General features: G+C 64.1%; 101 protein-coding genes and 1 pseudogene (1 of these 102 running past the window's edge). 66 read left to right on the top strand and 36 right to left on the bottom strand.

All coding sequences use genetic code 11. The features are described from left to right. The 3 genes from QCE88_RS31770 to QCE88_RS31760 all read right to left on the bottom strand — a co-directional run. Nucleotides 1-84: the beginning of a hypothetical protein gene (locus QCE88_RS31770; RefSeq protein WP_309909221.1), read on the bottom strand. 237 nt of this gene lie to the left of the window's left edge; 84 of the gene's 321 nt are visible here — the first part of the coding sequence; it begins with the start codon at nt 82-84; the stop codon falls past the left edge of the window. A gap of 144 nt (nt 85-228) precedes the next feature. After that, the gene (locus QCE88_RS31765; RefSeq protein WP_309909220.1) at nt 229-996 is read right to left on the bottom strand and encodes a class II aldolase/adducin family protein; all 768 of its coding nucleotides are present in this window, start codon (nt 994-996) and stop codon (nt 229-231) included. A 60-nt stretch (nt 997-1,056) separates the two neighbouring features. Beyond that, nucleotides 1,057-2,145, bottom strand: a complete 1,089-nt coding sequence (locus QCE88_RS31760) for a GlxA family transcriptional regulator (protein ID WP_309909218.1) — start codon at nt 2,143-2,145, stop codon at nt 1,057-1,059. Nucleotides 2,146-2,420: 275 nt separating this feature from the next. On the opposite strand from QCE88_RS31760, the gene QCE88_RS31755 reads away from it, so the two are divergent. From QCE88_RS31755 to QCE88_RS31725, 7 genes are read left to right on the top strand one after another with little or no spacing between them, the layout of a single operon-like run. Further along, nucleotides 2,421-3,815, top strand: coding sequence for an L-serine ammonia-lyase (locus QCE88_RS31755; RefSeq protein WP_309909216.1), 1,395 nt, complete (start codon nt 2,421-2,423; stop codon nt 3,813-3,815). A gap of 43 nt (nt 3,816-3,858) precedes the next feature. Next, nucleotides 3,859-5,103: a sarcosine oxidase subunit beta family protein gene (locus tag QCE88_RS31750; protein WP_309909214.1), complete on the top strand. Its 1,245-nt coding sequence runs from the start codon at nt 3,859-3,861 to the stop codon at nt 5,101-5,103. A gap of 22 nt (nt 5,104-5,125) precedes the next feature. Next, nucleotides 5,126-5,425: a sarcosine oxidase subunit delta gene (locus tag QCE88_RS31745; RefSeq protein WP_309818931.1), complete on the top strand. Its 300-nt coding sequence runs from the start codon at nt 5,126-5,128 to the stop codon at nt 5,423-5,425. After that, nucleotides 5,422-8,424 carry a sarcosine oxidase subunit alpha family protein gene (locus tag QCE88_RS31740; RefSeq protein WP_309909212.1) on the top strand — a complete coding sequence of 1,001 codons (3,003 nt, stop codon included), beginning with the start codon at nt 5,422-5,424 and terminating at the stop codon, nt 8,422-8,424. Before QCE88_RS31745 ends, QCE88_RS31740 begins: the two co-directional genes overlap by 4 nt. Beyond that, a complete protein-coding gene (locus tag QCE88_RS31735; protein WP_309909210.1) occupies nt 8,414-9,076 on the top strand; it encodes a sarcosine oxidase subunit gamma in 663 nt (220 codons plus the stop codon). Before QCE88_RS31740 ends, QCE88_RS31735 begins: the two co-directional genes overlap by 11 nt. Beyond that, complete coding sequence (locus QCE88_RS31730) at nt 9,073-9,510, top strand: dihydroneopterin aldolase (RefSeq protein ID WP_309909208.1); 438 nt, start codon at nt 9,073-9,075, stop codon at nt 9,508-9,510. Before QCE88_RS31735 ends, QCE88_RS31730 begins: the two co-directional genes overlap by 4 nt. Then, nucleotides 9,507-9,770: a hypothetical protein gene (locus tag QCE88_RS31725; protein ID WP_309909207.1), complete on the top strand. Its 264-nt coding sequence runs from the start codon at nt 9,507-9,509 to the stop codon at nt 9,768-9,770. Before QCE88_RS31730 ends, QCE88_RS31725 begins: the two co-directional genes overlap by 4 nt. 14 nt (nt 9,771-9,784) lie before the next feature. On the opposite strand, the gene QCE88_RS31720 is transcribed toward QCE88_RS31725, so the two are convergent. The 4 genes from QCE88_RS31720 to betI all read right to left on the bottom strand — a co-directional run bounded on the left by QCE88_RS31720 (nt 9,785) and on the right by betI (nt 17,100). Beyond that, nucleotides 9,785-13,183 (bottom strand): hypothetical protein, encoded by a 3,399-nt coding sequence (locus QCE88_RS31720; protein ID WP_309909206.1) that lies wholly within the window; start codon nt 13,181-13,183, stop codon nt 9,785-9,787. Nucleotides 13,184-13,310: 127 nt separating this feature from the next. Next, on the bottom strand, nt 13,311-15,005 hold the full coding sequence (gene betA, locus QCE88_RS31715) for a choline dehydrogenase (RefSeq protein WP_309909204.1): 1,695 nt from the start codon (nt 15,003-15,005) through the stop codon (nt 13,311-13,313). Between the two features lie 11 nt (nt 15,006-15,016). Beyond that, entirely contained in the window at nt 15,017-16,486 is a 1,470-nt protein-coding gene (gene betB, locus QCE88_RS31710) for a betaine-aldehyde dehydrogenase (protein ID WP_309909203.1), read from the bottom strand. 26 nt (nt 16,487-16,512) lie between these two features. Further along, entirely contained in the window at nt 16,513-17,100 is a 588-nt protein-coding gene (gene betI, locus QCE88_RS31705; RefSeq protein ID WP_309909202.1) for a transcriptional regulator BetI, read from the bottom strand. Between the two features lie 238 nt (nt 17,101-17,338). Here betI and fdhA point away from each other — a divergent pair, with 238 nt between their 5' ends. Beyond that, nucleotides 17,339-18,535 carry a formaldehyde dehydrogenase, glutathione-independent gene (gene fdhA / locus QCE88_RS31700; protein WP_309909201.1) on the top strand — a complete coding sequence of 399 codons (1,197 nt, stop codon included), beginning with the start codon at nt 17,339-17,341 and terminating at the stop codon, nt 18,533-18,535. A gap of 52 nt (nt 18,536-18,587) precedes the next feature. Further along, on the top strand, nt 18,588-19,118 hold the full coding sequence (locus QCE88_RS31695; RefSeq protein WP_309909200.1) for a GNAT family N-acetyltransferase: 531 nt from the start codon (nt 18,588-18,590) through the stop codon (nt 19,116-19,118). A gap of 4 nt (nt 19,119-19,122) precedes the next feature. Here QCE88_RS31695 and QCE88_RS31690 read toward each other — a convergent pair whose 3' ends face one another. Beyond that, nucleotides 19,123-20,118, bottom strand: coding sequence for a GlxA family transcriptional regulator (locus QCE88_RS31690; protein WP_309909199.1), 996 nt, complete (start codon nt 20,116-20,118; stop codon nt 19,123-19,125). Nucleotides 20,119-20,647: 529 nt separating this feature from the next. Between QCE88_RS31690 and QCE88_RS31685 the strand changes: the two genes are divergently transcribed. The 9 genes from QCE88_RS31685 (at nt 20,648) to QCE88_RS31645 (ending at nt 31,867) form a co-directional block, all read left to right on the top strand. Continuing rightward, complete coding sequence (locus tag QCE88_RS31685; RefSeq protein WP_309909198.1) at nt 20,648-21,619, top strand: dipeptidase; 972 nt, start codon at nt 20,648-20,650, stop codon at nt 21,617-21,619. Nucleotides 21,620-21,648: 29 nt separating this feature from the next. Next, nucleotides 21,649-22,182 carry a DUF5943 domain-containing protein gene (locus QCE88_RS31680; protein ID WP_309818907.1) on the top strand — a complete coding sequence of 178 codons (534 nt, stop codon included), beginning with the start codon at nt 21,649-21,651 and terminating at the stop codon, nt 22,180-22,182. A gap of 68 nt (nt 22,183-22,250) precedes the next feature. After that, entirely contained in the window at nt 22,251-24,314 is a 2,064-nt protein-coding gene (locus tag QCE88_RS31675; protein WP_309909197.1) for an NADH:flavin oxidoreductase, read from the top strand. 15 nt (nt 24,315-24,329) lie between these two features. Beyond that, a complete protein-coding gene (locus QCE88_RS31670; RefSeq protein WP_309909196.1) occupies nt 24,330-26,240 on the top strand; it encodes a (Fe-S)-binding protein in 1,911 nt (636 codons plus the stop codon). A 4-nt stretch (nt 26,241-26,244) separates the two neighbouring features. After that, on the top strand, nt 26,245-27,408 hold the full coding sequence (locus QCE88_RS31665) for an electron transfer flavoprotein subunit alpha/FixB family protein (RefSeq protein WP_309909195.1): 1,164 nt from the start codon (nt 26,245-26,247) through the stop codon (nt 27,406-27,408). Then, nucleotides 27,405-28,163 (top strand): electron transfer flavoprotein subunit beta/FixA family protein, encoded by a 759-nt coding sequence (locus QCE88_RS31660; protein ID WP_309909194.1) that lies wholly within the window; start codon nt 27,405-27,407, stop codon nt 28,161-28,163. The genes QCE88_RS31665 and QCE88_RS31660 overlap by 4 nt, the downstream gene beginning before the upstream one ends. A 91-nt stretch (nt 28,164-28,254) precedes the next feature. After that, nucleotides 28,255-29,553, top strand: a complete 1,299-nt coding sequence (locus tag QCE88_RS31655) for an aromatic ring-hydroxylating dioxygenase subunit alpha (RefSeq protein ID WP_309909193.1) — start codon at nt 28,255-28,257, stop codon at nt 29,551-29,553. Between the two features lie 33 nt (nt 29,554-29,586). Next, nucleotides 29,587-30,849, top strand: coding sequence for an FAD-binding oxidoreductase (locus QCE88_RS31650; protein WP_409018255.1), 1,263 nt, complete (start codon nt 29,587-29,589; stop codon nt 30,847-30,849). Nucleotides 30,850-31,012: 163 nt separating this feature from the next. Beyond that, a complete protein-coding gene (locus QCE88_RS31645; RefSeq protein ID WP_309909191.1) occupies nt 31,013-31,867 on the top strand; it encodes a glycine betaine ABC transporter substrate-binding protein in 855 nt (284 codons plus the stop codon). 49 nt (nt 31,868-31,916) lie between these two features. Here the strand turns inward: QCE88_RS31645 and QCE88_RS31640 are convergent, their stop codons facing one another. Continuing rightward, the gene (locus tag QCE88_RS31640) at nt 31,917-32,849 is read right to left on the bottom strand and encodes a LysR substrate-binding domain-containing protein (protein ID WP_309909189.1); all 933 of its coding nucleotides are present in this window, start codon (nt 32,847-32,849) and stop codon (nt 31,917-31,919) included. Nucleotides 32,850-32,925: 76 nt separating this feature from the next. Between QCE88_RS31640 and QCE88_RS31635 the strand changes: the two genes are divergently transcribed. The 4 genes from QCE88_RS31635 to QCE88_RS31620 are packed head-to-tail and all read left to right on the top strand — an operon-like array spanning nt 32,926 to nt 35,686. Next, a complete protein-coding gene (locus QCE88_RS31635; protein WP_309909188.1) occupies nt 32,926-33,630 on the top strand; it encodes a TIGR00730 family Rossman fold protein in 705 nt (234 codons plus the stop codon). Next, on the top strand, nt 33,627-34,361 hold the full coding sequence (locus QCE88_RS31630) for a hypothetical protein (protein ID WP_309909187.1): 735 nt from the start codon (nt 33,627-33,629) through the stop codon (nt 34,359-34,361). The genes QCE88_RS31635 and QCE88_RS31630 overlap by 4 nt, the downstream gene beginning before the upstream one ends. 10 nt (nt 34,362-34,371) lie before the next feature. Continuing rightward, nucleotides 34,372-34,758, top strand: coding sequence for an NUDIX domain-containing protein (locus tag QCE88_RS31625; RefSeq protein WP_309909185.1), 387 nt, complete (start codon nt 34,372-34,374; stop codon nt 34,756-34,758). A 40-nt stretch (nt 34,759-34,798) separates the two neighbouring features. Next, entirely contained in the window at nt 34,799-35,686 is an 888-nt protein-coding gene (locus tag QCE88_RS31620) for a DMT family transporter (protein ID WP_309909183.1), read from the top strand. Here the strand turns inward: QCE88_RS31620 and purU are convergent. Both purU and QCE88_RS31610 read right to left on the bottom strand, forming a co-directional pair. Further along, on the bottom strand, nt 35,655-36,530 hold the full coding sequence (gene purU, locus QCE88_RS31615) for a formyltetrahydrofolate deformylase (protein ID WP_309909182.1): 876 nt from the start codon (nt 36,528-36,530) through the stop codon (nt 35,655-35,657). The two genes, QCE88_RS31620 and purU, sit on opposite strands and share 32 nt — an antisense overlap. Before the next feature lie 119 nt (nt 36,531-36,649). After that, nucleotides 36,650-37,561 carry a choline sulfate utilization transcriptional regulator gene (locus QCE88_RS31610; RefSeq protein ID WP_309909181.1) on the bottom strand — a complete coding sequence of 304 codons (912 nt, stop codon included), beginning with the start codon at nt 37,559-37,561 and terminating at the stop codon, nt 36,650-36,652. A gap of 125 nt (nt 37,562-37,686) precedes the next feature. On the opposite strand from QCE88_RS31610, the gene betC reads away from it, so the two are divergent. After that, a complete protein-coding gene (betC, locus tag QCE88_RS31605; protein ID WP_309909180.1) occupies nt 37,687-39,231 on the top strand; it encodes a choline-sulfatase in 1,545 nt (514 codons plus the stop codon). A gap of 37 nt (nt 39,232-39,268) precedes the next feature. Beyond that, nucleotides 39,269-40,216, top strand: coding sequence for a choline ABC transporter substrate-binding protein (locus QCE88_RS31600; protein ID WP_309909178.1), 948 nt, complete (start codon nt 39,269-39,271; stop codon nt 40,214-40,216). Between the two features lie 282 nt (nt 40,217-40,498). Here QCE88_RS31600 and QCE88_RS31595 read toward each other — a convergent pair whose 3' ends face one another. The 4 genes from QCE88_RS31595 to QCE88_RS31580 all read right to left on the bottom strand — a co-directional run bounded on the left by QCE88_RS31595 (nt 40,499) and on the right by QCE88_RS31580 (nt 43,410). Further along, nucleotides 40,499-40,942, bottom strand: a complete 444-nt coding sequence (locus QCE88_RS31595) for a hypothetical protein (protein ID WP_309909176.1) — start codon at nt 40,940-40,942, stop codon at nt 40,499-40,501. Then, nucleotides 40,939-42,027, bottom strand: coding sequence for a hypothetical protein (locus QCE88_RS31590; RefSeq protein WP_309909175.1), 1,089 nt, complete (start codon nt 42,025-42,027; stop codon nt 40,939-40,941). Before QCE88_RS31590 ends, QCE88_RS31595 begins: the two co-directional genes overlap by 4 nt. 482 nt (nt 42,028-42,509) lie before the next feature. Then, nucleotides 42,510-43,058: a hypothetical protein gene (locus QCE88_RS31585; RefSeq protein WP_309909174.1), complete on the bottom strand. Its 549-nt coding sequence runs from the start codon at nt 43,056-43,058 to the stop codon at nt 42,510-42,512. Further along, the gene (locus QCE88_RS31580; RefSeq protein ID WP_309909172.1) at nt 43,051-43,410 is read right to left on the bottom strand and encodes a DUF3592 domain-containing protein; all 360 of its coding nucleotides are present in this window, start codon (nt 43,408-43,410) and stop codon (nt 43,051-43,053) included. The genes QCE88_RS31585 and QCE88_RS31580 overlap by 8 nt, the downstream gene beginning before the upstream one ends. A gap of 270 nt (nt 43,411-43,680) precedes the next feature. Here QCE88_RS31580 and QCE88_RS31575 point away from each other — a divergent pair, with 270 nt between their 5' ends. Beyond that, complete coding sequence (locus QCE88_RS31575) at nt 43,681-43,926, top strand: hypothetical protein (protein ID WP_309909171.1); 246 nt, start codon at nt 43,681-43,683, stop codon at nt 43,924-43,926. Nucleotides 43,927-44,191: 265 nt separating this feature from the next. Continuing rightward, on the top strand, nt 44,192-45,370 hold the full coding sequence (locus QCE88_RS31570; RefSeq protein ID WP_309909169.1) for a porin: 1,179 nt from the start codon (nt 44,192-44,194) through the stop codon (nt 45,368-45,370). Here QCE88_RS31570 and QCE88_RS31565 read toward each other — a convergent pair. Both QCE88_RS31565 and QCE88_RS31560 read right to left on the bottom strand, forming a co-directional pair. Further along, entirely contained in the window at nt 45,367-46,344 is a 978-nt protein-coding gene (locus QCE88_RS31565) for a GlxA family transcriptional regulator (RefSeq protein WP_309909168.1), read from the bottom strand. The two genes, QCE88_RS31570 and QCE88_RS31565, sit on opposite strands and share 4 nt — an antisense overlap. A 104-nt stretch (nt 46,345-46,448) precedes the next feature. Then, entirely contained in the window at nt 46,449-49,517 is a 3,069-nt protein-coding gene (locus QCE88_RS31560; protein WP_309909166.1) for an acetoacetate--CoA ligase, read from the bottom strand. Between the two features lie 515 nt (nt 49,518-50,032). On the opposite strand from QCE88_RS31560, the gene QCE88_RS31555 reads away from it, so the two are divergent. The 4 genes from QCE88_RS31555 (at nt 50,033) to QCE88_RS31540 (ending at nt 53,505) form a co-directional block, all read left to right on the top strand. Then, entirely contained in the window at nt 50,033-50,992 is a 960-nt protein-coding gene (locus tag QCE88_RS31555) for a choline ABC transporter substrate-binding protein (protein ID WP_309909165.1), read from the top strand. A gap of 89 nt (nt 50,993-51,081) precedes the next feature. Beyond that, complete coding sequence (locus QCE88_RS31550; RefSeq protein WP_309909164.1) at nt 51,082-52,011, top strand: 3-keto-5-aminohexanoate cleavage protein; 930 nt, start codon at nt 51,082-51,084, stop codon at nt 52,009-52,011. A gap of 56 nt (nt 52,012-52,067) precedes the next feature. Next, nucleotides 52,068-53,015, top strand: coding sequence for an L-carnitine dehydrogenase (locus tag QCE88_RS31545; RefSeq protein WP_309909163.1), 948 nt, complete (start codon nt 52,068-52,070; stop codon nt 53,013-53,015). After that, nucleotides 52,999-53,505 carry a thioesterase family protein gene (locus tag QCE88_RS31540; RefSeq protein WP_309909161.1) on the top strand — a complete coding sequence of 169 codons (507 nt, stop codon included), beginning with the start codon at nt 52,999-53,001 and terminating at the stop codon, nt 53,503-53,505. Before QCE88_RS31545 ends, QCE88_RS31540 begins: the two co-directional genes overlap by 17 nt. On the opposite strand, the gene QCE88_RS31535 is transcribed toward QCE88_RS31540, so the two are convergent. After that, nucleotides 53,448-55,703 (bottom strand): heavy metal translocating P-type ATPase, encoded by a 2,256-nt coding sequence (locus QCE88_RS31535; RefSeq protein WP_309909160.1) that lies wholly within the window; start codon nt 55,701-55,703, stop codon nt 53,448-53,450. The genes QCE88_RS31540 and QCE88_RS31535 overlap by 58 nt on opposite strands. Between QCE88_RS31535 and QCE88_RS31530 the strand changes: the two genes are divergently transcribed. The 4 genes from QCE88_RS31530 (at nt 55,696) to QCE88_RS31515 (ending at nt 62,055) form a co-directional block, all read left to right on the top strand. Continuing rightward, nucleotides 55,696-55,938 (top strand): hypothetical protein, encoded by a 243-nt coding sequence (locus QCE88_RS31530; protein ID WP_309909159.1) that lies wholly within the window; start codon nt 55,696-55,698, stop codon nt 55,936-55,938. The two genes, QCE88_RS31535 and QCE88_RS31530, sit on opposite strands and share 8 nt — an antisense overlap. Nucleotides 55,939-56,184: 246 nt before the next feature. Continuing rightward, complete coding sequence (locus QCE88_RS31525) at nt 56,185-57,642, top strand: DUF1214 domain-containing protein (protein WP_309909158.1); 1,458 nt, start codon at nt 56,185-56,187, stop codon at nt 57,640-57,642. Nucleotides 57,643-57,822: 180 nt separating this feature from the next. Further along, entirely contained in the window at nt 57,823-61,524 is a 3,702-nt protein-coding gene (locus QCE88_RS31520; RefSeq protein ID WP_309909157.1) for a DUF748 domain-containing protein, read from the top strand. A gap of 93 nt (nt 61,525-61,617) precedes the next feature. Then, complete coding sequence (locus QCE88_RS31515) at nt 61,618-62,055, top strand: DUF29 domain-containing protein (protein ID WP_309910963.1); 438 nt, start codon at nt 61,618-61,620, stop codon at nt 62,053-62,055. 49 nt (nt 62,056-62,104) lie between these two features. Here the strand turns inward: QCE88_RS31515 and QCE88_RS31510 are convergent, their stop codons facing one another. Next, nucleotides 62,105-63,676 carry a DHA2 family efflux MFS transporter permease subunit gene (locus QCE88_RS31510; protein WP_309909156.1) on the bottom strand — a complete coding sequence of 524 codons (1,572 nt, stop codon included), beginning with the start codon at nt 63,674-63,676 and terminating at the stop codon, nt 62,105-62,107. A 185-nt stretch (nt 63,677-63,861) separates the two neighbouring features. On the opposite strand from QCE88_RS31510, the gene QCE88_RS31505 reads away from it, so the two are divergent. Next, nucleotides 63,862-64,149, top strand: coding sequence for an AbrB/MazE/SpoVT family DNA-binding domain-containing protein (locus QCE88_RS31505; RefSeq protein ID WP_309909155.1), 288 nt, complete (start codon nt 63,862-63,864; stop codon nt 64,147-64,149). Beyond that, nucleotides 64,146-64,484 carry a type II toxin-antitoxin system PemK/MazF family toxin gene (locus tag QCE88_RS31500; RefSeq protein ID WP_309909153.1) on the top strand — a complete coding sequence of 113 codons (339 nt, stop codon included), beginning with the start codon at nt 64,146-64,148 and terminating at the stop codon, nt 64,482-64,484. Before QCE88_RS31505 ends, QCE88_RS31500 begins: the two co-directional genes overlap by 4 nt. A 21-nt stretch (nt 64,485-64,505) precedes the next feature. On the opposite strand, the gene QCE88_RS31495 is transcribed toward QCE88_RS31500, so the two are convergent. After that, the gene (locus QCE88_RS31495) at nt 64,506-65,288 is read right to left on the bottom strand and encodes an ABC transporter substrate-binding protein (RefSeq protein ID WP_309909152.1); all 783 of its coding nucleotides are present in this window, start codon (nt 65,286-65,288) and stop codon (nt 64,506-64,508) included. Nucleotides 65,289-65,311: 23 nt separating this feature from the next. Continuing rightward, nucleotides 65,312-66,466, bottom strand: a complete 1,155-nt coding sequence (locus QCE88_RS31490) for a methionine aminotransferase (protein ID WP_309909150.1) — start codon at nt 66,464-66,466, stop codon at nt 65,312-65,314. 128 nt (nt 66,467-66,594) lie between these two features. Here QCE88_RS31490 and QCE88_RS31485 point away from each other — a divergent pair, with 128 nt between their 5' ends. After that, on the top strand, nt 66,595-67,521 hold the full coding sequence (locus tag QCE88_RS31485; protein WP_309909148.1) for a LysR substrate-binding domain-containing protein: 927 nt from the start codon (nt 66,595-66,597) through the stop codon (nt 67,519-67,521). 15 nt (nt 67,522-67,536) lie between these two features. Here QCE88_RS31485 and QCE88_RS31480 read toward each other — a convergent pair whose 3' ends face one another. Next, nucleotides 67,537-68,691: a branched-chain amino acid ABC transporter substrate-binding protein gene (locus QCE88_RS31480; RefSeq protein ID WP_309909147.1), complete on the bottom strand. Its 1,155-nt coding sequence runs from the start codon at nt 68,689-68,691 to the stop codon at nt 67,537-67,539. Nucleotides 68,692-69,059: 368 nt separating this feature from the next. On the opposite strand from QCE88_RS31480, the gene QCE88_RS31475 reads away from it, so the two are divergent. After that, nucleotides 69,060-69,488, top strand: coding sequence for a MarR family winged helix-turn-helix transcriptional regulator (locus QCE88_RS31475; RefSeq protein ID WP_309909145.1), 429 nt, complete (start codon nt 69,060-69,062; stop codon nt 69,486-69,488). Between the two features lie 82 nt (nt 69,489-69,570). Continuing rightward, nucleotides 69,571-70,278, top strand: a complete 708-nt coding sequence (locus tag QCE88_RS31470) for an SDR family oxidoreductase (protein WP_309909144.1) — start codon at nt 69,571-69,573, stop codon at nt 70,276-70,278. A gap of 27 nt (nt 70,279-70,305) precedes the next feature. On the opposite strand, the gene QCE88_RS31465 is transcribed toward QCE88_RS31470, so the two are convergent. Then, complete coding sequence (locus tag QCE88_RS31465) at nt 70,306-70,722, bottom strand: YciI family protein (RefSeq protein WP_309909143.1); 417 nt, start codon at nt 70,720-70,722, stop codon at nt 70,306-70,308. Between the two features lie 202 nt (nt 70,723-70,924). Between QCE88_RS31465 and QCE88_RS31460 the strand changes: the two genes are divergently transcribed. Genes QCE88_RS31460 through QCE88_RS31435 form a run of 6 tightly spaced genes read left to right on the top strand, consistent with a single transcriptional unit; the run spans nt 70,925 to nt 77,662 of the window. Next, the gene (locus tag QCE88_RS31460; RefSeq protein WP_309909142.1) at nt 70,925-71,944 is read left to right on the top strand and encodes a LacI family DNA-binding transcriptional regulator; all 1,020 of its coding nucleotides are present in this window, start codon (nt 70,925-70,927) and stop codon (nt 71,942-71,944) included. A 2-nt stretch (nt 71,945-71,946) separates the two neighbouring features. Next, complete coding sequence (locus QCE88_RS31455) at nt 71,947-73,434, top strand: sugar ABC transporter ATP-binding protein (protein ID WP_309909140.1); 1,488 nt, start codon at nt 71,947-71,949, stop codon at nt 73,432-73,434. Beyond that, nucleotides 73,415-74,431 carry an ABC transporter permease gene (locus QCE88_RS31450; protein WP_309909138.1) on the top strand — a complete coding sequence of 339 codons (1,017 nt, stop codon included), beginning with the start codon at nt 73,415-73,417 and terminating at the stop codon, nt 74,429-74,431. The genes QCE88_RS31455 and QCE88_RS31450 overlap by 20 nt, the downstream gene beginning before the upstream one ends. Before the next feature lie 36 nt (nt 74,432-74,467). Beyond that, nucleotides 74,468-75,430 carry a substrate-binding domain-containing protein gene (locus tag QCE88_RS31445; protein ID WP_309909135.1) on the top strand — a complete coding sequence of 321 codons (963 nt, stop codon included), beginning with the start codon at nt 74,468-74,470 and terminating at the stop codon, nt 75,428-75,430. Nucleotides 75,431-75,482: 52 nt separating this feature from the next. Continuing rightward, nucleotides 75,483-76,544 (top strand): sugar phosphate isomerase/epimerase family protein, encoded by a 1,062-nt coding sequence (locus QCE88_RS31440; protein WP_309909133.1) that lies wholly within the window; start codon nt 75,483-75,485, stop codon nt 76,542-76,544. After that, entirely contained in the window at nt 76,541-77,662 is a 1,122-nt protein-coding gene (locus QCE88_RS31435; protein WP_309909132.1) for a Gfo/Idh/MocA family oxidoreductase, read from the top strand. The genes QCE88_RS31440 and QCE88_RS31435 overlap by 4 nt, the downstream gene beginning before the upstream one ends. Here the strand turns inward: QCE88_RS31435 and QCE88_RS31430 are convergent. The 3 genes from QCE88_RS31430 to gndA all read right to left on the bottom strand — a co-directional run bounded on the left by QCE88_RS31430 (nt 77,657) and on the right by gndA (nt 82,371). Then, nucleotides 77,657-78,019 carry a DUF1493 family protein gene (locus tag QCE88_RS31430; protein ID WP_309909130.1) on the bottom strand — a complete coding sequence of 121 codons (363 nt, stop codon included), beginning with the start codon at nt 78,017-78,019 and terminating at the stop codon, nt 77,657-77,659. The genes QCE88_RS31435 and QCE88_RS31430 overlap by 6 nt on opposite strands. Before the next feature lie 437 nt (nt 78,020-78,456). Beyond that, nucleotides 78,457-80,733 carry a hypothetical protein gene (locus QCE88_RS31425; protein WP_309909129.1) on the bottom strand — a complete coding sequence of 759 codons (2,277 nt, stop codon included), beginning with the start codon at nt 80,731-80,733 and terminating at the stop codon, nt 78,457-78,459. 231 nt (nt 80,734-80,964) lie between these two features. After that, nucleotides 80,965-82,371, bottom strand: coding sequence for an NADP-dependent phosphogluconate dehydrogenase (gene gndA / locus QCE88_RS31420; protein WP_309909127.1), 1,407 nt, complete (start codon nt 82,369-82,371; stop codon nt 80,965-80,967). Nucleotides 82,372-82,644: 273 nt separating this feature from the next. Between gndA and QCE88_RS31415 the strand changes: the two genes are divergently transcribed. From QCE88_RS31415 to QCE88_RS31360, 12 genes are all read left to right on the top strand, one after another. After that, nucleotides 82,645-82,986, top strand: a complete 342-nt coding sequence (locus QCE88_RS31415; protein WP_309909125.1) for a hypothetical protein — start codon at nt 82,645-82,647, stop codon at nt 82,984-82,986. 26 nt (nt 82,987-83,012) lie between these two features. Continuing rightward, nucleotides 83,013-83,948: a 2-dehydropantoate 2-reductase gene (panE, locus tag QCE88_RS31410; protein ID WP_309909124.1), complete on the top strand. Its 936-nt coding sequence runs from the start codon at nt 83,013-83,015 to the stop codon at nt 83,946-83,948. After that, nucleotides 83,945-84,493 (top strand): chromate transporter, encoded by a 549-nt coding sequence (locus QCE88_RS31405; protein WP_309909123.1) that lies wholly within the window; start codon nt 83,945-83,947, stop codon nt 84,491-84,493. The genes panE and QCE88_RS31405 overlap by 4 nt, the downstream gene beginning before the upstream one ends. Then, nucleotides 84,490-85,017 (top strand): chromate transporter, encoded by a 528-nt coding sequence (locus QCE88_RS31400; protein ID WP_309909122.1) that lies wholly within the window; start codon nt 84,490-84,492, stop codon nt 85,015-85,017. The genes QCE88_RS31405 and QCE88_RS31400 overlap by 4 nt, the downstream gene beginning before the upstream one ends. A gap of 65 nt (nt 85,018-85,082) precedes the next feature. Further along, entirely contained in the window at nt 85,083-85,421 is a 339-nt protein-coding gene (locus QCE88_RS31395; RefSeq protein WP_309909121.1) for a thioredoxin family protein, read from the top strand. Nucleotides 85,422-85,507: 86 nt separating this feature from the next. Next, nucleotides 85,508-86,212 (top strand): FadR/GntR family transcriptional regulator, encoded by a 705-nt coding sequence (locus tag QCE88_RS31390; protein WP_309909119.1) that lies wholly within the window; start codon nt 85,508-85,510, stop codon nt 86,210-86,212. Between the two features lie 26 nt (nt 86,213-86,238). Next, entirely contained in the window at nt 86,239-87,135 is an 897-nt protein-coding gene (ltnD, locus tag QCE88_RS31385; protein WP_309909117.1) for an L-threonate dehydrogenase, read from the top strand. After that, nucleotides 87,132-88,409 carry a 3-oxo-tetronate kinase gene (gene otnK / locus QCE88_RS31380; RefSeq protein ID WP_309909115.1) on the top strand — a complete coding sequence of 426 codons (1,278 nt, stop codon included), beginning with the start codon at nt 87,132-87,134 and terminating at the stop codon, nt 88,407-88,409. The genes ltnD and otnK overlap by 4 nt, the downstream gene beginning before the upstream one ends. 223 nt (nt 88,410-88,632) lie before the next feature. Continuing rightward, nucleotides 88,633-89,421, top strand: coding sequence for a 2-oxo-tetronate isomerase (gene otnI, locus QCE88_RS31375; RefSeq protein WP_309909114.1), 789 nt, complete (start codon nt 88,633-88,635; stop codon nt 89,419-89,421). A gap of 13 nt (nt 89,422-89,434) precedes the next feature. Beyond that, a complete protein-coding gene (gene denD, locus QCE88_RS31370) occupies nt 89,435-90,394 on the top strand; it encodes a D-erythronate dehydrogenase (protein ID WP_309909113.1) in 960 nt (319 codons plus the stop codon). A 282-nt stretch (nt 90,395-90,676) separates the two neighbouring features. Beyond that, entirely contained in the window at nt 90,677-91,783 is a 1,107-nt protein-coding gene (locus tag QCE88_RS31365; protein WP_309909111.1) for a DedA family protein/thiosulfate sulfurtransferase GlpE, read from the top strand. Next, a complete protein-coding gene (locus QCE88_RS31360) occupies nt 91,780-93,576 on the top strand; it encodes an FAD-dependent oxidoreductase (RefSeq protein ID WP_309909110.1) in 1,797 nt (598 codons plus the stop codon). Before QCE88_RS31365 ends, QCE88_RS31360 begins: the two co-directional genes overlap by 4 nt. Before the next feature lie 6 nt (nt 93,577-93,582). Here QCE88_RS31360 and QCE88_RS31355 read toward each other — a convergent pair whose 3' ends face one another. After that, the gene (locus QCE88_RS31355) at nt 93,583-94,986 is read right to left on the bottom strand and encodes a heavy metal sensor histidine kinase (RefSeq protein ID WP_309909109.1); all 1,404 of its coding nucleotides are present in this window, start codon (nt 94,984-94,986) and stop codon (nt 93,583-93,585) included. Then, the gene (locus QCE88_RS31350) at nt 94,983-95,654 is read right to left on the bottom strand and encodes a heavy metal response regulator transcription factor (protein ID WP_309909108.1); all 672 of its coding nucleotides are present in this window, start codon (nt 95,652-95,654) and stop codon (nt 94,983-94,985) included. The genes QCE88_RS31355 and QCE88_RS31350 overlap by 4 nt, the downstream gene beginning before the upstream one ends. 165 nt (nt 95,655-95,819) lie before the next feature. On the opposite strand from QCE88_RS31350, the gene QCE88_RS31345 reads away from it, so the two are divergent. Genes QCE88_RS31345 through QCE88_RS31335 form a run of 3 tightly spaced genes read left to right on the top strand, consistent with a single transcriptional unit; the run spans nt 95,820 to nt 97,843 of the window. Then, entirely contained in the window at nt 95,820-96,404 is a 585-nt protein-coding gene (locus tag QCE88_RS31345) for a cytochrome b/b6 domain-containing protein (protein WP_309818806.1), read from the top strand. 3 nt (nt 96,405-96,407) lie between these two features. Then, entirely contained in the window at nt 96,408-97,181 is a 774-nt protein-coding gene (locus QCE88_RS31340) for a molybdopterin-dependent oxidoreductase (protein WP_309909107.1), read from the top strand. Nucleotides 97,182-97,231: 50 nt separating this feature from the next. Further along, complete coding sequence (locus QCE88_RS31335; RefSeq protein ID WP_309909106.1) at nt 97,232-97,843, top strand: hypothetical protein; 612 nt, start codon at nt 97,232-97,234, stop codon at nt 97,841-97,843. Nucleotides 97,844-97,911: 68 nt separating this feature from the next. Here the strand turns inward: QCE88_RS31335 and QCE88_RS31330 are convergent, their stop codons facing one another. Further along, nucleotides 97,912-98,328 (bottom strand): MarR family transcriptional regulator, encoded by a 417-nt coding sequence (locus tag QCE88_RS31330; RefSeq protein WP_309909104.1) that lies wholly within the window; start codon nt 98,326-98,328, stop codon nt 97,912-97,914. A gap of 153 nt (nt 98,329-98,481) precedes the next feature. Here QCE88_RS31330 and QCE88_RS31325 point away from each other — a divergent pair, with 153 nt between their 5' ends. The 3 genes from QCE88_RS31325 to QCE88_RS31315 all read left to right on the top strand — a co-directional run bounded on the left by QCE88_RS31325 (nt 98,482) and on the right by QCE88_RS31315 (nt 101,282). Next, entirely contained in the window at nt 98,482-99,933 is a 1,452-nt protein-coding gene (locus QCE88_RS31325; protein ID WP_309909102.1) for an NAD-dependent succinate-semialdehyde dehydrogenase, read from the top strand. A gap of 221 nt (nt 99,934-100,154) precedes the next feature. Continuing rightward, entirely contained in the window at nt 100,155-100,385 is a 231-nt protein-coding gene (locus QCE88_RS31320) for a hypothetical protein (RefSeq protein ID WP_309838928.1), read from the top strand. 27 nt (nt 100,386-100,412) lie between these two features. Then, nucleotides 100,413-101,282, top strand: coding sequence for a DUF1932 domain-containing protein (locus QCE88_RS31315; protein WP_309909100.1), 870 nt, complete (start codon nt 100,413-100,415; stop codon nt 101,280-101,282). A gap of 4 nt (nt 101,283-101,286) precedes the next feature. Here QCE88_RS31315 and QCE88_RS31310 read toward each other — a convergent pair whose 3' ends face one another. Then, nucleotides 101,287-102,711 (bottom strand): PLP-dependent aminotransferase family protein, encoded by a 1,425-nt coding sequence (locus tag QCE88_RS31310; protein WP_309909099.1) that lies wholly within the window; start codon nt 102,709-102,711, stop codon nt 101,287-101,289. Between the two features lie 310 nt (nt 102,712-103,021). Here QCE88_RS31310 and QCE88_RS31305 point away from each other — a divergent pair, with 310 nt between their 5' ends. Further along, nucleotides 103,022-103,345 (top strand): DUF2917 domain-containing protein, encoded by a 324-nt coding sequence (locus tag QCE88_RS31305; RefSeq protein WP_309909098.1) that lies wholly within the window; start codon nt 103,022-103,024, stop codon nt 103,343-103,345. A gap of 189 nt (nt 103,346-103,534) precedes the next feature. Here QCE88_RS31305 and acnA read toward each other — a convergent pair whose 3' ends face one another. From acnA to QCE88_RS31275, 6 genes are all read right to left on the bottom strand, one after another. Beyond that, on the bottom strand, nt 103,535-106,252 hold the full coding sequence (acnA, locus tag QCE88_RS31300; protein ID WP_309909096.1) for an aconitate hydratase AcnA: 2,718 nt from the start codon (nt 106,250-106,252) through the stop codon (nt 103,535-103,537). A 37-nt stretch (nt 106,253-106,289) separates the two neighbouring features. Then, entirely contained in the window at nt 106,290-107,741 is a 1,452-nt protein-coding gene (locus tag QCE88_RS31295) for a bifunctional 2-methylcitrate dehydratase/aconitate hydratase (RefSeq protein ID WP_309909094.1), read from the bottom strand. A 33-nt stretch (nt 107,742-107,774) separates the two neighbouring features. Beyond that, nucleotides 107,775-108,299, bottom strand: a complete 525-nt coding sequence (locus tag QCE88_RS31290; protein WP_309909093.1) for a hypothetical protein — start codon at nt 108,297-108,299, stop codon at nt 107,775-107,777. Nucleotides 108,300-108,389: 90 nt separating this feature from the next. Further along, a complete protein-coding gene (gene prpC, locus QCE88_RS31285) occupies nt 108,390-109,571 on the bottom strand; it encodes a 2-methylcitrate synthase (RefSeq protein WP_309909092.1) in 1,182 nt (393 codons plus the stop codon). 107 nt (nt 109,572-109,678) lie between these two features. After that, on the bottom strand, nt 109,679-110,683 hold the full coding sequence (locus QCE88_RS31280) for an aldolase/citrate lyase family protein (RefSeq protein ID WP_309909091.1): 1,005 nt from the start codon (nt 110,681-110,683) through the stop codon (nt 109,679-109,681). 201 nt (nt 110,684-110,884) lie between these two features. Then, a complete protein-coding gene (locus tag QCE88_RS31275; RefSeq protein WP_309909089.1) occupies nt 110,885-111,871 on the bottom strand; it encodes a malate dehydrogenase in 987 nt (328 codons plus the stop codon). A 570-nt stretch (nt 111,872-112,441) separates the two neighbouring features. On the opposite strand from QCE88_RS31275, the gene QCE88_RS31270 reads away from it, so the two are divergent. Both QCE88_RS31270 and QCE88_RS31265 read left to right on the top strand, forming a co-directional pair. Continuing rightward, the gene (locus QCE88_RS31270; RefSeq protein ID WP_309909088.1) at nt 112,442-113,230 is read left to right on the top strand and encodes a GntR family transcriptional regulator; all 789 of its coding nucleotides are present in this window, start codon (nt 112,442-112,444) and stop codon (nt 113,228-113,230) included. 156 nt (nt 113,231-113,386) lie between these two features. After that, nucleotides 113,387-113,524: pseudogene (locus tag QCE88_RS31265) on the top strand (succinate dehydrogenase, cytochrome b556 subunit); the annotation flags it as partial.

The raw sequence follows: 113,524 nt of genomic DNA, 5'->3' as shown, positions 1-113,524 counted from the left end.
GAAAACCGCCAGCGCGATGCCTGCGCGATAAGTGAGGCCGAGAAAGGTCAAAGTCAGCAATATGCTAAGCGGGACTCGCTTCATATACCCGGCTCTGTCCAGCAGTTCTAGAAACCAAACAGTACCGCTATCCCGTCTTGCAATGCATCGCATTTTGTAAAACAACAATGCCCTCGATCAACAGAATCGAGGGCATGGAAAACTACAGTCAGCAATCACCAAACCACCCTAACTCCGATAATCCGTCCTCGCCCCACCTTCAATCATCCTCAACGCCGCTTCCCACTGCATGCGCGTAATCCCCTCCGACTCATCCCGTCGATATTGCGAAGCCGTCACCTCGCACACCTTCTCCGAAGGCCAGTTCAATTCCCCGCCTCCCACCAGCGCCCGCAACTGAATCTCACAAGCCCGTTCAAGAAAATACATTTCCTGAAACGCCTCCGGAATCGACTTCCCGCAGGTCAACAACCCATGATTACGCAGAATCATCGCGTTATGCGAACCGAGATCGTTCACCAACCGATCCCGCTCGGCCAGATCGAGCGCAATCCCTTCATAATCGTGATAAGCCAGATGCCCGTAATACTTCAGCGCATGCTGACTAATGGGCAACAGCCCGCGCTTCTGAGCCGAGACCCCCGCGCCCGCCGCCGTATGCGTATGCACGACGCACGCCACATCGTGACGCGCCATGTGAATCGCCGAATGAATCGTAAAACCCGCCGGATTCACGCGATAACGCTCCGGGTCGTCGCGGGCGCCGGGTTCAACCGGCCGTCCTTCGCTGTCGATGCGCACCAGATCCGACGCCCGCATCTCGTCGAACAGCACGCCATAGCGGTTGATCAGAAAGTGATGGTCCGATCCCGGCACGCGCGCACTAATGTGCGTGAAGATCATGTCGGTCCAGCGAAAATGCCCGATTACGCGATAGAGCGCCGCAAGATCGCAACGTACCTGCCATTCTTCCTGCGAGTATCCGTGAGTCGCCATGCCGTTCCTCCTTGGTGTGATGAGCCGCGGAAAACGTGAACAAAGTGCTCTGAAGACGCTCTATAGCGCCTGGGCGCGGCCCGGAAAAGTCTCGTCGTAGTCCATCGATTGCTCGGCGGCCTGCGCGTCCTGCGCACCGCCTTGTTCGCGATACATCATCGGCGGCACGCCGAACTGCTTGCGGAACTCGCGGCCGAGATGCGAGGCATCCGAGAAGCCGCAGCTCGACGCAATATCCGCCACCGTCTTGTCCGAACTCGTCAACAGCCATGCCGCCGTACGCAGCCGCACCTGCTTCGCATACGCTTGCGGCGCCTTGCCCGTCTCCGCCTTGAAGAGGCGCTCGAGCTGACGCGTCGACATGTCGAGCTTGTGGGCCAGCTCATCGAGCGTCAGCGACCGCCCGACATGCTGCTCCATCAGCAGGATCGCACGTTTGACTTTCGGATGCGTCGCCGGCGCGAGACCGGGCGGATGCGGCTGCGGCGCGTTGCCTTTCTGCATGTCGTCGACGAGCAGGATGCGCAACGCCTTCTGCACCGTCGCGGTCTCGAAGTGGCGCAGCAGAATGGCCGCGGCCACGTCGATGGACGCGCGCCCGCCCGAGCACGTGATGCGCCGCCGGTCGATCACGAACAGACGGTCCGCAACCAGCGCCTGCTCATCCGCATGCGGAAAGCGCTCGACGAAGTCCCAGTAGTGAAACCAGCTCACGCAGATGCGGTGTCCCTCGAGCACGCCGGCGCGCATCATCGAGAAGACGCCCGTACACATGCCGACGATGGTCGCGTCCGCCGCGGCCGCGCGTCGAATGAACTGCAAGGTGGCATCGCTCGTCGCGGGACCGGAATGCAGCAGGCCGCCGACTACGACTACGTAGTCGAACGGCTCGGCTTGCTCATAGGTTTCCCACGGCGTGATCTGGATGCCGCAGCTTGCGCGGACCGGCGCAAGCGTCTCGCCGATCACGCTCCAGGAGCAGCGCACGGGGCGGCTGAAGTCGCCTTCGTCGGCGGACAGGCGCAACAGGTCGACGAAACCGGAAAACGCGGTCAGCGTGAAGTTCGGCAGCAGGATGATGCCGAAGCGGATGCGCGATTTCGATTGACCGTCGATGGACAGCGGTGGAAGGGACTCTGCGGGGTTCATGCGCGTGACGTGCGGCGGCTCGAAGTTATCCGGCGAGCATATCACTCGCGCGCGGCGTTCGGCACCCGCGTCAGAAAACGCGTCGGCCGCTTCAGAAACCTAGGGATAACACCGAGGCGCGCACGCCGGACCGCGCGCTGACGCCGCCATCCCATTTCGACGGCGTTTTTGTTCTATCGAGTCTTTTTGCGGTTTGGTGCAATGAGCGCCATACCGAAACCACGCACGCGCCCACCGCGCCGCGCCCAGTCAAACCCAAGCAAAGGGACTCGCTCATGAACGTCAGCGTCTTCGATCTGTTCAAGATCGGCATCGGACCGTCGAGCTCGCATACCGTCGGACCGATGATCGCGGCGTGCCGGTTCGCGTCCCACATCGAGGACGCCAATCTGCTCGCCTTCGTCACGCGAGTGCGCGTCGAGCTGTTCGGTTCGCTCGGCGCGACCGGCAAGGGCCACGGCACCGACAAGGCCGTGCTGCTCGGCCTCGAAGGCAATCTGCCCGATCTGATCGATCCCGACCTGATCGCACCGCGTCTGGACGCCATCCGCAAGAGCAAGCGCCTGATGCTGCTCGGCAAGCACGAAGTCATGTTCGAAGAGCGCGAGCACATCGGCTTCTATCGCAAGCTGATGCCGGGCGCGCCGGGTTCGAGCATCGTGCATCCGAACGGCATGCGCTTCCAGGCGTTCGACGACAACGGCCAGTTGCTGGTCGAGAAGGAGTATTACTCGGTCGGCGGCGGCTTCGTCGTGAATCGCGAGGGCGATCGCGTCAACGGCGTGCGCGCGGGCGGCACGGTGCCGCATCCGTTCCGTACCGGTGAGGACCTCATGCGCGTGTGCCGCGAAACCGGTCTCTCCATCGCCGAAGTGACGATGCGGAACGAATGCGCGAGCCGCAGCGAAGCCGAAGTGCGCGAAGGCATGCTGGCCGTGTGGCGCGTGATGGCCGCCTGCGTCGAGCGCGGCTGCAAGGAGCGCGGCGAGCTGCCCGGTCCGATGCACGTGAAGCGTCGCGCGGCGGATCTGTCCGCGTCGCTGCGCTCGCGCTCCGAAGAGTCGCTGCGCGATCCGCTCTCGATGCTCGACTGGGTCAATCTCTACGCAATGGCCGTGAACGAGGAAAACGCCGCGGGCGGCCGCGTCGTCACCGCGCCGACCAACGGCGCCGCCGGCGTGATTCCCGCCGTGCTGCACTACTACGTGAAGTTCATGCACGGCGCGAACGACGAAGGCATCGTGCGCTTCCTGCTGACGGCCGCGGCCATCGGCATCATCTACAAGGAAACGGCATCGATTTCCGGCGCCGAAGTCGGCTGCCAGGGCGAAGTCGGCGTCGCCTGCTCGATGGCCGCCGCCGCACTCGCCGCAGTCATGGGCGGCACGCCCGCGCAGGTCGAGAACGCTGCCGAGATCGGCATGGAACACAACCTCGGCATGACCTGCGATCCGGTCGGCGGGCTCGTGCAGATTCCGTGCATCGAACGCAACGCGATGGGCGCGATCAAGGCACTCAATGCCGCACGCATGGCGATGAAAGGTGACGGCACGCACTACGTGTCGCTCGACTCGGTCATCAAGACGATGCGCGAAACCGGCGCCGACATGAAGACGAAATACAAGGAGACGTCGCGCGGTGGTCTCGCCGTGAACGTCATCGAATGCTGATTCTGATTCAACGCATAACACCCTGCACGAAGAAGGAAACACCATGAGCCGCTACTCGATATTCAGCCTGCTGCGCAACGGCATGTCGTATCACGAGAACTGGGAACGCCAGTGGAGAAGTCCGGAGCCGAAGCGCGAATACGACGTGGTGATCGTCGGCGGCGGCGGCCATGGTCTCGCGACCGCGTATTACCTCGCGAAGGAACACGGCATCACGAATGTCGCGATTCTCGAGAAGGGCTGGATCGGCGGCGGCAATACGGCGCGCAACACGACCATCGTGCGTTCCAACTATCTGTGGGACGAATCCGCCGCGCTCTACGAAAAGGCGATGAAGCTGTGGGAAGGCCTCTCGCAGGACCTCAACTACAACGTGATGTTCTCGCAGCGCGGCGTGATGAATCTCGCGCATACGCTGCAGGACGTGCGCGACACCGAACGCCGCGTGAACGCGAACCGCCTCAACGGCGTCGATGCCGAGTTCCTCACGCCGCAGCAGATCAAGGAAATCGAGCCGACCATCAACCTCAACAGCCGTTACCCGGTGCTGGGCGCGTCCATTCAACGGCGCGGCGGCGTCGCGCGTCACGATGCCGTGGCGTGGGGCTTCGCGCGCGGCGCGGATCGCGCGGGCGTGGACATCATCCAGAACTGCCAGGTCGTCGGCATTCGCCGTGAAGGCAACCAGGTCACGGGCGTCGATACGACCAAGGGCTTCATCAAGGCGAAGAAGGTCGCGGTGGTCGCGGCGGGCAACACGACGAACCTCGCCGACATGGCCGGCGTGCGCCTGCCGCTCGAAAGCCATCCGTTGCAGGCGCTCGTGTCCGAGCCGATCAAGCCGGTCGTGAATACGGTGGTGATGTCGAACGCGGTGCACGCGTACATCAGCCAGTCCGACAAGGGCGATCTCGTGATCGGCGCGGGCGTGGACCAGTACACGGGCTTCGGGCAGCGCGGCAGTTTCCACATCATCGAGGGCACGCTGGAGGCGATCGTCGAGATGTTCCCGGTGTTCTCGCGCGTGCGCATGAACCGCCAGTGGGGCGGCATCGTCGATGTCTCGCCGGACGCCTGCCCGATCATCTCCAAGACCGACGTCAAGGGCCTGTACTTCAACTGCGGCTGGGGCACGGGCGGCTTCAAGGCGACGCCGGGCTCGGGCTGGGCGTATGCGCACACCATCGCGCGCGACGAACCGCACGCGTTGAACGCGGCCTTCTCGCTGGACCGTTTCTATACCGGCCATCTGATCGACGAACACGGCGCGGCTGCCGTGGCTCACTAACCCGCACACTAAGGAAGAAATCATGTTGCTGATCGAATGCCCCTGGTGCGGGCCACGCGCCGAAACCGAATTCTCCTGCGGCGGCGAGGCAGACATCGCGCGTCCGCTCGACACGGAAAAGCTCACCGACCGCGAATGGGGCGATTACCTATTCATGCGCAAGAACCCGCGCGGCACGGCGCGCGAGCAATGGATGCACGCGCAAGGTTGCCGCCGCTGGTTCAAGGTGCAGCGCGATACGGTTTCCTACGAGATTCAGGGCTACGAGACGTTCGACCGTCCGCTGGCTGTGATGAATGACAACGGAGCACAGTCGAAATGAGCCAGAAAGACCGACTCGGCCTGGGCGGGCGCATCAACCGCGCCATTACGCTGACCTTCACGTTCAACGGCAAGACCTACCAGGGCTACGAAGGCGACACGCTCGCCTCCGCGCTGCTCGCCAGCGGCGAACGCTTCGTCGCACGCAGCTGGAAGTACCACCGTCCGCGCGGCATCATCACGGCGGGCGTGGAAGAGCCGAATGCCGTCGTGCAGCTCGAAACCGGCGCGTACACCGTGCCCAATGCGCGCGCCACTGAAGTCGAGCTGTATCAGGGGCTCGTCGCCAAGAGCGTGAATGCGAAGCCGAACATCGAGAACGACCGCATGGCGGTCAATCAGAAGATCGCGCGCTTCATTCCGGCGGGCTTCTACTACAAGACCTTCATGTGGCCGCGCAAGTTCTGGCCGAAGTACGAAGAAGTGATTCGCGACGCAGCGGGTCTCGGCGAAGCGCCGAAGCATCTCGATGCCGACCGCTACGACAAGTGCTTCGCGCATTGCGACGTGCTCGTGGTCGGCGGCGGACCGTCGGGTCTGGCAGCGGCGCATGCGGCGGGTCTTTCCGGCGCGCGCGTGATCCTGGTCGACGACCAGCGCGAACTCGGCGGCTCGCTGCTGTCGTGCCGCGCGGAAATCGACGGCAAGCCCGCGTTGCAATGGGTGCAGAAGGTCGAAGCCGAACTGCGCCGCATGCCCGACGTGAAGATCCTGTCGCGCAGCACGGCGTTCGGTTATCAGGATCACAACCTCGTCACGATCACGCAGCGTCTGACCGAGCATCTGCCGGTCTCGACCCGCAAGGGCACGCGCGAACTGATGTGGAAGGTCCGCGCGAAGCGCGTGGTTCTCGCGACCGGCGCGCACGAGCGTCCGATCGTGTTCGGCAACAACGATTTGCCGGGCATCATGCTGGCGTCGGCGGTGTCGACGTATCTGCATCGCTATGCGGTGCTGCCGGGACGCAATGCAGTGGTGTTCGCCAATAACGACGACGCGTATCAGTGCGCACTCGACCTGAAAACAGCTGGCGCTTCCGTGACCGTGGTGGATCCGCGCGCGGCCGAATCGAAGGGCACGCTGCCGGCGGCTGCACGCCGTCAAGGCATCCGCGTGATGAACAATGCGGTGATCACCGCCGCGCGCGGCAAGCTGCGCGTCGCGTCGGTGGAAGTCGCGGCCTATGCGAACGGCCAAGTGGGGCAAAAGCAGGAAGACCTGTCATGCGATCTGGTCGCCATGTCGGGCGGCTGGAGTCCGGTGCTGCACCTGTTCGCGCAGTCGGGCGGCAAGGCGCACTGGCATGACGAGAAAGCGTGCTTCGTGCCGGGCAAGGCGATGCAGGCGGAGAGCAGTGTCGGTGCATGTGCGGGCGAGTTCTCGCTGGCGCGCGGCCTTCGCTTCGGCGTCGAAGCGGGTGCGGATGCCGCGCGTGCAGCAGGGCATATCGTCGCGAAGCCGCAGCCGGTGCAAGTGGCCGAGATCGTCGAGGCGCCGATGTTGCCGCTGTGGATCGTCGGCAACCGGGAGCTGGCAACGCGCGGCCCGAAGCAGTTCGTCGATTACCAGAACGACGTGTCGGCGGCGGACATCTATCTCGCCGCGCGCGAAGGCTTCGAGTCCGTCGAGCACGTAAAGCGCTATACGGCGATGGGTTTCGGCACCGACCAGGGCAAGCTCGGCAACATCAACGGCATGGCGATTCTCGCGCAGGCGCTGAACAAGACCATTCCCGAAACCGGCACGACGACCTTCCGCCCGAACTACACGCCCGTGACCTTCGGCACGTTCGCGGGCCGCGAGCTGGGCGAGTTTCTCGATCCGGTGCGCAAGACCGCCATTCACGAGTGGCACGTCGAAAATGGCGCGATGTTCGAGGATGTCGGCAACTGGAAGCGTCCGTGGTACTACCCGAAGGCGGGCGAAGACATGCATGCGGCCGTGGCGCGCGAGTCGCTTGCGACGCGTGAAAGCGTGGGCATCCTCGATGCATCGACGCTCGGCAAGATCGACATTCAAGGACCGGATGCCGCGAAGCTGCTCAACTGGATGTACACGAATCCGTGGAGCAAGCTCGAAGTGGGCAAGTGCCGCTATGGCCTGATGCTCGACGAAAACGGCATGATCTTCGACGACGGCGTCACCGTGCGCCTCGGCGAACAGCACTACATGATGACGACCACCACCGGCGGCGCCGCGCGCGTGCTGACGTGGCTCGAGCGCTGGCTGCAGACCGAATGGCCCGACATGCGCGTGCGGCTCGCGTCGGTGACGGACCATTGGGCGACCTTCGCGGTCGTCGGGCCGAACAGCCGCAAGGTGCTGCAGAAGGTCTGTCACGACGTGGACTTCGCGAACGCGGCGTTCCCGTTCATGAGCTATCGCGACGGCACGGTGGCGGGCGCGGCGGCGCGCATCATGCGCATCAGCTTCTCGGGCGAACTCGCCTATGAAATCAACGTGCCGGCGAACGTCGGACGCGCGGTGTGGGAAGCGCTGATGGAAGCGGGCGCCGAGTTCGACATCACGCCGTACGGCACGGAAACCATGCACGTGCTGCGCGCGGAGAAGGGCTACATCATCGTCGGCCAGGACACGGACGGCTCGATGACGCCTTACGACCTCGGCATGGGCGGACTGGTCGCGAAGTCGAAGGACTTCATCGGCAAGCGTTCGCTGACGCGTTCGGACACGTCGAAGCAGGGGCGCAAGCAGTTCGTCGGCCTCCTGACCGACGATCCGCAATACGTGCTGCCGGAAGGCGCGCAGATCGTGGCAGGCCCGTTCCAGGGCGACACCGCGCCGATGCTCGGCCATGTGACCTCGAGCTACTACAGCCCGATCCTGAAGCGTTCGATCGCGCTGGCCGTCGTGAAGGGCGGTCTCGACAAGATGGGCGAATCGGTCCTGATCCCGCTCGCAAGCGGCAAGCAAGTGAAGGCAAAAATCACCAGTTCGGTGTTCTACGACAGCGAAGGAGCACGTCAGCATGTTGAATGAGATCAAAACGGGCGCCGCGGTCGTCGATCGTGCCATCGGCGCACAGGGACTGAGCGGGACCTGGCAGGAATCCCCGCTCGTCGGCGCCGACGCGCTTCTCAAGGCGCATCAGGGCGGCTCGCCGAAAGCCTTCCGCCTCACCGAGCGGCCGTTCCTCGAACTCGTGAACGTGCGTGGCGATACGCGTGACGCGAGTTTCGTCAGCGCCGTTCAGAACGTGCTCGGCTGTACGCCGCCCGAGAAGCCGAATACCGTCGCGCGCGGCAATGGGTACACGATGCTGTGGCTCGGTCCCGACGAATGGCTCGTGCATTCCGACGCCGCTCACGACGCCTCGCGTCCCGCGCCGCTCGAAGCGAAGCTGCGTGAAGCGTTCGTCGGCCAGTTCTCGGCGGCGGTGGATATCGGCAGCGGTTACACGGTGCTCGATATCGATGGCCCGAAGACGCGCGAGTTGCTGTCGCGCGGCTGTCCGCTCGATCTGCATCCGAAGCTGTTCGGCGAAGGCCAGTGCGCGCAGAGTCACTTCTTCAAGGCGTCGCTGACGCTGGTGCCGCTGGGCGGCGACCGCTTCGAACTGATCGTGCGCCGCAGCTTCGCGGACTACTTCGTGAAGATCATGCTCGACGCCGCCGAGCCGCTGCTTTCATGAAGCCGTTCGAGCCGCTGGAGATGGGCGGGCGAGGCTGGCGCGTCGTGGTCGACGAGTTGATCGTGCAGACGCGCGTCGGTCTCTACGAGCATGAGCATGAAGGGCCGCAGCCCGTCTGCATCGATGCGAGCCTGCATTACCGCGCGATGCCGGATGAATCGGACGCTGGCCTCATCGACTACGAAGCGTGGTGCAATCGCGTGAGCGCGTTTCTCGAAACGAAGCCGCACACGCGCCTGCTCGAAACGCTGGCCGTGGAGATTGCCGCGCTCTCGTTCGATGAATGGCCCGCGCTCGACGCCCTGACACTTACGCTGCACAAGCCGAAGATCCGCCCCGGCACGAAGCGCCTCGGGCTGGAACTGGACTGGCGCCGCGCGGACCATGACGCGTGGCAGCTGCGTACCGCCGCAGGTCACGCTCTGGCGCGATGAATCCGTCACGCGACGCCGCTGCACAGCTGTCCGCCCGTGCCTTCAAGAAGCACGATGCGGACGCGGCGCTCGCGCTGCTCGACCGCAGCATTGCGCTGAAGCATCGGCGCATCGCGCTGATTCGCTACCTCCATGCGCAATATCTCGATGCGCCGCTGCAAAGCCGGCATCACGACTATGTGAAGGCGATCGCGGCGCGGCTCAGCGTGGACGCGTTGATGCGCATTGCCGCGACAGCGCGGGCACGCTTCGATGTGTGATGCGGCTTCGTCGTCTATGCACTGGGATGCGGATAGGACGGGTCGATGGAGCGGATGTAGGGTTCGACTACATTGAGCGGCTGCTCGATCCAGTTCGCGATTGCCTGTGGCGTCAGGCGATAACCCTCCCCCATCAGCATGCGAACGATCGCCTGGTCTTCGTGACTCAATGAAGGAATGGGCAAGGGCGACAGCAACGACGACGGCGATGACGTTCGCGAAGCAGGCTCGACCGGCAATGCCTGCGAGACTGACGGGCGGTTATACGGGAAGTAGCCGGTGGCTGCGTAGTCCGGCGCGATCTGTCGAACATAGTCTGTGACGACGTTCACGTCGAGATCGAGCATGCTCGCCATGTGCTCCGGCTTCAGCCAGGATTCCATCAAACGTTCGATTTGTGCTGTGTCGGCTTCGGAGAGATGTGACGGTGAGAATGCGCGGGAACTTCCTGCGACAGGCTCGCCCTGAGCGGGCGCCTGGGGCAACGCGGCAGAGGTGGTGGCTGCCGGGATTGGCGTGTCGCCGCGCAAGCCGAATGTCCTTGAAATCATCCGTACTTCTCTCACTGTCGTTCCGTTTCGCTGAGCGATTTCATGATCTGTCAGGGATGTTTCGCTGAGATCCCGAATGACGTTGCTCTTCGTTTCCGCGCGCGTGATGACGGGTCCTGCTTGCATCTCCCTATCCTTCAGCATGTTTCGCCGTACTCTCGCGGCAGTGGACCAGGAGACCCCCAGTTCTCTCGCGATGGACTCAGTCCTGTCGTTCGCATGCTGCGTGACGTAGCGATATGCGGACTCGACCTTGTCCCAGGAAAGGCGCGGGTTGATTCTTCTTTCCAGCGCGTTACTGCGCGCGAGCCTTGAGACTCGCAGAACCGGTACCTTGAAGTGACCGGCAACGGTGGAGTAATTCTGCGTGGGCTGATTCCTCAGGTACTCGACGATCGCTTGCTCCTCTCGCCGTTCGTCAGGATCGATCTGCGGTTGGCGTCTGGTCGTGGGTGTTCTCGGCTTGATGGGGTTGTCTTGCCTGACGCGGTACCTCAGATCGATCTTCCGGGCCGTCGTGGCGCTGACGTCGTGCTGCTGGCCAATGGCTGCGTAGGAATCGCCTGTATCCCTCAAGTCCGCGACGATGGCTTGCACTTTCTCTGCATCGATGAAGGGATGTCGCTTTATGTCATGCTCTTTCGCGATATTTGCGACTGAACTCGTCCCGACACCATGTCGTTCGGCGATCGTGCGATAAGTGTCGCCGGGATGGCTTCTCAGATTGTCGACGATGATCTGCCTCTGCCGTGTCGTAATGGGCGCCGTTACGCTCGACCGCGTATCGAGTGAGGAACGGGGTAGTCGTACTACATTGTTCCTGTCCGCCACTCGCCTCACTGTTATCGTTGCAACGTCATGTCGTTGCGCAATCGCCGTGTAGGAATCGCCTGGATGGCTCATCAGATCTTCAAGGATGGCCTGGGCTCTTTCCGGTGAAAGCGGGCGGACACCGCCTGCAAGGCCTGTACTGGAATGAGGCTCCCACAGGCCCTGCTCGTCGAGCCGTACCGGGAACGAAGGCCGCCACGGATTGCTTTGGTCGAAGACGCGCCAAGTGCCGTTGTCCTTGTCGTACTTGACCGCATAAGTTTGACCGTCCATCGAGATGAAGCGCTGGCCGCGCGGGTCGACCATGACGCCGGGCGTGGTGCCCGGCGTGGACTGGGCGATCGGCGTGTCGTAGCGGTAGGACGAGGGTAGAGGTTGCGGGCCGTTGATACGTGCGCTGGCGGAGTCGAGTTGGCTGAGCGGCGGGGCCTTCGCAGATGAAGCCGCTTGCGCGATCTCTGCCGCGCCCGGGGCTGCCATCTCGATAGCTTTGGGCTTGCGCAGCATGTCGAGCAGGGCGCCGGCCCTGGACATTCCCCCCTTGAGCGCCGGACCGGCAATGTCCACCTCGGGCATCTTGTAGCCGAGCGCCGTGCCGAGTACGCCTGCGCCGATATCGATGAACGTACGAGCGGTATCGTTCAGATGGCTGTGCGGACAGATCGAATTGGTGAACAGGTTCGCGACGGGCATGGCGCCGACGGTCAGGCGGCAGAAGGCCTCGTCGAGTTCCTGCTGCCATTCCGGCGGGGGCGGTGAGTAGGCGGTCAGGTACTCGCGGCGCGGCGGGTCCAGGTCGGTCTTGCCTTGCACGTTGATGCGTCGTTCCGCGGCCACCAGCCGGCGTTGTGCCCATTGATACTCGGCGAGAAGGTTCTTGCCATAGTCATCGTTGGGCAAGGGCGGGTTCTTGAGGACATCGGAGAAGCTGGAGAAAGGCGGCAACTCGAAGCGGTGGAACAGATGGCCTTGCTCGGCGCGCTCTGCATCGGCGTCCATGTGGCGGGTGCGGTCCTCCCACTGCCTGAGCTTGCTGAAGCCGTCGGGACTCATCCTCATCAGTTCGGTGAAGGCGAGGGCGTGCTGTTCGTCGTTCAGCATTGCGCCAAAGTATTCCAGCCGCTTGGGAGAATCATCGCCCGTGCCGTAGATGGTCATGCCGGAAGCCTCCTTCAGGCGCTCGATCACTTCGCCAAAGGTCTTCTGACGGGCGAGTCTTGCAGCGTCGACTTTGCCATCGATACCGTCAGCGATCTTCGATTGCAGAGCACGCTTGAGCGCGGCGGCCTGGTTCATGGCGGCTTCGCGCTCCCCGGGCGTGGTGGCGCGCTCGAAGTTGTCGCGCAGGTTATCGAGGCGCTCGACGCCGCGCTTGCCTTCGGCATCGAGATAGCCGCTGCCGAAGGGCTGCGTGAAGATCGACTCGGCATGCTTGACGGGATCGGACTGGGTGTCGTCGTGCTCGTCGGAGATGGCCTGGCGGAACGACTCGAACTGCTTGACGATCGCGGCACGCTGGCTGGGCTCGGCGGCATTCTCGAACGCCACACTGAACATCGAGAGCTGGGCGAGGTTCTGCTCGCGCACGGCGTCGTCGGGCAAGTCGGCGATCTGCGCTTGAAGACCGGGCAGCTGATTCTGGAAAGCCTTGGCGTAGCCGGGCCGGCCCGTCATGTTGATGTCGTTGAGCTCGCGGGCGCTGCTGGCGTTGTCCTGGTTACGCGTGGACGAGATGTCGTTGGCGTCGTAGGTTGTGTTGAGACGGTCGAGTTCATCGGCGGTGGCGCCCTGGAGGACGGTGACGTCCTGCTTCGCTGCATCGGAAGAGAGCGCGGCGGCGTCGGTCTGCGAGTTGACCGAGAGCTGAGTCGGGATCGATGGCGTATGCGGTGCATCGGCATCGTCCGGTTTCGCTGGCTGTGGAGCGGGCTGAGGCGGGTCTCGTTGAAGAGCCCCCGGCATGCTCGGATCCGACGATTCGCCGGGCGATGCGGTATCGGTGGGCCGGCTGCCGACTGAACTCACTGACATGGAATACTCTCGGGTATCGAGTTATCGGGCGGGAAAAGCGACGTGCCCGCCCTTGCCGTATTCCATTAGAAACCGCAGCGAATCGTGCCCGGTCGTACCGCAGTACGACGAACTTCACCATGCTCGATCAATGGCCGGCCAGATCCAGTGCCGGCACGGCCCGCGCTCGTTTCCCGCCTGCCACGAAGTAAGGCGTCTCGACCCGCGCCAGCGGCTCGAGGCCCCGGATGCGATCCGCGATCTTCTCCGCCAGCATGATGGTCGGCGCATTGAGATTGCCGGTCGTGATCTGCGGCATGATCGACGCATCCACGACCCGCAATCCCTGCATGCCATGCACGCGGCCTTCTCCATCCACGACCGCCATGTCGTCGTCGCCCATCTTGCACGAGCATGACGGGTGATACGCCGTCTCCGCCTTGGCGCGCACGAAGGCATCGAGTTCTGCGTCGCTCTTCAGGTCGTCGGACGGATGCAGTTCGCGGCCCCGGTATCGTTCGAGCGCGGGCTGGCGCATGATCTCGCGCGTGACGCGAATCGCATCGCGGAATTCGCGCCAGTCGAGCGTATCGGCCATGTAATTGAACAGGATGCCCGGATGCGCATGCGGGTCGCGCGACGTGAGCTTCACGCGGCCACGGCTCGGAGAACGCATCGAGCCGACGTGCGCCTGAAACCCGTGCATGCGGATCGGGTTCGAGCCGTTGTAATTGATCGCGACCGGCAGGAAGTGATACTGGATGTTCGGCCATGGATCATCGTCGCGCGTGCGGATGAAGCCGCCCGCCTCGAACTGGTTGCTCGCGCCGATGCCCGTGCCGTTCAACATCCATTCGAGCCCGATGGCCGGCTGGTTCCACCAGTGCAACGCCGGATACAGCGACACGGGCTCCTTGCATTCGTACTGCATGTACATCTCGAGATGATCCTGAAGGTTCTCGCCGACGCCCGGCAGATCATGCACCACGGCAATGTCCAGTGGCTTCAGCCAGTCGGGCCGTCCGACGCCCGAGCGTTGCAGCAACTGAGGCGAGGCAATGGCGCCGCTGCACACGAGCACTTCGCGGCGCACATGCGCGGTCACGCGTTCGCCGCGATGCAGATAGGCGACGCCGATCGCCCGCTTGCCCGAGAACAGCACGCGGTCGGTGGTTGCATGCGTGACGATCGTGAGATTGCCGCGCTGTTTCGCGCGGTCCAGATAGCCGCGCGCGGTGCTGGCGCGCCTTCCCTTCGCGGTCACGGTGCGGTCCATCGGACCGAAGCCTTCCTGCTGATAACCGTTGAGATCTTCGGTGCGCGGATAGCCTGCCTGCACGCCTGCTTCGACCATCGCGGCAAAGAGTGGGTTGTTGCCGGGCTTGCTCGTCGTCACGTGCACGGGGCCGTCGCCGCCGTGATACGCATTCGGCCCGATGTCGCGTGTCTCCGCCTTGCGGAAATAGGGCAGGCAGTCGAGATAGCTCCAGTTGTCGAGACCGGGCATCGAGGCCCAGTTGTCGTAGTCGAGCGCGTTGCCGCGGATATAACACATGCCGTTGATGAGCGACGACCCGCCCAGGCCCTTGCCGCGACCGCATTCCATGCGACGGTTGTTCATGTGCGGCTCGGGCTCGGTTTCATAGGCCCAGTTATAACGCCGCCCTTGCAGCGGATAAGCCAGTGCGGCGGGCATCTGCGTGCGGAAGTCGAAGCGATGATCCGGGCCGCCCGCTTCCAGCAGCAGCACGGTCACGTCCGCGTCCTCGGTGAGACGCGAGGCGAGCACGTTGCCCGCCGATCCCGCGCCGACGACGATGTAGTCGTATTCGTTCGCGCTCATCGTGAAGCTCCTTAAAACACGGGCTGATAGGGACCGAGCTCCACCTGCACGGACTTGATGCGCGTGTAGGCATTGAGCGTCGCGATGCCGTTCTCGCGGCCGATTCCCGACTGCTTGTAACCGCCGACCGGCATCTCCGCCGGCGACTCGCCCCAGGTGTTGATCCAGCAGATACCCGCCTGGAGCCGATGAATCACGCGATGCGCGCGCGACAGATTCTCCGTCACCACGCCCGCGGCGAGACCGTAGTCGGTGTCGTTGGCACGCGCGATCACTTCGTCTTCGTCGTCGAAGGCCAGGAGGCTGAGCACCGGGCCGAAGATTTCCTCGCGCACGATGCGCATGTCGTCGCGGCAATCGGCGAACACGGTGGGCTGGACGTACTGTCCTTGCGCGAAGATACCGTCGGTCAGCCGTGCGCCGCCCGCGATGAGCCGCGCGCCCTCGCGCTTGCCGCTTTCGATGAAGCCCAGCACCTTCTGCAATTGCGCCGCGCTGGCGAGCGGGCCAAAGTTCGTATTCGCATCATCAGGCGCGCCGATGCGGATGCGCTTCACGCGCGTCAGCAGCAATGCCTCGAACGCTTCCATCACGCCGCGCTGCACGAACACACGCGTGCCGTTCGTACACACCTGACCCGAGCTGAAGAAGTTGGCGCTCATCGCGATGTCCGCCGCGCGTTCGAGATGGGCGTCGTCGAACACGATGAGCGGCGACTTGCCGCCCAGTTCCATCGTGACTTCCTTGAGCGTTGATCCCCCCGCGCGCGCCATGACTTTCTTGCCCGTCTCGACGCCGCCCGTGAACGAAATCTTCTCGATACCGGCATGTTCCGCCAGCATCGCGCCGACGCGCCCATCGCCCTGCACGACGTTGAAGACGCCCGCGGGCACGCCTGCCTCGGTATAGATCTCCGCGAGCTTCAACGCGCTCAGCGGCGTGACTTCGCTCGGCTTGAAGATCATCGCGTTGCCCGCTGCAAGCGCGGGCGCCGACTTCCAGCACGCGATCTGAATGGGATAGTTCCACGCGCCGATGCCCGCGCACACGCCGAGCGGCTCGCGTCGCGTATAGACGAACGACGACTCGCGCAACGGAATCTGCCCGCCTTCGATGGCCGTGGCCAATCCCGCGTAATACTCGATGACATCCGCGCCCGTGACGATATCCACGGCGCGCGTCTCCGCAATGGGCTTGCCGGTGTCGCGCGTTTCGAGCGCGGCGAGTTCGTCGTTGCGGGCGCGCAGCAGATCGACGGCGCGCCGCAGGATGCGCGAGCGCTGCATCGCGGTCAGCGCGGCCCATTCGCGCTGACCTTCGTGCGCGCTGCGCACCGCGCGGTCGATATCCGCTTGCGAAGCCTGCTGCACGTGGGCGAGCAGTTCGCCGTTGGCGGGATCGAGCGTGTCGAACGTTTCGCCGCTCGTTGCATCGACATAGGCGCCGCCGATGTAAAGCCGTTGCTCTTCGAAAGCCGACATATCGCGCTCCTTCAAATGGGGTGGATTCAACTGCGCGCGTCCAGCACGAGGTCGATGTAGTCGTAAGCCAGGCGCAGGGCCGCCTTGGTGTCGAACGGCTCGCCGGCGAGCGCGCCGCGCAGCCACAGTCCGTCGATCAGCGCGGCCAGGCCGGTCGCCGCGCGCCGTGCTGCGGGCTTCGGCAAGGCTCTGGAGAAGTCCGCGCACAGATTGGAATGCAGACGCCGCGTGTTGACGTGTTGCAGCCGCTTCAGTTCGGCCTTGTGCATGCTTTCCGACCAGAACGCCAGCCACGTTTTCATGACCGGGCCGTTCACCTGTTCGACATCGAAATTCGCCGCGACCACGGCCCGCAACTTCGAGCGCGGGTCGGGTTTCGCGGCCTTGCGACGGCGCGCCGTGCCTTGCCACAGCGCACGCAGCACGTGGCGCATGGTGGCTTCGAGCAGCCCGTCCTTGTCGCCGAAATAGTGGCTCACGATGCCCGTCGAGATGCTGGCGCGCTGCGCGACGGAGGCCAGTGTGGCCCCCGCGAGACCGGACTGGTCGATGGTCTGCAACGTGGCGTCGATCAACTGCGCGCGGCGAATCTCGCGCATGCCGAGCTTGGGCATGACAGGTTTCCAGTCAGTGTGGTGCGCCGATGTTAGGTTTTTTATTTTGAACGGTCAATCAATAAAAACCGGAACCAGGCGTTCCCCTACCGTGATGTCGGATTCAGCCAAACGTGCGTCGCATTGAGTGACAGTCGGCGGCTGCGAGCGGCGCTACCCTCGATGCACGGGCGCGATGGACCGCAACGGTGCATGCACGGACGTCGCGCGAGCCGTCCACGAAACATGGAGACGATCAATGAGCAGCAATCGCGGTGTCGTTTATCTGGGGCAGGGCAAGGTCGAAGTGCAATCCATCGACTATCCGAAGATGGTCGATCCACGCGGCCGCGACATCGGCCACGGCGTCATCCTGCGCGTCGTCACCACCAATATCTGCGGCTCGGATCAGCACATGGTGCGCGGCCGCACAACGGCCCCGGTCGGCCTCGTGCTCGGCCACGAGATCACGGGCGAAGTGATCGAGGTGGGCCGCGACGTCGAGACGCTCGCCATCGGCGACCTGGTATCGGTGCCGTTCAATGTGGCCTGCGGCCGCTGCCCGACCTGCAAGGCGCAGCATACGGGCGTGTGCCTGAACGTGAATCCGTCGCGCGCGGGCGGTGCTTACGGTTACGTGGACATGGGCGGCTGGATCGGCGGACAGGCCGAGTACGTGATGGTCCCCTATGCCGACTTCAATCTGCTGAAGTTTCCCGACAAGGATCAGGCAATGTCCAAGATCCGCGACCTCACCTGTCTCTCCGACATTCTGCCGACGGGCTATCACGGCGCCGTGATGGCCGGCGTCGGGCCGGGTTCGACGGTGTATATCGCGGGCGCGGGTCCGGTGGGCATGGCGGCGGCGGCCTCGGCGCGCATCCTCGGCGCGGCCTGCACGATCGTCGGCGACATGAACGAGGAGCGTCTCGCGCATGCGCGCAAGATGGGCTTCGAGACCATTGATCTCTCGAAGGACGCGACGCTCGGCGAGCAGATCGAACAGCTGCTCGGCAAGCCGGAAGTGGATTGCGCGGTGGATTGCGTCGGCTTCGAAGCGCATGGCCATGGCTCGGACAGCGGACACGAAGCGCCGGCCACGGTGCTCAACTCGCTGATGGAGATCACCAAGGCAGCGGGCGCGATCGGCATTCCGGGCCTGTATGTCACCGACGACCCGGGCGCCGTCGATGCCGCCGCGAAAAAGGGCAGCCTGAGCATTCGCCTCGGCTTGGGCTGGGCGAAGTCGCATTCGTTCCACACGGGCCAGACGCCGGTGATGAAGTACAACCGCAACCTGATGCAGGCGATCCTGTGGGACCGTCTGCCGATTGCGGACATCGTGAACGTTTCAGTGGTGACGCTCGATGACGCGCCAGACGGCTACCGCAAGTTCGACGGTGGTGCGCCGCGCAAATTCGTCATCGATCCGCATGGGCTGCTGAAAGCGGCCTGAGAAGGCCGTATCAGTTCGAGCTTTCCTGCAGAAACGGCGGCATACTCGATGTATGACCGCCGACTATCTCCGCACCGCGCTCTCCGTTCGCCTCGCGCTCGCTGCCGACGCGGCGGAGATCGCGCGCATCCACGTCAACGCGTGGCAAGTCGCTTACCGGTCCATCTTCCCCGCTGAATTCCTTGCCTCGCTTTCGGTGCCGCGGCGCCAGGCGCTATGGTCTGAACTGATCGCGCGCGGCATGCCGCGCGTGATGCTGGCGCAGCGCAACGACGTGACACTTGGCTGGATCGCGTGGGGCGCTTCGCGTGACTACGACAAGAACCGCACGGATGCTGAAATCGAGGCGGTCTATATCGACCCGCCGCATTGGCGGCAAGGCGCGGGCAGGATGCTGATCGAAGAGGCGGTGAACGCCGCCGCGAGCGAGGGCTATCGGCAGATAACACTCTGGGCGCTGGAGGAAAATGCGCGCGGCCTGCGCTTCTACAAGGCGCTGGGCTTCACGCTGGATGGCGTATTCCGCACCGAGCGGGTGGGCGGCTGCGAGGTCTGCGAAACGCGCCTGCGCATGCGTATTTGAACGCTCAGGCGACCATCGCCGAAACCGACGAAAGCGGCGGCACCTGCTTGCGCCGCTCGCGGGTCGGCGCGGTGCCGAACGCGTCGCGATAGCTCTTCGAAAAATGGCAGGCTGATTGAAAGCCGCACGCCATCGTGATGTGCATGATGGACATGTCGGTCTGCAGCAGGAGTTCGCGCGCGCGACGCAGGCGCAGCGTCAGATAGTAGTGCGTCGGCGTCATGCCGAGATGCTCGCGAAACAGCCGTTGCAGCTGGCGCTGCGACATGCCGGCGAGCCGCGCCAGTTCTTCCCGCGACAAAGGCTCTTCGATGTTGTTCTCCATCAGCGAGATCACTTCGAAGAGCGACTTGTTGGCCGAGCCGAGCCGCGCCACCAGCGGCATGCGCTGCTGCGCGCTGGTGTCGCGCACATGTTCGACGATGAACTGCTCTGCAATCTGCGTCACGCGCGCCGTGCCGACCCGCGCGGCAATGAGGTTGAGCATCATGTCGAGCGGCGCAACGCCGCCCGTGCAAGTGACGCGGTCCCGGTCGATGACGAACAGTTCCTTGAGAAAACGCGTGTCGGGGAACTCTTCCTTGAGTGCCGACATGTTCTCCCAGTGGATGGCGCACGCATAGCCGGCGAGCAGTCCGGCGCGGGCGAGTGCGTAAGTGCCGGTGCAGAGAGAGCCGAGCACGCTGCCGGTGCGCGCGAAGCGGCGCAGCGCGGACAGATGTTCGGGGGTGGTGGCACGCTGCACGTCGATACCGCCGACCACGAAGACGATGTCCGGTTGCCCGACGCATTCCACCGGGCCGGTATCGACAGCCAGCCCATTGCTCGCGGTGACCGGACCGCCGTCCGGGCTGACGATCGACCAGCGATACAGCGGCTGTCCCGTCAGATAGTTCGCCATGCGCAGGACTTCGATCGCGTTGGTGAAAGCGATCATCGTGAAGTTGGGAAGCGGCATGAACGCGAAGTGCGACAGCGACGCCGTGCGATCGGGGGACATGTGAGAACTGATTCCTTCGAATCTGTTTGATTGGCGCCGTCAGACGCGGCGCTTTACCACTTCTGCAATTTTGGTTTCGATTGCAACTACCATGCCATCAGGCTAAACCCTGAGCGGCTCAAGGCACTGGTCGTGCTTGATCGCACCTGCGCACTGACGCGGGGCCTGACCGGCAAAGGCGCGCACCGTTCCAGCGCACGATCGTGCCGTCGCAGTGCAGCAAGCACTGCCGTTCGAAGGACTACACCGAATCTTAATTCGCCACTTGTCGAAAACAGACGCGGATGTCGGAAAACGCCAAGAACACGTCTAAATTCGTAAATTGACCAGCAGGGCAAAAGTCAAGAATAGACGCAACGAATGAGGGCGGCGAGAACCGGCTGAGAGCCGCGCCAGACCTGACCGAAACGACCGTCCTTCCTGACCCCACGGACCCTTCCATGTCGAACACGACTCTTCCGTTCAAAGCGCCGCTCGCGGCGTTGTGCGCGCGCCTTCCCATTTACCGAGCAACACGGAGCACTTCACGATGAGCACCCTGCACGACAACAGCATCATCATCGACGGCCTGAACATTTCGAAGTTCGAGCGCTCCGTGTTCGAGGACATGCGCAAAGGCAATGTCACCGCCGTGAACTGCACCGTCTCGGTGTGGGAAGACTTCCAGAAGACCATCGACAACATCGCGGAAATGAAGCAGCAGATCCGCGAGTACAGCGACATTCTCACGCTGGTGCGCACCACCGACGACATCCTGCGCGCGAAGAAAGAGAACAAGACCGGCATCATCTTCGGCTTCCAGAATTCATATGCGTTCGAGGACAACCTCGGCTATATCGAAGTGTTCAAGGAACTCGGCGTGAACGTGGTGCAGCTCTGCTACAACACGCAGAACCTGGTGGGCACCGGCTGTTATGAACCCGATGGCGGACTGTCGGGTTATGGCAAGGAAGTCATTCACGAGATGAACCGCGTGGGCATCATGGTGGATCTCTCGCACGTCGGCGCAAAGACTTCGTCGGACGCGATCGCCTGCTCGAAGAAGCCGGTCACGTATTCGCATTGCTGCCCCTCGGGCCTGAAAGATCATCCGCGCAACAAGACCGACGATCAGCTGCGCGAGATCGCCGATGCCAACGGCTTCGTCGGCGTGACGATGTTCTCGCCGTTCCTGAAGAAAGGCCCGGATGCGACCGTCGAGGACTACCTCGAAGCCATCGAATACACGATCGATGTGATCGGTGAAGACAAGGTCGGTATCGGCACGGACTTCACGCAGGGCTACAGCACCGAGTTCTTCGACTGGATCACGCACGACAAGGGCCGTTATCGCCGTCTGACCAACTTCGGCAAGGTGGTGAATCCGGAAGGCATCCGCACCATCGGCGAGTTTCCGAACCTGACGGCCGCGATGGAACGCGCGGGCTGGAGCGAGTCGCGCATCAAGAAAGTGATGGGCGAGAACTGGATGCGCTTCTTCGGCGAAGTGTGGAACGTCTGAACCCGAGCACAACAACAAGGAACCTTGCGATGCAACCTCAACTGCCCATCGACGTCGATCCGCAAACCGGCGTCTGGACCACCGACGCGCTGCCGATGCTGTATGTCCCGCGTCATTTCTTCACGAACAATCACGTTGCTGTCGAGGAAGCGCTCGGCCGCGAAACCTACGCCGAGATTCTCTACAAGGCCGGCTACAAGTCGGCGTATCACTGGTGCGACAAGGAAGCCGAGAAGCACGGCATCAGCGGCATGGCGGTGTTCGAGCATTACCTGAAGCGGTTGTCGCAGCGCGGCTGGGGCTTGTTCTCCATCGTCGAATCCGATCCGACCAGTTCGCATGCCCGCATCCACCTGCACAACTCGTCGTTCGTGCTGGCGCAGCCGGGCAAGCAGGGCAAGCTTTGCTACATGTTCGCCGGATGGTTCTCGGGCGCGATGGACTGGGTCAACGACACCGCTCCCGACAGCGCGAAGAAAGGCCCGCGTTCGAAGTCCATCGAAACGCAATGCGCGGCGGAAGGACACGACCACTGCGTGTTCGAAGTCTCGCCGCTCGCGTGATCAACGCGCGGCCAGCAGCCAAGGTTTTGCAGACGTCACCACACTGAGCCACCCCGAGGTCGATCGCAATGCGTTACCCGAACCTTTTCAAGCCTCTTCAGCTGAACAAGCTGACCCTGCGCAACCGCATCGTCAGCACCGCGCATGCGGAGGTCTATGCCGAGCCGGGCGGCCTGCCCGGGGACCGCTATATCCGTTACTACGAGGAAAAGGCGAAGGGCGGCGTGGGCCTCGCCGTATGCGGTGGTTCGAGCCCGGTGTCGATCGACAGCCCGCAAGGCTGGTGGAAGTCGGTGAACCTCTCGACCGACAAGGTCATCGACCCGCTGTCACGACTCGCCGAAGCCATGCACCGGCACGGCGCGTTCATCATGATCCAGGCGACGCACATGGGCCGCCGCTCGGCGTGGCATGGCGAACACTGGCCGCATCTGATGTCGCCCTCGGGTGTGCGCGAGCCGGTTCATCGCGGCAATGCCAAGATCATCGAAGTGGAAGAGATCAGGCGCATCATCCAGGACTTTGCGGCCGCCGCGAAGCGCGTGAAGGACGCGGGCATGGATGGCATCGAGATCTCGGCGGCGCACCAGCATATGATCGACCAGTTCTGGAGCCCGCGCACCAACTTCCGCACGGACGAATGGGGCGGTTCGCTGGAGAACCGTCTGCGCTTCGGTCGCGAAGTGTTGCAAGCCGTGCGTGAAGCCGTGGGCGCGGACTTCTGCGTCGGCCTGCGCATGTGCGGCGACGAGTTTCATGAAGATGGCCTTTCGCACGAGAACCTGAAGGAGATCGCGCAGGCCATGTCCGAGTCGGGTCTGATCGACTATGTCGGCGTGATCGGTTCGGGCGCGGATACGCACAACACGCTCGCCAACTGCATGCCGCCGATGGCCCTGCCGCCCGAACCGTTCGTGCATCTCGCGGCCGGCATCAAGTCGGTCGTCAAGCTGCCTGTGATGCATGCGCAAAGCATCCGCGATGCCGGCCAGGCGGAACGGCTGCTGGCGAACGGCATGGTCGATCTGGTCGGCATGACGCGCGCACAGATTGCGGACCCGCACATGGTGATCAAGATTCGCGACGGCCGCGAAGACGAAATCAAGCAGTGCGTGGGCGCGAACTATTGCATCGACCGCCAGTACAACGGCCTCGACGTGCTCTGCGTGCAGAACGCGGCGACCTCGCGCGAAGCGACGATGCCGCATGTGATCGAAAAGACGCGCGGGCCGAAGCGCAAGGTCGTGGTGGTCGGCGCGGGCCCGGCCGGACTCGAGGCGGCGCGCGTAGCCCGTTCGCGCGGTCACGATGTCGTGCTGTTCGAGAAGAACGATTACGTGGGCGGGCAGATCATGCTGGCCGCCAAGGCGCCGCAGCGTGAACAGATGGCCGGCATCGTGCGCTGGTTCGACATGGAAACGAAGCGTCTGGGTGTCGACCGCCGTCTGGGCGTCGCCGCCGACGACAAGATGATCATGGCCGAAAAGCCCGACATCGTCGTGCTCGCGACGGGCGGTTCGTCGTTTACGGATCAGGTGCCCGCATGGGGCGTCGAGCAGGGCCTGGCCGTCAGTTCGTGGGACATTCTCTCGGGCAAGGTCGAGCCGGGCAAGAACGTGCTCGTCTACGACGGCGTATCGACCCACGCAGGCGCGGGCGTCGCGGATTTCATCGCATCGCGGGGCAATACGGTCGAGATCGTCACGCCCGATGTGAAGGTCGCCGACGACACCGGCGGCACCACGTTCCCGATCTTCTACCGCCGTCTGTACGCACAGGGCGTGATCCACACGCCGAACTACTGGCTCGACAAGGTCTACGAGGAAGACGGCAAGAAGATTGCCGTGATCCGCAACGAGTACACCGAGGAGCAGGAAGAGCGGGCCGTGGATCAGGTGGTGATCGAGAACGGCATCACGCCGAACGACGCGATCTACTGGAAGCTCAAGCCCGAGTCGCTCAATCGCGGACAGATCGACATGCACACGCTGTTTGCCTCGGAACCGCAGCCGTCGCTGTCGGAAGAACTGGGCAATGGACGCTTTCTGCTGTTCCGCGTCGGCGACTGCATCTCGATGCACAACATCCACAGCGCGATCTACGATTCGCTGCGCCTCTGCAAAGACTTCTGACGAGGGTATTCGACGATGAACCCCGTGTTTGTCATCACCGTGCTGCTGTGGCTCTCGATGGCCGGCCTCGCGTTCGCGCTGCTCAAGCGTGCGGCTTACTGGCGCGAAGGCCGCGCAACGACAGCAGGCGCCTATGGCTGGGCGAACCTGCTCACCATCCCGAAGCGCTATTTCGTGGACCTGCATCATGTCGTGTCACGCGATCCGTATATCGCCAGGACGCACGTCGCCACTGCCGGCGGCGCAATCCTCGCGATGGCGCTGGTCTTCGTCAACTACGGTCTCGCGATCTACTCGCCCTGGCTCGACAGGCTGATCTTCATCGCGGCGATCATCATGCTGGTCGGTGCGGTGTTCGTGTGGAAGCGCCGTCGTGCCAAGGACGTGCCCGCGCGGCTGTCGCATGGTCCGTGGGACAGCCTGCCGCTGCTGCTCGGCTCGTTCGCGGCGGGGCTCGCGTTGTTCATGCTGTTGCCGGCTTCGTGGATGTCGGGCGCGCTGGCGATCATCGTCGCGTTGCTGGTCGCGGCCGGCGCCTACACCATGACCTTCGGCGCCGCGAAGGGCGGTCCGATGAAGCACGCGATGGCGGGTCTCCTGCATCTCGCGTTTCATCCGCGCCAGGAACGCTTCAGGGCGCATACCGAGCGGGAAGTGGTGCCGCCCACGGCGCTGAAGAAGCCCGTGCTGGACGCGAAGGAATACGGCGTCGGCAAGCCGGTGGAGTTCCGCTGGAACCAGCTGCTGAGCTTCGATGCCTGCGTGCAGTGCGGCAAGTGCGAAGCCGCGTGCCCGGCGTTCGCCTCGGGCCAGCCGCTGAATCCGAAGAAGCTGATCCAGGATCTCGTGACGGGCATGGTCGGCGGATCGGATGCGCAATACGCAGGCAGCCCGACGCCCGGCATTCCGGTCGGCAAGCATTCGGGCGGACCGGGCAAGCCGCTGATCTCGCAGATGATCGAAGCCGACACGATCTGGTCCTGCACCACCTGCCGCGCCTGCGTGCAGGAGTGCCCGATGCTGATCGAGCACGTCGATGCCATCGTCGACATGCGCCGCAACCAGACACTCGTGGAAGGCGAGGTGCCGGGCAAGGGTCCGATCACGCTCGCGAACCTGCGCGAAACCGGCAGCCAGAACGGCTATGACATCGGCGCGCGTTACGACTGGTCGGTGGATCTGCAGGTGCAGGTCGCGCAGCCGGGGCGTCCGGTGGATGTGTTGCTGATTGCCGGCGAAGGCGCGTTCGACATGCGCTACCAGCGCACACTGCGTGCGCTCGCCAAGGTGATGAACAAGGCGGGCGTGGATTACGCGGTGCTCGGCGGCGTGGAAACGGATACCGGCGACACGGCCCGCCGTCTCGGCGATGAAGCCACGTTCCAGGAATGCGCGTCCAAGCTGATGAATACGCTGTCGCAGTACCAGTTCCGCCGCATCGTCACTGCGGACCCGCACGTGCTGCACAGCCTGCGCAACGAGTATCGCGCGCTCGGCGGCTATTACGAAGTGCAGCATCACAGCGCGTTCATGGCCGAGCTGGTCGCGAGCGGCAAGCTCACGCCGAAGGCCGCCGCGGTGCTCGCGGACAAGAAAATCACGTATCACGATCCCTGCTATCTCGGCCGCTACAACGGCGAGACCGAAGCGCCGCGCACGCTGCTGAAGACCATCGGCATCAAGGTCGTCGAGATGGAACGCCACGGCATGCGCGCGCGCTGCTGCGGCGGTGGCGGCGGCGCGCCGCTGACCGACATTCCCGGCAAGCAGCGCATCCCGGATATCCGGATCGCCGATGCACGGTCGATCGGCGCAGACGTGGTCGCAGTCGGTTGCCCGCAATGCACCGCGATGCTGGAAGGTGTGGTCGGCCCGCGTCCTGAAGTGCTGGACGTGGCGGAACTGGTCGCGGCGGCGCTGGAGTAAAGCGATGAACAACGATATCAAGCGAATCGATCCCCGCCGGCCGTTCATCGTCACGGCGGCGGGCCTGAAGCGGATCACGCTGGGTGAGATCGGCAACGGCGCCCTGCTGCAGTTCACGCACGGCGCGCACACGGATGCCGCCAAGCCGCGCCGCACGACCCAGGCTGCAACGCGTGCGCTGCTCGTCGCCGCGCACACGGACCGCGGCGCGCTCGACGATCACGCACGTCAAGTGCTGGCCGCCGCCGCGCTGCTCGCGGACAGCGCCACCGAAGTCGTGCTGATTGCCTTCGGCGAATTCAAGGACGATGCCGCCGCGCTTGGCGCGGACCGTTATATCGAACTACCGGGCTTCGACCGGCGCAACTTCGCGCCCGACGAGGAAGTGCGTGCGCTGACGGCCTGCGTCGCGCATTTCGCGCCGGTGCGCATCTTCATGCCGGACAACGCCACCGGCGACGGCGATCTCGGCCGTCGCTATGCCGCGCGCGCCGATGCGTCGATCGCCACGCAGGTGGTCGAGCTCGATGCGGCGCATGTCGCGTCCTACGCACAGGCGGGCCGTGCAATGGCCTCGCGCGAGTTGCCCGACGTCGTGATGCTCGCCGCCAATGCGGTGGATGCGCGGCTGCCGTTCGTCGGCGCGGGCGAAGCGGTGCCTGCGCAAGGCATCGTGCCGGCGGCGAAGGCGAGCGTCTTCGTCGATCTCGGCATCGAGGAAATGGATGCCGCGCAGGTCGCACTGGAGGAAGCGGACTTCATCGTGTCGGCGGGCAACGGCGTCTCCGACATCGCCGCATTCGAGGCGCTGGCAGGCACGCTGGGCGCGGCGATCGGCGCGAGCCGCGTGGCCGTCGACGACGGCAAGTTCACGCGCGACAAGCAGATCGGCGCAACGGGCAAGACGGTCGAGGCGAGCGTGTATATCGCGTTCGGCATTTCGGGTGCCGTGCAGCACTTGCAGGGCATCAAGGACTGCCGCCATGTCATCGCGGTCAATCTCGATGCGAGCGCGCCGATTGCCAAGCGCGCCAACCTGACCATCGTCGCGGACACGCAGGAAACCATCAAGGCGCTGACCGATGCGGCCACCGCCGCGCGCGCGGCGCGGGCCGGCGGCACGCCGGTCGTGCAGACCGCGTCCGTCGCGGAAGGAGTTGCAGCGTGAAGATCGCCGTTCTCGTATCCACCGGGCGTCATCCCGTCAGCGGCACGGCGCGCTACAGCCGCAACGATGCCGCCGCGTTGACCATCGCCATCGGCATCGCCAAGGCACAGGGCGCGCAACTCGACGTGCTGCACGCCGGCGATCCCGCCAATCCGGCGCTGGCTGAGTATCTCGCGCTCGGCGCGCCGAAGGTCGAAGTGCTCAACACCGAGGGCGATGCCTGTGCCGCGCTGGCGCAGCGGCTCTCGGGCTACCACCTGGTGTTCACCGGCACCCGCGCCGAAGGCGCCTACGACAGCGGCACGCTGCCTTACAAACTCGCGGATGCATTGAACCTGCCGCTGGTCGGCGCGGCCGTGGATGTCAGCGTGACGCCGGACGGAGTGGAAGTGCGCCAGTTCATGCCGAAGGGCCTGCGCCGCCGCGTGCGCGCGCCGTTGCCCGCGCTCGTCGCCGTGCATCCGCTCGCCAATGCCGTGCCGCGCTACGCCTATGCACGCCTGCGTGAAGGGCATGTTGCGCCGGTTGCATCGGTGGTGGCGGCGGACAAGGAAAAAGCCGCGTGGACGGTGCGCCCGGCCGGCGCCAAGCCGAAGAAACTGGCCGCGCCCGAGAAGCGTTCGGGCCACTCGCGCATGCTGTCCGCGACGACCACGGAAAGCCGTGGCGGCAGCGTCGTAATTGAAGGAAGTTCTGTCGAAAAAGCACAAGTGATACTCGCGTATTTGCGCGAGCATCAACTGGTCGATTACTGATTTTTCGACGCGCATACCAGCAGCAACAAGCAGCAGCCCGCGTTCAAAGGTGTGTGGCGGGGCACCAGACGTGACGCACACGGAGCACACGATGAAAGTTTCGGCAGACGTTCGCGCAATGATCGAACGCCGCAAAAAGGGCCATACGCTCGAGGCGCCGTTCTACACGAGCGAGGATATTCACGCGCTCGACCTCGATGCCATCTTCCGCAAGACCTGGATCCAGGTCGCCATCGAACCGGATATCCCCGAGCCGGGCGATTACACGACAGTCGAGATCGGCAGCGACTCGATCCTGATCGTGCGCGACGACGACATGGAAATCCGCGCGTTCTACAACGTCTGCCGACATCGCGGCGCGCGCCTGTGCAACCAGGAGAAAGGTTCGCTCGGCAATATCGTGTGTCCGTATCACAGCTGGACCTATAACCTCTCGGGCGACCTGATGTTCGCCGAGCACATGGGCGACCAGTTCGACCGCTGCAAGCACAGTCTCAAGAAGGTCCACGTGCAGAATCTCGCGGGCCTGATCTTCATCTGCCTCGCCGACGAACCGCCCGTCGACTTCGCCGTGATGCGCGAAGCCATGGAGCCGTATCTCGCGCCGCACGGTCTGAAGGACACGAAGATTGCCGCAAGCATCGACATCGTCGAGAAAGGCAACTGGAAGCTCACGATGGAGAACAACCGCGAGTGCTATCACTGCGTCGCGAACCATCCCGAGCTGACCATCTCGCTCTATGAATACGGCTTCGGCTATCAACGCTCGCCCGCCAACGAGGAAGGCATGGCGGCGTTCGAGAAGACCGTCGAAGAGCGTACGAAGCAATGGGAAGCGATGTGCCTGCCGTCCGCCGAGATCGAACGTCTCTCGGACCTCGTGACGGGCTTCCGTACGCAGCGCCTGCCGCTCGACCGCGACGGCGAATCGCAGACGCTCGATGCGAAGGTCGCGTCGAAGAAGCTGCTCGGTGGTTTCGAGCGTGCGGACTTGGGCGGCCTGTCGTTCTGGACGCAGCCGAACTCCTGGCACCACTTCATGAGCGATCACATCGTCACGTTCAGCGTGATTCCGCTGTCCGCCGGCGAAACCGTCGTGCGCACGAAATGGCTGGTGCACAAGGACGCGCGCGAAGGTATCGACTACGACGTCGACAATCTCACCGCCGTGTGGCGCGCGACGAACGATCAGGACCGCACGCTGGTCGAGTATTCGCAGCTCGGCGTGACGAGCAACGCGTATGAGCCGGGTCCGTATTCGCCGTTCACGGAAGGTCTCGTCGAGAAGTTCTGCGAGTGGTACATCAATCGCCTGGGTGACTACGCAGACACGCCGGCCCACGGCGTCGATGCCGCGCACGGCGAGAAAGTCGTTTCCTTCATGCGCTAAGCGCGCACCCCGAGCAGCAAGCAGGAGTCAAGCATGATGCGCGATCAGGCCACGTTCGAGCCGACCGACAGCCGAGTCACCCAGCCGCAATTCTGGGGCGCGCTGCCGGCGCGCTGGGATTGCGACACCGACGAGACGCTCGTCTGTTGTCACGTCCGGCAGGAGACCCACGACGTCAAGAGTTTCTTCTTCAAGGCGCCGGGCGAACGCGCCTTCGTGTTCGAGCCGGGTCAGTTCATCACGCTCGAACTCGATATCGACGGCGAGCAGATCAACCGTTGCTACACCATCTCGTCGGCGCCGACACGGCCGCATACGATCTCCATCACGGTGAAGCGCGTGCCGGGCGGCAAGGTGTCGAACTGGCTGCATGACAATGTCGTAGCGGGCACCACGGTGCGCGTGCTCGGGCCGTCGGGCGAGTTCACCTGCGCGCGGCATCCGGCGCGCAAGTATCTGTTCCTCTCGGCGGGGTCAGGCGTCACACCGTTGATGTCGATGAGCCGTGCCCATCATGAACTCGTCGAGGACGCCGACATCGTGTTCGTCCACAGCGCGCGCACGCCGGACGACATCATCTTCGCGCGCGAGCTGGAACTGATCGCGTCGAATCAGAAGAACTTCCGTGCGTCGTTTGTCTGCGAGCGAGTGGGCGCGCGCACCAGCTGGCCCGGCGTGACGGGCTTTTTGAGCCTGCCGCTGCTCAAGCTGATCGCTCCGGACTATCTGGAACGCGAGGTCTTCACCTGCGGGCCGGCGCCTTACATGAAGGCGGTGCGCGATCTGCTCGACGAAGGCGGCTTCGATCGCAAGCACTATCACGAGGAGAGTTTTTCGTTCGGCGTGATCGAGGAAGTGGCGGCCGAACTGACGACGGCGCACGTCGCCGATGCACTCGCCACGCACACGGATTTCGTGGAGGCGCGCGAGCAGGCGGTGGGATTTGCGCCGGCGCCGTTAGAGCCCGTAATAGAACCCGTCACAGAGCCCGTAACTGAGCCCGTAACTGAGCCCGTGGCCGCCCCGGTCGACACACGCTACAAGGTGAACTTCGCCAAGAGCCGCCGGGATATCGAATGCGGCAGCAACGAACACGTGCTTGACGCAGCGAAGAAGGCCGGTGTCCGTCTGCCTTCCTCATGCACACAGGGCATGTGCGGCACCTGCAAGGTCAAGCTGGTATCCGGTGAAGTCAGCATGAAGCACGCGGGCGGCATCCGTCAGCGCGAGATCGATCAAGGCATGGTGCTGCTCTGTTGCAGCAAGCCGTTGAGCGATCTCGTCGTCGACAAGTAAGCACGAGCACGAACCGGATCTCCTCGGGCAGGCCCGTATCGGGGAGAGGGCAGGGAGGAGCGTCGTTTCTGGACAAGTCGATGTCGGAAAAGCGCGTTACGGGCCAATTCTGGCTGGTGAATCTTGACGCTACACGGCGTGGGGCCGCTTAAGGGGAAATCGAATGAAAGCGATGAGAAGAAAGCTCGTTCTGGGGGCGATGACCGCTGCCCTCGCAGCGAGCCTGGGGGCAAACGCCGCTGACAAGCCAACCATCAAGATCGGCTACGTCGAGGGCTGGGATGACAGCGTCGCGACGTCGAATGTCGCCGCGCGCATCATCGAGAAGAAGCTGGGCTATCCGGTGCAACTGGTGCCGGTGGCGGCGGGCGTGATGTGGCAGGGCGTCGCGCGCGGCGATCTGGACGCGACCTTGTCCGCCTGGCTGCCGGTCACGCACGGCGCGTACTGGAACAACTTCAAGTCGAAGGTCGTCAATCTCGGGCCGAACTTCCAGGACGCGAAGATCGGCCTGATCGTGCCGGAGAACGCGGATGTCAGCAGCCTGTCCGACCTCGAAGCGAAGAAGGCGGAATTCGACTCGCGCATCGTGGGTATCGACGCGGGCGCGGGTGTGATGCAAAAGACGAGCGAGGCCATCAAGGCCTATAACCTCGACTACAGGCTGATGCCGAGCTCGGGCTCGGCGATGACGGCGGAACTGGCGCGCTCGGAAGCCGCCAACAAGCCGATCATCGTGACGGGCTGGAAGCCGCACTGGATGTTCGCGAAGTACAAGCTCAAGTTCCTCGAGGATCCGAAGAAGGTCTTCGGCGAGTCCGAGCACGTGGACAACGTCGTGAATCCGGAACTGGAAAAGAAAGCGCCGACCGTGGTGGCCTTCCTGAAGAAATTCCAGTGGAAGCCGGGTGAGATCGACAGCGTCATGCTGGCCACGCAGAATGGCGAGAAGCCGCAAGCCGCCGCCGATGCGTGGATCAGCGCGCACGCGGACCGCGTGAGTTCCTGGACCCAGTAAGTATTCCGGATTCTTGCTGCAATCACTCGCTGCAATCAAAGTGGCCCGGTCAGCTTGCGCTGATCGGGCCACTTGTCCTTTCTGAGGCGTGAAGGTCAGTGCCGCTGCGATCCTGTGCGCTGCGTTCGGTTTCGAGCAGCCAGGTCACGAAGGGCGTCACGTTGGAAGGCTGTCTGACGGGATCGCGCGTGTAGATCCAGGTCTCGCGATCCACTGGATGAAAGCCCAGCGGAGCAATCAAGGTTCCCTTTTCCAGTTCGCTGCGCACCAGGAATTCAGGCGCGATGGCAAAGCCGAGGGCGCCCTTGGCCGCTTCCACCGAGAGCGTCAGCGACTCGAAGACCGCGCCGCCCGACACGTCGAGGCCGACGCCATGGGCTTCGCCCCACTCGCTCCATGCATTGAGCTTCGATGATGCGTGCAACAACGGCAGATCCCGCATCCGGTCTGGCGCCACGGGCGGATCCGGCCAGCCTGGTGCGCAGACCGGACCGATACGCTCCGAAGCCAGGTGCGTCACCGTCACGCCGCCCACCGATGCACGAGGCTGTCCGCTCAGGATCAGCACGTCGACGGAACCGTCCAGCAACGCATCAAAATTGGCACGCGTCTGGAAGCACACCGCGAGTGCCGGATGCTGCTGAACAAAGGTTTCAAAACGTGGGAGCAGCCATTGCGCGAGGAAGGTGGTGGAGCACCCAATGGAGAGCCGGTGCGCCACCTGATCTTCCCTGATCTGCCGGCAGCCTTCCTCCAGCGCGGCGAAGGTGTCCTTGCAGACCTGCTTCAGACGCTCGCCGTTGCGCGTGAGCCGCACGCCGCCGCTGTGCCGTTCGAAGAGCGGCTGGCCGAGCCAGTCTTCGAGCGTTCGCATCTGATGGCTGATTGCGCCGTGCGTCATGCCGATCGATTGAGCGGCCTTCGAAAAACTCGAAAACCCCGCCACCGTTTCGAAACTCAGTAAGGCGCGAAGGGTGGGCATTCGCTTCGTTGGGTTGTCAATTTTATTCACGGGGGCCGCTAAAATTATTAGTTAGGATGATGAATGATCGTGAAATATGATCTTAGCATTGAACGATCTGCTGTCAGCCACCGGAGGATGTGTGTATCGCGAAGTACTGAACGAGCTGCGCGGCGTGCATGAGTTGTCGCGCAGACTGAACGGCGCGGTCAGCATCTTCGGCAGCGCACGCGCGGCACCGGGTTCCCGCCACTTCGACATGGCGAAGCTGATCGCCGGGAAGCTCGCGCGTGAGGACCTGTCCGTCATTTCGGGCGGCGGTCCCGGCATCATGCGCGCGGCGCTGGAAGGCGCGCGGGCCGGCGGAACGCAAGCCATTGGTTTCAACATCAGGCTTCCGTTCGAACCGCTCGATATGCGGGACCAGGACATCTCGCTGACATTCGATCGTTTCTTCACGCGAAAATTTGCATTCAGCCAGTGTTCCGACGCCTATGTCGTGATGCCCGGCGGCATGGGCACGCTCGACGAACTGTTCGAAATACTCACGCTGATCCAGACGGGCAAGCTTGCATCGAAACCGGTCGCGCTGGTGGATCGTGCCTTCTGGCGTGGGCTGATCGCATGGCTGCGCGAGCAGCCCTTGTCGGCTGGTTTCATTCATCAGGAAGACATCGACAGCGTCGGTGTCTTCGACGACGCAGACGAAGTCGTGAAATTCGTCATTGAAGGGATCAGCGCGGGGATCGGTGCGCGAAGGATCGCGCACGCCCTGAAGGTAACCGACGGAGCCTTGCCATGAAGCCACTCGCACCTCAACTTGTCATGTTCACCGGCGGGCGCGACAGCACGCTTGCCGCTTGCCTGCTGATGCTGCAGGGCGTTCCGGTTCACCTCTTCAGCGCCAACAGCGGCTGTTCCATTCATCGCGAGATCCTGTCCCATCGCGTGGATGAACTGAAGCGCAGGTTCGGCGAGCTGGTGGTGCGGCACGTCGTGGAGGACATCAGCGGCGCGTTTCGCAATATCGCTATCGCATCGCTTGAAAGCGACATCGTTCAGGACCGGAAGAACCTCGTTCTGCTGGGCGAGAAAATCGCCATTCATGCGCACGTCGTCAACTACTGTTTGCGCAACGGTATCGAGGATATCAACGACGGCATCGCGCTCTATCAGGACGAGTTCCCCGAGCAGCGCCGGGTCGCGAAAGACTACTTCGTCGGCCTCATGCGCGAATACGGCATCGCGTATCACAGTCCGATCTACGAAATCGCCAAATCAGTCGACGACGTCAAATACCGTCTGCTGCTGATCGGCCTGTCGACCAAGTCGCTGGAAGGCATTTCCATCTTCGCCGACAGCTTCACCGAGCCTTCGGACGAAACAGTGCTCGCCTATCTTCAGAGAAAGGAGCCGCTCTGTCGCGACATCATCAGCCTGTTGACGGGCCACGATGATCACACGCTGCGACTGGACCGTGGCGCGGGAGCGCGGACGGCGAACATTCGCGACGCGATCACCAATAACCTTTGAGCCGGGCGACATGATCGAAAAGTGTGCCGCGATCATCGTGGAGAATCGACGTCTGCTCGTCGTGCGCAAGCGCGGCACCTCGACCTTCATCTCCCCGGGCGGCAAGATGGAAAAAGCGGAAGGGCAGCTTGACTGCCTGCGTCGGGAATTGCGGGAGGAGCTCGCTGTGAAACTTGTTCAGGCCGAGCGGTTTGGCACCTATGAGCGGCGCGCGGCAGGCGAAGACCATTACATTCGCATCCATGCGTGGCTCACCTCCGTGGATGGCGTGTGCCTGCCGCATGCGGAGATCGAGGAACTGGGCTGGATCGCGGGCGTGCCGTTGCTGCCGGTGGGCTCGGTGTTCGCCGAGTGCGTGATCCCTGAACTCGTGCGGCGGGATCTGATCGATGCATGATGCGTCGGGGCGTCGTGGTCGTGTGTGGAACGTGGCATCGATGAATTCGCCCGGCAAGGGCCTCCTGCTTGCCTCGCTCGGCGCGGTGCTGCTCAGCGTCGATACGCTGCTGCTGCGGCTGATCCACGGCGACCCCTTCCAGATGGCGTTTGCGCGGGGACTGCTGATGCTGCTCGCCGGTGTCGTCGTCACGCTGTTCCGGCACGGGTCCGGCTGGCGGACCGTCGCAAGAGGCTGGGCCGCACGGGCGGTCATCGTCTGCTACGGCCTGTCCTCCGTCACCTTCGTCCTCAGCGCGATGATGACGACTATCTCGAACATGCTCACGCTCATCGCCACGGCGCCGCTCTGGGCCGCGCTTGGCGCCGGCGTCTTCTTCAAGGACTGGCCGCCGCCCAGGACCTGGCTCGCGTGCGCCTGCGCGTTGCTCGGCGTGGTCACGGTCGTGTGGCCGTCATTCTCCACGCGGGCGGCCATCGGCGCAGGCGATGCACTGGCGCTGGCCACGGCGCTGCTGATGGCCGGGGCGTTGCTGCTGTCGCGGCGGTCTTGCGGTGATCTGGCGCTGGCTCCAGCGTTCGGCGGCTTGCTGGCTGCTGTCGTGCTGCTGCCGTTCGTACCGCGTGCGGCGTTTCCGGATGGCACCCAGATGCTTTTGATGGCGCTCGAAGGCGCCCTTGTCGTGCCGCTGGCATTGGGCATGATCGCGGCGTCGGCACGTATGCTGCCGGCGCCACAGGTGGGCTTGTTTCTGCTGATCGAGACCGTGCTCGGACCCTTCTGGATCTGGGCCTTTCTCGGCGAGACGCCGACACGCTACGCCATCATCGGCGGCAGCATGGTGGTGATGTCGCTTGCGATGCATGGCGCGTTTGCGTTGCGCGCCTCACGCGCTGCTAGCGCAGCACGACGGTCCGTTCGCCGTTGATGAACACCCGCCGCTCGATGAACGCCTTGACCGCGCGCGCCAGCGTGATGCATTCCACGTCGCGACCGGTCGCGAGCAGCCGCTCGGGGCTGTACGCGTGGTCCACGCGCTCCACTTCCTGCTCGATGATCGGGCCTTCATCGAGGTCGTCGGTAACGAAGTGCGCAGTTGCGCCAATCAGCTTGACGCCGCGCGTGTGCGCCTGGTGATAGGGCTTCGCACCCTTGAATCCCGGCAGGAACGAGTGATGGATATTGATGGCCCGCCCACTCAGCTTGCGGCTCGTCTCGCCCGAAAGAATCTGCATGTAGCGCGCAAGAACCATGAGTTCGGCGCCGGAGGTATCGAACAGGTCGAGCAAGCGGGCTTCCTGCTGCGCCTTGGTATCCGCCGTGACCGGCAGATGATGGAACGGCAGGCCATGCTGCTCCGCGAGCGGCGCGAGGTCCGGGTGATTGGAGCCAATGCCGACGATATCCATCTTCAGTTCGCCCATGCGCCAACGGAACAGCAGGTCCGCGAGGCAATGTTCGAGCTTCGACACCATGAGCAGCACTTTCGGCCGCACAGACAGGTCGTGCATTGCCCAGGACATGGAAAAGCGCCCGGCAATCGACTCGAATTCGCGCTGCAACATGGCCAGATCCAGCGGTTCGTCCGGTCGCGCGCCATGAAAGACGCAGCGTACGAAGAAGCGTTCGCTCAGGTCGTCGTCGAAGACGGTGAGTTCGTCGATATACCCGTGATGCCGCTCCAGAAAGCCGACGATGGCGGCCACTTGCCCCGCCGCGCTCGGGCACGAGACGGTAAGCACCAGTTGATCAAAGCGGGAATCGGCTGCCATGCGTGCTCCACATTCGGATGATCGCCGCGCCGCGAGATACGGCGAGCGTGCGCATCAGTAGAACAAAAGACGGGGTTCGAACGATAGAAGCCAGACGCCGCGCATCTAGTACAAAAACGTCAGACGCTCACGTCGCATTCCTCGAGCAGCCATGCGCTGAACGCCTGCACCGCCGCCGCCGGTTCGCGCGGCGTGACCAGCATGTAGCCGCGCTCCGTGACGAGCGGGGTCTCGCACAGCGCAACCAGCTGGCCGGTGGCGATCAGCTCGTCCACGAGCGGCGCCCAACCGAGCGCGACGCCCTGACCCATGACCGCCGCGTGCGTGACGAGCGCATAGCTGTTGAACGTGAAGCCGCCCTGCGTGGGCGGCGCGGCGAGCCCATGCACTTCGAACCAGGCGCTCCATGAGAGCCAGCGCTCCGGATGCGTGGCTTCCAGATGCAGCAGCGGCAGCCCCAGAAAATCAGCGGGCGTACGCGGCGCCGGGACCTTGTGCAACAGCGACGGGCTGCACACCGGCATCACGCATTCGGGAAACAGCTTCACGGCGCGGCGCGGGCTCCAGTCCGCCTGGGTATCGCCGAACACGATCACCACGTCCGCCTGCTGGCCCGATGCGCTCGGCATACTTTGCGACGTGATGATCTTGACATCGACATCCGGCATCAGCGCCTTGAACTGCGGCAGGCGCGGCATCAGCCAGTAGGTGGCGAAGCCGAAGTCGGTGGCCAGCGTGAGCGTGCGCTGTGCGCGCCGTGAGCGAATGTCCGCCGTGGCTGTGCGAATCACGTCGAGTCCCTGGCGCACGGCTTCGAACAGCCGCACGCCGTCTTCCGTCAGCGTGACGCCGCGATGCCCGCGCTCGAACAGCGCCGCGCCGAGCGCTTCCTCCAGCTGCACGACGCGCTGACTCACCGCGGGCTGCGTGGAGCCGAGTTCGCGCGCGGCGGCCGTGAAGCTCGCGAGTCGCGCGGCGGACTCGAACATCAACAACGCCTGCATGGGCGGCAGACGATCCGGCCGCGGCATAACCCCTCCTTATGGGCGCATAACGATTTGCTGTCTTCACAGCCGCGAATTGACCGGCAATAGTGATATTGAACCGCTGTTCAACCAACGCCTGCTGTGGTGGATTCTATTCGAGGCACGCTTTCATGCTTGAGACGAAACAAAATATTCTCGTACTGATGGCCGACCAGCTCACGCCGTTCGCGCTGTCGGCCTATGGCAACCGGGTGACGAAGACGCCGCGCATCGACGCACTCGCGCGCGAAGGCGTCGTGTTCGAGTCGGCGTATTGTGCGAGTCCGCTGTGCGCGCCGTCGCGCTTTTCGCTTCTCGCGGGCAAGCTGCCTTCGAACATCGGCGCGTACGACAACGCCGCCGAGTTCCCGTCCGAAACCCTGACCTTCGCGCATTACCTGCGCGCCGAAGGCTATCGCACGATTCTTTCCGGCAAGATGCATTTCTGCGGCGCGGATCAGTTGCATGGCTTCGAGGAACGCCTCACGACCGATATCTATCCCGCCGATTTCGGCTGGACGCCCGACTGGCAAAACCCTGAAGCGCGCCCGACGTGGTATCACAACATGAGCTCGGTGATCGATGCGGGTCCGTGCGTGCGCACCAACCAGCTCGACTTCGACGACGAAGTGACCTTCACCGCGCGCCAGAAGCTCTTCGACATCGCCCGTGAGCGCAACGCGGGCCGGGACGCGCGTCCGTTCATGATGGTCGCGTCGCTTACACATCCGCATGATCCCTACGCCATTCCGCGCAAATACTGGGACCTGTATCGCGACGAAGACATCGACATGCCGTCGTATCGGGATTCGCTCGATGTTAGCGATCCCCATTCGAAGCGCCTGCGCCATGTGTACGAAGCGGACCGCACGCCGCCCACCGAACGGCAGATCCGCAACGCGCGGCGTGCTTACTACGGCGCGGTGTCCTACGTGGACGACCAGTTCGCGTCGATACTCGAAGCGCTCGAACAGGCGGGACTCGCGGACGACACGATCATCGTCGTGACATCGGATCATGGCGAGATGCTCGGCGAACGGGGCCTCTGGTACAAGATGACCTTCTTCGAAGGCGGCTGTCGCGTGCCGCTGATCGTGCATGCGCCGAAGCAGTTCGGCGCGCGTCGCGTGGCGGAGTCGGTATCGCATCTGGATGTGTTGCCCACGCTGGTCGAATTCGCGCGCGGAGCGGCCGTGACTGGGCCGGAAGCGTGGCCCGACAGCGTCGACGGCCAAAGCCTCGTGCCGCATCTGCAGGGAAGCGGCGGCCATGATGAAGCGACCGGCGAGTACCTCGCGGAAGGCGCCATCGCGCCGGTCGTGATGATCCGGCGTGGCCGCTACAAGTTCATCCATTCCAGCGTGGATCCCGACCAGCTGTACGACGTTCAGTCCGATCCCCTCGAACGCACCAATCTCGCTGACGTGGAACGCCACGCTTCGCTCGTGGCCGAGTTCCGCGCGGAGATCGCGCGCCGCTGGGATCTCGATGCACTGCATCAGGACGTGCTGACGAGCCAGCGCCGCCGTCATTTCCACTTCGCGGCGACGACGCGCGGCACCATCCAGTCGTGGGACTGGCAGCCGCACGTGGATGCGAGCCAGCGCTACATGCGCAACCATATCGACCTCGACGATCTCGAAGCCATGGCGCGTTTCCCGGCCGTCGAGCGCTGACGTGTTCCTCTTCTCCCCACCGACGACAGGACCCACCATGAAAAAGGGCTTCATCCACGCGCTCTTCGCCGCCGCGCTTGTTTGCGTGGCATCTCACGCATTCGCCGCGGAGCCGCAGTCCTGCACGCAGGTGCGCATGGCCGGCCCGGGGTGGACCGACATCGACGCCACCAATGCAATGAGCGGCATCGTGCTCAAGGCGCTGGGCTATCGGCAGAACGTAGCGAACCTGTCGGTGCCGATCACCTATCAGGGCTTGAAGAAAGGGCAGATCGATGTGTTCCTCGGCAACTGGATGCCCGCTCAGGCGCCGCTCGTGAAGCCGTTCTTCGAGGAGAAGTCGATCGAGGTGGTGCGGCCGAATCTGTCGAATGCGAAGTTCACGCTGGCCGTGCCGGATTACGTGGCTGCGGCGGGCGTGCATTCGTTCGCAGACCTCGCGAAGAACGCCGACAAGTTCGATAACCGCATCTATGGCATCGAACCGGGCGCGCCCGCGAATCAGAACATCAAGCGCATGGTGGACGACAAGGCTTTCGGGCTGGGCGACTGGAAGGTGGTGGAGTCGAGCGAGACCGCCATGCTGACGCAGGTCGAGCGTGCGGTGCGTGACAAGAAGTGGATTGTCTTTCTCGCCTGGGAACCGCATCTCATGAACACGAAGTTCAAGCTCGCGTATCTCGACGGTGGCGACCGCTACTTCGGTCCGAACTACGGCGGCGCGACGGTCAATACGGTGGCGCGCAGTGGCTACGAGCAGCAGTGTCCGAATCTCGGCCGCCTGTTCAAGCAGATGGCCTTCAATGTGGATCTCGAGAACGGCGTCATCACCGAGGTGCTGGAGAAGAAGACCCACGTCGATGAAGCCGCCAGCGACGCGCTGAAGCATCATCCCGAGTTGCTCAAGTCCTGGCTCGATGGCGTGACGACCGCAAGCGGCGGTAATGGCCTCGAAGCGGTGCAGACGGCGCTGGGGGTGAAGTAAGCGGGCTTTCTTCTGCGTGCGGGGCGGATCGGTCCGTTTCGCCGCATGGCCACTCAGGCGCTTAAGCGGCAGGCTCCGCAGTTCCCGGGAGGTCTGGCGGATGTCATCACGTGACGAGATCGGCGTTGGCGCGCTCATGACGCTGACGATGCTGGTGGGACGGTTTCCCGCCGCGCTTCGATTATCTCTTTACCGTGCGCCTCCAAGAGCCCCTTGTGAGACTTAGGCATCTGTCTCACCCGCGTCTTTGTTTCTTGCCATCGACGCGGGGTTTTTATGCCTTCACTTTGCAGGCGCCTGGCGTGGGTTGACGCTCCACGAACGGGGCTGTCCGGTGATGTGCTTGAGGAACGTATGGCCCGGACCGTACACAGTGATTTCGATGAACTCCGCAGTGTGCGGATCAGCCGGCTTTCCTTGCTTATCGAAAGAGTCCGTTTCAACCTCGGTAACAGGAATGCACCATGCAGCCTCACTCCTTTTCACTTTGTTGCCTTCGCTGTTGTAGCAGTATAGGGTGAAGAAATCCGGGTAATCGGCGGCGCGCATTTCTTCGGTGCTGCCGTTCCACTTGTACTTCATCGTGATCGTGCCCGGATGGGATTGAGATGCATCTTGTGCACCCGGAAAATCGGCTCGGTTCATATGCGATGTGCTTGAGATTACGGTGCCCGCGCAGGCGCTGAGCATGAAGATAGCTGCCGCTAATGTCGTGACTCGCTTCATTTCGAGTGTCGATCCAAATAGCGGTAACGCGCCGGATATTTTTCCCGGCCCCTCTCTTCGCAGGGAGAGCCGAGACTCGAAAAGTACATATTCACGGATTCAGCGAAGTCCTCGTTTTCATTGCGGCGCGCATAATCGGAAGGTGCTTTTCCATCGCTTGCCATTGCGTCGAGCCATGCCTGTTTCTTCGATCCATCCTTCCATAACGATTGACTCCATAGATGCCCGGTTTCATGGCTCATGGTGCTATCCACGTATTCTTGCGGGATGTCGCGCCAATCCTTCCATGGGAAGATCGCGACGCCTTGTTCTATTTCCGCAGTCGCGCCGGAGGAGAAACCGGCCTCTCCATATTTCGTGGCCCAATAGGCGTCTTCAGGATTCATCTGCGTATTCAACGAAACCCTCGTCAAGTCCTGGGTCTGTTGTGGCTTAAGGACTTCCAAGGCTTTGATCACTCTATCGCCGTTCGGAAGCGCATATCCTTCAGCAGGCTTGCCAAGCGGCGTGAAAACATCCACGGACCTTCCGTGTACCGTAGCCGTCTTCCGGAACGCGGGGCTTCGCCCGTCAGCCGGAAAATCGAACATTACGCGATCGACCGTTGAAGCAGTGACGGGGTTGACGTGCTTGTACAACTCGGCGGGTGCGTCGATACGACGACGCGAGCCATCGAGATAAGAGCAATCGAGGCGTGCCGCCATGGCTTTGAGCTTCGCGGGTGTCGCGTCGGGCGCGGCCCGTGGCCATAGCTGCTCGGGCGTGTAGGTGCGGGCGCGGGGCGGCGGCGGCAAGACCTCGCGACTCACGAAGACGTGCTCAGGCTCCTTCAATTCAACCTGCAACTCACCTGAGCGAACCGCGCGCTCGATGTCTTCGTAGGCGTCAAAGCCGGCCATCCCGTGTATGCCGATAAGCGCGGACAACTCGGGCATGATGAACAAGTTGGTTGACCATTCCGCGCGCCGATCCAGAAACAATTCGGCATGGAAGCGGTTGCCAAGTTCTTCGTAGCTTAGATTCAGGTAATCGGGACGCCGGCGTACGATGAAGCCGATATCTCGGAGATACACTTCGTTCGTCAATTCATCTTCCTTTGGGATCGGTGGATGGGAACTGATGCGGGCGGAGCGTGCTATAACAAATCTGCACCATCCTCAATTCGAACAATCGCGATGATGTGGAAGAGGTTTTTGGCTTTGCGAAGTGAATGAAGCGTGACCACACCCCCAAGCAGACGCACTCGACGAGCGGGAACATCAGAAGCTGGAAGCGCAGGGCCGAGTCGGCAGCGTACCTTGCGTCAAGCGCTTCTCAGACCGCGCCATGCATCGCTCATACACGAACAACATTCACCGCTAGGCGGGTGAGTGGCGATTTAAAGCGTTCACTCGTACAGCACGAGCGGAACGCGGGCTTTACTTCGCTTCAGGCTTCCACTCCGATTTCAATCGACCAAGCAGCAGGAGTAGACAGAATAAGATGATCTCGTATGTTATTGAGTGTTTTGGCTTGTGAAATTGTGTCGTGTGCGGGTGCTTGAATGTCTTCTCGTCTAGATCGCTTTTCAGCATAAGCCCATGTAGAGCACATGACCCACGAACAAGCCAAACCCGACGCCATCGATCAACCCCTCGCTTCGCCCTCGGAGGATCACGACACTTTTTTCACTGGCGGTAATGGCGTGTGCAGACAGACCGGGCGCGAATATCCAGGGCACGAGGGCCTTTTCGCTGATGCCCACAATCAAACCCGTGACGCCTTGAGCGATCAGGAAGCCCGCAGAGGCGTCGGCATAGAGTGTGTAGCTTTCGAAGTCACGCAGCTTGAATTCGGGTTTGTGAAGGCGGTACACCCAGCCTCGTCCGGGAAAATCGGTGGTGCTGCCTGTCGCGCTCCCGGTCTTGCCCCGCGGCAGCTTCAAGTCGGCCAGAGGTATCGGCTCGGGTACGCGTCTCGTTATGCCCAGTCCCGGACCGAAGCCGCGATATCGATATGCGTGAAAAACGCCTTCCGGGCTTTTCAGGATGAACCGCCCGCTTGATAGAGCAAGATCACCAAACGTGCCGCCGCCGGCGCCCGATGTCTCATAGGACCACAAGCTTTCTTCAAGCATCGCTCGCCGCCTGCCAATTCAAGTAAGCCCGCATCCCAAGCAGGCCGCCGATGATGAAGATGGCGGAGAATGCCGTGATGTAAATCTCAATGCCCCAAATGTTCTCAATCTGATTGATCTTCGCTAACTTCGGGGTGTCGGGCATATAACGCACTTCGATCCTGTCGCCCACCTCGGTTGGATAACGACTACTCCCGGCGTTCGAGGTGCGCTCACCGCTCTGCGTAGTGAACGCGACTTCGGGATGGAAGCCCCCGGCATTCAGCCGGACCACCTCGCCTAGGACCGTGACGGATTGAGTCTGGAACTCGTACGCTGAAGGGATGAAGGGTGTCTGCGACAGCAGGACCACGATGCCCCCGCAACGGTGTACCAATTGGGTTTGGGTCTTTTGATCTGCTCAAGAAAATGTTGCTCATATGTGATGTACCTTTGGATTCTTCGTTCTGGATGCGCAGAATTTCCGCGCGTGGTGATCCTAAGGTAATAAGCACGGCAAGAGGACTAGATAAATCTGATGCTTGCGCGCTCAAGTAAAGAAATCGCTTTGCTCTGGTCATGTCATAGCGCGGCGCGATGAGGTGTTACCGATTCACGAGCATGGTGATCAAGGTGAACAGCCTTGAAAGAAGGCGTGGTGCGATCACCCGAGATCGCGCACTGTGTGAAGCAGGTCTTGACCGTAGCCTTATCCAGGCTGTTCGACCTTGATCACCTTAAGGCGCCACTCATCGCCACGGCAGACATCCAGCGACAGAAGCGGGCGTCGGCGCGGACACTGCAACGTGACAGCAATGCGAACTCCCATTTCATGCATGCCCTGACGGGGCAGAATGAAGCTGTGCAAACACCGCTGGCCGTGAAGTAACCGAGCTTTCATCCGCGTGCGAGGCGGATCAGTCGCAGCCAGACAGATTTGCGTCGCAATCGGTCGAGCCGTCACTTATATGGCCCCTTACTTTTACACCACCGGCGAATCGATCCGTTTCGCCGCCTAGCCACTCAGGCGCGCTTCAGCGGCAGTCTCCGCAGTTCCCGGCAGGTCAGGCGATGGGTCATCGCGCGACGCGTGAAGGCAGCATATCGCTCATTCCAACGACACGAACCGATCACGACGAGAAGAGGACGAGCACATGAGAAAGCGACATGCCGCAACCCGCAGGACACGCATTGCACGCAAGGCCCGGCTCGCGAGCCTTGCCGTCGCAGCGGGCGCGAGCCTCGCTCCGGCGCTGGCGCACGCGCAAAGCAGCGTCACGCTGTACGGCATCCTCGATGCCGGCGTGACATGGGTGAACAACAGCGGCGGCGCGCATGTCGTCAAGTTCGATGACGGCGTTTCATACGGCAACCGCATCGGCTTTCGTGGCGTCGAAGATCTCGGCGGCGGACTGCAAGCGGTTTTCGTGCTGGAATCGGGCTTTCGTCTCGGCACCGGCCGCTATGCCTTCGGCGGCGCGGAGTTCGGGCGCCAGGCGTACGTGGGGCTCAAGAACCAGTGGGGCACGGTCTCGCTCGGCAATCAGCTCGACATGACCGAAGAGTTCGTCTATCTCTACAACATCTCGGCGTGGGCCAGCGGCTACGCAATCCATCAAGGCGACTTCGACCGCATGAACGGCGACCGCCTGCCCAACTCGGTCAAGTTCCTGTCGAACAACATCGGCGGCTTCACGTTCGGGGGCATGTATTCGTTCGGCAACGTGTCGGGCAACTTCCATCAGAACAGCGCGTGGAGCGTCGGCGCGCACTATGCCGCGAACACCTTCAACGTGGGCGCCGCGTACACGCAGCTCAACAACCCGAACGGCATCTATGCGTTCGATCCCTACGCGATGATCGGCGCGCGCACGTTCCTCGGCCAGCCGACCGTATCCGTCGATCCTGCAACGGGCGCGGTCACCGATCTCTATAGCGCAAACTCCTTTCCCGTCGACAAGCAAGGCGCGTTCGCAGTGGGCGCGGCATGGACGCTCGGCAACCTGATGCTGTCGGGTAACTTCACGTACACGACCATCAAGGGTCTCGGCCAGACCTCGCACATGCAGGTGTACGAGGGCGGCGCATCGTACAACTTCAGGCCTGATCTCGCGCTGTACGGCGGCTATCAGCACACGCGCTTCGAAGGCAATCACTGGAATCAGGGATCGCTCGGCTTGCACTACCTGCTCTCGAAGCGCACCGACGTCTACATCTCCGGCGACTATCTGCGCGCCTCCGGCCCGATCGACGCCGTGATCGGCTACAGCTTCACGCCTTCGTCCAGCAACACGCAGTCTGACGTGCGCATCGGCATGCGTCACTCGTTCTAGGCTGCGGCGAGCCGCGCGGGACCGCCGTTGCGCAAGGCGCTACGGTCCTGGCGCGGGCTCGTGTTGAAGCGCGCGCGATAGGTGCGTGAGAAGTGCGACGGCGACTCGAAGCCGCATGCCACGCACACCGCCAGGATCGACATGTCGGTCTGCTGCAGCAGTTCGCGTGCGCGAGCGAGGCGCAAGCCGAGATAGAAGTGCGTCGGCGTGTCCTGCAATGCCGCACAGAACAGGCGTTCCAGCTGACGCCGCGTGACGCCGATGGACGCGGCAAGCGCATCGGGCGCAAGCGGTTCCTCCATGTTCTGTTCCATCACGCCGATCACCTGGATCAGCTTGCGATTGTGGATGCCGTAGCGCGCGGCGAGTTGCAGGCGCTGATGATCCGAACGCTGCCGGATGCGGCCCAGCACGAACTGCTCCGACACCTGTGCCGCGAGACCAGCGCCATGTTCGCGGCCGATCAGGTCGAGCATCATGTCGATGGAAGCGGTGCCGCCCGCGCAGGTGATGCGGCGCGTATCGATTTCGAAGAGTTCCTGGCTCGTCTCGATCTCGGGATACTGTTCCGCGAATGCCGCCGCGGCCTCCCAATGCAGCGTCGCGCGCTTGCCCGCGAGCAGGCCGCAACGCGCCAGGATGAAACTGCCGGTGTCGATGCCGCCGAGCGTCGCGCCCGCACGGTCCAGCCGCTTGAGCCAGTCGCCGAGTTCGCGCGTGAAGCCGGCGAGCGGCTCGAAGCCCGACACGACGAACACGGTGCGGGCGTCGGTGACGTCATTGAACGCGGCTTCCGCATTCACCGTGATGCCGTTGCTCGCGGCGACGGGGCCGCCGTCGGCGGAGAGGATATGCCATCGGTACAGATCGCCCGCGAAGCGGTTCGCGACCCGCAGCGGCTCGATCGCCGACATGAAGCCGATCGACGAGAACTCGGGCAGCAGCAGAAAGTGGATGTCTTGTGGAGCGGGCATCGGAGGGTCGCTGAAGGTAAGCCCTTCACCGTAGCAAGAGCACCATGCATGCGCAATCCGGCGCGCCCCGTAGAGCGCGCCGGATCATGATGCGCGCAGCCCTGTCAGGCGCGCGCGAGGGCGTGCGTCAGCGTCTGCGCGACCGTCGCGAGTTGCGGCTCGACCACCAGATCGGTGTGGCGGCCCTCGACTTTCATCACCTGCAAGCCGTTCTTCGCGACGCGCTGCCAAACCGGCAGCGGATCGCCGCGCATCGTCTCCAGAACCGTGGCGCGGACATAGACGATCGGACCCCCCTGGTAATGACGCGGCGTGTAAGTTGTCATCGCGACGCGCATCGACTCGCGCACGCGCATCAGCGCGGGCGGCAGGCCTTGCGCATCGGGCGCGACCTTGTGAGCCTGATGTCCCAGGCGCATCCGGACGCGGTCCGCGAAGGCGCCCGCCTTGGTGCACACGTAGCCCAGGCGTGCCCGCGTATCGAGCGAGCGGAATTCACGCAGGCGGTCGGCGATCACGTCCGCCTGGAAGCGCGTCCATTGCGGGAACGGCAGGCAGTGTTCATGCACGTAGGTATCGAGCAGGCAGAGCATCTCGATCTGTTCGCCCGCCGCGACGAGCTGCTGCGCGATCTCGAACGCGATCAACCCGCCGAACGAATAGCCGGCGATCGCATACGGACCCCGCGGCTGCACTTCGCGAATGCGCCGCACGTAGCCTTCCGCCATTTTTTCGACACTGTGTTGCGGCGCTTCCTCGCCGTCGAGTCCGAGTGCCTGTAGACCGTACACGGGCCGCTCGTTTTCCAGCATGCCCGCGAGCGTCAGGCACTCCATCACCGAGCCCGTGATGCTGTGCGCCATGAACAGCGGGCGGCCTGTGCCCGCGCGCATCTGCACCACGGTCGAGCCCGTGGTCTGCGACGCGGCATCCGCGGCGAGTACGGTCGCGAGGCGCGCGATGGTCGGCGCGACGATCATCGTCGAGAGGGTCAGTGCGCGCCCCGTGGCGCGCTGCACGTCGGCAAGCATGCGCGCCGCCAGCAGCGAATGGCCGCCGAGATCGAAGAAATTGTCGTCGCGGCCAATCGGCGAAAAACTGAAACACTGCTCCCACAGCGCGCACAAATAGGCTTCGAGTTGCGCGACGGATTCGCCCGGTGCAGGCAACGCGCTCTTCACGCGCGAAAGGGACGGATGTTCGCGAATGCGCGCCAGGCAATCCGGATTCGCCAGCGACGAGACATTGCGCGCCGGCAGGCCGTTCACCGCGTCGCGGGCCGCGGCTTCGGACGGTTTGCCGTTGTGCGTGACCGGCAGCGCGTCCACCTGAACGATCACGTCGGGCACCAGTGCTGCGCTGCCCTGACGTTTCAACTCGCGACGGATGCGTGCGGCGAGCGCGGCGTTCATCTGCGCACCGGGACGCAGCACGAGCAGCAGCACGATGCGCTGGCCGGCCTCGCCCGCGTTGGTGTCCGTCTGCGGCACGGCCATCGCCTGGCGAACTTCCGGAACGCCGCTCAGGATGCGGTAGATCTCGCCCGGGCTCACGTTGATGCCGCGCACGTTGAGCACGCCGTCGCTGCGGCCGTGCATGCGCGCGGAGCCCTGTGGCGAGAACTCGATCACGTCGCCATGCGTCCACACGCCTTCGTTCGCCGCGAAGTAGGCTTGATGAAAGCGTGCGCCCTCGGTATCGCCGAAGAAACCGAGCGGTCGCGAAGGAAACGGATTCGTGCAGACCAGCTCGCCCGGCATGATGGTGCTCGCGCCCTGGTCGAACGCCTGCACGTCGAGGGCGAGGCTCCGGCACTGAGCCTCGCCCGCATAGACCGGCAGGTTCGGATTGCCCAGCACGAAGCAGCCGATGATGTCCGTGCCGCCGGATATCGATTGCAACTGCAAGGGCTTCACGTGGTTGCGGACCCAGTGAAATTGCGCGTCGTAGAGCACGGCGCCCGTCGACAGCATCGCGCGCAGCGCCGAGAGATCGAATTGCGAACCGGGTTCGAGACTGGCGTCCTCGCTCATCTTGAGATACGCGGGGCTCGTGCCGAAGAGCGTCGCGCGTTCGTCCGCGATGAGCTGCCAGAGCGTGTCCACCGCGGCCACCGGGCCGTCATAGGTGACGATCTCCACGCCCGATGCCAGCGCGGACAATTGCCAGTTCCACATCATCCACGAACAGCTGGTGTGGAAGAACAGTTTGTCGCCGGGACCGAAGTCGCTGTGGAGCCGGTGTTCCTTCACATGCTCGAGGAGCGTGCCGCCCGCACCGTGGACGATGCATTTGGGCTTGCCGGTGGTGCCCGACGAAAACATGATGAACAACGGGTGATTGAACTCGAAACGCTTCCAGTCGAAGCGCAAGGCGTTGCCGCGCAGGATCAATGAACGCATTTCGTGCTGGCGCACTGTCACGGAACTGGGCAACTCGGTTTCGTCGAGACAGACGATGTCCGTGAGCGATCCCAACTGCGTCGCGACGGCCGCAATGTGACCCGAGATCGAGCCGCCGGTGTCGAAGGGCCGCTGGGTGGTGTGCGCGAACAACATCTTCGGTTCGAGCGGCGCGAAGCGGTCGAGTATCGCCTGCACGCCGTTTTCCGGCGCGGCCGTGGAGAGTGTGGCGCCCAGCGCCGTCACCGCCAGCGCGATGGTGATCGCATCGCCGTCGTTACGCAGGATGGCAGCCACGCGGTCGCCCGGCTTGAGACCCAGTTCATCCAGTGCATGCGCCAGCCGCATGACCCGTTCGCGCAGTTCACCGCGCGTGTAGGTGATGCGGCGGCCATCGGCATAACAGGAGGTCAGCGCGGGGGCGTCGTCGGATGCAATGCGCTTGCTTAGCAGATTCTCGGCGTAATTCAATTCGACATTTGGAAAGAATCGCGCCGTTTCGCATTGCGTGCCAATACAAACCGGTTCATCCGATCCGGACCATTCAAGCCCTTCGGCTGAATCGAGAAAGTATTTCCAGAACTGCCGATATTCACGGCACGCAAAAGCTTGCAGTCCGGCATAACTGCCGAACCGCTCGCCGGTGATTTTCTCGAAGCCTTCGGTGAAGGCGGTCATGCGGGAAGTGCGGATCTGCTCGAAGGCGGGTTGAAACAATGGCTCGCGCGCGTAGCTATGCGCACGCTCTCGGATAGCGTCCTGTCGGTCCATTTTTATGCACCTGTATTGGACTGCGTGGCTTTAAGCGCCTGGGCACTCGAACCAAGACGGGAAATCTCTCTTTTTTCCCTGCTGCGCGTCTAGGTCTGTGCCCGGCGTCGATCCCTCAAACGCAGATTACTCGTCCGGAAGGCATGGCTATGTGCGAATTCCCACAGAGTTTGCCGCCGTCGATGAAGGTTACTCTTGCTCGCGGTCTTTTCATATTCATGAATGATCACGCAGCGGAAAGACACACTCGCGACATTCCCGACAGAACGGTTTCCTTGACATCGTTCGCCTTGTAGCGAGCGGAATAGCCGCCAGTCAAGATCAAAGCACGCAACGAAATACTTTTTGTTGGAGTTTCTCCAGGCGCGGGAACGGATGATTTTTGAAAGGACGTCGCAAGCAGGCAAGTCGCCGTCGCCGCCGGACGTTCGCGCACTTTTATGCGGCGATACTTTTATATCCATGCCGGCGCCCCGAACCGGTTCAACGAGATAACCCACCACGGAAAAACGCCAATGAGACATCGCCTGATTTCCCAACTGCTGATGGCCGGAACCTGCGCCGCCGGCGTGGCGTTCGCCCTGACGCAGGACGCGCGTGCGGAAGATGCCAGTTGCAAGACCGTGCGTTTCGTCGATATCGGCTGGACCGACATCACGTCCACCACCGCGCTCGCGTCGGTCGTGTTCGAAGGACTCGGCTATGCGCCGAAGACGACCGTGGCTTCGGTCCCCATCTCGCTGGCCGGTCTCAAGAGCAAGCAGATCGATGTCTCGCTGGGTTACTGGTGGCCGGTGCAGCAGAAGGCCGTCGAGCCGTATCTCGAATCGAAGAGCATCCAGAAGCTCGATCCGCCCAATCTCTCCGGCGCGAAGGCGACGCTCGCCGTGCCGGCCTATGCCTACGATGCGGGCATCAAGACCTTCGCCGATATCGCCAAACATCGCGACGAACTCGACGGCAAGATCTATGGCATCGAGCCGGGCAGCAGCGCCAACGCGAAGATCCAGAAGATGATCGAGTCGAATCAGTTCGGACTCGGCGGCTTCAAGCTCGTGGAGTCGAGCGAAGCGGGCATGCTTGTGACGGTCGAGCGCGCCATCCGCGAGAAGAAGCCTGTCGTATTTTTGGGCTGGGAGCCGCACCCCATGAACATCCAGATGAAGCTCGACTATCTCTCGGGCGGCGACGAGGTATTCGGCCCGAATTATGGCGAGGCGCGCGTCTACACGCTGACCAACACCGACTTTCTGTCGCGCTGTCCGAATGCCGGGAAACTGGTGTCGAACCTGCGCTTCACGACCGATCTGGAAAACCGCCTGATGCAGCCCGTGATGAACAAGGAGCGCCCGCAGGAAGCAGCGAAGGCGTATCTGAAGAGCAATCCGCAGGTGCTGGATGCGTGGCTGGCCGGCGTGAAGACGGTCGACGGCAAGGATGGCTTGCCCGCGGTAAAGCAGTATCTGGGGCTTTGACACGTTGAGCAGTGCGCCTGAAGTCTTCGCGGACCTTCGGGCGGGCAGGGAAAGCAGGAACCCTAACAGTCATTTGGAACGGAAACTCCATGAACCATGAAGTCATCGTGACCTGCGCGGTCACCGGCGCCGGCGATACCACGGCCAGGCATCCCGCCATTCCCGTCACGCCGAAGCAGATTGCCGAAGCGGCGATCGAAGCCGCGCGCGCGGGCGCCACCGTCGCGCATTGTCACGTGCGCGATCCAAAGACGGGCAGAGGCAGCCGCGACCCGGCGCTGTACCGCGAAGTCGTCGACCGGATTCGTTCTTCGGATGTGGACGTCATCATCAATCTGACGGCGGGCATGGGCGGCGATCTCGAGATCGGTCCCGGCGAAGAACCGATGCGCTTCGGGCGCGGCACGGATCTCGTCGGCGGGCTGACGCGTCTCGCGCATGTGGAAGAGTTGTTGCCCGAGATCTGCACGCTCGACTGCGGCACGCTCAACTTCGGGGACGGCGACTATATCTACGTCTCCACGCCTGCCCAGTTGCGTGCGGGCGCGAAACGCATCCAGGAACTCGGCGTGAAGCCGGAACTGGAGATCTTCGATACGGGCCATCTGTGGTTCGCCAACCAGTTGCTGAAGGAAGGGCTGCTCGACGACCCGCCGCTCTTCCAGTTGTGCATGGGCATTCCATGGGGCGCGCCGCCCGACACCGGCACGATGAAGGCGATGGTGGACAACCTGCCGCCGGGCGCGCACTGGGCAGGCTTCGGCATCGGCCGGATGCAGATGCCGATGGTCGCCCAGGCGATGCTGCTCGGCGGCCACGTGCGGGTCGGGCTCGAGGACAACTTATGGCTCGATCGCGGCGTCCACGCGACCAATGGTTCGCTCGTGCAGCGCGCGGTCGAGATCATCGAGCGGCTGGGGGCGCGCGCGCTCACGCCCGCCGAAGGCCGCAGAAAGCTGGGACTGCCCGCGCGCGGCGAGCGTCCGCTCGAGAAGCGCTCGCTCGAACAATTCGCCTGAATCGCACACGCCTGAAGCAAATCGCTCGAACTCGAACTCAAACGGACCTCATCAACATGCAAGTCAAGCAATTCGCCGCGCTCGGCGCGGGTGTGATCGGCAGCGGCTGGGTGGCGCGCGCGCTCGGCGCGGGTCTCGATGTCACCGCATGGGATCCGGCGCCCGGCGCCGAAGCGCAATTGCGCGCCAACGTCGCGAACGCGTGGCCCGCACTGGAACGTGCGGGGCTGGCGGCAGGGGCATCGCCGGAACGCTTGCGCGTGGTCGCGACGGTCGAGGAATGCGTGGCCCAGGCGGACTTCATTCAGGAGAGCGCGCCCGAACGCGAGGAACTGAAACTCGCGCTGCACGAGCGCGTGAGCCGCGCGGCGAAGCCTGACGCGATCATCGCGTCTTCCACTTCGGGCCTGCTGCCGAGCGACTTCTACGCGCGCGCCGTGCATCCGGAACGCTGCGTGGTCGGGCATCCGTTCAATCCGGTGTATTTGCTGCCGCTCGTCGAAGTGCTCGGCGGCGACAAGACCTCGGGCGATGCGATCGATGCCGCGATGAGCTTCTACGCGTCGATCGGCATGCGGCCCTTGCGGGTGCGCAAGGAGGTGCCGGGCTTCATCGCGGACCGGCTGCTGGAGGCGCTGTGGCGCGAGGCGCTGCACCTCGTGAACGACGGCGTTGCGACCACCGGCGAAATCGATGACGCCATTCGTTACGGCGCGGGCATCCGCTGGTCGTTCATGGGCACGTTCCTGACCTACACGCTGGCCGGCGGCGAGGCAGGCATGCGACACTTCATGCAGCAGTTCGGCCCCGCGCTCGAACTGCCGTGGACCAAGCTGGTGGCGCCGCAACTGACCGACGAACTGATCGATCGCGTGGTCGACGGCACGTCGCGGCAGACCAGCGGGCGCGACATCAAGGCGCTGGAACGCTATCGCGACGACTGCATTTCGAGCGTGATCGAAGCGATTGCGGCGGCGAAGGTGCGGCATGGCATCGAGGACTGAAGGAACGACGATGATCTATCGCGACACCGTGAAGGCCGAATGGGTCGATTACAACGGCCATCTGCGCGACGCCTTCTACATGCTGCTCTACAGCCTCGCGACCGATGCCTTCATCGACCGCATCGGTCTCGACGACGCCGGCCGCCGCGCGCGCCAGCGCACCTTGTACACACTGGAAGCGCACGTCAGCTATCTGCGGGAAATCAAGGAAGGCGCGGCGGTGCGCGTCGAGGCGCGGGTGATCGCGCATGATCGCAAGCGCATCCATCTCTATCTGGAGATGTTCGAGGGCGACTCGGCCGAACCGGTATCGGCGTGCGAGCAGATGCTGATGCACATCGACACCGGCGGCGCGCCAAAGTCGGCTTCGTTCGATGCGGACGTCGCCGCGCGCATCGCCGCCGAGCCGACGGTCGCGCCGGAGCACGCGCCTTACGCCGGACGCGTGATCGGCTTGCCTGCGCGCGCTTCGTCCACCGCGCCGGCCTGAGCGCGCCAGCTGCGCAGCAACAGCGCGTTGGTCACGACGCTCACGCTCGAGAACGCCATGGCCGCGCCTGCGAACATCGGATCGAGCAGACCGAACGCCGCCAGCGGAATGCCGATCAGGTTGTAGACGAACGCCCAGAACAGGTTCTGCTGGATCTTTCGATAGGTGCGCCGCGAGATGTCGATGGCATCCGCGACCAGCGCCGGGTCGCCGCGCATCAGCGTGATGCCGGCGGCTTCCATGGCCACGTCGGTGCCGCTCGCCATGGCGATGCCGACATCGGCGGCGGCGAGCGCGGGGGCGTCGTTGATGCCGTCGCCGGCCATCGCCACGATGCCTTTTGCCGATGCCCGCAATTGCGCGACGACGCGTGCCTTGTCGTCGGGCAGGGTCTGCGCAAACACCCGCTCCGCCGGAATGCCCAGCGCCCGCGCGACGGCGTGCGCGCTGCCTGCGTTGTCGCCGGTGATGAGCGCGCTTTGCACGCCCATCGCCGCCAGCCGTTCGATGGCCGTGCGCGCCGTCGGTTTGACGGTGTCGCCGAAGGCAAGCAGCGCGAGCACCTCGTGCCGCTCTTGAGTCTGCTCGATCAGCCATGAAACCGTGTTGCCGCGCGCTTCGAGCGCCTGCGCGCGTTCCATGAGCGAAGGCGGCACGTTCGCGCCCAGTTCATCGACCCAGCGACCGCTGCCGATGCCAATACGTCTTTCGTTCACCGTCGCCTCGACGCCGCGTCCCGCGACCGCGCGCGCCGCGCTCGCCTCGAAGCGCGGCGCGTCCGGATCGTCCAGTGCGGCGGCCACGACGGCCTTGGCCAGCGGATGCTCGCTCAGCCGCTGCACGGCGGCCGCCAGCCCGAGCGCTTCTTCCCGCACGTGTCCAGGCGACACCTCGAATTCGACGAGCGTCGGACGGCCGACGGTCAGCGTGCCGGTCTTGTCGAACGCGACGATGGCGATGGCATGCGCCTGTTCGAGCGCCTGCGCGTCCTTGATGAGAATGCCCTGGCGCGCCGCGACGCCGGTGCCGGACATGATCGCGGTGGGCGTCGCGAGGCCGAGCGCGCACGGGCAGGCGATCACGAGGACCGCGACCGCGTCGAGCAGCGCCGTTTCCACGCCGGCGCCATGCCACAGCCAGCCGGCCAACGTGACGAGCGCGATCGCCAGAATGGCCGGGACGAAGACGGCGGCCACGCGATCGACCAGCCGCTGGATCGGCGCCTTGTCGGCCTGCGCGGATTCGACCAGCCGGATGATGCGCGCGAGCGTCGTTTCCGTACCGATCGCCGTGGTTTCGATCTCGATCGCCCCTTCGCCGTTGACCGAGCCGCCGGTCGTGCGCGCGCCGGCTTCCTTCGCGACGGGCAGGCTCTCGCCCGTAATGAGCGATTCGTCGATGTGCGTGCGGCCCGCGCGCACGATGCCATCCACCGGCACGCGTTCGCCCGGCCGCACGATCACGATGTCGCCGATCCGCACGTCCGCGAGCGGCACGTCGCGTTCGCGCGCCGGGTCGTCGCGATCGCGCACGCGCGCGGTGGCGGGGCGCAGTGCGTTGAGCGCGCGGATCGCGGCGCTGGTCTGCCGCCGTGCGCGCGTCTCCAGCCACTTGCCGAAGCGCACCAGCGTGATGACGACCGCCGACGCCTCGAAGAACAGATGCGCGCCCATGCCGCCGTGCGCGAGCATCTGATAGACCGACAGCCCCCACGCCGCCGACGTGCCGAGCGCGACGAGCAGATCCATGTTGCCGGCGAACGCTCGCACCGCGCGATAGCCGCCCACGTAGAAACGCGCGCCGAAGCCGAACTGCACGACGCTCGCGAGCGTCAGTTGCAGCCAGGGATCGAGTTCGAGGCCGAACATCGGCGCGAGCAGCGGCAAGGTGATGAGCGCGGAAGCCAGCACGGCGATGAGCTCGCGATCGACGCCAGCGGCCTCGGCCGCCGCCGCCTCGGGCACGACGACGGCGGCTTCGTAGCCCGCCTTCACGACCGCCGCGACGAGCTGATCGTCGCTGACGGCGGCGCTGGCGTGGACCGTGGCTTTTTCGGTGGCGAGATTGACCGCGACGCTTTCGACGCCGGGCACGCGCTTCAGGACCTTCTCGACCCGCATCACGCAGGAAGCGCAGGTCATGCCGCTGACGGCGAATTCCGCGGTGCGCACGGCGGACGTGGATGATTCGGTGGACATGCTGGAACACTCCGGTCTGGCTGGGACGCGCGACAAGGACGAACGGCAAATAAGTCGCGGCATTCCCTCACCACAGCAGTATCGAGCTTCCAATCGTGGGAAGGTCAAGGCGGATGCGCAGGAAAAACATGAACGGCGTCGTGCATCGCTGAAACAATGCGGGCGATGGACACCATGCGCCGTCGCTTTCGTACCGATGGGCGTCACCATATTCCGCTATCGTAGTGCCGGCTGACGAAGGCGCGCAGGGGCCGCCTGAACACATCGCCGGCGTGCGTTTTCCGTGGCTTCGACCCGATTTTCGAAACGCCGCAGGCCTTTTGCACGCTGCTTCTTGCCTATCGTCAGCGGATAAGTTAAAACCCGAATTCCGAGATGGCGCTCACGGTGTTGCGCTCGCAACCCGAAGCCGCGTTCCGGTCTGGACCATCCCGGATTTGCGAGTCAACCCAATCGAAAGAAAACCCGGATTCCCATTCGAATGAAGAATTACCGACGCTGGACGTTTCCGCTCGACGCTGCCCTGTGGATGAGCGTGAGCCTCGCGGGGATGGCCGTCCTGGCCGGTTGCGCTACCAAGGCGCCCGATGAAGTCAAGGTAAGCAGCCCCGGCTGGGTGAAGAATCAGGTCGCGGATGCCTACACGTTCGGCTTCCCGCTGGTCGCAACCGACATCGCGCGCGAACGCGCCGGCGCCGCTCCGGGCGGGGCGGCGCTCAATACCTTCCAGCATGCGACGGCGCTGCCGCCGGTCGGCGCGACGGGCTGGCCGAGCGTCGATACGCTGCAATCGAGCGCCTGGCTCGATGTCTCCGCCGATCCGGTGATCGTGTCGCTGCCCGCCGCGCCGCGCGGACGCTATCTCGATGCCCGCGCGTTCGACGCCTGGACCAACGCCCTCTATTCCAGCGCCGACACCACGCCTTATCCGAAGCAGCAGCGCATCGCCTTCGTGCCTGCCGGCTGGACCGGCACGCTGCCCACGGGCGCGACCCGCGTCGAGACGCGCACGCGCTATGTGTGGCTATCGGTGAGGGTGCAAGTGAACGGTCCGCGTGATGTGCGCGAGGCGCGCAAGCTCCAGACCGCGATGCACATCGACACGCTGACGCCCGCCAAGGGCTCGGTTTCGGATCCGACGCCGGTGGTGGCCGGCGCGTGGGGTTCGAGCACGGCGCGTCAGCCGGCGGTGCCGCCGCTGTCGAGCGCGCTGGCCGCGGCGACGCCCGGTGCGCAGGCCGAGGCGCTCGACGCCAACGCGTTCTTCGCGCGCCTGGCCCGTTCGCTCGACGACAACCCCGCCGCCACCGACGACAGCCACGCGATGAGCGGGCTTGCCGACCTGGGCGTGAAGCCAGGCGAGCCGGTGCAGTTCAAGAAGACGGATGCGCCGCTGCTCGATTCGGGCCTGAGCGCCGCGCGTGAACGGCTTGCGACCGTGCCGTCGAATGCGCTGACGAAGAACGGCTGGACCTGGTTCGGCGACGGCGTCGGCGTCTACGGCACCGACTACACGCTGCGCGCGTACCTTGCGCGCCGTCAGGTTGCGACGAGCACGAAGGAGGGCGAGGTGAAGCCGGTCGCCCGGACTGACAGCGAGGGTCACGCGCTGAACGGCGCGAACCAGTACACGCTGCACTTCACGCCCGACGCGTTGCCGCCGGTGCGCGGCTTCTGGACGCTCACCGCCTATACGAAGGACGGCGCGCTCGCGAATGGCAAGCTGCCGCGCCTGTCGATCTCGGAGCGCGACCGGCTGAGAAAGAACCGCGACGGCTCCTTCGACGTGATCCTCTCGGCGAAATCGCCGGGACGCGCGCACGCCGCGAACTGGCTGCCGGTGCCGCAAGGCGACTTTCAGCTCGCGCTGCGGCTCTATGCACCGAAGCCGCAGGCGAGCGACGGTTCATGGGCGCCGCCTTCGGTCGATCGCGAGTAAAACTCGGGACGCGGTCATGAACCGCCACGCACAAAGGCCGCGATCCGTCGCGGCCTTTGTGCTTCTGAAGCGCGCAAGAGGGAACGTTTGCGGGCCATGCCGTCGTATACTCGGGCTTCACTTATCCGGGACGGCGAGCTCGAGCGGCGCTCATGCGGCACGCTTGCCGCCGCGCATCGAATGTCAAGCATCGGCAAGTCTTCTCTCGTGTCCGCCGGCCAGACCCTGCGTGGCGTCGTGCAGGCGCGGCGCACGCGGCGCATCTTCATCGGGCTGGTGATCGCGCTGCTGGTCATCGGCGCGCTTGGGTTCTTCGTCGCGCCGCCGGTCATCCGGCATGTCGCCGAGCAGCAACTCGCAAAGCAGCTCGACCGGCCCGTCACCATCCGGCGCATCTCGCTCAATCCCTACACGCTCGACTTCGAAGCCGATGGCGTGCATATCGGCGAGTCGCCCGCCAATCTCGCGAAGGCGCCGGGCAGCCCGGCCGATTTCATCGACGTCTCGCGTCTCGTCGTGCGTACCTCGTGGGCGTCCGTCATCAAGTTCGCGCCGGTCGTCAACGAGTTGAAGATCGATTCGCCGCGTATCCACGTCGTGCGCTACGACGGCGAGCATTTCAATTTCTCCGATCTCATCGAGAAGTTCTCGAAGCCATCGGCCGAGCCTTCGAAGAAGCCGGCGCGCTTTTCGGTGTCCAACATCCGTCTGGAAAACGGCCAGATCACGTTCGATGACCGCCTGCTCGACGCGAAGCATGTCATCGACCGCTTCGCGCTCGGCATTCCGTTCATCGCGACCCTGCCGTCCGCCACGGACATCTTCGTGACGCCGCTGTTGCAGGCGCGTATCGACGGTTCGCCGCTGGTCGTGAAGGGACGCACGAAGCCGTTTGCGCAGTCGCGGGAGTCGGAGATCGCGCTGACGCTGGACGGCCTCGACGTGCCGCAACTGGCGTCCTATGCGCCGGCGTCGGTGCCGGTCGCGGTGAAGAGCGGCAAGCTGTCCACCGACCTCAACGTCAGCTTCTCGATTGCCGGCGACGCGCCGACGATCCGCATCGCCGGCACCGCCGATCTCGCCGATCTCGCCGTCACCGACAAAGCGAACGCACCGCTGGTCGCCGCGCGCGCGCTGCATGTGAAGATCGCCGACGCCGAGCCGCTGCGCGATATCTATCATCTGGACGAAGTGACGCTCGCGAATCCCGACGTGCATCTCGCGCGCGATGCGTCCGGCCAGTTGAACGTGCAGAAGCTGGCAGGCGGGACGTCTCAGGCAACGCCGCCGGCGAAAGCGCCCGCGCCCGCCGCAGAGCCGGCAAAGGACGCAGCGCCGCTCGACTTGTCCATCCGCCATCTGGCGATTGAAGACGGCAGGATCGCCCTCGACGATCAACTGCTGAAACAGCGCGTACAAGGCGCGCTGACCGGCTTTGGCGTGACGCTCGACGGCTTCTCCACGCTCGCGAAAACGCCCGCCACCTACACGCTGAAGACGGCCTTCGACCACGGCGGCGCGCTCGACGTCTCCGGCCGCGTGACGCTCGCCGCCAAACAGGCCGACGCGAAGATCGGCCTGAACGCGTTCGCGCTGCCGCCGTTGCAGCCTTATCTGTCGAACCTGATGGCGGCGCGTGTGACGAGCGGCACGCTCGGCGCGACGCTGCCCGTTTCGGTCGACTGGAGCAAGCCGGACGGCGGCGTGCAGGTCGGCGCGGGCGAGGTCAGGCTCGACGCCGTGACGCTCGCCCCCACGGCGCAGGGCGTCGCGCCGGTGAAGCTGGCTTCCGCGCAGGCGAAGATCGCAAAAGTGGATGTGGCGGCGCGCCAGGCGTCGCTCGACAGCGTACAAGTGAACGGCCTCGCGCTCGACGCGACGCGCCGCAAGGACGGCAGTATCGATCTGGCGGCGCTCGCCGGTCCGCACGAGGCCGCGCCGGAGTCCACCGCGACGCGCAAGATCCAGAAGGCGCAGGAAGCGGGTCCGGCGTGGCATTACCAGATCGGACAGATCGCGGTCGAGAACGCCTCGGCCAGCTTCACCGACGAGACGCTCGCGCGCCCGATGAAACTCCAGGTCGCGCCGCTCGCGCTCAACGTGAAGCAGTTCAGCGACGACCTGACCCGGCCGCTCAACGTGGACGGCAAGCTGACGCTCAATGGCCGGGGCACGCTCGCGCTCGGCGGCAACGTCACGTTGAGCCCGCTCAAGCTGGCGCTGCATGTCAAGGGCGATCAGGTGGACGTGTCCGCGTTCGAGCCGTATTTCGGCGACAAGCTCAACGTCGACGTGGCCAGCGCGAATGCCAACGCGAACGGCGACCTGACGCTGTCCGGCAGCGGCAAGACACTCGCGGCAACCTACAAGGGCGACGCGTCGCTGACGGACGTGCGCATGATCGACAAGCTGACCAACGACCGCTTCGCCGGCTGGAAGCTGCTCGGGCTGACCAACATGAAGGTGAGCTACGACGAGCGCGGCACGGACGTCGAGGCGGCGCGCGTGACTTTCGCGAACTTCTACGGCCGCGTGCTGCTCGACGCGCAAGGCAAGCTGAACCTGAAGGGCGTGGTGGCCAACGAGAACGGCGCGACGCAGCCGGTCACGCGCGAGAAGGTCAAGGCCGCGCCGCCGGCCGCCGCGAGCGCAGCAGCGGCGCCGAAGGCCGCTGAAAAGGCCGGGCCGCCGGTGAACCTGCGCTTCGGGCAACTCGTGCTGCAGAACGGCCGCGTCACCTACACCGACAACTTTATCAAGCCTAACTACACGGCGAATCTCGTCGCGATCAATGGCACGATCGGTGCGTTCGGCACGCATTCGACGACGCCCGCGCCCGTCGACGTCACGGCGAAGCTCGCGGCGAACGGACCGGTGTCGATCAAGGGGCAGGTGAATCCGCTGATCGACAAACCGGCGCTCGACCTGACGGCGAGTGCGCATGACGTCGAACTGACGAACCTGACGCCGTATTCATCGAAGTACGCGGGCTATCCGATCACGAAGGGCAAGCTGAACGTCGACCTGCACTACATGCTCGCCGACAACAAACTGTCGGCGAACAATCACCTGTTCATCGATCAGCTGACTTTCGGCGATCACGTCGACAATTCGACGGCGACCAGGCTGCCGGTCCGGCTCGCGGTGTCGCTGCTGAAAAATTCTCGCGGCGAAATTGACGTGAATATTCCGATTTCCGGTTCGCTGGACAATCCGGAGTTTTCAATCGGCGGGCTCGTGTGGCAGGCTATTCTCAACCTGGTCCAGAAGGCGGTGACGGCGCCGTTCACGCTGCTTGCGCATGCGTTCGGCGGGGGCAGCGGGGCGGACCTCAACTACATCGAGTTCAATGCGGGCTCGGCGGACCTGACCGATGCCGCGCAGAAGAAGCTCGAAACCATTGCGAAGGCGCTGGTGGACAAGCCTTCTGTGCGCGTGGACGTGACGGGCCGCGTGGACCCGAAGGTGGACGAGCCGGCGTTGCGCTCGGCGTGGGTGGACGCCCAGGTCAAGCGCGCGAAGGTGCGCGACATGGCGGGCAATGGCGAAAACGTGGACTGGAATGCGATCAAGGTGTCGGATGCGGATTACGACAAGTATTTGACCAAGGTCTACAAGTCGGCGGATTTCAAGAAGCCGACCAACTTCATCGGCATGACGAAGTCGCTGCCGGATGACGACATGAAAGCCGCGTTGACCAGGAACGCGCCGGTGGACGAGGGCGCGTTGCGCGAGCTCGCACAACAGCGGGCGCAGGCGGTGCAGGAGTACTTCGACGGGAAGATCGACAGCAAGCGGGTTTTCGTCGTGGCGCCGAAGCTGAACGCGGATGACGTCAAGGACAAGAGCACGGGCAGCAGGGTGGATCTGGGCCTGAAGTGACGTGTGCTGGCCGTTTGGACGATCTGGATGAACAAGGATAGCGAAACTAATATCGGCGATACCGGGAATCAGGAAGAGAACGGGAGTCAGCCGATGGGAACACCGTATGAGAAGGACGTGGTGGCGTGGGCCAGGGAACAGGCTGCGTTACTGCGTGCGGGAAAGCTTGCGGCCATCGATATCGAGCATATCGCAGAGGAAATCGAGGCCGTGGGAAGGAGCGAGCAGAGAGAGTTCGCGAGCAGGATGTCGATCCTGCTCGCGCATTTGTTGAAATGGCAATGTCAGCCGGAGCGGCGTGGAAGCAGTTGGACAAACACCATTCGTACGCAGCGGCAGTCGATTGGCCGCCGGCTCAGGAGAACGTTGAGCCTCAGGCCGATGCTCGACGACGAAGAATGGATCGCGGAAATGTGGGACGACGCGAGCGAAAAAGCGGCCAACGAAATGCGCGTCGCCATCCCGGAGTTGCCGCTGCTGTGCCCCTGGCCGATGACACGGGTGTTGTCGGCGGACTTTCTTCCCGATTAGCGGCTGGGTCATTGGCCCGGCGGGCAGCGGTTTGTTCCGCCGCCCGTCCTCAATGCGCCCCCGAAGCTGCCCCGCCGCCACCACCCTTCGCCACCTTCGTGATCCAGATCAGCGGGATGATCAGAATGAAGATCACCGCCGAGATCAGGAAGATATCGTTGAGGCCCATCATCGCGGCCTGCGAATTCACCGTGAAGTTGAACAGGCCGCGCGCCTGCGCCTCGCCGACATCGAGCGTCGCCTGGGACGCGCCGAGCGAGTGCAGGAAAGTCGGGTTATAGATGTTCGCCTGCTCCGTCAGCCGTTCGTGATGCAGCGCGATGCGGTCGTCCCACGCATTGCCCGCGAGCGACGTGCCCACCGCGCCGCAGAACACGCGCGCGAAGTTCGACAGCCCCGCTGCAGCGGGAATCTTCGAAGGCGGCAGCCCTGACAGCACGATCGCCGTGAGCGGCACGAAGAACATGGCCATCGGAATGCCTTGCAGCAGCGTCGGCAGCACGAGATGCCAGGTGTCGATCTCGATCACGTATTTCGAGCGCAGCCAGAAGACGAACGCGAAGCCGATGAACGCCATCGTCGCGATGATGCGCGCGTCGCTGCGCGGCAGCACCTTGCCCATGACGGGCGCCAGGATCACCGCGAAGATGCCGAGCGGCGCGGTGACCAGGCCGGCATCGACGGAACGGTAGTTCAGGTATTGCTGCATCCACTGCGGCAGCAGTACGAGGTTGCCGAAGAACACCCCGTAGGCCACGGAGATCGCCACCGTGCCGCCAAAGAAATTGCGTCCGGCGAACAGCCGCAGATCCACCACGGGATTCGGGTCCGTCAACTCCCACACCACGAAGAACGCGAACGCAATCGCCGCGACAATCGCCAGCCCGACGATCAGCGGCGATGAGAACCAGTCGAGGTCGCGTCCCTTGTCCAGCATGATCTGCAGCGAAGCGACCCAGGTCACGAGCAGCAACAGGCCGATCACGTCGATCGGCGCCTTGCGCGTCGCCGACTCGCGGTCGCGGTAGATCATCCACGTCACACCCGCCGCGAAGATGCCCACCGGAATGTTGATGTAGAAAATCCACGACCAGGAATAGCTGTCCGTGATCCAGCCGCCGAGCGCGGGCCCGGCGATCGGCCCGACGGTCGCGGTCATCGCCCAGAGCGAGAGCGCCATCGAGGATTTCTCCTTCGGATACGAGCCGAGCAGGATGGCCTGGGAGAGCGGAATCAGCGGCCCGGCGACCGCACCTTGCAGGATGCGCGCGAACAGCAGCACGGGAAGATTCGGCGCGAGGCCGCAGAGCCATGACGACAACACGAACATCAGGATCGCGCCGACGAACAGATGGATCTGCCCGAGCCGCTGCGTGAGCCAGCCGGTCAACGGGATCGACACCGCGTTCGACGCGGCAAACACGGTGATGACCCACGTGCCCTCGTTGACGGACACGCCGAGGTTGCCGGAGATGGTCGGGATCGCGACGTTGGCGATGGACGAGTCCAGCACGTTCATGAACGTGGCGAGCGCCACGGCGAAGGTGGCAAGCACGAGTTTGCCGCCTTCGAGCGGCGGGGGTGGGGCGGGCGCGGGACGGGGCGTCGTCGGTGTGCTCATGCGGCTCGGATTCGGGGGGACGATGGATCGAGCCGACAGTGTGCCTGTGCTTAATAAATGTTGCTGAGCCAAATGGCCGAGGGCGGCGGAAGAATCCTGGATCTCATGTAGATACGCGTTGACACGTCACGGCGGTCGTTACTAGCATCGACGTATCACCATGTATCGACTTTTCGGAGGGCGCCGTGCCGGTACAAATCCTGAAGCGTTGGGGTAATAGCCTTGCCATCCGCATTCCTGCGACCATTGCAGCTGAGGCATCACTCGAGGAGGGTCAGGAAGTGTTTCTGGCAGTCGAAGATGGCAGGGTGGTCGTTCAGGCGCGCACCGCAATCAAACGCTTCTCACGTGAACGTTTGATTCAGCAGTTCCGCGAGGGCAATTTGCAACGGCATGAAGAAATGGATTTTGGCGATGCGGTCGGCGCCGAATGCGGCGGACCGCAGGATCCGGCACGCGAGAGCAAAGCATGAAACAGGGCATTCCAGAGGCGGGCGACGTAGTGAGGCTGCACGTCGGCCCGTCCAGAGCTAACGAACGGGACGGCTATCGCGCCATGCTGGTGATTTCAGATTTGACGATGAACGACATCACCGGCCGCTTTACCGGCCTGCCGATCACCACGACGGTCCGCGGCTGGGAAACCGAAGTGCCGCTCGCGAGCCTGAAGCGTCCGGGCGTGGCGCTCGTCGATCAGCTGTGCAACTGGAGCCACGCAGACCGCGAGCTGTCCTTCAAGGGCGAGACCGTCACGGAGGAAGAACTCGACGCGGCGAAGTTCGCAATCCGCGCGTTCCTGCTGCTGTGAACGCCGCCGCGTGTTATCGACTCACTTAGCCGAAATGTCGATGTTCCCCAGATACTTCTTCGCGTACTTGTCGATGGTGCCGTCCGCGCGAACCTTCTCGATCGCTGCATTCAGCTTCGTCTTCAGCGCGTCGTCGCCCTTGCGCACACCGTATGCAATCCCGCTGCCGAGAATCTTGTCGTCGCGCACCGGCGCGCCCACGAACGCGAAGCCCTCGCCATCCGGCTTCGAGAGGAAGCCGCTCTGGCCGGCCGGCGCGAGCACGAGCGTCGCGTCGAGACGTCCGGACTTCAGATCCGCATACACCTGATTCTGGTCCTGATAGGGCACGACCTTCACGCCGTCATTCTCCCAGTGAGCCTTGGCGAAGGTCTCCTGGATCGAGCCCTGCAGCACGCCCACGCTCTTGCCTTTCAACGATGCCGGCGTCGGCTCCAGACCGCTGCCCTTCTTCGCGATCAGCTGCGTCGGCACGCGATACACCACCGTCGTGAAATCGATCGCCTGACGACGCTGCTCCGTGGCGTTCATCGCCGAATTGATCGCGTCGAATTTGCGGCCCTGCAACGCGGGAATCAGGCCGTCGAACGACGTCTCGACCCACTTGCACTGCATCTTCGCAGCAGCGCACACCGCATTGCCGACATCGATGTCGAGCCCTTGCAGTTCGCCCGTCGAGGATTTGGATTCGAACGGCGGATACTGCGCTTCCAGTCCGAAGCGCAAGGTGTCGGCGGCGAGAGCGGCGCCGCTCGCGAAGCCGCACGCAACGAGCAGGGCGGCGGCGAACGAGTTCAGTTTCATCGTGTGGGTCTCCAGGGAAAGCGTCAGATCGTGCAAAGGCGGCGCGCGCCTTCGATGAGCGTGCCGTCGTCCTTCGCAAACGACAGGCGGATCACGTGGTTGTCGGTGCCGTCGGTGTAGAACGCGGACAGCGGGATGGTCGCGACGCGGGCTTCGCGGATCAGGCGCAGCACGAAGTCGCTGTCGCCGGCATCGGAGATCGCGTCGTAGCGCGCCAGCATGAAGAAACTGCCTGCGCTCGGCAGCAGTTCGAAGCGCGAGCCGGCCAGCGCGTTGGCGAGCAGATCGCGCTTGTGCTGGTAAAACGGCGCGAGATCCAGATAGCTCGATTCGTCCGCGAGCGCTTCGGCGAAAGCGATCTGCATCGGCGTGTCGGCGGCGAAGGTCATGAATTGATGGATCTTGCGGATCTCGGCCGTCAGCGCCGCGGGCGCGAGACAGTAGCCGACCCGCCAGCCCGTCACGTGATACGACTTGCCGAACGAACACACGATCACGCTGCGCTCGGCCAGCGCCGGATAACGCGCCATGCCGTGATGCGGCGCGCCGTCGAACACCACGTGCTCGTAGACTTCGTCGGACAGCACGATGATCTTCGTGTCGCGCGTCAACGCCGTGAGCCGCTGGATGTCCGCGTCCGTGAACGCGCTGCCGGTGGGATTGTGCGGCGAGTTGACCAGGATCATGCGCGTCTTCGGCGTGATGGCGGCCGCGACTTCGTCCCAGTCGATACGGAAATCCACCGGCGACAGCTTGATCGCGACCGGCGTGGCGCCTTGCAGTTGCACGATCGGTCCGTAGCTGTCGAAGGATGGCTCGAAATAGATGACTTCGTCGCCGGGATGCACGAGTGCGCTGATCGTCGCGTACAGGCCTTCGCTCGCGCTCGCGACCACGGTGATCTCCGTGCCCGGATCGTACTGTGCGCCGTAGAGCCGCTGGGTTTTCAGCGCGATCGCCTCGCGCAGCGCGAGCACGCCGGACATCGGCGCATACTGGTTATGTCCTGCCCGCATGGCTCGCTCGACGCTTTCAATCAGCTTCGGCGCGCAGGCGAAGTTCGGCGCGCCTTGCGAGAGATTGAGCGCGTCATGCTCCTCGGCCAGTTGGCCGATGACGGTGAAGATAGTCGTGCCGACGCTGGGCAGTTTCGATTCGGGAATGCAGGCGCTGTGCACGGCGGTGTCTCCGGAAAGGCGGGTCGACGAGAATTGCCGTCGATTCAACCGCAGCAATAAAGCGGGGACAATCGAAACTTTGTCATACTAGCCATGCTTGCAGATCATGGCTACATGCCGCAAACCCGATGAAACCGCTGCCCTCGCTCGACGTCCTCAAAACCTTCCTGGTGGTCGCCCGGAAGCTCAATTTCACGCGCGCGGCGGAGGTGCTGAACGTGACGCAGGGCGCGGTGAGCCGGCAGATCGCCGGGCTGGAGGCGCATCTCGGCTACGCGCTGTTCACCCGGCAGGCGCGCGGGCTGACGCTGACGCATCATGGCGCGCTGCTGATCGCGCCCTTGCAGCAGGCGTTCGGCCAGATCGACGATGCACTGGCGCGAGGCGGCGCGCAATCCGGCATTCTGCGCGTGAAATGCCCGACCTGCGCGATGCGCTGGGTCCTGCCGCGCGTCATCCGCTTGCAGAATGAGCGGCCGGAACTGGTGGTGGAGGTGACCGCCTCGGTGTCGCACGGCGTCGAGTTCAGCGCCGAGCCGTTCGATGCCGCCATCGTGTTCGGCGCGGCGCCCGCGCTGAAGGGCGTGACGAGCCATCATCTGTTCGACGAAGTGCTGACGCCCGTGTGCGCGCCTGCGCTCTGGAAGCCGAAGCGGCACGCTCCGCCGACCCCCGACGATTTCGCCGGCGAGACGCTCCTGCATCCCACGCGGGATCGACGCGACTGGCTGCGCTGGCTCGAAGCGTACGGCCATCCGGGTTTGCCGTCGGCGAAGGCGCAGCATTTCGACACGCTCGACCTCGCCATCTCGTCCGCGATGCAGGGACTGGGCGTGGCCATCGGCGATGTCGCGCTGATCGAAGAGGATTTGCGTGCGAAGCGCGTGATCGCCCCGTTCGCGCTGTGCGTGCCGAGCGGCGCGGCCTACTGGCTGACGTATCCGGAGCGGCCCGCGCCGTCGGCCGCGCTGCAGCAGTTTGCGCGCTGGCTGAGCGACGAAGCCGCGCACACGCGTGCGCGGCTGGAGGCCCGGACCCAGGCGGCCCAGGCCTGAGCCGCGTGCGTCAACTCACATGCCGTGCTTGGTCACGACCGATTCCCACTGGCCGTTCTTCACCTGATACAGCGTCGACGAGGCATTCTTGAGCGCGCCATTGCTGTCGAACGCGATGGGTCCGGTGATGCCTTCGAACGAGTTCGACTTGAGCACCGGCCGGTACACCTTCGGATCGATGGAATTGGCCTTCTGCATCGCGTTGATGGCCGCCCACGCTGCGTCATAGCCGAACGGCGCATACGAGAGAATCGCGACGCCGAAGCGCTTCTGGAACTTGTCGCTGAACGCCTTGCCTGCGGGCAGCTTGTCGAGCGGGCTGCCATATTCCCAGGCCTGGGCGCCTTCAGCCGCATCGCCGGCGAGCTTGAGGAAATCGGCGTCCATCACGCCGCCGCCGCCCACGAACTGCGCGTTCATGCCGAGCTGCTTCATCCGCTTGACGACCGCCGCCGCCTGCCGGTCCAGTCCGCCGAAGAAGATCAGGTCGGCGTTGGCTGCCTTGATGCGCGTGAGTTGCGCGCTGAAGTCGACGGTCTGGTTGTCGCTGTATTCACGCGTGACGATGTTGCCGCCCTTGGCCTTGACCGCTTTCTCGAACTCGTCGGCTTCGCCCTGGCCGAACGCGGTACGGTCGTCGATGATGGCGATACGCTTCGCCTTCGACGTCGTCACTGCATAGACGCCGGCGTTGCCCGCGTTCTGCGCGTCGCTTGAAATCACGGTGAAGACGTTTTCGAGGCCGCGCGTGGTGATGGTCGGATTGGTCGCGGCCGGGTCGATCATCGGGATGCCGGCGTTGTTGTAGACCGGCGAGGCGGGCAGCGTCGTGCCCGAGTTGAAGTGGCCGACGACCACCGCCACGCCGTCATCGACGAGCTTCTGCGCCGCCTGCACGCCAATGCGCGGATCGGCCTGATCGTCTTCCGCGTGAATCTCGAACTTGGCCGTCTTGCCGCCGATGGTGATCTTTTTCGCGTTGGCTTCGTCGAGCGCTAGTTGCACGCCGTTCTGGAGGTCCTTTCCGTATCCCGCGTTCGCGCCGGTCAGCGGCGCGGCAAAACCGACCTTCACCGGCATGTCTTCCGCCGACGCCGTCAGCGGCGCGGCAGCGAGCGCGAGTGTGGCAGAGGCAACGGCCCAGGCCAGAGGTTGGGTAAGAAAGCGCATGGTTTCCTCTCCTTTTTAGTGTGGCAATCGAATGGAACACGAGCCCTTCCGTGCCGGCAAGACGGACTTGCCCTTGAGCGTGCGGGCAACCGCAGCCGCCGACATGCCTGGCGACGCTCGGACAGCGGACATGCGCAATGTAGGGAGCCAATTTCGGCGCGTCTTGAAGTTTCGTCGCGCCGGACGTGCGGATTTCGGCACAGGCCCGACCGGGCGCGCGCGCACGCCGGGCGCGGCTTCGGGCGTTTCGACGGCAAATCACGCGCGACGATTCGCTTCCATCAGCCGCAGGCGCCGAAGCTGCGCCTATCGTCGTGATTGAACTTGCCGGCTTGACAGAGTGCATATGCACAAATTATTCTCCGTGCATGACTTCCAACTCATCTCCTCTCGATTGCAACTGCTTCGCCATTCGTCAGGCGGCGCGTTACGTGTCGCAGATGTACGAGCGGCATCTGAACGTGGCGGGCATCACGGCCGCGCAGTTCACGTTGCTCGCGGCGATCGGGCGCAAGCCCGGCGTGCAGATGGCCGAACTCGCCGAGCAGATGGTCATGGACCGGACCACGCTCGTGCGTGCGCTGAAGCCATTGCAGCGCGACGGCATCGTCGAGGCGGCGCAGGAATCGCGCAGCTCGCGTGCCGTCGGTCTGCGGCTCACGGCGCTGGGCAAGGACACGCTCGCCAAGGCATCGGCGCAATGGCGCGCGGCGCAGGAAGAATTCGAAGCGAAGTTCGGCGAGCAGCGCGCGAAGGCCTTGCGCAAGTCGCTCTTCGAACTGACGACGATGGAGTGAGTGGAACAAACCCGGGCTTGCGCACGCGCGAGCCTTTTTTATACGCCATTTAGTGCATATACACTTTAAAGCGGAGTTCATCATGGAAATCAAGGGAAAAGTCGTACTGGTCACGGGCGCCAATCGCGGTCTCGGCAAGCAATTCGCTGTTTCGTTGCTGAAGGCGGGCGCCGCGAAGGTCTACGCGGCCGCGCGCGATCCGAAGAGCGTCGATATTCCGGGCGTCGAAGCGATTCGCCTCGACGTGACGAATGCCGCCGACATCGCCGAAGCCGCAGCCACGTACACGGACGTGCAGGTGCTCATCAACAACGCGGGCGTGACGACGCGCGGCAAGCTCGTGGATCCGACCTCGACCCAGGGCATCCGCGACGTGCTCGAAATCAACACTTTCGGCCCGATCTCGCTGACGCAGGCCTTCGCGCCGGTCTTGAAGAAGAACGGCGGCGGGGCGGTCATCAATATCCTGTCGGTGCTGAGCTGGGTCTCGTTGCCGGCGGGCGGCGCGTATCACATCTCGAAGGCGGCGATGTGGGCGGCGACCAACGCGCTGCGCGAGGAACTGCGCGAACAGGGCACGCTGGTGGTTGCGGCGCATCCAGCCTACATCGACACCGACATGACCGCGGGCGTGACCGGTGAGAAGTCGACGCCGGAGCACGTCGTGAACGAAGTGCTCGCGGCCGTAGCGCGCGACCAGGAAGAAGTGCTCGTCGATGAAACCGGGCGCGCCGTCAAGCAGTCGCTCTCCACCGGGAAGCCGATCTACCTGACGGGCATTCCGCGCTGAGCGAAAGCCCAACGCCAGGCGCAGCGTCTAGCTTTTCGCGGCCTTGTGCAGGTCTTCGAAACCGGCGGCTGCCTGCTGCACGTCGGGCGGGCAGTCTTCCATTTCCATCACCTGCCGGATTTCGATCGTTTCGTTGTCCGCCCCCGGACACCGCTTCGCCCATTCGATGGCTTCATCGCGCGACTTCACCTGCAGCATCCAGTAGCCGCCGAGCACTTCCTTGGCCTCGGCGAACGGGCCGTCCGTCACGCGCGGCTTGCCGCCTTCGAAGGTGATGCGCGCGCCCATCGATGGCGGATGGAGGCCATCGAGCGCGAGCAGCACGCCGGCCTTCTGCAATTCCTCGTTGTACTTCATCATCGCGGTGACGGCTTCGGCGCTCGGCATCGTGCCGGGTGCGGCGCTTTCATAGCCGCGCGGGATCATCAGCATCATGAATCGCATGGGACAGTCTCCAGAAAGAGTGAGAACGCGAGCATGAAGGTGCCCGTTCAAACTCTACGACGACTGACGCCACGCCGAATCGACAGCGATTGGAAAGCCGTGGATTGGCGTTTGTCCCTAGTCGATTGATGTTGCCTTCGCGACCCGTACGATCAAATAATGTAATCCATTACATCCCGTTCGCCGGTCGGCGGCGCAGCGTATGCCGGAGACGGTTCGTCCACGCGAAGAAGTGTCCATTGCCGATGTCGCGCAGCGCGCGGGCGTGTCGGTGGCGACGGTATCGCGTGTGCTCAACGGCCATACGAACGTTCGCGAAGTCACGCGCGAGAAAGTACGCGCGGCAGTGGCGTCGAGCGGTTACCGCATCAACGAGCTTGCGCGCAATCTGCGCACGGCCGAAAGCCGCCTGCTGCTCACCATGGTTCCCGACTTCGGCAATCCGTTCTATGCGGCGATCGTGCGCGGCATCGACAGCGTCGCGCGCCAGAACGGCTACTTCATGTTGTTGTGCGATACCGGCGCGGATCCGCTGCGCGAGCGCAGCTATTTCGATCTGCTGCGTGGCCGGCGCGCTGACGGTGCGATCTGCCTCGATCCCGCCGCCGTGCAGAAGGCGCTGGCCGAAGAGGCATCGACGTTGCCGTGGGTCGCGTGCTGCGAGTTCGATCCCGCTGCGGGCGTGCCATATGTCGGCATCGACAATCATCTGGCCGCCGGCGATGTCGTGCGCTATCTGCTCGGCAAGGGCCACCGGCGCATCGCGTTGATCAACTCGGGACAGGGCTATCTCTACGGACGTCAGCGGCTGGCGGGCTATCGCGACGCGTTGCAGGACGCCGGCATCGAACCGGATCCCGCGTGGCTGATCGAACTCGACAGCCTCGACTACGACGCGGGCGAAGACGCAGCGGTGCGTCTTGCGTCGCTCGGCCACACGCGGCCGACCGCCGTGTTCGCCGTCTCGGATACGCTGGCCATCGGCGTGATGAATGGCTTGCGCGGTGCGGGCCTCACTGTGCCGGACGACGTCGCGGTGGTCGGTTTCGATGACATCGCCGTGGCGGCACATGTCGATCCGCCGCTCACCACGGTGTCGCAGCCGATGCAGCAGCTTGGCGAATCGGCGGCTGAACTGCTGCTCAAACGCCTGCGCGATCCGCGTGCCGACGTGCCGGGCGTGTTGCTGCCGCATCGTCTGATCCAGCGTAGGAGCGCCTGACCATGAGCCTCGCGGTGCGCTTCGATGGAGTCGAAAAACAGTTCGGGCCGGTGCGCGTGCTGCATGGCGTGGACTTCGAGCTGACGCCGGGGCGCATTCATGGCCTGCTCGGCGAGAACGGCGCGGGCAAGTCGACGCTGATGAAGATTCTCGCGGGCTACGAGCGGGCGAGCGCGGGTGCAATCCTGATCGACGGACGCGCACGGGACTTCAACAGTTCACGCGATGCCGAACAGGCGGGCATCGTGCTGATCCACCAGGAACTGAATCTGGCGGATCATTTGAGCATCACGCAGAACATGTTTCTCGGGCACGAGCTGAAGAAGGGCTTCTTCCTCGACGAAACCGCAATGCGCGAGGCCGCCCGCGCACGGCTCGCCGACGTGGGTCTGCACAAGAATCCCGATACGCGCGTGCGTGACCTGATCGTCGCGGAGAAGCAGTTGGTGGAGATCGCGAAGGCCATGCTGCGCGAAGCGCGCCTGCTCATCATGGACGAGCCGACCGCGACCCTCACGCCTTCGGAAACGCAGCGGCTCTTCGGGCTGATGGCGCGCCTGAAGGAAGCGGGCACGACCATCGTGTACATCTCGCACAAGCTCGACGAAGTCGAGCGCGTCACCGACGAAGTGATCGTGATGCGCGACGGGCGTTTCGTCGCGCGCGCGCCGACTGCCGAACTCACGCGTCAGCAGATGGCGAACCTGATGGTGGGCCGCGAAGTCTCCGACATGTTTCCTGCCAAACCCGCGCTCGCCGCGACGGCGCCGGTTGCTTTCGAGGTCGAGCGAGGCTCGGTGCCGGGCTGGGCGCACGACGTGAGTTTCGCCGTGCGCCAGGGCGAGGTGTTGGGCTTCGCGGGTCTGGTGGGCGCGGGCCGCACGGAACTGTTCGAGGCGCTGGTCGGTCTGCGGCCGCTCAGCGCTGCGCGCGTCGCGGTGAATGGCGCCGGCGTGAAGCTCGGCAATCCGCGCGACGCGATGCGCCACGGTCTCACTTACCTGAGCGAAGACCGCAAGGGACGCGGCCTGCACGTCGACATGGCGCTGAAAGACAACCTGACGATGATGACGCTGGAACGCTATGCGCATCCGCTCGTCGACATGCGCGCCGAACGCGACGCGCTGAAGCAGGCGGTCGGCGACTTCGGCATTCGCACGGGCAACCTGTCGGCACGCGCGCGGATGCTGTCGGGCGGCAATCAGCAGAAGCTCGCGCTCGCCAAGTTCCTGCATCCCGACCCGCGCGTGATCGTGCTAGACGAACCGACGCGCGGCGTCGATGTCGGCGCGAAACGCGACATCTATTTCCTGATTCACCGGCTTGCCGCGGAAGGCCGCGCGGTGATCGTGATCTCGTCCGAACTGATCGAGCTGATCGGCCTGTGCCATCGCGTCGCCGTGATGCGCGCGGGCGAACTCGTCGCGACGCTCGGCATGGACCACCTGACCGAAGAGAGGTTGATCGCGCATGCGACCGGCACACACTGAAGACATTGCAAGCGAGAGCCGGCTCTCCAGCGTCGCGCGTTTCCTGTTCGGCGTCGGGCCGCTGATCGGGCTGATTGCGCTGTGCATCGGCGGCACGCTGCTCAACGGCGATTTCGCCACCGTCGACAACGCGATGAACGTGCTCACGCGCACGTCGTTCATCGGCATCATCGCGGTGGGGATGACCTTCGTGATCATCTCCGGCGGCATCGATCTCTCGGTCGGTTCGATGGCCGCGCTCATCGCAGGCAGCATGATCTACGTGATGAACGGTCTGTTGCAGGGCTTTCACGGACACGCGGTGCCGCCGCTGGCGATCATCGCAATCGGCATCGTGCTGGCGCTCGTGCTGGGCGCGCTGTTCGGCTTTGCGCATGGCGTGCTCGTGACGAAGGGACGCATCGAGCCGTTCATCGTCACGCTGGGCACGCTCGGGATCTTTCGCGCGCTGCTCACGTGGCTCGCGGACGGCGGCGCGCTCACGCTCGACAACTCGCTCGCCGATCTCTACGGCCCGGTCTACTACGCGAGCCTGTTCGGCGTGCCGGTGCCGATCTGGGTGTTCCTGATCGTCGCGGCGGGCGGCGCGGTCGTGCTCAACCGCACTGTATATGGCCGGCATGTGCAGGCCATCGGCTCGAACGAACAGGTGGCGCGCTACGCGGCCATTCAGGTCGATCGCGTGAAGATCGTGACCTATGTGCTGCTCGGCCTGTGCGTCGCGGTGGCCACCATCCTGTATGTGCCGCGCCTCGGATCGGCCACGCCGACCACGGGCCTGCTGTGGGAACTCGAAGCGATCGCGTCCGTCGTGGTCGGCGGCACCGCGCTGAAGGGCGGCGACGGACGCGTGATCGGCACGGTCATCGGCGCGATCCTGCTGTCGGTCATCAACAACATCCTGAACCTGACGAGCATCATCAGCGTGTATCTGAATGCGGCGGTGCAGGGCGCCGTGATCATCCTTGTAGCGTATCTGCAGCGCGGCCGCCGCTAGCCGCGCCTGCACATTCATAAAACCGGAGACATCGTCATGAAAAAAATGCTTCGCGCGCTCGGTGCGCTGACTGTGGTGGCCAGCGCCTGTGCCGTCATCGCTCCCGCGTCGGCGGCCGACAAGGTCGTGCTCGGCGTCGCGATTCCCACGGCGGACCACGGCTTCACGGGCGGCATCGTCTGGTGGGCCAATGAGGCGAAGAAGGACCTGGAGAAGGCGCATCCCGACCTCAAGGTCATCGTGAAGACGGCGGGCAGCGCGCCCGAGCAGGCCAACCAGGTGCAGGATCTGGTGACGGTCAACAAGATCAATGCGCTCGTGATCTTCCCGCAGGAATCGGCCTCGCTGACGCAGCCGGTCGCGCAGGTGAAGAAGAAGGGCGTGTACGTGACGGTGGTGGATCGCGGCCTGACCGACACCAGCGCGCAGGATGCCTACGTGGCCGGCGACAACACCGCGTTCGGCAAGATTCCCGCCGAGTATCTGGCGAAGGCGCTCGACGGCAAGGGCGACATCGTCGCGCTGCGCGGCATTCCGACGACGCTCGACAACGAGCGCTGGACGGCGTTCGAAGGCGTCATCAAGCAGCATCCGGACATGAAGATCCTCGACGCGAAGTACGCCAACTGGAATCGCGACGATGCCTTCAAGGTGATGCAGGACTATCTGACGCGCTTCAAGCATATCGACGCCGTCTGGGCCGCCGACGACGACATGATGATCGGCGTGCTGAAGGCAATCGATCAGGCCAAGCGCACGGACGTCAGGATTGTGTTCGGCGGCGCGGGCTCGAAGGAAGCGGTGAAGCGCGTGATGGACGGCGACAAGCGCGTGCCGGCGGACGTGTCGTACTCGCCGAAGTTCATCTACGACGCCATCAAGCTGACGGCCGAAGCGCGTCTTAAGGGCGACAAGCTGCCGGCCACGACCATCATTCCTTCGGTGCTGATCACGAAGGACAACGCCAAGCAGTTCTATTTCCCGAACTCGCCGTTCTGACGCGTGCGGGCCGCGTCATGCGGCCCGCGCGGCTTCCATGGAGAGGCGAAAGATGAAAACGATCAAGGGCCCCGCGATCTTTCTCGCGCAGTTCATGGGCGACCGGGCGCCGTTCGACACGCTGGGCAATCTCGCGGCATGGGCGGCTTCGCTGGGTTACGAGGGCATCCAGGTGCCCGCCGATCCGCGTCTGATCGACCTGGAGAAAGCCGCGTCCAGCGATGCCTACTGCGACGAGATTCGCCGCACGGTCGAGGATGCGGGCGTGGCGATCACCGAACTCTCGACGCATTTGCAAGGGCAGCTCGTCGCCGTGCATCCGGCGTACGACACGCTGTTCGACGGCTTCGCCGCGCCGCATGTGCGCGGCCATCCCGAGGCGCGCACCGAGTGGGCGATTGCGCAGCTCAAGCTGGCGGCGGCGGCGTCGAAACGTCTGGGACTCGCTGCGCACGTGACCTTTTCGGGCGCGCTTGCCTGGCCGTATGTGTATCCGTGGCCGCAGCGTCCGGCGGGTCTCGTCGAAGCCGCTTTCGATGAACTCGCCGCGCGCTGGCGCCCGATCCTGGACGAGTTCGAGCGTGCGGGCGTCGATGTCTGCTACGAACTGCATCCGGGCGAAGACCTGCATGACGGCGTGACCTTCGAACGTTTTCTCGCGGCGGTGGACGATCACCCGCGCGCGAACATCCTGTTCGATCCGAGCCATTTCATGCTGCAACAGCTGGATTACCTCGCGTTCATCGACATCTATCACGCACGCATCAAGGCGTTTCATGTGAAGGACGCCGAGTTCCGGCCGAACGGACGGCAGGGCGTGTACGGCGGTTATTCGGGATGGGCCGAGCGGGCGGGACGGTTTCGCTCGCTCGGCGACGGCCAGATCGACTTCAAGGCGATCTTCTCGAAGATGGCGCAGTACGATTTCCCGGGCTGGGCCGTGCTCGAATGGGAATGCGCGTTGAAGCATCCGGAAGACGGGGCGCGCGAGGGCGCGGTGTTCATTCGCGACCACATCATCCGCGTCGCGGAACGCGCCTTCGACGACTTCGCCGGCAGCGGCGCGAGCCGCGCGCAGATGCGCGGGCTGCTCGGCATCGGAGAGATGCGATGAGGCGCGTGCGGCTGGGCATGGTCGGGGGCGGCGAGGGCGCGTTCATTGGCGCGGTGCATCGGATGGCGGCGCGGCTCGACGACCGCTGGGAACTGGTGGCGGGCGCGTTGTCGGCGGATGCGGGACGGGCGGCAGCGAGCGCGGCGGCGATCGGTCTTGCGCGCAGCTACGACGATTATCGCGAGATGGCGCGGGCCGAGGCGGCTCGTCCCGATGGCGTCGAAGCGGTGGCGATCGTCACGCCCAATCATCTGCATGCGCCGGTCGCGACGGCCTTTCTCGAAGCGGGCATCCACGTGATCTGCGACAAGCCGCTGGCGGTGTCGCTCGACGAAGGCGAGGCGCTCGCGCAGCTCGCGCGCGAGAAGGGCCTGCTGTTCGCGGTGACTTATACCTACACGGGTTATCCGCTCGTGCGGCACGCGCGCGGCATGGTGCGGGACGGGTTGCTCGGCGACATTCGCGTGGTGCAGGTCGAGTATGCGCAGGACTGGCTGTCGCTGCCGGTGGAAACGCAGGCGAACCGGCAGGCCGTATGGCGCACGGACCCGGCGCTCGCGGGTCCGGCGGGCTGTCTCGGCGATATCGGCACGCATGCGTATCAGCTGGCCGAATACGTGACCGGCATGCGTCCGGCGGAACTGGCGGCGGACGTGACGACCTTCGTGCCGAACCGGCGCGTGGACGATCACGTGCAGGCGATGTTCCGCTACGCCGACGGCGCGCGCGGCATGTTGTGGGCGAGTCAGGTGGCGGCGGGCGAGGAAAATGCGTTGCGGCTGCGCGTGTATGGCACGAAGGCCGGTTTGTCGTTCGATCAGCAGACGCCGAACGAATTGTGGTTCACGCCGATAGGCGGGGCGTCGGAGCGGATCACGCGCGGGCGCGTGCAGAGCGCCGAAGCACTGCACGCGACGCGCGTGCCGGCGGGTCATCCGGAAGGCTATCTGGAGGCGTTCGCGCAGCTGTATGCGGATGCGGCGACGTGCATTACGAGCGGCACGACGCAGGGCGATGGCTGGCTCACGACGGTCGAGGATGGCGTCGCGGGCTTGCGGTTCATCGACGCGGTGTTGCGGAGCAATGGGAAGGACGGGGCGTGGGTGGGCGTGTCATGAGGCGGGCCACTTGCCGCACAGCATCGCTGCTTCGAGCATGCCCAGGGTCAACTGGCAACCGCCTAGCGTGTCCCGCGACGCGCGGCTGAAGGGTGCCTTGAACACGGTGAGCAGGAAACCTGGCAGGCTCAGCGTGCTGGCGGGATAGTAGTGGGTGATGTCGAATGCACGCATGTCGACGTCGAACGCCGCGCTCCACTCGGTGAGAAACGCCGAGATGCTGTCGGGGTTCAGATCAAGGTCGTGATAGAGATCGGTGTCGCGGGTGTAGTGGTCTTTTCCGAATAGCGGTTTGCCCACGGCTCGTTCAAGGAACGTCAGGAGTGTGTTCCAGGCGTGATTGTCTGTGGGCGTCACGGGCGGTCTTCCGGCTTGACGTTGGCGTGATGGATGCGGCCCGTGCGCCGCACGATGCTCGAAACGTCGGTAGCAAGCAAAACTGCCCTCCCGACGAATGCGCGCAGCTTGCGTGTGAATTTGATGCGCACCGCTCGCTACATCGTCGATGCCTGTGTCTTTGTGGTCTCGTCAAGCACGATCAAGAAAGCAACTCGGCAGGTGCCAGATTGTCGTGGATGCCAGAGTGATAAGACTTGCTCATGCTCGCCGTGATCGTTACGCAATCGAGTGAGCATAGCCGCGTGTACCCACGCCAGCAACGCTTGCCACCAGACAGTCAATCAAGAGCCTTCACACGAAAGAAATGCGGCTCTCGAAAGAGCCGCATTTGCCTTCAGCTTGTGTGTTCCAGAAACGCATGCGCCGAGCTGGTGAGAACGCCCCCTGCAGGGTGCTTAGCTGCTCGCGCTATCGCTGTCTGCTGCGAGCCCGCTCTCACGTGCCGATTGCCCGGCCGGATCCGAAGCCGAATCAAGCCGATGAGCCTGATCGCTGCCGCCCGAATCCGCAGGCTGCGCTTGCGAACCGGCGGGCGTTTGCGCGCCCGCCTCCGACCACTGTTTCAGCATATCGAGATCGACCCGGCTCGGTTCGACGGTGACGCGATTCTCCGTCTCTCCCTTCTCGTTGACCGTAAAGGCGGTGTGACTGCCCGCATTCACCTGATCGACGTCGCGGCCGCCGCCGGGCTGATGGGTCACATAGGTGAGCGTGCCGTTGGCGCTGGAGCGGTCGTAACCCGCTGACGCGCGCGCCTTGCCGCCCGCATCGTAGCTATCCTGCCGGCCCAGACGTCCGTCCGCGTCATAGGACGACACCGTCCTGACGCCGTCCGCCGCGCGGGAAACGGCGTTGGTGATCTGACCGGTGTCGGGATCATGGTAGGTGGAGACATCGCCGGCCGCCGAGAACCGGTCGGTACGCGTGAGCTGATTGCGGGCGTTGTAGTGCCTGATCGCGGGGCCATCCTGTTGCGATCCGACCGACAGGACCGAACGACCACCATCCGCCGCGTAATCGATCCTCGTATTGAGCTGCTCGGCTCCGGGATCGAAGTAACTTGCCGAGATTCGCTGGCCATCAGGGCCATAGAGCACGCGCGAGCCCAGCGTGTTCTGATCGTTATAAGCGTCGACCGTGCGAGTGCCGTCCGCGCTCGTGACGACCTGATGGGTACGCCGGTTGTTGGCGGAGTCGAAATAGTTTCTCTGACCGCCCAGCGCATTGTCGGCGCCGACGGGTTGAGGCGGTCTGATGCTTCCAGCACGTTCACTCTGCCTGGCGAACGATTGCTGTGCACCCGGCGTGAAGTTCACGACTTGCGGAGCGGACCGGGCGCCGTTCGAATCGACGTTGACGTGCGTGCCCGAACCGTCCCGGTTGATCGTGTCGAACGACCGGCTGCCGTCGCGGTGATACCAGGTTTTCGAACTCACGCCGCCCGTTTCCGGATCGTAGGAAGTCATGCTCGTGCGATGGCCGTCGGCATCGTAATCGACTTGTGAGCCGGCCTTGCCCTGGTCGTTGAATGAATAGAGGCTGCGCGCGCCATCCGCGTGCGCCACGACCTGGTGGGTATCGAGGCCCGCCGCCGGATCGAAATAATCCTTCTGGACTTCATGGCCCCGGGCATCGTACCGGGTCATCAGCGTGGTTTGATTGTTCGGGTCGAAGCGGGTCTCCAGCCGGGAGCCGTCCGCATTGAAACCGCGCTCGATGCCGGACTTGTCGGCGTTGAACGCGCTGTGCTGAATCACCTGCCCGGCGCCGTTCTTCACTGTCATGCCGTAGCCGCCGTCCGGGCGATACGTGTACAGCGAGGATTGCAGCACGTTCCCCGCTGGATCCCTCGTCTCGGTGGATTGAAGCCTGTCATTGCGGTAGTTCTGCGTCGAGGTGTCTCCCGACTGCCATGTCTGGGTTCCGGAAGTGATGAATCCGTGTTCATCATCACCGCCATAACGCGCCGACACCGGCCGGCCGGGCTCGATGGGCGCGGCCCCGCTCATCATGCTGCCGTCGTGGTCGTAGGTGCCGTCCTCGAAGTGCGTGTTCGTGCTGGCCTGCGTTCCCATCCCGGCCCGGATGAGCCGGTTGTCGGTTTCCTGTGGCGTCAGGCCGGCAGGGAGCTTCGCGCTTTCATCATCGAAGGTGCTGAAGACGGGCGACGTGTTATCGCCGTTGATGCGGATGCCTGGCTGTCCCGCCGTTGCCGTGTTCTGTTCGATTTCCTTGCCGACTTTCCAGCTGTTGTAGTCGCCTTCGGTTTCATTGAGCAGCGAGGCCATGCCCCAGTTGTTATGGATCCCGGGATCGCGTGGATTCATCCGGCCTGCATACGCTTTGGAAAACGCCTGGTCCGTGTCCTGATCGTTGAAATGGCCCATTTCATGCGCGAACAGCGCCAGGAATGCGTGGTCGCCGAGTCCGCTGACCGTGGGCGGAAATTCCAGTCGCCCGGTGTCGTAGTTGAAGCGTCCGGAAACGGTGGCGCTCAGATCGGGGTCGATCTTGATCGGCGCATTCAATCCCGCCGTCACGCGCCTGTCGGCGGCCAGAATCTGGTTGACGAGGGTCGGGCTGTGGTTGATCAATCCGAGTTGAGCGGGGGTCGGCTGATAGTCACCCCAGAATGCTTCGCTTCCGTTGACGAGTTGGCTATTGAGTCTCATAGACACACCTTGACAAGGGTTGGGAACAGGACATGCCGCATCCGCGGGCTGTGGCGTGCGGGATGCAGTAACGTCAGTGTGCTTGCCTGTGAGACGGGAAAGTGGTGCCCGCTTATCGATCGATGAAGCCGTCATGCAGCGGCGGTGCTCACGCCGTGCGGCGGAACACGGACGAAAAAAAGGCGGCATCTGCAATGCCGCCCTTCGTCATTTACATCGCGGATACTGGCATCACGCCCAGTTCGCGTGGAAGCTTCCCGGCTTGTCCGTCCGTTCGAACGTATGCGCGCCGAAGAAATCGCGTTGCGCCTGCACCAGATTCGCCGGCAGCGTCTCCGAGCGATAGCCGTCGAAGTACGCGATCGCCGACGAGAACGCCGGCACCGGAATGCCCGCCTTCACCGCCGCGACGATCACTTCGCGCAGCGCGTCCTGATACTTCGCCGCGATATCGCTGAAGTACGGATCCAGCAGCAGATTGGCGAGTTCAGGATTGGTCTTGTAGGCATCGGTGATCTTCTGCAGGAAGCGCGCGCGGATGATGCAGCCCGCGCGGAAGATCTTGGCGATCTCGCCGTAATGCAGATCCCACTTGTATTCGTCGGACGCCGCGCGCAACTGCGCGAACCCCTGCGCATACGAGACGATCTTCGACAGATACAGCGCACGCCGCACCGCTTCGACGAACGCGGCGCGATCGCCTTCGAAGCCGGGCTTCGGCCCGGACAGCACCTTGCTTGCCGCGACCCGCTGCGTCTTCAGCGACGACAGCACCCGCGCGAACACGGCTTCGGTGATCAGCGGCAGCGGCGCGCCGAGATCGAGCGCGTTCTGGCTCGTCCACTTGCCGGTGCCTTTCTGCGCGGCGCGGTCGAGAATGACGTCGACGAGATCCTTGCCGGTTTCTTCGTCTTTCTTCGAAAAGATCTTCGAGGTGATTTCAATCAGGTAACTGTCGAGTTCGCCCTGATTCCACTCGACATACACCTTGCCGAGTTCCTCGTTCGACAGACCCGCCACGCGCTTCAGCACGTCGTAGCTTTCGGCGATCAACTGCATGTCGCCGTATTCGATGCCGTTGTGCACCATCTTCACGAAATGGCCCGCGCCGTCCGGACCCATGTACGTGACGCACGGCTCGCCATCCGGCGCCTTCGCTGCGATCTCGGTGAGGATGGGCGCAACCAGTTCGTAGGCTTCCTTCTGGCCGCCCGGCATGATGGACGGTCCCTTCAGCGCGCCTTCCTCGCCGCCCGACACGCCCGTGCCGATGAAATGCAGGCCCGACTTCGCGAGATCCTGGTTGCGGCGGATGGTGTCGGTGAAATGGGTGTTGCCGCCGTCCATGAGAATGTCGCCTTTTTCGAGCAGCGGACGAAGCTGGGCGATGGTGTCGTCGGTGCCGGCGCCGGCCTTGACCATCATCAGGATGCGGCGCGGTTTTTCGAGCGACTGCACGAACTCTTCGAGCGTGAACGTCGGAACGAGCTTCTTGTCTGGGTGTTCGGCAATCAGTTCGTCGGTTTTCTCGCGGCTGCGGTTGTAGACCGAAACGGCGTGTCCGCGGCTCTCGATGTTCAGGGCCAGGTTGCGGCCCATGACGGCGAGGCCCACCACGCCGATAGCTTGCTTGCTCATGCTTGATCTCCGAAAGACCGAAGCTCCGCGCGGCTCGTGGCGCGCGGCTTCGGGGTGAAAACGTGTCGATGGGAGCGGCGCCCGCGCGTGGAGAAGTCGCCTCACGGTGCGCCCGGCGGTGCGCCGGACCGGTCGTCGCGCGGACGCAGACCGACCCGAATTTACCACTTTGACGCGCTTCCGGCAGGGAGCGCGCTGTCGGGACGAGCGCCGGATGCCGCCCCGTCTTAGAATGTCAGCCCGCAACGATCACGCCGCGAAGGCGCCCGGAACATGCCGCCCGCACGGCGCGCGCGACGCCATCATTACTCGGTCTACGTCGTCGAATTGTCCGACCAGGTCTGGAACGAAGCGCGCTTTCGCCGCGCCAATCCGGACTATGTCGTCGGCAAGCCGTTCGTCTATGTGGGCATGACGGGCATCGATCCGGACGTGCGTTTCGACAAGCACAAGGCGGGCATCCAGTCGAACCGTTTCGTGCGCGATTATGGTCTGCGGCTCCTGCCGCAACTGTACGAGATCTACAACCCGATGCCCTACGACGGCGCGCGCGACATGGAAGTGGAACTGGGCATCGGTTTGCGGGAAGCGGGTTACGGCGTCTGGCAGGCTTGAACGGACTCAATGACAAGGAGCGGGACATGCGCATTCTGGTAGTGGGTGCGGGGGCGATCGGCGGCTATTTCGGGGCGCGGCTGCTGGAAGCAGGCCGGGACGTGACGTTTCTCGTGCGCGAGCGCCGCGCCGAACGGCTGCGGCAATGCGGCCTGAAGGTGAAGAGTCCGGAGGGCGATCTCGCGTTCGCCTGCCCGCCGATGACCCTCGCCAAAGACCTTGACCATCCGTTCGACCTGATCCTGCTGAGCTGCAAGGCTTACGACCTGCAAAACGCAATCGATTCATTCGCGCCCGCTGTCGGTCCGGACACGGTGATCCTGCCGCTGCTCAACGGCATGGCGCATCTCGATGCGCTCGACGCGCGCTTCGGCGCGGCCAACGTGCTCGGCGGCCAGTGCGTGATCGCCGCGACGCTCGACGCCGAAGGCGAGATCGTCCATCTGAACAACATGCATTCGATGACGGTCGGCGAACGCGCGGGCGGACGCTCCGCGCGCATCGAGGCGGTCGCCGCGCAACTCGACGGCGCCGGATTCGACCTCAACGTCAGCGAGAACATCCTGCAATCGATGTGGGACAAGTGGGTGTTCCTCGCCACGCTCGCGACGGGCACGTGCCTGATGCGCGCGCCGATCGGCGACATTCTCGACGCGCCCGGCGGCGAAGACGTGCTGAGGCGGCTCTTCATGGAGTGCCAGGGCGTCGCGGCGGACAACGATCATCCTCCGCCGGAATCGGTCATCGAGCGGGCGCGCGCGAGCTTCGGGCAGCGTGGCTCGCTGCTGACCGCGTCGATGCTGCGCGACCTCGAGAACGGCGCGCCGATCGAAGCGGATCACATCGTCGGCGATCTGATCGCGCGGCGGCGCTCGAAGGTGGAAGGCGCGTCGATGCTGGAAGTGGCGTACGCGCATCTGAAAGCCTACGAGGCGCGCCGGACGCGCACCGCAAGCGCATGACCGAGGAACACGCGCCGCGTCCCGGGATCGCGGAAATCTTCACGGGCTTTCTCACGCTCGGACTGACCGCGTTCGGCGGGGCGTTGCCGCTGGCGCGGCGTGAGATCGTCGAGCGCCGCAAATGGCTCGATGCCGACGAATTCACCGATCTCCTCGGACTCTGCCAGTTTCTTCCGGGCGGCAACGTCATCAATCTGTCGGTGGCGATCGGCATGCGCTTTCGCGGCGTGCCCGGCGCGCTGGCAGGCCTGCTCGGGCTGCTGGTCGGGCCTTCGCTGATCGTGATCGGGCTCGGCGTGATCTATCAGCGCACGCATCAGGACCCGCGCATCGCGCATCTGTTCGCCGGACTCGCGGCGGCTGCGGCGGGCTTGCTGATCGCGATGGCGGTGAAGCTGCTGTGGCCGCTGCGGCGCAAACCCGAAGCGGCGGCAGTCGCGCTGCTGATGTTCGCGGCGATTGCGTTCCTGCGCACGCCGCTCCTGCCGACCATGCTCGTCTTCACGCCAATCTCGGTGCTGGTCGCCTGGAAGGTGGGCCGATGAAACACGACCTGCTGTCGCTCGCGGCCATCTTCAGCCAGCTCTCGCTGCTGGCGTTCGGCGGCGGCAATTCCATCCTGCCGGAAATGCAGCGTCAGGTCGTGCAGGTCCACGAATGGATGTCGAAGGCCGATTTCTCCGCAATGTTCGCGCTCGCGCAGGCCGCGCCGGGACCGAACATGATGGTCGTCACGCTGGTCGGCTGGCATGTGGCCGGCTGGCCGGGCGTGCTGGTCACGTCGATTGCGAAGTTCGGGCCGTCGTCGCTGGTGACGATGGCCGCGCTCCACGCGTGGGAACGCTTCAAGACGCGTCCGTGGCGGCGCACCGTCCAGCTCGGGCTCGTGCCGATCACAGCGGGGTTGGTGGCGGCGAGCGCGCTGCTGATCGCCGAGGCCTCCGACGAAACCGTGATGCTGACGGCGATCACCGCCGCCGTGGCGCTGCTGGCCTATCGGACGAAGCTGCATCCGCTGTGGCTGCTGGCAGCCGGCGCGCTGATCGGCCTGACGGGATTCGGGCAATGACGCGTGCGCACGACGGGCAGGCTTCCTGCTGAAAACATGACATCCAGGACACAAGGACGAGCGCCATGACGATGAACCTCGAATACGCGAAGACCGCACCGGAGCGCACGGAACTCGACACGACGCGCGGCCCGCTGGTCGTGGAGTTCGGCACGGACTGGTGCGGCCATTGCCGCGCGGCGCAGCCGCTGATCGCGCAGGCGTTCCAGGCGCACGGCGCGGTGCGCCATATAAAGATCGAGGACGGCAGCGGCCGGCCGCTGGGCCGCTCGTTCCGGGTCAAGCTTTGGCCGACGCTCGTGTTCATGCTCGACGGCCGTGAAGTCGCGCGGCTGGTGCGTCCAGGTGACGCCGCCGAAATTCGCGACGCCCTTGCGCTGATCGACGAGCCACTCGCCGGATAAGCCCAACGGCAGGGTAATCACGCACTCTGCTGCACACCGCAAAGTTGTATGATAACCCGACGACTTCACGAGCTTTCCCTGTCGCAATGTTCGAGAAAATCCCGCCGCGTGCGCTGTCGGACACCGTCGCGCAGCAATTGCAGAAGCAGATCGAGAAAGGCAGCTTCACCGGAACCGGCAAGCTGCCGAGCGAGGCCGTGCTCGCGCAGCAATTCGGCGTCAGCCGCACGGTGATCCGCGAGGCCATCTCAAGGCTCAAGAACGAAGGCATGGTGGAGCCGCGCCAGGGCAGCGGCGTGTTTATCGTCGAACGGGCGGGCATCCGGCCGCTGCGCATCGACTATGCACAGGCTGTCGAGCCGGGCGCGGTCGTGCAGATCCTCGCGCTGCGCCGCGCCATCGAGGCCGAAGTGGCCAGCGAGGCCGCGCTCCGGCGCAGCGCGGCGCACATGGCGGCCATCGACCGCGCGCTCGCGCAGATCGACGTGGCCGTGCGCCAGGCGCGCGACGGCGTCGCGGAAGACGTTGCGTTCCATCGCGAGATCGCGACCGCCAGCGGCAATCCGTATTTCCTGAAAACGCTCGCCTTCCTGAACCAGTATCTCGAAGCCGGCACGCTCGTCACACGCGGCAACGAAGCGCTGCGGGAGGACTTCATGCGGCAGGTGCGCGAGGAACATGCGGCGATCGTCGAGGCGATCCGCGCGCGCGACGCCGACGCCGCGCGCCGCGCCGCGCAGACGCATCTCATCAACGCCGCCCGCCGTCTGGCGGAAGCGGGCATCTGCTGAATCCCTATTCGACCGAAGAGGAAGACATGACGAGAAACGTGGGCGTTATCGGGCTGGGCGCGATGGGCATGGGCGTCGCCCGCTCGCTCCTGCGCGCGGGTTTTGCCGTGCACGCGTGCGATGTGCGCCAGCCGGTGCTGGATGCGTTCGCGGGCGAAGGCGGCGTGGCGTGCGCGTCGCCGGCTGAACTCGGCGCACAGTGCGACGTGGTGCTGACGGTCGTCGTCAACGCGGCGCAGACCGAAGCCGTGCTGTTCGGCGAAACCGGCGCCGTGCCCGCGATGAAGCCGGGCGGCGTGGTGCTCGCGTGCGCGACGGTGTCGCCGCATTTCGCCGCCGACGTGGGCGCGCGCTGCGAGGCGCGGGGCCTGCAGATGCTCGATGCGCCGCTCTCGGGCGGCGCGGCGAAGGCCAATTCTGGCGCAATGACGATGATGACTTCCGGTCCCGCCGCCGCGTATGCCGCCTGCGAGGATGTGCTCGGGGCGATCGCCGGGCAGGTGTATCGGCTGGGCGAGGCGCACGGCGCGGGTTCGAAGGTCAAGATCATCAATCAGCTGCTGGCGGGCGTGCATATCGCGGCGGCGGCCGAGGCCATGGCGCTGGGCCTGCGCGAAGGTGTCGATCCCGATGCGCTCTATGAGGTCATCACGCATAGCGCCGGCAATTCGTGGATGTTCGAGAACCGCGTGCCGCACATCCTGACGGGCGACTACACGCCGCTGTCCGCCGTCGATATCTTCGTGAAGGATCTCGGCCTCGTGCTCGATACCGCGCGCACTTCGAAGTTTCCGTTGCCGTTGTCGGCGGCGGCGCACCAGATGTTCATGATGGCGTCCACCGCCGGCCATGGCGGCGAGGACGATTCCGCGGTCATCAAGATTTTTCCGGGCATCGAGGTGCCGAAGGGAGGAAAAGCATGACGCAAGCCCTGCTAGGCTGCATCGCCGACGACTTCACCGGCGCCACCGATCTCGCCAACATGCTGGTGCGCGGCGGGATGCGTACGGTCCAGACCATCGGCGTGCCGGAGGCGGGCGCGCGCATCGAGGCGGATGCGCTCGTGGTCGCGCTCAAGTCGCGGACCATCGACGCGAAGGACGCCGTGCGCCAGTCGCTCGACGCACTCGCCTGGCTACGCGCGCAAGGCTGCACGCAGTTCTTTTTCAAATACTGCTCGACCTTCGATTCCACCGATCGCGGCAACATCGGCCCCGTCGCGGACGCGTTGCTCGATGCGCTGGGCGGCGACTTTACGATTGCCTGTCCGGCGTTCCCGGAGAACGGCCGGACGCTGTTTCGCGGCCATCTGTTCGTCGGCGACGTGCTGCTGAGCGAATCGGGCATGGAACATCATCCGCTCACGCCGATGACGGATCCGAATCTCGTGCGCGTGTTGCAGCGTCAGACGCAATCCAAGGTCGGACTGCTGCGTTACGACACGATCGCGCAAGGCGCCGACACGGTGCGCGCGCGCATCGCCGAACTGCGGCGGGAAGGCGTGCGCCTGGCGATCGCCGATGCCGTCTCCGACGCCGATCTGTACACCCTGGGCGAAGCATGCCGCGATCTCGCGCTGATCACCGGTGGCTCGGGCGTCGCGCTGGGCTTGCCGCGCAACTTCGGCGCAGCGAACCGGCTCGCGCATGCGGAGCAGGCGGCGGCGCTGCCGTCGATCGAAGGGAAAGCGGTTGTGCTGGCGGGCAGCGCATCGAGAGCGACGAACGCCCAGGTGGCGGCGTGGCGCGCATCGAAACCGAGTTTTCGCGTGGATCCGCTGGCGCTCGCACGCGGCGAGCCGGTGGTCGATGAGGCGGTCGCGTTCGCGCGCGAGCATTTCGACAAGAACGAAACCGTGCTGATCTACGCAACCTCTTCGCCCGACGAAGTCAAGGCGGTGCAGAGCCAGCTGGGCGTCGAGCAGGCGGGACAACTGGTGGAAGCGGCGCTCGCCGGCATCGCGCGGCGCTTGCGGGATGAAGGCGTGCGCAAGTTCGTCGTCGCGGGCGGCGAGACCTCCGGCGCGGTCGTGCAGGCGCTGGACGTGCGCAGCCTGCGGATCGGCCCGCAGATCGATCCGGGCGTGCCGGCGACGCAATCCATCGGCGCACAGGCGGGCGATGCGCTCGGTCTTGCGCTCAAGTCCGGCAATTTTGGCGCCGCTGATTTCTTCGAGAAAGCGCTGCGGGCACTGTGATGGCATCGAGCAGACATTGCCTTCGTGAAGAAAACTGCGTGACGAGCAGAAGCCTGTGCGGGCGTCGCTATCGGACAGTCTTGCAGGCGGCCTGCGCGCCGGCGGGACAGCAGGCAACTCCGCAACTGCATCTTTCAACACCGCCGCCGACCAGCGCGGCCATCCGCGCGCGCTGACAAGCCGGCCGCGCGCCACCACCCTTTCGCAACGGAGACACGACCCCATGCCACGCTTTGCCGCGAATCTCACGATGATGTACACGGAACACGCGTTCCTCGACCGCTTTGCCGCCGCAGCGAAGGACGGCTTCAAGGCGGTCGAGTTCCTGTTTCCATACGACTATCCGGCCGAGGATATCCGGCAGCGCCTGGCCGACAACGGTCTCACCCAGGCGCTCTTCAACGCGCCGCCCGGCGACTGGGGCGCGGGCGAGCGCGGCATCGCCTCATTGCCGGGCCGCGAGTCGGAGTTCCGGCAAAGCGTCGCGAGAGGACTCGAATACGCGGCGGTGCTCGGCAATCAGAAGCTGCATGTGATGGCGGGCCTCATCAAGCCTGACGAATCGCGGGAACGGCATCGCGCGGTCTATCTGGCCAATCTGGCCCATGCAGCCGCGGAGGCGCGCAAGGCGGGCATCGGCATCGTGATCGAACCGATCAACACACGCGACATTCCCGGCTTCTTCCTGAATCGTCAGGACGACGCGCAGGCCATCTGCGAGGAAATCGGCGCGCCGAACCTGCAGGTGCAGTTCGACATCTATCACTGCCAGATCGTCGAAGGCGACATCGCCATGAAGCTCAAGCGCGACATGCAGCGCGCAAACGCGGGCATCGGGCACATTCAGATCGCGGGCGTGCCGGAACGTCACGAGCCGGACCTGGGCGAACTCAACTATCCGTACCTGTTCGAGCTGATCGACACGCTCGGCTACGCGGGCTTCATCGGCTGCGAATACAAGCCGAAGGCCGGCACGTCCGCAGGCCTCGGCTGGCTCAAGCCGTATCTGTAAGGAGACGACGCTCATGAAAATCCTGATTACAGGCGGCGCGGGCTTTCTGGGCCAGCGGCTCGCCACGCGTCTGCTGGAACGCGGCACGCTCGACGGCAAGCCGGTCGACGAACTGGTGCTGCTCGATATCGCGCGCCCGCACGACGAGCGCCTGCTGAACGACCCGCGCGTGCGCGCCGAAACGGGCGACATCTCGGACCCGGCGGTGCTGCGACGCCATCTCGACACGCAGACAGAAGCCGTGTTCCATCTCGCGGCCATCGTCAGCGGCCAGGCCGAAGCGGACTTCGACCTCGGCATGAAGATCAACCTCGACGCCTCGCGTGCGCTGCTCGAAGTGTGCCGCGCGGCGGGGCACCGGCCGCGCGTCGTGTTCACGAGTTCGGTCGCGGTCTACGGCGGTACGCTGCCCGACATCGTGCAGGACGACACCGCGCTCAATCCGCAATCGTCATATGGAACGCAGAAGGCGATCGCCGAATTGCTGCTCTGCGACTACGCGCGGCGCGGCTTCGTGGATGGCCGCGTGCTGCGGCTGCCGACCATCAGCGTGCGTCCAGGCAAGCCGAATGCGGCGGCATCGTCGTTTGCGAGCGGCATCATTCGCGAACCGCTGAACGGCGAACGCTCGATATGTCCCGTCAGCGGCGACACGCGCCTCTGGCTGCTTTCGCCAAAGCGCGCAGTCGAGGCGCTGATCGCGGGCTGCGAGATCGAGCGCAGCAGGCTCGGCAATCGGCCGGTGATCAATCTGCCGGGGCTGTCGGTCAGCGTGGACGAGATGATCGCGGCGCTGCGCGAAGTGGCGGGCGAGGAGGCGGTGGCGCGCATCGACTTCCAGCGCGACGAGCGCATCGAGAAGATCGTGGGCAGCTGGCCCGGCGCGTGGGACACCGCGCGCGCCGAAGCGCTGGGGCTCGAAGGCGATGCCGCCTTCGCGGACGTGATCCGCGCCCATATCGCGGATTCCTGATCCCGCGCCGCGTCGTTCGAGCGCTGTCCCGGCGCCAAGGGGCAGCGCGACAGCCGTCATGCTTTCGTTCGCATTTCCGGGCTACACTGTTCGCTTATATGTGACGAACGTCGGCCCGGCGCTGCATGCACCGCGTTGAATCACGAGCGTCCGCACGCTCGTTTCTCCGTCGCTTTCATGCTTCCTGCGCTTGTTTTGCGGCTCCCTTGCGTCTGTCCTGCGCCTGAGCCGCGCCGCCTCGTCGCCCGGTGATTACGCATCCTTCCCGCGCGGGAGTCTTCCATGTCGTTGCATCATCTAGTCGATCGATTCGGCCCGGCGATCGTGTTCCTCAACGTAATGGGCTCGGCGCTCGGGCTGCCCGTCCCCGCGATGCCGACCATGATCATCGTCGGCGCGTCCATCGCGCTCACGGCGGTGAACGGCGGCGCGTTCTGGCCGCCGCTCGCGGGCGTGCTGTGCGTGGCTGTGGCGGGCGGCGTGATCGGCGACCTCGTCTGGTTCCAGGGTGGGCGCAAGTACGGCGACAAGACCCTCAAGACCATCTGCAAGCTGTCCCTCTCGCGCGATACCTGCGTGAAGAAGACCGAACGCTTCTTCGGCCGCTGGGGCGTACGCGTTCTGCTGGTCGCGAAATTCATTCCGGGACTTTCGCTGGTGTCGGTGCCGCTCGCCGGCGCGATGGGCGTCAAGCTGCGCAGCTTCATCGCGCATGACGGCGCGGGCGTGGCCTTGTGGGGGATGGTCGGACTGACTGTCGGCGTCATCTTCGCCGCGCAGCTCGAAATGGTCTTCGCGCTGATCGCGCAGCTGGGGCGCCAGGCGGTGATGGTGGTTGCGGTGTTGCTGGCCGTCTATATCGCGTATCGCTGGTGGCGCCGCCGCGCGCTCATGGCGACGCTCGAGAAGGCGCGCATCAGCGTGGACGAACTCTATACGCTGATGAACGACCAGCCGCTGCCGGTGATCTTCGACATCCGCTCGCCCGAGAAACGCATGCTCGATCCCGCCGCGATTCCCGGCTCGCTGTTCGCCGACGAGCGCGATCTCGCGACGATCATCGAAAACTACGACAAGGCGCGCAAGGTCGTCATTTACTGCTCGTGTCCGAACGAAGTATCGGCGGCATGGATGGCGAAGACGATGCGCAACGCAGGCTTCCGCGACGTCGTGCCGCTTACCGGCGGCCTCGATGCATGGCGTCTCGCCGGTTTCGAAGTGGCGACGCTGACCGAGTTCGGCGAGCTCGTCGCCACGACGCCCGAAGAAGTCGCGGAGATGGCCGCAATGTGCCCCTGGTCGGTGAAGTCGGCGGCATCGCCCGCAGTGCCGCCTGCAAGCGCTACATCCCTTCATGAAGCTGGTTTGCCACACGGAGATCGCGCATGAGCACCACCCCGTTCGACCATTCGCGTCAAAGCATGCCGAACGTCGTCGCCTGGAGCGCGCGCGAAACGCAGGAGAACCCGAATGTCGTGCCGACGCCCGCCGCCGCGCCGCCCGTCAGCGACGACAACGCGCCGTTCTCGCCGCTCGAAAGCCGCGCGCACCAGATGTTCCCGCGTCTGACCGTTGGCGAGATCGAGCGCATGAGCCGTTTTGGCGAGACATCGCGGTGGCGTCAGGGCGACTGGATGTTCCGCATGGGCGAGACCGGGCGCGGCATGGTGATCGTGTTGAAGGGCATCGTGCGCGTGACGCGGCGCAACGCGCTCGGCAAGGAGCATCTGGTGGTCGAGCACGGGCCGGGGCACTTCCTGGCTGAAGTGGCGCAACTGTCGGGCAAGCCCTGTCTCGTCGACGGCATGGCCGCCGAGGATGTCGAGGGCATCGTGATTGCGCCGGAGCGGCTGCGGGCGCTGCTGGTCGCGGAGGCGGAACTCGGCGAGCGCATCATGCGGGCGCTGATCCTGCGCCGCGTGGGCTTGATCGAGAAGGGCAGCGGCCCGGTGCTGCTGGGTCAGTCCGACGACGGGCGTCTCGTGTCCCTGCAAGGCTTCCTGCGCCGCAACGGCTATCCGCACACGGTGATCGATGCCTGCGCCGATCCGGACGCGATCTCATTGCTCGAACGTATCTCGGCGTCCACGGCGGACTTCCCGCTCGTGATCTGCCCGGACGGCACCGTGCTGCGCGCGCCGAGCGAGAACCAGGTGGCGACCCAACTCGGCTGGCTGCCGGAATTCGATCCGGCGCATGTCTACGATGTCGCGATCGTTGGCGCGGGACCGGCCGGACTGGCGACGGCGGTGTATGCGGCGTCCGAGGGCTTGTCGGTCGCGGTCTTCGACTGCCGCGCGCCGGGCGGCCAGGCGGGCGCGAGTTCGCGCATCGAGAACTATCTCGGCTTTCCCACCGGCATCTCCGGGCAGGCGCTGGCCGGGCGTGCTTTCGTGCAGGCGCAGAAGTTCGGCGCCCACATCGCGATCCCGACGAAGATCAAATCGCTGCACTGCGATTGCGCGCCGATCCAGATCGAACTCGAGAACGGCACGCGTGTCACGTCGCAGACGGTGGTGATTGCATCGGGCGCGGCGTATCGGCGGCCGGAGATCGACGGGCTCGAACGCTACGAAGGGCATGGCACCTATTACTGGGCGTCGCCGGTCGAGGCGAAGCTGTGCAAGAACGCTGAGGTGGTGCTGGTCGGCGGCGGCAACTCGGCGGGACAGGCCGTCGTGTATCTGGCGACACACGCGAAACACGTACACGTGCTGATTCGCGGCGCAGGGCTGGCGGCGAGCATGTCGCACTATCTGGTGGAGCGCATCCGCTCGCTGCCGAACGTGACGGTGCGCACGCATACGCAGATCACGTCGCTGGAGGGCGACGGCCGCGCGTTGACCGCGATCCATTGCAAGACGCCGGACGGCCCGCTCACGATCGACTCGCGGCATCTGTTTCTGTTCACCGGCGCGGATCCCAACACGGACTGGCTGCGCAACTGCAATGTGAACGTCGATGGCAAGGGTTTCGTGCTGACCGGACCGGAAGCGCATGAAGGCCGGACGGAAGGCGTGATGATGCTGGAGACGAGCGTGCCGGGGGTGTTCGCCATCGGTGACGTGCGGTCTAGTTCCACCAAGCGCGTCGCGGCGGCGGTGGGAGAGGGCGCGGCGGTCGTCTCGCAGATCCACGGCTTGCTGGCGAAGCGGCAGGCGCTGGCCGTGCCGGTAGGGTAGGCGGTTTCAGTTCGCCGACGGAAAGCGCAGCGTGAACTCGATCCAGCCCGCTTCCGGCGTGTCGACGGACGCGCTGCCGCCATGCAGCCGCATGATCGCCTGCACGATCGAGAGGCCCAGCCCGCTCGATTCCGTGAACTCGCTGCGCGCCGCATCGCCGCGATAGAAGCGGTCGAACAGCTTGCCGAGCTCTTCCGGGCCGATATCGCCATCGACCTGATTGCGCACCGTCACCACCGCGCCGGCTGCGTCCGCGTGTCCATGCAGACGCACGACCGATCCCGCCGTCGCATAGCGCACCGCGTTCACGACCACATTGCCCACCGCCCTGCGGCACATGATTGCGTTCGCAACCATCTCGCCGCTCGCGTCGATATCGAAGCGGATGCGCCGTTCGTCCGCGATGCCTTCGAAATACGTGCAGATCGTGTCGAGCTCGTCGCGAATCGCCAGCTGCACGCGCTCGATGCGTTGTTCGCCGTGGTCCGCCTGCGCCAGGAACAGGATGTTCTGTGCAATGCGCGCGAGCCGTTCGAGTTCTTCGAGATTCGATTCGAGCACGTTGCGATACTCGGCGACATTTCGCTCGTGCGCGAGCGTGACCTGGGTTTCGCCGATCAACACGCCGATAGGCGTGCGCAGTTCGTGCGCGAGATCGGCGGAGAATTGCAACAGGCGCTCATAGCCATGTTCGAGTCGATCCAGCATGGCATTGAACGACGCGGCGAGACTCTGCAACTCGGCGGGCGCATGCGCCACGTCGAGCCGCGCTGACAGCCGGTCCGGCGCGATTTCCGCGGCCTTGTCCGCCATCAGCTTGAGCGGCTTGAGGCCGCGGCTCGTGACCCACCATGCAAGCAGCATCGTGACGAGCGCCGCGCCGATCACGTTGAGCCACACGCGTTCGAGATAAACCGACAGCACGCGCGCTTCCTGCGTCATCACGTGCGCCGCGATGATCTCCACGACTTCGCCGTTATCGCCGATACGTGCCTGCGCGCCGACCCAGCGCATGCGCACGCCGTCCGCGCGGGTTCCCTCGTAGAGATCGTCGAGACCGATGGCCCGCGTCACCGGCACGACATGCAGCGGCGGCAGGGACATCTGTTCCGGATTGACGTTGATGAAGGGCGCCGATCCCGCGCGCCGGAACAGGATCACATCCTGCCGGTCGCCCAGCATGGTTTCGAAGAGCCGAGGCCGCGCCTCGATTTCCTTGATCGTATAAAGGTCGTGCAGCAGCGAGCGGAAATGCTCGACGCGCGCGATCAACTGATAGTCCGCACGCGTGGAAAGCGCCACGTTCGTGGCGTGATAGAGCGCGGCCGACACCATGGCCAGCACGATGCACACGATCACGACGAACGACAGCGCGATGCGTACCGCGAGTGAGCGCGACTGCCGTTTCAAGGATTCTCCCCGAACGAATAACCGATGCTGCGCACCGTGTGGATCAGCTTGAGTTCGAACGGGTTGTCGAGCTTCGCGCGCAGGCGCTTGATGGCGACATCGACCACGTTGGTGTCGCTGTCGAAGTTCATGTCCCACACTTCGGAGGCAATCAGCGTGCGCGAGAGCGCTTCGCCCTGATGCTTGCAGAACAGATGCAGCAGCGCGAATTCCTTGTTGGTCAGCGCGATGTCGGCGCCCTGGCGCGTGACCTTGCGGCGCAGGACATCCACATGCAGGTCCGCAACCTGGAAGGTATCCGACTCGCGCATCACGCCGCGTCGCAGCAGCGTGCGGATACGCAGCACCAGTTCCGTGAAGGAGAACGGCTTGACGAGGTAATCGTCCGCGCCGAGTTCGAGTCCGTGGATGCGGTCCGTCACGTGGTCGCGCGCGGTCAGAAAAATGACAGGCAAGTCACGTTTCGCGCGCAATGCGGCCATGACCTGCCAGCCGTCGATGCCGGGCAGCATCACATCGAGCACGATCAGCTCGTACGGGTTCGCGAGCGCCTGATGCAGCCCGTCCGTGCCGTTGCGCACGAGCTCGACCTGATAACCGGACTCGATGAGCCCTTTTTTCAGGTAGTCGCCGGTCTTGCGGTCGTCTTCGATAACGAGGATGGTCATGCTCGCGCTGCGCGGGGTTCGGGTTCGGATGGATTGCCGACATTCTAGCCAGAGCCCGCCCGTCGACCGCCAAGAATGACAAAAAAGTCATTGAAGGGTCATGGATCATTCAGCGCGGCGTGGCTAACATGCCTGCACATTGTTTCGCCATTCGCGAGGAACCCCGTGCAAGTACAACCGCTCTGGCTGCGCATCACGCACTGGCTCAACGCTTTCGCCGTATTGATCATGGTGACGAGCGGCTGGCAGATCTACAACGCCTCGCCGATCTTCAAGTCACTGACCTTTGCCCCGGCCATCACGCTGGGCGGCTGGCTCGGCGGCGCGCTGCAATGGCATTTCGCGGCGATGTGGCTGCTGGTCGCGAACTTCATCGTCTATCTGGCGATGAACCTCTTCACGGGCCGTCTGCGCCGCCGCATGTTCCCGCTGTCGATCAAAAGCATCTTCACGGATGCGCTGGCCGCCGTGCGCGGCAAGCTCGGCCACGACGACCTCACGCATTACAACGCCGTGCAGAAGTTCGCTTATCTCGCGGTCATCGTGGACATCGTGATCGTGATTCTCTCGGGGCTCGCCGTGTGGAAGTCCGTGCAGTTCCCGCTGTTGCGCGCGTTGATGGGCGGCTATGACAACGCCCGCGTCGTGCATTTCTTCGGCATGAGCTTCCTGGTGGCGTTCTTCGTGGTGCACGTCGCGATGGTCGCGCTCGTGCCGCGCTCGCTCGTGCTGATGATTCGAGGCCGCTGATCCATGTCGCTGAAACTGTTCAAATCGAGACCCGACGCCGACCTCATCATCAAGGATGCGGCGAAGGAACTGAAGGCGCCGGCGCGCCGTCTGTTCGGCAAGCGCATTCTGTCGCTCGGCGGCCTGGCGATGCTCTCCGGCTGCAACATCACCGACGACAAGTCCGTCAACGCCATGCTGCGACGCATCTCGTCCTTCAATGACGACGTACAGGCGCTGCTGTTCGACCCGAATGCGCTCGCGCCCACGTATCCCGAGTCGATGATCACGCGGCCGTTTCCGTTCAACGCGTTCTATGACATCGACGAAGTGCCCGAAGTCGATCCGGCTGCGTACAAGCTCGAGATTGGCGGCATGGTGAAGGGCAAGCGCGTCTGGACGCTCGACGAACTGCATGCGCTGCCGCAGGAGAGCCAGGTGACACGGCATATCTGCATCGAGGGCTGGAGTGCGATCGGCAAGTGGGGCGGCGTGCGCTTCGCGAACGTTCTCGCCCGCGCCGGTGCGGATACGAGCGCGAAGTACGTGGCCTTCCATTGCGCCGATAACTATTCGACGAGCATCGACATGCCCACTGCGCTGCATGCGCAGACGCTGCTGACGCTGACCTATGACGGGCAGATCCTGCCGCCCAAGTATGGTTTTCCGATGAAGCTGCGGATGCCGACCAAGCTCGGCTACAAGAATCCGAAGCACATTGTCGCGATCACCGTGACCAACGATTACCCCGGCGGCTATTGGGAGAACCAGGGCTACAACTGGTTCGGCGGGTCCTGATTGCCGCGTTTCGCTTAACCCTTCAGCTTCGATCCACCCAAGGAGATTGCATGTCGATCCGCATGAAACTCGGCGTCAGCATCGTGACGCTCGCACTCGCTTCCGCCGCATTCGCCCAGACGCCCGCTGCCAAACCCACGCGCATTCGTGGCGATATCGTGTCGCTGTCGGGCGATACGATGACCGTGCATCGCAAGAGCGGCGACACCGTGAAGATCGCGGTCAAGGCTGACACGCCCGTCACGGCGCTGAAGAACATCAAGCTGCAGGACATCAAGCCGGGCTCGTTCGTCGGCACGGCCGCGATGACCGGCACGGACGGCAGGCTCACCGCCACCGAAGTGCTGGTGTTCCCGGAAGCAGCACGCGGAACGGGCGAAGGTCACTATGACTGGGACCTCGGCCCGAAGAGCTCGATGACCAACGCGAACGTCGATCAGGTGGTGCAGGGCACGAGCGGCCGCGACCTGAAGCTCTCGTACAAGGGCGGTTCGAACTCGGTGACGGTGCCGGAGAACGTGCCGGTCGTGACCTTCTCGCCCGCAACGCATGACGACCTCAAGCCGGGCAAGAAGGTGTTTGTCGTGGCGAGCCCGGCGGGCTCGGACTTCGCGGCGCAGCGGATCGTGGTCGAGAAGGATGGCGTCGTGCCGCCGATGTAACCGGCTTTTGCTTCGAGTGCGTCATGAATGCCTGCCAGAGCCATCCGGCGGGCATTTTTTTCAATGGCTCATTCCAGCGATGCGCGCAGATGGCGCACGCTCGTCACCGTGTCGTCGAACTGCGACGTGCCGAGCTTGCGCTTGATGCGGCGCGTCACTTCGGCGCTTGCCGTGCCGATACGTTTCATCACCGCATGCGCGGCATCGGTGGGATGGATGGCGGACTCGCGGCCATCGCTTTCAGTCGACCAGCGCTCCACGAAGCCGAGCTGTTGCAACCCATCGAGCGTTCGCGTGGCCGTGGGACGGGAGATCGCAAGGGCATCGGCGAGACTGCTCTGCAACAGGCCGGGGCGTTCGACGACGGCGCGCAGCATGAACGCCTGCGACGGCGTGAGTCCGAAAGGCTTGAATGCTTTCGCCCATTCGCGTTCGAGCGTGCGGGCCAGCGCGGTCGTGTTGAAATAAAGGCATTGGTCGAACATGCGGTTCACCGTGAAGTCATGTCATTTGCTCTGCAACTATCGGTGGAGCGGGATGCATAGGCAGATTTTACGCGTTCGCGATAAGATGGCCGCCTGCGTTTTTTGATCCTGGGCAACCCTGCGTTGCGCCGCTCCACTCTCAAGGAGACATGCATGAGCAACACTCGTTCCGACCTTCCTGCTTATCCGAATACCCAGCTGTATATCGACGGCGCCTGGCGCAACGGCTCGCGCGACACGGCCGTGATCAATCCGGCAAGCGAAGCCGAGATTGGCCGCCTGGCGCTGGCCGGAGAGTCCGAACTGGCGCAGGCGGCGGACGCGGCCGCGCGCGGCTTCAAGGAGTGGCGCAAGGTTTCGCCTTACGAGCGCAGCAAGATCATGCGCCGTGCCGCGCAGATCATTCGCGAACGCGCGGCAGACATCGCCGCGATCATGACGATGGAACAGGGCAAGCCCTTGGGCGAAGCGCGCATCGAGACGCTTTCGGCCGCTGACATCATCGAATGGTTCGCCGAGGAAGGGCGTCGCACGTATGGCCGCGTGATCCCGTCGCGTGCAGATGCGGTGCGTCAGATCGTCACGCGCGAGCCGGTGGGTCCGGTCGCCGCGTTCACGCCGTGGAACTTCCCGATCAATCAGGCGGTGCGCAAGGTATCGGCGGCGCTCGCGGCTGGCTGCTCGGTCGTGCTGAAAGGACCGGAGGAAACGCCCGCAAGCTGCGCCGCGCTCGTGCAGGCCTATGCCGATGCAGGCGTGCCCGCTGGCGTCATCAACCTCGTGTTCGGCGTGCCCGCCGATGTCTCGAAGTACCTGATCGCGCATCCGGTCATCCGCAAGATCTCGTTCACCGGCTCCACGCCGGTGGGCAAGCTGCTCGCCTCCATGGCGGGCGAGCACATGAAGCGCGTGACGATGGAACTGGGCGGTCACGCGCCGGCCATCGTGTTCAAGGATGCCGACATTCCGCGTGCCGCGAAGATGCTGGCCGGCGCCAAATTCCGCAATGCGGGGCAGGTGTGCATCTCGCCAACGCGCTTTCTCGTCGAAGAAGCTGTGTATGAAGAGTTCGTGCATCACTTCGTCGCCACGGCGAGTGCCGTGAAGGTCGGCAATGGTCTGGAAGACGGCGTGCAGATGGGGCCGCTCGCCAACGGCCGCCGCCTGGAAGCCATGGAACGGCTGGTTGCCGATGCGCGCGAACACGGCGCCAAGGTGCTTACGGGCGGCGAACGCGTCGGCCGCGAAGGTTACTTCTTTGCGCCAACGGTGCTCACCGATGTACCCATGAGCGCGCGCATCATGACCGAAGAACCGTTCGGCCCGATCGCGCCGATCGCCTCGTTCAGTTCGTATGACGAGGTGATCGCCGAGGCGAACCGTCTGCCTTATGGTCTTGCCGCGTATGGCTACACGAGTTCGGCGGCTACGTCCGCTGCGTTCGCGGACGATATCGAAAGCGGCATGGTGTCGATCAACCATCATGGCCTCGGCATGCCCGAGACGCCGTTCGGCGGCGTGAAGGATTCCGGCTACGGCTCGGAAGGCGGCAGCGAAGCGATGGAAGCGTATCTCGTCACGAAGTTCGTCACGGAACATCGTTAAATCGCGGCGCATCTCGTGTATGGAAGCGGCCTTGTAGAGGCCGCTTTTTTTATGTCTCGCGTACCTGTAAGCGGCATCGCAAGGTCCGTGCAATACGGGTCGGTTTCAAGAGTGTAACCACGTAACGCGCGGAAAAATGTGCGTAGCCGAATTGCCAGCTTCACTCTCTAGGATGGGATCGGGACGTGCGTGATCTGCCCGTCCGGTGCCTGGAGAATCGCATGCTGAGCCCTCATGAACTATCCACACTGCTGCTGATCCAGCGCTCGCCTCATCTGGTCGAGGCGGCCGGCTTTCATACGGTGCGTTTGCGTCAGGAGGCGTTGATCGAGATGACGCGTCTGCCAAGCGGCCACGCGCTGCCCTCGCTGACACCGAAAGGTTGGGACATGTTGCAGCGGCTCGGCGCACTGCGCGGACATGCGTCTGACGATCACGACGAGAACGGCTAGCGCGAGCGGCCGTGGAGCAGCGAGGGTATGCTGTGGCTCGACCCCGACACATGGAGCGTGCAAGTGACTGATGCGAAGAAACCGACCGTCGCGCTGCTCGGCGCGGGCAACATGGGATCCGCGGTGGGCCATGCGCTGACGCAGGGCGGCGCGCAGGTCTTCACGTCGCTCGAAGGCCGCAGCGCTGCGAGCGCGAAGCGGGCACAGGAAGCCGGCATGCGCGACGCAAGCCTCGACGATCTCGCCGCATGCGACTTCATCCTGTCCGTCGTGCCGCCGGCGGTGGCCGTGGAGACCGCGCAACGTCTTGCACCCGCGCTCGAACGGGCGGCGCGCAAGCCCGTCTATGTCGATTGCAATGCAATCAACCCTGACACGGTCAGGACGGTGGCCCAGGTGCTCGAAGCGTCCAGCACGCCGTTCGTCGATGGCGCGATCATCGGTCTGCCTGCCGCGCCGAAGTTCTACCTGTCCGGCCCGCATGCGCCGGACGCGCAGCCGCTTGGCGAAGCGGGCCTCGTCGTACACGTGCTCGATGGTCCGCTCGGCGCGGCATCGGCGCTGAAGATGTCGTATGCGGGCATCACGAAGGGACTGACGGCAATCGGTTCAGCGATGTCGCTGGCCGCGATGCGCAACGGCGCCGGCGACGCGCTCTTCGCCGAACTGACGCAGAGCCAGCCCGAACTCGCCGCATGGCTTTCGCGCAACGTGCCGCGCATGCCGCCGAAGGCGTATCGCTGGGTCGCGGAGATGGAAGAGATTGCGCAATTCATCGGCGAGGAATACGCAGAGCATCGCGTGTATGAAGGCGCCGCCGGACTCTATGCGCGGCTCGCGAAGGATCGCGACGCAACCGATGCGCTCGAACGCTTCTTCGCCGAGCGGAATCAATGACAGGCTAGTCCTGGGAGACGGCTTGCTCCGTCATCGCCGCGAAGAAACGCCCCGCGCGGCGGTCGCCGGCATAGGCCGAATTGATGCGCACCCACGGACTCACTTCGCCGTTCGGCCGATAGTAGCTCCCGGGCGCAAGCGTCACCCCGAACTCGACGGCGGCTTTCACGAGAACGGTCGAATCCTCGATGCCCGGCACTTTCGCCCAGACGAAATTGCCGCCGCTCGGTTCATCGAACACGTCCCAGCCATGGCTTTCGAGCGTCTGCACCGCGCTCGACAGCGAATCGCGCACGCGCTTTCTGAGGCGCTCCAGATACTTGCGATAGGTGCCGCGCTCGAGCAGGCTGGCCGCGACGCTTTCCGCAAAACGCGAGCCGCCGAGGCTCGTCAGCACCTTGACGTCGACGAGGTTCTTCACCAGTTCGCGATTCGCCGCGAGATAGCCGATACGCAGCGACGACGACAGCGTCTTCGACAGACCGCCCACATAGATCACGCGATCGAGCTGGTCGAGCGACGCGAGCCGTTGCGTGGGCACGGCCTGGAAGTCGGCGTAGATGTCGTCCTCGACGATCGAGAAGCCGTGCTGGGTCGCCAGTTGCAGCAGCTTGAACGCCACCTGCGGCGCGATGTTGGTGGCGGTCGGGTTCTGGAAGACCGTGTTGACGAAGAAGAGCTTCGGCTGATGCTGCTTGAGCAAGGCCTCGGCGGCGTCGATATCCGGCCCGTTCGCGAGCCGCGGCACGCCGACCAGCCGCACCCCTTGCAGCTTCAAGAGACCGAACAGGTTGTAGTAGCCCGGATCCTCGACGAACACGGTGTCGCCGGGCTTCAGCATGTAGCGCACGACCAGATCGAGCGCCTGGCTCGCGCCGCTCGTCAGCATCACGTTGGGCAGATCCGCGTCGATGCCGAGCGCATTGATGCGCATGACGAGTTGCTGTCGCAGACCTGCGTCGCCGTGAGGCAGCGCGTAGTCGATCACGCTCGACACGTCGTTGCGCGAAGCCTGCCGGATGGCCTGCGTAAGCCCATCCACCTCGCGCCATGCTTCCGGAATGAAGCCGCTCGACAGTTTCAGCGTCTCGCCGGGATAGTTGAACTGCTGAAGAATCTGGGTGGATTCCTCTTCCGCCAGACGCGGATTGCAGTTGCCGGTGCTGCTGTGGCGCTCATCGACGTGATTCGCCACGTAGAAGCCCGAGCCGTGCTTCGGCTGGATCAGCCCGCGCGACGCCAGCCGGTCGTAGGCCTCGATCACCGGGAAGCGGCTGATGTGCTGCTCCGCTGCGAGCTGGCGGATGGATGGCAGCTTCGCGCCGGCTAGTACACGGCGCGAGCGGATCATCGTCTCGATCTGGCTGACGATCTGCTCGGTGAGCGGCACGCCGGTGCCGCCGTCGATATGAAGCGGAAGCGCGTTCATGGTGTTCCAAAGTGTTCAGTGAGTCGGAGTGAACAGTTGCGATTTCGCTGTTCAGCCGTGTCATTCCGACATTCGAACGCATCCGAAAACCGCCGTCAAGACTGGCCAGACAGCCAGCAACGCAGTTTTTAAGTGCCAAATCGGTTTCAAACTGTTCGGTCAAATCAGCGTAACAGTTCCGGTGCAACTGTTCATAACTGTTCATTCAAGCTGTTCGGAATCGGTCGAATAATGGCATCAACGGTTGCTTCCTGCTCGAACTGCATGAACGGAGGCGGCCTTCCGAAACGTGAACAGAAGGAGCGGCATCATGCGTGAAATTCGGACATTCGAACTGGACGGGCGCGAAGCGCCTGCGCGCTGGATCATCGACCGGCCCCAAACGCTGCGTGTCACGCGCGGCCAGATCTGGCTGACCATCGAAGGCCAGACGGACGATCACTGGCTCGGCGCGGGCGACTCGGTCGAGTTGCCGCCTTACACGACAATCTGGGTCAGCGGAAACCGGGAAGCAAGCTGGTTCTCGATGGCTTCGACTTCCGCCCCGGTGCGCACGCGCGGTCCCGGCGACATGCTGCGGGCGTGGTTCGGGCGTCGCGCGCAGCCGGTGAAGCTTGCGGCGCTCAAGGCGTGACGGCGGACACGACAAAAGGCACGACGGCGGACGTGACAGCAGGCCTGACAGCGAACGTGACGGCGGCCTCGACAACCGACCTGAAAACGGCCTCGACCGCGCCCATGAGAGCGAAAAAAAACCCGGCCGAGGCCGGGTCCAATGTTCCCGCGCCCTTGCGAGCGCGGTCACCTGCAAAACAAGCGTAGTTTACGCTGCGAGCAGCGAACGCAGCACGAATGGCAGAATGCCGCCGTGCTTGTAGTAGTCCACCTCGATCGGCGTGTCGATACGCAGCAGCACCTGCACGCGATCTTCCTTGCCGTCCTTGCGATGGATCACCAGCGTCACTTCCTGCTGCGGCTTGAAGTCGTCGCCGAGACCTTCGACATCATACGTTTCCTCGCCCGTGATGTTCAGCGACTGGATGCTGTCCGAGCCCTTGAACTGCAACGGCAGCACGCCCATGCCCACCAGGTTCGACCGGTGGATACGTTCGAAGCTGCGCGCCACCACGGCCTTCACGCCAAGCAGCTGCGTGCCCTTCGCCGCCCAGTCGCGCGAGGAGCCCGTGCCGTATTCCTCACCCGCGAAGACGATGGTCGGCGTATCGGCTTCAATGTACTTCATCGCCGCGTCGTAGATCGACAGTTGTTCGCCGCTCGGCTGATGCAGCGTCAAACCGCCTTCCACGCGCGTGCCGTCCGCCTTCGCCGGGATCATCAGGTTCTTGATGCGCACGTTCGCGAAGGTGCCGCGCATCATCACGTCATGATTGCCGCGACGCGAGCCGTAGCTGTTGAAGTCGGCCTTCTGCACGCCGTTCGCCTTCAGCCACACGCCCGCCGGCGAGCTTTCCTTGATCGAGCCCGCCGGGCTGATGTGATCGGTCGTCACCGAGTCGCCGAAGATGCCGAGCGCGCGCGCACCCTTCACGGCGGGGATCGAATCGGCCGGCTGCATCGAGAACTCGCTGCCGAAGAACGGCGGTTCGGCAATGTAGGTCGACTTCGGCCAGTCGTACACCTGTCCGCTTTCGCCCGCGATCTTGCTCCACAGGTCACCATCCTTCGTGAGCTGCGAATAGTTTTCGCGGAACGCCTTCGCGTCGAGCGCGAACTTCAGCAGCGCGTGGACTTCATCGCTCGTCGGCCAGATGTCGCCGAGATAGATATCGCGGCCGTCCTTGCCCTTGCCGACCGGTTCCGTCATCAGGTCGCGCGTGATGTTGCCTGCGATGGCATACGCCACCACCAGCGGCGGCGAGGCCAGGAAGTTCGCGCGGATGTTCGGGTGAATGCGCGCCTCGAAGTTGCGGTTGCCCGACAGCACGGCCGCCGCGACGATATCGTTCTTCACGATGGCGTCGTTCAGTTCCGGCGTCAGATCGCCCGCGTTGCCGATACACGTCGTGCAGCCGTACGCGGCGAGCGTGAAGCCGAGCTGGTCGAGATAGGTCAGCAGGCCGGTCTTCGTCAGGTACTCGGTGACAATGCGCGATCCCGGCGCCAGCGACGTCTTGATGTGCGGCGCCACCGTCAGGCCGGCTTCCACGGCTTTCTTCGCGAGCAGGCCGGCGGCGAGCAGCACGCTCGGGTTCGACGTGTTGGTACACGAGGTGATCGCGGCGATCAGCACGTCGCCGTTCTTGACGTCGACGCCGTCGGTGGTCGTGTATTGCGTGTCGAGTTCGGCGGCCTTCTTGTTGAAGCCGTTTTCACCCACCGGCTTCGAGAACAGATCGACGAAGTTGCTCTTCACGTTGCCGATTTCGATACGGTCTTGCGGACGCTTCGGACCGGCCAGCGACGGGGCGACCGTGCCCAGGTCCAGCGTCAGCGTCTTGCTGTAGTCGATGTCGCCGGCCTTCGGCACGCCCCACAGCTTCTGCGCCTTGAAGTACTTCTCGAACGCGGCGATTTCGGCGTCGGTGCGGCCCGTGCCCTTGAAGTAGTCGATGGTTTTTTCATCGACCGGGAAGAAGCCCATGGTCGCGCCGTATTCGGGCGCCATGTTGCCGATGGTCGCGCGATCCGGCACGCCGATCGACGCCGTGCCTTCGCCGAAGAACTCGACGAACTTGCCGACCACTTTCTCCTTGCGCAGCATTTCGGTGATGGTCAGCACGAGGTCGGTTGCCGTGCAGCCTTCGCGCAGCTTGCCCTTCAGCTCGACGCCGACCACGTCCGGCGTCAGGAAATAGACCGGCTGGCCGAGCATGCCGGCTTCCGCCTCGATGCCGCCCACGCCCCAGCCCACCACGCCGATGCCGTTGATCATCGTGGTGTGCGAGTCAGTGCCGACGAGCGTGTCCGGATAGTAGACCGTGTCCTTGCCTTCGCCCTTCTTGTGCACGCCGCGCGCGAGGTATTCGAGATTCACCTGGTGCACGATGCCGATGCCCGGCGGCACGACCTTGAAGGTATCGAACGCCTGCATGCCCCACTTCATGAACTGGTAGCGCTCGTTGTTGCGCTGGAATTCCAGCTTCATGTTGAGGTCGAGCGCGTTGGGTTCGCGGAAGTGATCGATCTGTACCGAGTGATCGACGACGAGATCCACCGGCACGAGCGGCTCAATGGCCTTCGGATCCTTGCCCGCGCGTTTCGCGACGCCACGCATCGCGGCGATGTCGGCGAGCAGCGGCACGCCGGTGAAATCCTGCAGCACGACGCGCGCGACGACGAACGGAATTTCATCGACGCGCGACGCGTTCGGCTTCCAGTTCGCGAGTTGCTCGATGTGCTCTTCCGAGATCTTCTTGCCGTCGTAGTTGCGCAGCACCGATTCGAGCACCAGACGAATCGAGACTGGCAGGCGCTGGATCTTGATCTTCAGCGCGTCGCCGAGTTGCGGCAGCGAGTAAAACTTGGCTTTGCCGGAACCGCTGTCGAATTCCTTGAGCGTGTTGTGGAGATTGTGGGCCATGTTGTTTTCCTTGGGCTGGACGAGGAAATTGCGCTGCTTAAATCACGTACAAATCGACATAGTCATGCACCGGCATGGCTTCGAGCCGTGCCTGGTCGAGCGATGCCGCGAGGATCGCCTGTTGTTGCTTCGGGGGAAACCGGCGCGCCAGGTTCGTCCTGAACTTCTCGACGAGCAGCGGAATGCCTTCCGCGCGGCGGCGCTTGTGGCCGATCGGATACTCGACCGCGACCTCGTTCAGTCGCGAGCCGTCATTGAATTCGACAGTGAGCGCATTGGCAATCGAGCGCTTGTCCGGATCGTGATAATCCTTCGTGTACTGCGGGTCTTCCACGCAGGTCACCTTGCTGCGCAATGCATCGATGCGCGGATGCTGCGCGACGGAGTCTTCGTAATCAGCGGCGGTGAGACGGCCGAAGATCAGCGGCACGGCAATCATGTACTGGATGCAGTGATCGCGGTCGGCCGGATTGTTCAGCGGACCCTGCTTGTCGATGATGCGCAGCGCCGCTTCGTGCGTGCGAATGGTGATGTGCCTGATGTCATCCACGGACTTGCCGGCATCCTTCAGCATGCCGTGCAGCGTCATGGCCGCTTCCACCGCGGTCTGCGCGTGGAACTCGGCCGGGAACGAGATCTTGAAGAGGACGTTCTCCATCACGTACGAGCCGTACGGACGCTGGAAGCTGAATGCGTTGCCCTTGAAGAGCACGTCGTAGAAGCCCCAGGTCTTCGCCGTCAGCACCGACGGATAGCCCATCTCGCCGGTCTTCGCGATCAGCGCGAGACGCACGGCGCGCGAGGTGGCGTCGCCGGCCGCCCATGACTTGCGCGAACCCGTGTTCGGCGCGTGCCGATAGGTGCGCAGCGCATGACCATCGACGAAAGCGAGCGAGACGGCATTGATGAGCTCGTCGCGCGTGAGGCCGATCATCTGGCCGACCACGGCCGTGGACGCCAGCTTCACGAGCAGTACGTGATCGAGACCGACCTTGTTGAACGAATTCTCGAGCGCGATGCAGCCCTGGATTTCATGCGCCTTGATCATCGCGATCAGGACGTCTTTCATGCTGAGCGGCGGCTTGCCGGCGGCCGTCGCGCTGCGCGAGAGCCAGTCGGCGGTAGCGAGGATGCCGCCCAGATTGTCCGACGGATGGCCCCATTCGGCGGCCAGCCAGGTGTCGTTGAAGTCGAGCCAGCGGATCATCGCGCCGATGTTGAACGCGGCCTGAACCGGATCGAGCTGGAACTGCGTGCCGGGCACCTTTGCGCCGTGCGGGACGATCGTGCCCGGCACGACGGGTCCCAGCAGCTTGGTGCAGGCAGGGTAGGAAAGGGCTTCGAGTCCGCAACCGAGCGTGTCGATCAGGCAGTTGCGCGCGGTCTCGAGCGCAAGCGTGCTGTCGATACGAGTATCGAGGACATAGTCGACCAAGTCGACCAGTACCTTGTCCGGATCGGGCCGGACCGTGGAGATCGGTGCGGACATCGAAGATTTCCTGTTGAGGCGCGCTCAGCCGGCTTATTGCGCGGGCTTGATCAGCGCGTTCGACTGCGTGGGTGCGGCGCCGCCGGCGGCCATTTCGGCCGTCATGCATTCATCGGCGAGACGCGACGAATCCTTGTCGGAGAACAGCATTGCCTTCGACGGGATCACCACAAGATCCATGCCCGATGCCGAGTCGTGGAAACGGTCGGCGCCGGTCGTCGTGTCCTGGCGCGGCAGGCGGTAGTCCTTCTTCGCCCAGTTCACCGTGACGATGGTGTCACGCTTCATGTCGCCTTTCATATAGAAAGAATTGCCGTCCTTGCAGGACCATTTCACTGCGCCTTCGGGGATCGGATCGACTTTGGCTGCCGCAGCGGCTTCGGCCTTCGGGCTGCGCTTGATGAGACGGCGTGCGGGGGCGGGACGCTTGGCGGTCGTCTTGGCCGTGGCCTTGGCCTTGCCCGATTCGGTCGCGGTCGCGGCGGTGGCGCCGGCGCTGACGAAGAGGCTCGTCGTGGCCAGCGTGCCGGCGATTGCAGCGATCAAAAATTTATTCATCGATAAAACCTTTCAAAAACATTGGGTTGAATGGCGGTTCTGCCGCGCGGGATGGGCCCTGTCCTCGCAGGATCTGACCCACGCAGCCCGCTATTTTCGCTTATTTAGCGGCGCGAACTTCAAATTCTCCGGTCCCGTGTAATTTGCGCTCGGCCGGATGATCTTGTTGTCGATGCGTTGCTCGATGATGTGCGCGCTCCATCCCGAGGTGCGCGAGATGACGAACAGCGGGGTGAACATGGCCGTGGGCACGCCCATCATGTGATAAGAAACGGCGCTGAACCAGTCGAGATTGGGGAACATCTTCTTCGCGTCCCACATCACCGTTTCGAGCCGCTCGGCGATGCTGAAAAGCTTCGTGTCGCCCGCTTCCTTCGAGAGCTTCTTCGCGACTTCCTTGATGACCTTGTTGCGCGGATCCGAGATCGTATAGACCGGATGCCCGAAGCCGATCACCACTTCCTTCTTCTCGACGCGTTGCTTGATGTCGGCTTCGGCTTCGTCGGCGTTGAGATAGCGCGACTGGATCTCGAACGCTACTTCGTTGGCGCCGCCGTGCTTCGGACCACGCAATGCGCCGATGCCGCCCGCAATCGCCGAGTACATGTCCGAGCCCGTGCCCGCGATCACGCGCGCCGTGAAGGTCGAGGCGTTGAATTCATGTTCGGCGTAGAGGTTGAGCGAGACGTGCATCGCATCGACCCATGACTTCGATGGCTCCACGCCATGCAGCAGATGCAGGAAGTGCCCGCCGATGGAATCGTCATCGGTTTCCACTTCGATGCGCTTGCCGTTGTGCGAGTAGTGATACCAGTAGAGCAGCATCGAGCCGAGCGAGGCCATCAGCTTGTCAGCGATGTCTTTTGCGCCCGGAATGTTGTGATCGTCCTTCTCGGGCAGGATCGTGCCGAGCACGGAGACGCCGGTGCGCATGACGTCCATCGGATGCGCGGAGGCGGGAATCCATTCGAGCGCGGCTTTCAAGTTCGCGGGCAGGCCACGCATGGCCTTGAGCTTTGTCTTGTAGGCCTTCAGTTCAGCGGCGTTCGGCAGCTTGCCGTGCACCAGCAGATAAGCGATCTCTTCGAACTCGGACGTATTGGCGAGATCGAGAATGTCGTAGCCGCGATAGTGCAGATCGTTGCCGGTGCGGCCGACCGTACACAACGCGGTATTGCCCGCCGTCACGCCGGACAGCGCGACAGACTTCTTCGGCTTGAAACCGCCGGCGGTGGCTGCTGCGGGTGCTTCGGTCGATGCGGTGTCAGTCATGCTCTCCAGTCTCCTTTCGTACGCGCGCGTTGCGGCGTGACTTGTCGTGCTTGAAGAAATGCATCAGGAACGGATCCTGACGTGCTGCTGAACTGCGATTCGATGCCTCAAGCTGCGTGTGCCGGCGCTGCAAAGAGCGGCGCGCTGTCGTCGGGCACGGTCTGTCCGGTGGCATGCGCGCGGCGCAGCACCGACCAGTAATAGCGATAACTCGCGCGATCATGCAGCGTGTCGCCATGGCGCGTCGGTCCCCACTGCGCATGTTGCGCAGCCAGCAGAATCTCCGCGGCCAGCGCGATCTCGTCCGCGCGCGGCGAGAAGGCCTCGACGATCGGCCTGATCTGGTCCGGATGAATGCTCCACATGCGCGTGTAGCCGAACGCGTTGCGGGCGCGCGCGGCATCGTTCGCGACGACGCTCATGTCGCGCACTTCCGTCGACACATTGTGCGACGGCACCTTGCCATGCGCATGACACGCGGCCGCGATTTCGAGCTTCGCGCGCCGCACCAGCGGGTGATCGAACTGGCCGGGCGAGCGCATCGCGGTATCGGGGATCGCGCCGTTGTGCGCGGATACGAAGTCCATCAGGCCGAAGCTCAGCGATTCGACGCCCGGCAGCGCCGCCAGTTCAAAAGCTTCGGCGAGCGCGCCGTGGGTTTCGACCAGCAGATGACAGGGGACCGGCTGTGGAATGCCGAACTCGCAGCGCGAGGCCTCGATGAAGGCCACCATCTCGGCGGCATCGAAGACGCTCCGGATCTTCGGCAGCATGACGAAGGCAGGCGCCTTGCGCGCGTTGCGCAGGATGATGCGCACGTCGTCGCGCCAGGCGCGGTGATTGAAATCGTGGATGCGCACGCCAACGCGGCCGAAGCGGTCATCCTCGCCGCCCACGAAGGACGCGACCATTTCCGCGTGTTCGGCCTCATGGCCAACCTGGGCGCCGTCTTCGCAATCGAGCGTGATGTCGAACACGGGCCCCAGTTGCGCTTGCAAGGCCAGTGACTTGCGAATCAGCTTTTCGCTGCCGGCGTAGTGATCGCAAGGGGGAAGAACCGCGGGCTGCGGTTCGCCATCAAACAGCACTTCGGCGGGAGTGAGGGCGCGCATACTCGGCGTGGGGTCCGATGTGGGAGTGGAGTCCGGCTTGCTGTAATGCTTTGATTTCCGATTCGGCCGCGCTCGAACGTAGTTCTGCTTGCTCAAGCGCGGGCGGATCAGGCGCGAGACGCACAGACGCTCGCGCTGACGTGACGGACGTGAAGACAGGCCCTCGGCGCTTCCCGAGGGCCTTTGACCGCCGACGTGTACTTACTTGCCCAGCAGATGCGCGACGCCGTCACGCTCTTCGAGGAGCTCGTTCAGCGTGCCGTCCATCTTCTCGCGCGAGAAGGCGTCGATTTCCAGGCCTTCGACACGCTTGTACTCGCCGTTTTCGCACGTGACCGGCACGCCGTAGATGATGTCTTCCGGGATGCCGTACGAGCCGTCCGACGGAATGCCCATCGTGACCCACTTGCCGTTCGTGCCGAGCACCCAGTCACGCACGTGGTCGATCGCTGCATTGGCCGCCGATGCCGCCGACGACAGGCCACGCGCTTCGATGATCGCCGCGCCGCGCTTGCCGACCGTCGGGATGAACGTGTTGCGGTTCCATTCGTCGTCGTTGATGAGCTTCGTCAGGTCCTGGCCTTCTGCGCTGGCGAAGCGGAAGTCCGGGTACATGGTCGGCGAATGGTTGCCCCACACGGCGAGCTTTTCGATGGACGCGACCGGCTTGCCCGACTTGGCGGCCAGTTGCGACAGCGCGCGGTTGTGGTCGAGGCGCAGCATGGCCGTGAAGTTCTTCTTCGGCAGGTCCGGTGCCGACTTCATCGCGATGTACGCGTTCGTGTTCGCCGGATTGCCGACGACCAGCACCTTCACGTCGCGGCTGGCGACGTCGTTCAGCGCCTTGCCCTGAACCGTGAAGATTTCGGCGTTCGCCGACAGCAGGTCCTTGCGCTCCATGCCCTTCGAACGCGGGCGGGCGCCCACGAGCAGCGCGACGTCGGCATCCTTGAAGGCCACCTTGGGATCGTCCGTGACGACGACGCCCGCGAGCAGCGGGAATGCGCAGTCTTCCAGTTCCATCACGACGCCCTTCACGGCGCCTTGCGCTTGCGGCAGATCGAGCAGCTGAAGAATCACGGGCTGGTCTTTGCCGAGCAGATCGCCGTTGGCGATGCGGAACAGCAGCGAGTAGCCGATTTGACCTGCGGCGCCGGTGACGGCAACGCGCTTTGCGGACTTAGCCATTGATAACTCTCCTGGACGGTGCGTGGAACGCAAGGGAAAAGCGCCATTTTATGCGCGATACGCCAAGCGATGATGAAGACATGCGGCCGCGGCCCCGCGCGATCCCTGAAAAGCACCGGCGCAGCAGGCGTTGCGCACGTGTGCATCGGGTTTCGCGCCGCATGAATGCGTGAGCGGCGTGACTGTCATGCCGATGAATCTGTCTCTTCGAGCGCGAGGCAAGCGGGATGTTCTGTGAGGACGCGAGGAATTCGCTTGGGACTGACGGCAAGGCGCCCATACGAGACGGCGCTTGACGTTGCGAGACGTGGGGCAGGCAGCGGTGCGCGAACGAGTGGGCGATCGGCGTGAGGCGAAAGCGAAAGGGCGTGCCTGGCGGTGTGCCGCGCGTGGGGAAGACCGGAAACCGGCGCTTCGTGCGCACATGCGACAACCCGCAAACCCTTGCTCGACAAGGAGTGTAGGAGCGGGCCAAGGTAAAGTCAACACTATCTTATGTCTTATATAAGACATAGGATTCTATGGGAAAGGTCTGGACGCACGGCGGGCCTTTGTGTTGAAATGCGCGGCATGAATTCCAACCCGGCGAGCTCGACGACCCCCAACGGCACCGCGCCGGCGGCTGAGGCTGCCGGTGTGCCGTCGCCGACGTTCAGTCCGTTGTATCAGCAAATCAAGGCGCTCATTACGCAGGGCCTCGAATCCGGCGAATGGAAGCCCGGTGAAATCATCCCGAGCGAGGTCGAACTGGCTGCGCGCTACAAGGTGAGCCAGGGCACCGTCCGCAAGGCCATCGACGAACTCGCTGCCGACAATTTACTGGTGCGCCGTCAAGGTAAAGGCACGTTCGTTGCGACGCACAGCGAAGACCGCGTGCAGTTCCGCTTCCTGCGCCTCTTGCCCGATGACGGCGACGCCCATCCCCATGTGAGCCGCCTGCTCGAATGCAAGCGGCTGCGCGCCCCGGCGGAAATCGCCCGCCAGCTCGATCTGAAACCGGCAGATCCTGTTGTTCTTATCAGGCGCCTGTTGCAGTTTGATGGCGTGACCACCGTCTTCGACGAAATCTGGTTGCCGGGCGCGATATTTCGCGGTCTGACGGCGGAGCGGCTGTCTGACTACAAGGGCCCGCTCTACGCGATGTTCGAAACCGAATTCGGCACGCGCATGATTCGTGCGTCGGAGAAAATCCGCGCCGTCCCCGCCGATGAAACCGCTGCGCAGTATCTGCGGGTCGCGCAGGGTTTTCCGTTACTGTCGGTGGAACGCGTGTCCTATACGTATGGCGATCGCCCCGTCGAAGTGCGGCGTGGATGGTATGTCACGACCGGCTATTACTATCAGAACGACCTGAGTTGATCGAATGAAGGCCGGGACGTGAGCACGCGTCGTACAGGCGCGCCGGGCGCTTTCTTCTCGCGCGGAGCAACAGTCTATTGGACGGTTTCTCGCTGCAGCGCGCAATAAAAAGGCGCTAAAATCGCGGATTAGTGTGTTAACAAGTTGGGGTCTAGCATGGCTGAAGCCGTAAAAAAACCAAGGCCCGAGTACCGGAACATCGGGATCGGCCAACTCGCGAAGTATCGCTTGCCGCTCGCAGGGAAAATCTCCATCCTGCATCGCGTGAGCGGCCTGCTGCTCTTCGTGTGTCTG

Origin of the sequence: Caballeronia sp. LZ035, assembly GCF_031451175.1 — a bacterium.
Taxonomy (GTDB): Bacteria; Pseudomonadota; Gammaproteobacteria; order Burkholderiales; family Burkholderiaceae; genus Caballeronia.
Note: the sequence above shows the minus strand (reverse complement) of the source record. Positions and strands in the feature narration are given on the sequence as shown.

Excerpts from the sequence above, each read along its gene's own strand:
- QCE88_RS31520 (WP_309909157.1), top strand. The coding sequence starts at position 57,823 with ATGTCAAGCATCGGCAAGTCTTCTCTCGTGTCCGCCGGCCAGACCCTG.
- betC (WP_309909180.1), top strand. The coding sequence starts at position 37,687 with ATGCTTGAGACGAAACAAAATATTCTCGTACTGATGGCCGACCAGCTC.
- QCE88_RS31625 (WP_309909185.1), top strand. The coding sequence starts at position 34,372 with ATGATCGAAAAGTGTGCCGCGATCATCGTGGAGAATCGACGTCTGCTC.
- QCE88_RS31335 (WP_309909106.1), top strand. The coding sequence starts at position 97,232 with ATGTCGATCCGCATGAAACTCGGCGTCAGCATCGTGACGCTCGCACTC.
- QCE88_RS31755 (WP_309909216.1), top strand. The coding sequence starts at position 2,421 with ATGAACGTCAGCGTCTTCGATCTGTTCAAGATCGGCATCGGACCGTCG.
- QCE88_RS31400 (WP_309909122.1), top strand. The coding sequence starts at position 84,490 with ATGAAACACGACCTGCTGTCGCTCGCGGCCATCTTCAGCCAGCTCTCG.
- QCE88_RS31480 (WP_309909147.1), bottom strand. The coding sequence starts at position 68,691 with ATGCGCTTTCTTACCCAACCTCTGGCCTGGGCCGTTGCCTCTGCCACA.
- QCE88_RS31435 (WP_309909132.1), top strand. The coding sequence starts at position 76,541 with ATGAGGCGCGTGCGGCTGGGCATGGTCGGGGGCGGCGAGGGCGCGTTC.
- QCE88_RS31720 (WP_309909206.1), bottom strand. The coding sequence starts at position 13,183 with ATGTCAGTGAGTTCAGTCGGCAGCCGGCCCACCGATACCGCATCGCCC.
- betA (WP_309909204.1), bottom strand. The coding sequence starts at position 15,005 with ATGAGCGCGAACGAATACGACTACATCGTCGTCGGCGCGGGATCGGCG.
- QCE88_RS31315 (WP_309909100.1), top strand. The coding sequence starts at position 100,413 with ATGCTGTGGCTCGACCCCGACACATGGAGCGTGCAAGTGACTGATGCG.
- QCE88_RS31425 (WP_309909129.1), bottom strand. The coding sequence starts at position 80,733 with ATGAGACTCAATAGCCAACTCGTCAACGGAAGCGAAGCATTCTGGGGT.
- QCE88_RS31620 (WP_309909183.1), top strand. The coding sequence starts at position 34,799 with ATGAATTCGCCCGGCAAGGGCCTCCTGCTTGCCTCGCTCGGCGCGGTG.
- QCE88_RS31645 (WP_309909191.1), top strand. The coding sequence starts at position 31,013 with ATGAAAGCGATGAGAAGAAAGCTCGTTCTGGGGGCGATGACCGCTGCC.
- QCE88_RS31540 (WP_309909161.1), top strand. The coding sequence starts at position 52,999 with ATGGCATCGAGGACTGAAGGAACGACGATGATCTATCGCGACACCGTG.
- QCE88_RS31305 (WP_309909098.1), top strand. The coding sequence starts at position 103,022 with ATGCGTGAAATTCGGACATTCGAACTGGACGGGCGCGAAGCGCCTGCG.
- QCE88_RS31330 (WP_309909104.1), bottom strand. The coding sequence starts at position 98,328 with ATGTTCGACCAATGCCTTTATTTCAACACGACCGCGCTGGCCCGCACG.
- QCE88_RS31360 (WP_309909110.1), top strand. The coding sequence starts at position 91,780 with ATGAGCACCACCCCGTTCGACCATTCGCGTCAAAGCATGCCGAACGTC.
- QCE88_RS31735 (WP_309909210.1), top strand. The coding sequence starts at position 8,414 with ATGTTGAATGAGATCAAAACGGGCGCCGCGGTCGTCGATCGTGCCATC.
- QCE88_RS31270 (WP_309909088.1), top strand. The coding sequence starts at position 112,442 with ATGAATTCCAACCCGGCGAGCTCGACGACCCCCAACGGCACCGCGCCG.
- QCE88_RS31405 (WP_309909123.1), top strand. The coding sequence starts at position 83,945 with ATGACCGAGGAACACGCGCCGCGTCCCGGGATCGCGGAAATCTTCACG.
- QCE88_RS31725 (WP_309909207.1), top strand. The coding sequence starts at position 9,507 with ATGAATCCGTCACGCGACGCCGCTGCACAGCTGTCCGCCCGTGCCTTC.
- otnI (WP_309909114.1), top strand. The coding sequence starts at position 88,633 with ATGCCACGCTTTGCCGCGAATCTCACGATGATGTACACGGAACACGCG.
- QCE88_RS31670 (WP_309909196.1), top strand. The coding sequence starts at position 24,330 with ATGAACCCCGTGTTTGTCATCACCGTGCTGCTGTGGCTCTCGATGGCC.
- QCE88_RS31275 (WP_309909089.1), bottom strand. The coding sequence starts at position 111,871 with ATGGCTAAGTCCGCAAAGCGCGTTGCCGTCACCGGCGCCGCAGGTCAA.
- QCE88_RS31535 (WP_309909160.1), bottom strand. The coding sequence starts at position 55,703 with ATGTCCACCGAATCATCCACGTCCGCCGTGCGCACCGCGGAATTCGCC.
- QCE88_RS31695 (WP_309909200.1), top strand. The coding sequence starts at position 18,588 with ATGACCGCCGACTATCTCCGCACCGCGCTCTCCGTTCGCCTCGCGCTC.
- QCE88_RS31515 (WP_309910963.1), top strand. The coding sequence starts at position 61,618 with ATGGGAACACCGTATGAGAAGGACGTGGTGGCGTGGGCCAGGGAACAG.
- QCE88_RS31280 (WP_309909091.1), bottom strand. The coding sequence starts at position 110,683 with ATGCGCGCCCTCACTCCCGCCGAAGTGCTGTTTGATGGCGAACCGCAG.
- QCE88_RS31325 (WP_309909102.1), top strand. The coding sequence starts at position 98,482 with ATGAGCAACACTCGTTCCGACCTTCCTGCTTATCCGAATACCCAGCTG.
- QCE88_RS31680 (WP_309818907.1), top strand. The coding sequence starts at position 21,649 with ATGCAACCTCAACTGCCCATCGACGTCGATCCGCAAACCGGCGTCTGG.
- QCE88_RS31500 (WP_309909153.1), top strand. The coding sequence starts at position 64,146 with ATGAAACAGGGCATTCCAGAGGCGGGCGACGTAGTGAGGCTGCACGTC.
- QCE88_RS31465 (WP_309909143.1), bottom strand. The coding sequence starts at position 70,722 with ATGCGATTCATGATGCTGATGATCCCGCGCGGCTATGAAAGCGCCGCA.
- ltnD (WP_309909117.1), top strand. The coding sequence starts at position 86,239 with ATGACGAGAAACGTGGGCGTTATCGGGCTGGGCGCGATGGGCATGGGC.
- QCE88_RS31750 (WP_309909214.1), top strand. The coding sequence starts at position 3,859 with ATGAGCCGCTACTCGATATTCAGCCTGCTGCGCAACGGCATGTCGTAT.
- otnK (WP_309909115.1), top strand. The coding sequence starts at position 87,132 with ATGACGCAAGCCCTGCTAGGCTGCATCGCCGACGACTTCACCGGCGCC.
- QCE88_RS31730 (WP_309909208.1), top strand. The coding sequence starts at position 9,073 with ATGAAGCCGTTCGAGCCGCTGGAGATGGGCGGGCGAGGCTGGCGCGTC.
- gndA (WP_309909127.1), bottom strand. The coding sequence starts at position 82,371 with ATGAGCAAGCAAGCTATCGGCGTGGTGGGCCTCGCCGTCATGGGCCGC.
- QCE88_RS31630 (WP_309909187.1), top strand. The coding sequence starts at position 33,627 with ATGAAGCCACTCGCACCTCAACTTGTCATGTTCACCGGCGGGCGCGAC.
- QCE88_RS31570 (WP_309909169.1), top strand. The coding sequence starts at position 44,192 with ATGAGAAAGCGACATGCCGCAACCCGCAGGACACGCATTGCACGCAAG.
- QCE88_RS31675 (WP_309909197.1), top strand. The coding sequence starts at position 22,251 with ATGCGTTACCCGAACCTTTTCAAGCCTCTTCAGCTGAACAAGCTGACC.
- QCE88_RS31440 (WP_309909133.1), top strand. The coding sequence starts at position 75,483 with ATGAAAACGATCAAGGGCCCCGCGATCTTTCTCGCGCAGTTCATGGGC.
- QCE88_RS31450 (WP_309909138.1), top strand. The coding sequence starts at position 73,415 with ATGCGACCGGCACACACTGAAGACATTGCAAGCGAGAGCCGGCTCTCC.
- QCE88_RS31395 (WP_309909121.1), top strand. The coding sequence starts at position 85,083 with ATGACGATGAACCTCGAATACGCGAAGACCGCACCGGAGCGCACGGAA.
- QCE88_RS31655 (WP_309909193.1), top strand. The coding sequence starts at position 28,255 with ATGAAAGTTTCGGCAGACGTTCGCGCAATGATCGAACGCCGCAAAAAG.
- QCE88_RS31310 (WP_309909099.1), bottom strand. The coding sequence starts at position 102,711 with ATGAACGCGCTTCCGCTTCATATCGACGGCGGCACCGGCGTGCCGCTC.
- QCE88_RS31290 (WP_309909093.1), bottom strand. The coding sequence starts at position 108,299 with ATGAATAAATTTTTGATCGCTGCAATCGCCGGCACGCTGGCCACGACG.
- QCE88_RS31650 (WP_409018255.1), top strand. The coding sequence starts at position 29,587 with ATGATGCGCGATCAGGCCACGTTCGAGCCGACCGACAGCCGAGTCACC.
- QCE88_RS31760 (WP_309909218.1), bottom strand. The coding sequence starts at position 2,145 with ATGAACCCCGCAGAGTCCCTTCCACCGCTGTCCATCGACGGTCAATCG.
- QCE88_RS31745 (WP_309818931.1), top strand. The coding sequence starts at position 5,126 with ATGTTGCTGATCGAATGCCCCTGGTGCGGGCCACGCGCCGAAACCGAA.
- QCE88_RS31485 (WP_309909148.1), top strand. The coding sequence starts at position 66,595 with ATGAAACCGCTGCCCTCGCTCGACGTCCTCAAAACCTTCCTGGTGGTC.
- fdhA (WP_309909201.1), top strand. The coding sequence starts at position 17,339 with ATGAGCAGCAATCGCGGTGTCGTTTATCTGGGGCAGGGCAAGGTCGAA.
- QCE88_RS31415 (WP_309909125.1), top strand. The coding sequence starts at position 82,645 with ATGCCGCCCGCACGGCGCGCGCGACGCCATCATTACTCGGTCTACGTC.
- QCE88_RS31585 (WP_309909174.1), bottom strand. The coding sequence starts at position 43,058 with ATGCTTGAAGAAAGCTTGTGGTCCTATGAGACATCGGGCGCCGGCGGC.
- QCE88_RS31365 (WP_309909111.1), top strand. The coding sequence starts at position 90,677 with ATGTCGTTGCATCATCTAGTCGATCGATTCGGCCCGGCGATCGTGTTC.
- QCE88_RS31340 (WP_309909107.1), top strand. The coding sequence starts at position 96,408 with ATGTCGCTGAAACTGTTCAAATCGAGACCCGACGCCGACCTCATCATC.
- QCE88_RS31565 (WP_309909168.1), bottom strand. The coding sequence starts at position 46,344 with ATGCCCGCTCCACAAGACATCCACTTTCTGCTGCTGCCCGAGTTCTCG.
- QCE88_RS31740 (WP_309909212.1), top strand. The coding sequence starts at position 5,422 with ATGAGCCAGAAAGACCGACTCGGCCTGGGCGGGCGCATCAACCGCGCC.
- QCE88_RS31610 (WP_309909181.1), bottom strand. The coding sequence starts at position 37,561 with ATGCCGCGGCCGGATCGTCTGCCGCCCATGCAGGCGTTGTTGATGTTC.
- QCE88_RS31525 (WP_309909158.1), top strand. The coding sequence starts at position 56,185 with ATGAAGAATTACCGACGCTGGACGTTTCCGCTCGACGCTGCCCTGTGG.
- QCE88_RS31640 (WP_309909189.1), bottom strand. The coding sequence starts at position 32,849 with ATGCCCACCCTTCGCGCCTTACTGAGTTTCGAAACGGTGGCGGGGTTT.
- QCE88_RS31475 (WP_309909145.1), top strand. The coding sequence starts at position 69,060 with ATGACTTCCAACTCATCTCCTCTCGATTGCAACTGCTTCGCCATTCGT.
- QCE88_RS31390 (WP_309909119.1), top strand. The coding sequence starts at position 85,508 with ATGTTCGAGAAAATCCCGCCGCGTGCGCTGTCGGACACCGTCGCGCAG.
- denD (WP_309909113.1), top strand. The coding sequence starts at position 89,435 with ATGAAAATCCTGATTACAGGCGGCGCGGGCTTTCTGGGCCAGCGGCTC.
- QCE88_RS31350 (WP_309909108.1), bottom strand. The coding sequence starts at position 95,654 with ATGACCATCCTCGTTATCGAAGACGACCGCAAGACCGGCGACTACCTG.
- QCE88_RS31460 (WP_309909142.1), top strand. The coding sequence starts at position 70,925 with ATGCCGGAGACGGTTCGTCCACGCGAAGAAGTGTCCATTGCCGATGTC.
- betI (WP_309909202.1), bottom strand. The coding sequence starts at position 17,100 with ATGCCCAAGCTCGGCATGCGCGAGATTCGCCGCGCGCAGTTGATCGAC.
- QCE88_RS31470 (WP_309909144.1), top strand. The coding sequence starts at position 69,571 with ATGGAAATCAAGGGAAAAGTCGTACTGGTCACGGGCGCCAATCGCGGT.
- QCE88_RS31510 (WP_309909156.1), bottom strand. The coding sequence starts at position 63,676 with ATGAGCACACCGACGACGCCCCGTCCCGCGCCCGCCCCACCCCCGCCG.
- QCE88_RS31665 (WP_309909195.1), top strand. The coding sequence starts at position 26,245 with ATGAACAACGATATCAAGCGAATCGATCCCCGCCGGCCGTTCATCGTC.
- QCE88_RS31690 (WP_309909199.1), bottom strand. The coding sequence starts at position 20,118 with ATGTCCCCCGATCGCACGGCGTCGCTGTCGCACTTCGCGTTCATGCCG.
- QCE88_RS31495 (WP_309909152.1), bottom strand. The coding sequence starts at position 65,288 with ATGAAACTGAACTCGTTCGCCGCCGCCCTGCTCGTTGCGTGCGGCTTC.
- betB (WP_309909203.1), bottom strand. The coding sequence starts at position 16,486 with ATGTCGGCTTTCGAAGAGCAACGGCTTTACATCGGCGGCGCCTATGTC.
- QCE88_RS31320 (WP_309838928.1), top strand. The coding sequence starts at position 100,155 with ATGCTGAGCCCTCATGAACTATCCACACTGCTGCTGATCCAGCGCTCG.
- QCE88_RS31555 (WP_309909165.1), top strand. The coding sequence starts at position 50,033 with ATGAGACATCGCCTGATTTCCCAACTGCTGATGGCCGGAACCTGCGCC.
- QCE88_RS31550 (WP_309909164.1), top strand. The coding sequence starts at position 51,082 with ATGAACCATGAAGTCATCGTGACCTGCGCGGTCACCGGCGCCGGCGAT.
- QCE88_RS31685 (WP_309909198.1), top strand. The coding sequence starts at position 20,648 with ATGAGCACCCTGCACGACAACAGCATCATCATCGACGGCCTGAACATT.
- QCE88_RS31455 (WP_309909140.1), top strand. The coding sequence starts at position 71,947 with ATGAGCCTCGCGGTGCGCTTCGATGGAGTCGAAAAACAGTTCGGGCCG.
- QCE88_RS31635 (WP_309909188.1), top strand. The coding sequence starts at position 32,926 with ATGATCTTAGCATTGAACGATCTGCTGTCAGCCACCGGAGGATGTGTG.
- QCE88_RS31560 (WP_309909166.1), bottom strand. The coding sequence starts at position 49,517 with ATGGACCGACAGGACGCTATCCGAGAGCGTGCGCATAGCTACGCGCGC.
- panE (WP_309909124.1), top strand. The coding sequence starts at position 83,013 with ATGCGCATTCTGGTAGTGGGTGCGGGGGCGATCGGCGGCTATTTCGGG.
- QCE88_RS31600 (WP_309909178.1), top strand. The coding sequence starts at position 39,269 with ATGAAAAAGGGCTTCATCCACGCGCTCTTCGCCGCCGCGCTTGTTTGC.
- QCE88_RS31445 (WP_309909135.1), top strand. The coding sequence starts at position 74,468 with ATGAAAAAAATGCTTCGCGCGCTCGGTGCGCTGACTGTGGTGGCCAGC.
- acnA (WP_309909096.1), bottom strand. The coding sequence starts at position 106,252 with ATGGCCCACAATCTCCACAACACGCTCAAGGAATTCGACAGCGGTTCC.
- prpC (WP_309909092.1), bottom strand. The coding sequence starts at position 109,571 with ATGACTGACACCGCATCGACCGAAGCACCCGCAGCAGCCACCGCCGGC.
- QCE88_RS31545 (WP_309909163.1), top strand. The coding sequence starts at position 52,068 with ATGCAAGTCAAGCAATTCGCCGCGCTCGGCGCGGGTGTGATCGGCAGC.
- QCE88_RS31765 (WP_309909220.1), bottom strand. The coding sequence starts at position 996 with ATGGCGACTCACGGATACTCGCAGGAAGAATGGCAGGTACGTTGCGAT.
- QCE88_RS31595 (WP_309909176.1), bottom strand. The coding sequence starts at position 40,942 with ATGAAGCGAGTCACGACATTAGCGGCAGCTATCTTCATGCTCAGCGCC.
- QCE88_RS31295 (WP_309909094.1), bottom strand. The coding sequence starts at position 107,741 with ATGTCCGCACCGATCTCCACGGTCCGGCCCGATCCGGACAAGGTACTG.
- purU (WP_309909182.1), bottom strand. The coding sequence starts at position 36,530 with ATGGCAGCCGATTCCCGCTTTGATCAACTGGTGCTTACCGTCTCGTGC.